Origin of the sequence: Nocardia vinacea (genome assembly GCF_035920345.1) — a bacterium.
Lineage (GTDB): Bacteria > Actinomycetota > Actinomycetes > Mycobacteriales > Mycobacteriaceae > Nocardia > Nocardia vinacea_A.
In genome coordinates, this window is sequence record NZ_CP109149.1 from 8,552,895 (window position 1) to 8,668,237 (window position 115,343).

The following is a 115,343-nucleotide window of genomic DNA, read 5'->3' on the forward strand; positions in this document are numbered from 1 at the left end:
CTCAGGCCGCGGCGGGTGTCGGTGGTGTGATCAAGATGGTCATGGCGATGCGGCACGGAGTGCTGCCGCGGACGCTGCATGTCGATGCGCCCAGTTCCAAGGTTGATTGGTCCGAGGGCCATGTGCGGTTGTTGACCGACTCGGTGACGTGGCCAGCAGTAGCTCGACCGCGTCGTGCGGGTGTGTCGTCGTTCGGTATCAGCGGCACGAATGCGCACATCATTATCGAACAGGCCCCGGCTGTGGAGCCGGAGCCGGTGGTCGCCGTTCCGGCCGGCGGATTGCTGCCGTGGGCGGTCTCTGCACGCAGCGGGCAGGCTCTTGCCGGTCAGGCCGAGCGGCTGGCATCCCATGTCGTTGATCAGGACCTGGATCCGGTGGATGTCGGTTTCTCGTTGGCGTCCACGCGTGCGGTGTTCGATCATCGTGCGGTCGTCTTGGCCGGGGACCGTGATGGGCTGCTGGCGGGTGTGCGGGCGTTGGGGCGCGCCGAATCCCTTCCGGGTGTGGTGTCCGGCCGGGTGGTGGCGGGTTCGACGGGTTTGGTGTTCTCGGGTCAGGGTGCGCAGTGGGCTGGTTTGGCGGCCGAGCTGCGGACTGCGTATCCGGTGTTCGTCGAGCACTTCGATGCGATTGTCGGGCAGCTGGATCCGCTGCTGGGGCAGTCGGTTTCGCTGACCACGGCGCTGGCGGACGATGAGCTGGTCGACCGGACGGTGTTCGCGCAGGCGGGTCTGTTCGCGTTCGAGGTGGCGTTGTTCCGGCTGCTCGAATCGTGGGGAGTCCGGGCCGATGTGGTGGCCGGTCATTCGATCGGTGAGATCGCTGCCGCGCATGTGGCCGGGGTGTTGTCGCTCGAGGATGCGTGTGTGTTGGTGGCTGCGCGTGGTCGTTTGATGCAGGCGTTGCCTTCTGGTGGGGCGATGGTTGCTGTCGGGGCGTCTGAGGCCGACGTGACGCCGCTGCTGGGCGATGTCGATGGGGTGTCGATCGCCGCGATCAATGGTCCGGCGTCGGTGGTGCTGTCCGGCGCTGAGGACGCGGTCCAGGCCGTTGTCGACACCTGCGTGGAACATGGTTGGCGCGCGCATCGATTGCGGGTTTCGCATGCTTTCCATTCGGCCTTGATGGAGCCGATGCTGGCCGAGTTCGCCTCGGTGATCGAGGGTTTGGCATTCTCACTCCCGAGCATCCCGTTGGTGTCGACGGTGACCGGTGCCCGGATCACCGATGAGATGTCGGATCCGGCGTATTGGGTCGGTCAGGTCCGTGACACGGTCCGGTTCGCCGACGCGGTCGTCGCGATGGCAGATCTGGGTGTGTCCCGGTTTGCCGAGGTCGGCCCCGACGCGGTGCTGACCCCGATGATCGCGCAGATCGTCGACTCCGGGCAGTTGCCCGTGACTCCGGCGATCGTGCCCTTGGCGCGTCGGGGTCGGGCCGATGCGCCCATGGTGTTGGGTGGGGTGGCCGCCTTGTTCGTGTCCGGCGCCGACGTGAAATGGTCCGGTCTCCACGCCGGAGGTCAGCGAATCGACCTGCCCACCTATGCCTTCCAGCACGAGCGGTTCTGGCTCGATCCCCGGCAGATGCTGGCGAAGTCGTGGCTGGGAGCCGAACTGGGCGGAGTCGGCTCGGCCGGGCTGGACGCGGTGGAGCATCCGCTGCTGGGTGCGATGGTGTCGCATCCGGAGTCGGGTGAGGTGAGTTTCACCGGCCGGTGGTCGGTGGACTCGATGGAGTGGCTGGCCGACCACAGCGTGCTCGGCACCGTATTGCTGCCGGGCACCGGGTTCGTGGAGCTGGCGAGCTACGTCGGCGGCGTCCTGGACTGCGAGATAGTGGATGAGCTTGTCCTGCATACCCCGTTGACGATGCTTGCCGAAGGCAGCGTCGCGGTACAGGTCGTGGTGGCCGGCGCCGACGAAGCCGGTCGCCGCCGGCTGACTGTGCATTCGCGGCAGACCGCCGAGGGGCCGTGGTTGCTGCACGCCGAAGGCGTGCTCGCACCGGGCGAGACGGCGGCAGATTTCGATCTGGCCGTGTGGCCGCCTGCGGGTGCACAGCCGACTCCCCTCGCGGGCATCTACGACGAGTTGTTCGACCTCGGGTACGGCTACGGCCCGTTCTTCCAGGGTCTGCAGGCGGCGTGGCGGCGTGGTGACGAGTTGTTCGCCGAGGTCGCGCTGCCGGATCCGCAGGACGGCAACGGCTTCGGAGTTCATCCGGCGTTGCTCGACGCAGCGCTGCATGTCGGTATCGTGCACGGTCTTCGGGATGGTGTCGGTGATTTCCCGGCCCTGCCGTTCACCTGGAACCGTGTGGTGTTGCACGCCGCAGGCGCCGCCGCGGTGCGCGTCCGAATCGTGGTCGACGGCACCAGGTTCACCGTGCAGCTGGCCGATGACCAGGGGCACCCGGTGCTGTCGGTCGGTGCGCTGGTGTCCCGACCGGTGTCGGCCGATCGCCTGGGCGCCGACCATGCCGCGCAATCCCTCTTCCGCGTGGAATGGAGCACTGTTGCCCCGCCTGCGACGCCGACGGAGCCCGGCCGGCTGGCTGCGCTCGGCTGGGGCCGAAGTTCCGGTGCGGTACGGGGCTTCGGTGATCTCGCGGAGCTGATCGCCGATCTGGATGCGAACCCGGAGGCGGTCGTTCCCGAGATGGTGCTGCTGGAGAGCCCATTCGATGACGCGGCGCCACCGCAGGCCGCACGCCGGGTGGTGACCCGGCTCTTGGACACGGTCCAGGGCTGGCTGGCTGAAACCCGTTTCGCCGGTTCCCGTTTGGTGGTGTCGACCAGACACGCTGTGGCCGTTGCCGATTCCGATTCGGTGCGGCTGGACCAGGCGCCCGTCTGGGGGCTGGTGCGCGCCGCGCAGGCGGAGCACCCGGGTCGATTCCAGCTCCTGGACCTGGACGGCGACCATGACCCGATCGCGATCGCGACCGCGGCGATGGCTGCGGAACCGGAAGCCGCTCTGCGTGGGCAGGAGGTGCTGGTCCCGCGCTTCGGCCGCCACACACCCGATGTGATCGCTCGGCCGATCGAGCCGGGCACCGTCCTGGTGACCGGTGGCACCGGCGGTCTGGGTGCGGTGATCGCCCGGCATCTGGTGACCGAACACGGTGTGCGCCACCTGCTCCTGACGTCCCGGCGGGGTCTGGGTGCGCCCGGCGCCGCCGAACTGCGCGATGAGCTCGTCGAGCTCGGTGCGCAGGTCGCGGTCGCCGTCTGCGATGTGTCGGATCGGGCCGCGGTAGCCGCACTGCTGGACGGCATCTCGGCCGAGCATCCGCTCGTGGGCGTCGTGCATGCGGCCGGAATCGCGGACAACGGTGTGATCGAGTCGATGACACCGGACCGGCTCGGGAATGTCTTCGGGCCCAAGGCCGATGCCGCGTGGCATCTGCACGAGCTCACCCGCGACGCCGCGCTGTCGCTGTTCGTACTGTTGTCCTCGGCGGGCGGGCTGGTCCTGGCTGCCGGTCAGGCCAACTACGCTGCGGCGAACGTCTTCCTCGACGCCCTCGCGGCGCATCGTCGCGAACTCGGATTGCCTGCTACCGCAATTGATTACGGTCTGTGGGCGCGATCGAGCGGACTCGGCGCCGAGCTGTCCGAGGACGACTTCGATCGGATGCGAAGGCTGGGTTTCCCGCCGTTCACCGAGGCCGAAGGCCTGGCGTCGTTCGATGCGGCCATCGCCACCGAGACGGCCCAGGTAGTGGCGCTGCGGGTCGACGCGGCCGTGCTGCGCACCCGGGGCGAGCAGATCCCCGCCCTGCTGCGGGCGATCGCACCCGCTCCCGTGCGCCGGGCGACTCGGACCGCGGCTGGGCAGGCATTCGCGCAGCGGCTGGCCGGGCTCTCCGACACCGATCGTGCCGCCGCACTGCTCGATCTCGTCCGGGCCACTGCCGCAGACACTCTCGGGCACGCCTCCGGCGCTGCCGTCGAACCCCAGCAGGCTTTCCAGCAGCTCGGGTTCGACTCGTTGAGCGCCATCGAGTTCCGCAACAAGCTCAATACCGCGACCGGTCTGCAACTGCCGGCCACGCTGATCTTCGATTACCCCAACCCACAGCTCGTCGCCGACTTCATCGATTCCCAGTTCACCGGCACGAGCCAGGACATCGAAATCACCACCGGCACAGCCGTCGGCGACGACCGGATCGCCGTGGTGGCGATGGGCTGTCGCTACCCGGGTGGAGTCGCGTCGCCGGAGGATCTGTGGCGGCTGGTTACGTCCGGTGGGGAGACCACCGGAGAGCTGCCGGACGATCGGGGCTGGGATATCGAGGGCATCTACGATCCCGAGCCCGGCAAGGCGGGTAAGACCTACACGCGCCATGGTGGATTCCTGTACTCCGCAGCAGATTTCGACGCGGACTTCTTCGGGATCAGCCCGAACGAGGCGACGGTGATGGATCCGCAGCAGCGGGTGCTGCTGGAGGTTTCCTGGGAGGCGCTGGAACGCGCCGGTGTCGACCCGGCGGTGCTGCGAGGCAGCTCGACCGGCGTGTTCACCGGCGTGATGTACCACGACTACGCACAGGGTGCGGGCACCGGTAACAACGCGGGCGGCAGCCTGGTCTCCGGTCGTATCGCCTACACGCTGGGCTTGGAAGGTCCTGCGGTGTCGGTGGATACGGCGTGCTCGTCGTCGCTGGTCGCCCTGCATCTGGCCGCGCAGTCGCTGCGGTCGGGCGAGTGCGATCTGGCGTTGGCCGGTGGTGTGGCCGTGATGTCGGCACCGGACATGTTCCTCGAATTCAGTCGCCAGCGGGGGTTGTCGCCCGACGGTCGCTGTAAGTCCTTCGCGGACGCGGCCGACGGTGTCGCCTGGTCCGAGGGCGCGGGTGTGCTGGTGCTCGAGCGGTTGTCCGACGCCCGGCGCAACGGTCATCGGGTGCTCGCGGTGATCGCGGGTTCGGCGGTGAATCAGGATGGTGCGTCGAACGGTTTCGCCGCGCCGAACGGCCCGTCGCAGCGGCGGGTGATCCGCCAAGCCCTCGCGAATGCCGGGGTCTCGCCGGTCGACGTCGATGCGGTGGAGGCGCACGGCACCGGTACGACGCTGGGTGACCCGATCGAGGCACAGGCACTGATGGCCACGTACGGCCGAGATCGGGATGTCGCTCGGCCGTTGTGGTTGGGGTCGTTGAAGTCCAACATCGGTCACGCTCAGGCCGCCGCCGGTGTGGGTGGCGTGATCAAGATGGTCATGGCCATGCAGCACGGGCTGCTGCCGCAGACCCTGCACGTGGATCAGCCTTCTACGAAGGTGGATTGGTCCGAGGGGCAGGTCCGGCTGCTGACCGAGCAGGTGTCGTGGCCGGAGGTGGATCGGCCGCGTCGTGCGGCGGTGTCCTCGTTCGGCCTCAGCGGCACCAACGCGCACCTGATCGTCGAACAGGCGCCCGCAGTGGACCCGGCTCCGGAGGTCAAGACCGCTCCGGCCGGCGGAGTGCTGCCCTGGGTGCTCTCCGCCCGCAGTGCAGAGGCGCTCGCCGATCAGGCCGCCCGCCTGGCAGCGCAGGTGAGCGGCCACGCGGACGACCCGATCGATGTCGGCTTCGCACTTGTCGATTCGAGAATGCTGTTCGACCACCGGGCCGTGGTGTTCGCGACCGAACGTGACGCGCTGCGGGCCGGAACACAAGCGCTGAGCCGGGCTGAATCCCTTCCGGGTGTGGTGTCAGGCCGGGTGGTGCCGGGTTCTACGGGTGTGGTGTTCTCGGGTCAGGGTGCGCAGTGGGCCGGTATGGCGGCTGAGTTGCGTGCGGCGTATTCGGTGTTCGGCGAGCATTTCGATGCGATTGTCGCGCAGTTGGATCCGCTGTTGGGGCAGCCGGTTTCGCTGGATGTGGCGCTGTCGGATGAGGATTCGGTCGATCGGACGGTGTTCGCGCAGGCGGGGTTGTTCGCGTTCGAGGTGGCGTTGTTCCGGTTGCTCGAGTCGTGGGGTGTGCGTGCGGATGTGGTGGCTGGTCATTCGATCGGTGAGATCGCCGCGGCGCATGTCGCCGGGGTGATGTCGGTCGAGGATGCGTGTGTGCTGGTGGCCGCGCGTGGCCGGTTGATGCAGGCGTTGCCTGCCGGTGGCGCGATGGTCGCTGTCGGCGCCGCCGAGGCCGACGTGCTGTCGTTGCTGACCGGTGGGGTGTCGGTCGCGGCGGTGAACGGTCCGGCGTCGGTGGTGCTCTCCGGCATCGAAGACGATGTGCTCGCGGTCATTGCGAAGTGCGCCGAGCGTGGTTGGCGCACACACAGATTGCGGGTTTCGCATGCTTTCCATTCGGCTCTTATGGAGCCGATGTTGGCCGAGTTCGCTTCGGTGATCGAGGGTTTGGTGTTCGGTCGTCCCACCGTCCCGTTGGTGTCGACAGTGACGGGTGCCCGGATCACCGATGAGATGACCGATCCGGCGTATTGGGTCGGTCAGGTCCGGGACACCGTCCGTTTCGCGGATGCTATTGCGGCGATGGCAGATCTGGGTGTGTCCCGGTTCGCCGAGATCGGACCGGACGCCGTGCTCTTCCCGATGGTCAACCAGATCGTCGAGGAGCTGACGGTGACCGCGGCCCCGACGGTGGTGGCGCTGGCGCGTCGGGGCCAGGCGGGCGCGTCCGCCGTGGTGGCCGGGACGGCAGGGTTGTTCGTCACCGGCGCTCACGTCGATTGGGCCCGCCTGTACGCCGGTACCGGAGCTCGGCGCATCGACCTGCCCACCTATGCCTTCCAGCGTCAGCGCTATTGGATGGCCGCCGCGTCCGCCGCCGGTGGTGACGCCAGGTCGATGGGTTTCGCGGCCACCGGGCACCCCCTGGTCTCGGCCGTGGTGTCGCAACCGGAGTCCGACGCGATCGCGCTCAGCGGCCGATTGTCGGTGCGGACGCAGCCCTGGCTGGCCGACCATGCGGTCATGGACACCGTGTTGGTCCCCGGCACCGGTCTGGTCGAACTCGCCCTGCACGCCGGAGAACAGCTCGGCTGCACGATGCTGGAGGAGCTGGTACTGCGGGCGCCGCTGGTGCTGTTGGATTCGGCAGGGGTCGCCGTGCGGGTCGTGGTCGATGCCGAGGACGCGGCCGGTCGTCGCGGGGTTCGGATCTTCTCCCGCTCCGACGATGGTGTCGATGCGCCGTGGACGTTGAACGCCGAGGGCGGGCTCGCGCCGGAAGGTGACAGTGCCGCAGTGGATCTGGTGTCCTGGCCGCCCGCGGACGCGGTCGCGGTGGATATCGACGGTGTCTATGACGCCCTCGATGCGCAGGGCTATCACTACGGTCCCGTGTTCCAGGGGCTGCGGGCGGTGTGGCGCGGATCCGACGGGCTCTACGCCGAGGTCGAGTTGCCCGAGGCGGCGCGAGGCGACGCGGAACGGTTCGGCATGCATCCGGCGTTGCTGGATGCGGCTTTGCATGCTTTGCGTTTTGCCGATGATGCCGCGTCGGAGGAAACCGGGCTGGCGTTGCCGTTCGAGTGGTCGGGTGTGACGGTGCATGCGGCGGGGGCCGATGCGTTGCGGGTTCGGCTCACTCGCATCGGTGAACGCGGAGTCGCGCTGGATCTGGCGGATTCGACCGGTGCTGCCGTGGCGACGGTGCGGCACTTGGCGTCCCGGCCGATCGATCCCGCGCAGCTCACCGCGGGCACACCCATTACTCGCACTGCTGTCTTCGATGTCCGCTGGACGCCGATCACGGTGTCCGAGAACGAGGTCGCCGGCGTGGCATGGGCGGATCTCGGTGACGTGAGTGAGCAGGTCCCGCAGGTAGTGGTGCTGGACTGCCCGGCGGGCAATGATCCTGCGTCCGTTCGTGCCGCTACTCATGCTGTGCTGGAGGCACTGCAGTCCTGGATTGCCGAGCCTCGGTTCGGTGAGTCGGTGCTGGTGGTTCGGACCGGTGGCGCGGTATCGGTGGCCGGGGAGGATATTTCGAACTTGGCCGGTGCCGCTGTCGGCGGCCTGGTTCGGGCCGCACAGTCGGAGCATCCTGGCCGGATCGTGCTGATCGATAGCGATTCCGGCATAGACGGTCTGCTGGGCGGGATTCTTGCTGCCGAGGAACCACAGGTGGCCGTCCGCGCCGGGCGGGTACATGTCGCGCGACTCGCCCGGGTCGTCTCCACCGACGCTCCGTCGACCGGTTCCTTCGATCCGGGCGACACCGTTCTGATCACCGGTGCCAGCGGCTTCCTCGGTGGGTTGTTCGCCCGGCATCTGGTGGCCACGCGCGGCGTCCGCCGTCTGTTGTTACTGAGCCGGCGCGGTGAATCCGCCACAGGCGCAACCGAACTGCGGGATCAGCTGCAGCAGCTCGGTGCCGAGGTCGAGTTCGTCGCGTGTGACGTCGCCGATCGTGCCGCGCTGGCGCAGGTGCTGGCCGACGTGCCTGCCGAGCACCCGCTGACCGGCGTGTTCCACCTGGCCGGCATGCTCGATGACGGTGCGATCGCTTCGCTGACTCCGGCCCGCATGGATGCGGTGTTCGGGCCGAAGGTCGATGCCGCCCTGCACCTGCACGAACTGACCGCCGAGCTGCCGCTGCGGGCGTTCGTCGTGTTCAGTTCGGCGGCAGGTGCATTCGGCAACGCCGGCCAGGGCAACTACGCCGCGGCCAACGCCTGCCTGGACGCACTGGCGGCGCACCGCAGGGCATCCGGGCTCCCCGGCACCTCGCTGGCCTGGGGTCTGTGGAGTATGGACGGCGGTATGGCGGCGGAGCTCGGTGACACCGAGCGGCGCCGGATGTCCCGGTCGGGCATGCTGCCGCTGTCGCAGGAGCAGGGCCTGGCGCTGTTCGATACGGCGACCGGGCTGGACACGGCGGCCCCCGTCCTCGCCCGCTTGGATCTCGATGCCATGCGTGGGGCGGGATCCGCAGTGCCCGTACTGCTTTCCGGGCTGGTCCCGCAGCGCCGGAAGGCAGCCTCGGGTGCCTCGGCGGCGCTGCGAGCGCGTTTGGCGAGCACTTCCGACGGTGAACGCCTCGGAGTTCTGGTGGAGATCGTGCGCGGTCAGGTCGCGGCGATTCTGGGTCATCGGAATGCGAATGTGATCGCACCCGACCGGCCTTTCAGTGAGCTGGGCTTCGATTCGATCTCCGCTGTCGAGTTCCGTAATGCTCTCGCGACCACGACAGGTCTGCGGTTGCCGGCGACCGCGGTGTTCGACTATCCGTCACCGCAGGCGCTGGCGGAATATCTGGCCGGCCAGCTCGGCGGCCATGGGGACGCGGAGTCGGCAACGGATCTGTCGGAGAACAGCATTCGCAACGCCCTCCAGACGATCCCGCTCGCCCGCCTACGCAACGCGGGCCTGCTGGAGGCCCTTATGAAGCTCACGAACGGGCAGGACGGCCAGGACGACACCGATCAGACCGTCACGGATGAGTCGATCGACGAGCTCGATATCGACGGCTTGATCGACCTCGCCTACAACAACTCCTCCGAGGACTGAAGGACCGATTGATGACCAAGCCCGATGACAATACTCAGAAGCTGGCTCAGGCCCTCCGTGTCTCGCTGAAGGAGACCGAGCGGTTGCGTGCCCGCAACCGCAAGCTCGAGTCGTCGCTTCGTGAGCCGATTGCGATCGTGGGTATGGCGTGCCGGTATCCGGGTGGGGTGGGTTCGCCGGAGGAGCTGTGGAACCTCGTTTCCGCTGGGACCGACGCGGCGTCGGAGTTCCCGGCGAATCGCGGCTGGGACACCGAACGCTTGTATGACCCGACCGGTGAGACGCCGAACTCCGCGTATACGCGTGAGGGTGGATTCCTCCATGCCGCAGGGGAGTTCGATCCGGCGTTCTTCAATATCAGCCCGAACGAGGCCGCGCTGATGGATCCGCAGCAGTTTCTGCTGCTGGAGACTTCGTGGGAGGCGTTCGAGCGGGCGGGTGTCGATCCGGGTTCGTTGAAGGGCAGCCGGACCGGTGTGTGGGTCGGCATGATGTATCACGACTATCCGGCCAACGCGAATACGGGATCTATTGCCTCGGGGCGGGTTTCGTATGTGTTCGGTTTGGAGGGGCCGTCGGTCACGGTGGATACGGCGTGTTCGTCGTCGCTGGTGGCCATGCATTCGGCCGCGGCCTCGCTGCGGTCGGGTGAGTGTGATCTGGCGTTGGCCGGTGGTGTAGCGGTGATGGCGACTCCGGAGACTCTGGTGGAGTTCAGTCGCCAGCGCGGGTTGTCGCCGGATGGCCGGTGTAAGTCCTTCGCCGATGCGGCCGATGGTGTCGGCTGGTCGGAGGGCGCCGGGATGTTGGTGTTGGAGCGGTTGTCCGACGCCCAGCGCAACGGTCATCAGGTGCTTGCGGTGCTGACCGGTTCGGCGGTGAATCAGGATGGTGCGTCGAATGGTTTGACCGCGCCGAATGGTCCGTCGCAGCGGCGGGTGATTCGCCAGGCGCTGGCGAATGCGGGGGTTTCGCCGGTCGATGTCGATGTGGTCGAGGCGCACGGCACGGGTACGACTCTGGGCGATCCGATCGAAGCCCAGGCGCTGCTGGCCACCTACGGGCAAGAGCGTGATGCGGATCATCCGCTGTGGCTCGGATCGTTGAAGTCCAACATCGGTCACGCTCAGGCGGCGGCGGGTGTGGGCGGTGTGATCAAGATGGTCATGGCGATGCGGCACGGCATGCTGCCCAAGACGCTGCATGTCGATGCGCCCAGTTCCAAGGTGGATTGGTCTGAGGGCCATGTCCGCCTGCTGACCGAGCAGGTGTCGTGGCCGGAGGTGGATCGGCCGCGTCGTGCGGGTGTGTCCTCGTTCGGTATCAGCGGCACGAACGCGCACGTCATCATCGAGCAGGCCCCGGTGTCCGAACCGGCGGTGGACGAAGCTCCGGCGCCCGAGATCGTGCCGGCGGGTGGGTTGCTGCCGTGGGCGGTCTCGGCGCGCAGTGGCGAGGCGTTGGCCGCGCAGGCCGTCCGCTTGGCGTCTCGTGTCGTTGATCAGGACCTGGATCCGGTGGATGTCGGTTTCTCGTTGGCATCCACGCGTGCGGTGTTCGATCATCGTGCGGTCGTCTTGGCCGGGGACCGTGATGGGCTGCTGGCGGGTGTGCGGGCGTTGGGGCGGGCCGAAGTCGCTTCCGGTGTGGTGACCGGCCGGGTGGTGCCGGGGTCGACGGGTGTGGCGTTTTCGGGTCAGGGTGCGCAGTGGGCCGGTATGGCGGCCGAGTTGCGTGCGGCGTATCCGGTGTTCGCCGAGGCTTTCGGCGCGATCGTTGCCGAGCTCGATCCGCTGCTGGAACAGCCTGTTTCGCTGAGTACGGCATTGGTGAACGACGATCTGGTGGACCGGACCGTGTTCGCGCAGGCGGGGTTGTTCGCGTTCGAGGTGGCGTTGTTTCGGCTGCTCGAATCGTGGGGCGTACGCGCGGATGTCGTAGCCGGTCATTCGATCGGTGAGGTCGCTGCCGCGCATGTGGCCGGTGTGTTGTCGCTGACGGATGCGTGTGTGTTGGTGGCTGCGCGTGGTCGCTTGATGCAGGCGTTGCCTTCCGGTGGGGCGATGGTCGCCGTGGGTGCCTCCGAGGCCGATGTGCGGCCGTTGCTGACCGGTGAGGTGTCGATCGCGGCGGTGAACGGTCCGTCGTCGGTGGTGCTCTCCGGTGTCGAGGACGCAGTCGCCGCTCTTGTCGAGGCATGCGCCGAACGTGGTTGGCGCACACACCGACTGCGGGTTTCGCACGCCTTTCATTCGGCCTCGATGGACCCGATGTTGGCCGAGTTCGCCTCGGCGATTGAGGGTTTGGTGTTCGGTCGTCCGAGCATCCCGTTGGTGTCGACGGTGACCGGTGCGCGCGTCACGGATGAGATGACCGTTCCGTCGTATTGGGTCGGTCAGGTCCGTGACACCGTGCGGTTCGCCGACGCGGTCGTCGCGATGGTCGATCTTGGGGTGTCCCGGTTCGCCGAGGTCGGCCCGGACGCGGTCCTGAGCCCGATGGTCGCCCAGACTCTCGACGACGAGGCCGCGGTGGTGGTGGCGTTGGCGCGTCGCGACCGTGCCGACGCGTCCGCCGTGCTGGGTGGGGTGGCCGGGTTGTTCGTGGCCGGCGCCGAGGTGAACTGGGCCGGTCTGCATGCTGGAGGTCAGCGAATCGACTTGCCCACCTATGCCTTCCAGCATCAGCGTTTCTGGCTGGATCCCAAGGAGGCGTTGGCCCTGTCGTGGCTGGGCGCCGAATTGGGCGGGGTCGGCTCGCTCGGGCTGGATGTGGTGGAGCATCCGCTGCTGGGTGCGGTGGTGCCGCATCCGGATTCGGGTGGCGTGAGTTTCACCGGCCGGTGGACCGTGGAGTCGGTCGAGTGGCTGGCCGACCACAGCGTGCTCGGCACCGTATTGCTGCCGGGTACCGGGTTCGTGGAGCTGGCGAGTTACGTCGGTGGTGTGCTCGGTTGTGCCGTGGTGGACGAGCTGGTCCTGCAGGCCCCGTTGACCGTGCCGGCCGAGGGCAGCGTCGCGGTACAGGTCGTGGTGACCGCGGCAGACGAGGCCGGTCGCAGGCGGTTGAGTGTGCATTCGCGGCAGAACGCCGAGGGGCCGTGGTTGCTGCACGCCGAAGGTGTGCTCGTCCCCGATGAGGTGGTTGCCGATTTCGATCTCGCCGCGTGGCCGCCGGCGGATGCCCAGCCCCTGGACATCGACGGCGTCTATGACGAGCTGCTCGATATCGGGTATGGCTACGGCCCGTTCTTCCAGGGTTTGCAGGCGGCGTGGCGGCGTGGTGACGAGTTGTTCGCCGAGGTCGCGCTGCCGGATCCGCAGGACGGCAAGGGATTCGGCATCCATCCGGCGCTGTTCGACGCGGCGCTGCACGCCGGGATCGTGCACGGTCTGCGTGGCGGTGTCGAGGGTTTCCCGGCACTGCCGTTCACCTGGAACCGGGTGGTGTTGCACGCGGCCGGCGCGAGCGCCGTCCGGGTTCGCATCGTGGTCGAGGGCACCCGGTTCGCGCTCCAGCTGGCCGACGAACAGGGCCGGCCGGTGATGTCGGTGGGGGCCTTGGTTTCTCGGCCGGTGTCGGCCGATCGCCTGCAGTCGGATCGGGTGGATGACGCCCTCTTCGGCGTGGAGTGGGTCGCTGCCGCGCCGTCGGCGGAGAGCGTCGAGCCGGGCCGGGTGGCGGTACTGAATGGTGATCTCGCGGCGTTGATCACCGAGTTGGACGCGGCCCAGGATCCGGTTGTTCCGGAGATCGTGTTGTGGGAAATCCCCGTTCACGACGGTGCGCCGCCGGAGGCCGCCCGCCGGATCGCGATCGGTGTGCTCGACACTCTGCGCGGCTGGCTGGCCGAACCGCGTTTCGCCGGTTCACGTTTGGTGGTGCTGACCAGACGTGCGGTGGCCGTTGCCGACTCGGAGCAGGTGGACCTGGGCCAGGCGCCGGTGTGGGGTCTGCTGCGCGCCGCGCAGGCCGAACATCCGGGCCGATTCCAGCTGCTCGACCTGGATCAGGATGAGGATCGTGACGCGCTCGCTATCGCCGCTGCGGCCGCGACCGCTGCGCTGGAACCCGAGGCTGCGCTGCGCGGTGCGACCCTGCTCGTGCCGCGATTGAGTCGTCACGCCCTCGGTTCGATCGTTCGGTTGTCCGAGCCGGGCACCGTGCTGGTGACCGGTGGTACCGGCGGTCTGGGTGGCGTGATAGCCCGGCACCTGGTGGCCGAACACGGTGTGCGCCATCTGCTTTTGACGTCTCGGCGTGGCCCGGATGCTCCGGGTGCTGCGGAACTGTGTGCGGAGCTGACCGAGTTGGGTGCGCAGGTGACCGTTGCCGCGTGTGATGTGTCGGATCGGTCGGCGCTGGCGGTGTTGTTGGATGGTATTTCGGTTGAGCATCCGTTGGTGGGTGTGGTGCACGCGGCCGGAACAGCGGACAACGGTCTGGTGGAGTCGATTACGGCCGAGCGGGTCGATTATGTGTTCGGGCCCAAGGTCGATGCGGCGTGGCATCTGCACGAACTGACTCGTGATGCCTCGTTGTCGTTGTTCGTGCTGTTGTCGTCCGCGGGCGGATTGGTGCTGGCCGCCGGTCAAGCGAACTACGCCGCGGCGAACGTCTTCCTCGATGCCCTTGCCGCGCATCGTCACAGCCTGGGATTGCCGGCAACCGCTATCGACTACGGGTTGTGGGCACGATCGACCGGGCTCGGTGTCGAGCTGTCCGAGGCGGAATTCGATCTGCTGCGCCGGCAGGGATTCCCGCCGATCTCCGAGGCCGAGGGTCTTGCGCTGTTCGATGCGGCGATTGCCACCGATTCGGCCCAGCTGGTCGCGCTGCGGGTCGATCGGGCGGTGCTCCGGACGCGGGGCGAGTTGATCCCGGCCCTGGTCCGTGCGCTCGCACCGATCCCCTTGCGCCGCACCAACCGAAGCGCGGCAGGTCAGGCTTTCGCCCGAAAGCTGGCCGGCTTGTCGGATGTGGATCGTGCGCGTGCTCTGCTCGATCTCGTCCGTTCGGTGGCTGCCGCGACTCTTGGGCATGTGTCGGTGGATGCTGTTGAGCCGCAGCAGGCTTTTCAGCAGCTTGGTTTCGATTCGTTGAGTGCGGTCGAGTTCCGTAACAAGTTGAATGCTGCGACGGGTTTGCAGCTGCCGGCGACGCTGGTTTTCGACTACCCGAATGCGCAGGTTGTCGCCGAGTTCATCGATTCCCAACTCTCCGGCACGAGCCAGGATGTCGCGGTCACTGCCAGTAGGGTGGCCGGCGACGATCCGATTGCGGTGGTGGCGATGAGCTGCCGCTACCCGGGTGGTGTCGCTTCTCCCGAAGACCTGTGGAGTCTGGTTGCCGACGGCATGGACACCACAGGTGATCTGCCGTCGGATCGTGGCTGGGATATCGAGGGCATCTACGATCCGGAACCCGGTAAGGCGGGCAAGACCTACACCCGTCAGGGTGGATTCCTGTACTCCGCAGCCGAATTCGACGCGGATTTCTTCGGGATCAGCCCCAACGAAGCCACGATGATGGATCCGCAGCAGCGGTTGCTGCTGGAGATCTCGTGGGAGGCGTTGGAGCGCGCAGGTGTGGATCCGGCGGTGTTGCGCGGTAGTTCGACCGGTGTCTTCACCGGCGTGATGTACCACGACTACGCGCTGGGCGCCGGTACCGGCAACAGCGTCGCCGGCAGCCTGGTCTCCGGTCGCATCGCCTACACACTGGGCTTGGAAGGTCCTGCGGTGTCGGTGGATACGGCGTGTTCGTCGTCGCTGGTGGCCATGCACTTGGCCGCCCAGTCGCTGCGGTCGGGCGAATGTGATCTGGCGTTGGCCGGTGGTGTGGCGGTGATGTCCACCCCGGAGATGCTCGTCGAGTTCAGTCGGCAGCGCGGGTTGTCGCCGGACGGCCGGTGTAAGTCCTTCGCGGATGCGGCCGATGGGGTGGGCTGGTCCGAGGGCGCCGGAATGTTGGTGTTGGAGCGGTTGTCCGATGCCCGTCGCAATGGTCATGACGTGCTTGCGGTGATTGCTGGTTCGGCGGTGAATCAGGATGGCGCGTCGAATGGTTTCTCCGCGCCGAACGGTCCGTCACAGCGGCGGGTGATCCGGCAGGCATTGGCGAATGCAGGGGTGTCGCCGACCGAGGTGGATGTGGTCGAGGCGCACGGCACGGGTACGACTCTGGGCGATCCGATCGAAGCCCAGGCGCTGCTCGCGACCTATGGCCAAGATCGGAATGCGGATCGTCCGCTGTGGCTCGGATCATTGAAGTCCAACATCGGTCATGCCCAGGCGGCGGCCGGTGTCGGTGGCGTGATCAAGATGATCATGGCGATGCGGCACGGCATGCTGCCCAAGACACTGCATGTCGATGCGCCCAGCACGAAAGTTGATTGGTCCGAAGGCCATATCCGCCTGCTGACCGAACCGGTGACGTGGCCCGACGTGGATCGGCCGCGCCGTGCGGGTGTCTCCTCGTTCGGCCTCAGCGGCACCAATGCTCACCTCATCGTCGAACAGGCGCCCGCGGCGGACCCGGCTCCGGTGGTCAAAACCCTTCCGGCGGGCGGGGTATTGCCGTGGGTGGTCTCGGCGCGGAGCGGCGAGGCATTGGCCGAGCAGGCCCGGCGGCTGGCCTCCTATGTCGGCGACCACGATTCGATCGACATCGGATTCTCGCTCGCCACCTCGCGAGTGTCGTTCGAGCATCGGGCCGTCGCGTTCTCGCCCGAGGACGACGCCCTGCGGGCTGGCATCCAGGCGCTCGGGCGCGGCGAAACGATTCCGGGTGTGGTGTCCGGCCGGGTGGTGCCGGGGTCGACGGGTGTGGTGTTCTCGGGTCAGGGTGCGCAGTGGGCCGGTATGGCGGCTGAGTTGCGTGCGGTGTATTCGGTGTTCGGCGAGCATTTCGATGCGATTGTCGCGCAGTTGGATCCGCTGTTGGGGCAGCCGGTTTCGCTGGATGTGGCGCTGTCGGATGAGGATTCGGTCGATCGGACGGTGTTCGCGCAGGCGGGGTTGTTCGCGTTCGAGGTGGCGTTGTTCCGGTTGCTCGAGTCGTGGGGTGTGCGTGCGGATGTGGTGGCTGGTCATTCGATCGGTGAGGTCGCTGCTGCGCATGTGGCGGGTGTGTTGTCGCTGGCGGATGCGTGTGTGTTGGTGGCTGCGCGTGGTCGTTTGATGCAGGCGTTGCCTTCCGGTGGGGCGATGGTCGCCGTGGGTGCTTCTGAAGTTGATGTGCGGCCGTTGCTGACCGGTGGGGTGTCGATCGCGGCGGTGAACGGTCCGTCGTCGGTGGTGCTGTCCGGTGTCGAGGAGGCGGTCCAGGCCGTTGTCGACACCTGCACCGAACGTGGTTGGCGCACACACCGATTGCGGGTTTCGCACGCTTTCCATTCGACTCTGATGGAGCCGATGCTGGCCGAGTTCGCCTCGGCGATCGCGGGTTTGACCTTCGGCCGACCCACCATCCCGTTGGTGTCGACGGTGACGGGTGCCCAGGTCGTCGACGAGATGGGTGATCCGTCGTATTGGGTCGGTCAGGTCCGGGATACGGTCCGGTTCGCCGATGCCGTTGCCACGATGGCCGGTTCGGGTGTATCCCGGTTTGCCGAGGTCGGCCCCGATGCGGTGCTGACCCCGATGGTCGCGCAGACTCTCGACGACGAGGCCACTGTAGTGGTGGCGTTGGCGCGTCGTGACCGTGCCGATGCGTCCGCGGTGGCGGGTGGGATCGCGGGATTGTTCGTGGCCGGTACCGAGGTGAATTGGGCCGGCTACTACACCGGGACGGGGGCGCGGCGAATCGACTTGCCCACCTATGCTTTCCAGCACCGGCGCTATTGGATACCCGAAGGTTCCGCCGGCAAGGGTGACGCCCGGTCGATGGGGCTCGTCGCGACCAGGCACCCGCTGGTGTCGGCGGTGCTGTCGCAACCGGATTCCGATGTGGTCGCCGTCAGCGGCAGATTGTCGGTGCAGACGCAGCCCTGGCTGGCCGACCACCGGGTCATGGATACCGTGTTGTTCCCCGGCACCGGTCTCGTCGAACTCGCCCTGCACGCCGGTGAGCGGGTGGGCTGTTCGAGCCTGGAGGAGCTGATTCTGCGTGCCCCGCTGGTGTTGCCGGAGTCCGGCGGTGTCGCGGTGCAGGTCGTGATCGGCGGTGCGGACGAGGGGCGTCGTGGGGTGCGGATATTCTCCCGCCCCGACGACGATGCCGATTCGGTGGCATCGTGGACTTTGCATGCCGAAGGCGTCCTCGTGCCGGCAGCCGACGGCGCACCGGCGGACCTGGCGCAGTGGCCGCCCGCCGACGCCACTGCGGTCCCGGTCGAGGACCTCTACGACTCTCTCGATGCGCAGGGCTATCACTACGGTCCGGTCTTCCAGGCATTGCGGGCGGTGTGGCGCGGATCGGAGGGGCTCTACGCCGAGGTCGAGTTGCCCGAGGCGGCGCGAGGCGACGCGGAGCGGTTCGGTGTGCATCCGGCATTGCTGGATGCGGCTTTGCACGCCTTGCGTTTTGCCGATGATGCTGCGGCGGACGGTGCTGGGCTGGCGTTGCCGTTCGAGTGGTCGGGTGTCACTGTGCATGCGGCGGGGGCCGATGCGTTGCGGGTCCGGCTGACCCGTATCGGTGAGCGTGGGGTTGCGCTGGATCTGGCGGATTCGACCGGTGCTGCCGTGGCGACGGTGCGGCACTTGGCGTCCCGGCCGATCGATCCCGCGCAGCTCACCGCAGGCACTCCGATTTCTCGTACCGCTGTGTTCGATGTGAGCTGGGCGCCGATCTCGGTGACCGAGGGCGAGGTCGCCGGCGTGGCATGGGCGGATCTCGGTGACCTGGGTGAGCAGGTCCCGCAGGTGGTGGTGCTGGACTGCCCGGCGGGCAATGATCCCGTCACCGTTCGTGCCGCTACTCATGGTGTGTTGCAGGTGCTGCAGTCCTGGTTCGCCGAGCCTCGGTTCGGTGAGTCGGTGCTGGTGGTTCGGACCGGTGGCGCGGTATCGGTGGCTGGGGAGGACATTTCGAATCTGGCAGGTGCCGCTGTCGGCGGCCTGGTTCGTTCGGCACAGGCCGAGGGCGTCGGCCGGATCGTGTTGGTGGATACCGATTCCGAGCTCGACGGCCTGCTGGGCGGGATTCTGGCGTCAGAGGAACCGCAGGTGGCGGTGCGTGATGGGCAGGTGTACAGAGCGCGACTCGGGCGAGTCGTCTCGACCACCGCTCCGGCGACGGGTTCCTTCGACCCGGACGACACTGTCCTGATCACCGGCGCCAGCGGCTACCTTGGTGCGCTGTTCGCCCGGCACCTGGTGAACGCCCATGGCGTGCGCCGTCTGCTGTTGCTCAGCAGGCGCGGTGAATCCGGTCCCGGCGCAACAGCACTGCGAGAAGAGTTGCAGCAGATCGGTGCCGAGGTCGAGTTCGTCGCATGCGATGTCGCCGACCGCGGCGCGCTGGCCGAGGTGCTGGCCACTGTTCCTGCCGCACAACCGCTTACGGGCGTCTTCCACCTCGCAGGTGTGCTCGATGACGGTGCGATCGCGTCGCTGAGTCCGGAGCGGATGGACGCGGTGCTGGCCCCGAAGGTCGACGCCGCGCTGCATCTGCACGAGCTGACCGCCGACCTGCCTTTGAAGGCGTTCGTGCTGTTCAGCTCGGTCGCCGGTGCGTTCGGTAGCCCCGGCCAGGGCAACTACGCCGCGGCCAACGCCTGCCTGGACGCGCTGGCCGCGCACCGCAGGGCATCCGGGCTGCCCGGTATATCTCTGGCCTGGGGTCTGTGGGGCACGGACGGGGGTATGGCCGCGGAGCTCAGCGACGTCGACCGGCGCCGGATGTCCCGGTCGGGCCTGCTGCCGCTGTCGGCGGACCAGGGTCTGGCCCTGTTCGACGCCGCGACGGGAATGGACACGGCGGCCCTCGTCCTCGCCCGGGTGGATCTGGATGCCATGCGCTCTGCGGGATTCGCCGCGCCCGCATTGTTTTCCGCACTGATCCCGCAGCGCCGCAGAGCGGTCTCCGGTGCGTCCGCGGCGTTGCGTGCTCGGCTGTCGAGCACTCCCGACAGCGAGCGTTTCGACGTGCTGCTGGAGATCGTGCGCGGTCAGATCGCCACCGTCCTCGGCCACGAGAACACGAACGCGGTGGCAGCGGACCGGGCCTTCAACGAGCTGGGCTTCGATTCGATCACCGCTGTCGAATTCCGAAATGCGCTGAAGGCCGCCACCGGTCTCCCGCTGCCCGCGACCTTGGTGTTCGACTACCCAACGCCCCAGGCTTTGGCGCGGTATCTGGCCGACGAGTTCGCCGGGACGAGCCGCGATGTCGAGGTCACCGCTGTCAGGGCTGTCGACGGCGACCCGATCGCCGTGGTCGGCATGGCCTGCCGTTACCCCGGAGGGGTGACGTCCCCGGAAGACCTCTGGGAACTCGTGCGCACCGGCCGGGACGCGGTATCGACGTTCCCGGTCGACCGCGGCTGGGACCTCAACGGCATCTACGATCCGGAACCCGGCCGTGCGGGTAGGTCCTACACCCGAGAGGGTGGATTCCTGCACACGGCTGCCGATTTCGACGCGGACTTCTTCGGGATCAGTCCCAACGAAGCCGTGATGACGGATCCGCAGCAGCGGCAACTGCTGGAAACCACGTGGGAGGCGTTGGAGCGCGCAGGTGTGGATCCGGCGGTGCTGCGCGGTAGTTCGACCGGCGTCTTCACCGGCGTCATGTACCACGACTACGCCCAGGGGACCGGTAACAGCGCGGCCGGCAGCCTGGTGTCCGGTCGCATCGCCTACACCCTTGGGTTGGAGGGCCCGGCCGTGTCGGTGGATACAGCGTGCTCGTCGTCCTTGGTGACAATGCATTTGGCGGCGCAGTCGCTGCGGTCGGGGGAGTGCGATCTGGCCTTGGCCGGTGGCGTGACGGTGATGGCGACTCCGGAGACTCTGGTGGAATTCAGCCGGCAGCGGGGCTTGTCGCCGGATGGCCGGTGTAAGTCCTTCGCCGATGCGGCCGATGGTGTCGGCTGGTCCGAGGGCGCCGGAATGTTGGTGCTGGAGCGGTTGTCCGACGCTCAGCGCAACGGTCATCGGGTGCTTGCGGTGATGACCGGTTCGGCGGTGAATCAGGATGGTGCGTCGAATGGTTTGACCGCGCCGAATGGTCCGTCGCAGCGGCGGGTGATTCGCCAGGCGCTGGCGAATGCGGGGGTTTCGCCGGTCGATGTCGATGTGGTGGAAGCCCACGGCACGGGTACGACTCTGGGCGATCCGATTGAGGCCCAGGCCCTTTTGGCTACCTACGGGCAGGGTCGTGATGCGGATCGTCCGCTGTGGTTGGGGTCGTTGAAGTCGAATATCGGTCATGCTCAGGCCGCTGCTGGTGTCGGTGGTGTGATCAAGATGGTCATGGCGATGCGCCGAGGACTGTTGCCGAAGACGCTGCATGTCGATGCGCCCAGCACGAAAGTTGATTGGTCCGAAGGTCATATCCGTTTGCTGACCGAGGCGGTGGCGTGGCCGGAGGTGGATCGGCCGCGTCGTGCGGGTGTGTCCTCGTTCGGTATCAGCGGCACCAACGCGCACGTCATCATCGAACAGGCCCCGGTGCCGACGGTGGTGCCGGAGCCTGTGGTCAAGTCCGCGCCGGCGGGCGGGTTGCTGCCATGGGTGGTCTCGGCCCGCAGTGCCGATGCTCTCACCGCTCAGGCGGCCCGCCTGGCATCGCATGTGGGCGAACACGATCCGATCGATATCGGCTTCTCGCTGGCATCGACGCGCAGTGTCTTCGAACATCGTGCTGTTGTGTTGGCCGGCGACCGTGCGGGGCTGCTGGCAGGTGTCCGGACCTTGGCGGCCGGTGCGCCGGTACCCGGTGTGGTGACCGGCCGTGTGCTGGCGGGTTCGACGGGTGTGGTGTTCTCGGGTCAGGGTGCCCAGTGGGCCGGCATGGCCGCGGAGCTGTGTGCGGCCTTCCCGGTCTTCGGCAACCACTTCGATGTGATCGTTGCCGAGCTCGATCCGCTGCTGGAACAGCCTGTTTCGCTGAGCACGGCATTGGCGAACGACGATCTGGTCGACCGGACCGTGTTCGCGCAGGCGGGGTTGTTCGCGTTCGAGGTGGCGCTGTTCCGGCTGCTCGAATCGTGGGGCGTACGCGCGGATGTCGTAGCCGGTCACTCGATCGGTGAGGTCGCTGCCGCGCATGCGGCCGGAGTGCTGTCGCTGACGGACGCCTGTGTGTTGGTGGCTGCGCGTGGTCGCTTGATGCAGGCGTTGCCTTCCGGTGGGGCGATGGTCGCCGTGGGTGCCTCCGAGGCCGATGTGCGGCCGTTGCTGACCGGTGAGGTGTCGATCGCGGCGGTGAACGGTCCGTCGTCGGTGGTGCTCTCGGGTGTCGAAGCCGATGTCGTGGCTGTCGTCGAGGCTTGTGCCGAACATGGTTGGCGCACACACCGACTGCGGGTTTCGCACGCTTTCCATTCGGCCTCGATGGACCCGATGTTGGCCGAATTCGCCACGGCGATCGAAGGTTTGACGTTCGGGCGCCCGCGTACCCCGCTGGTGTCGACGGTCACCGGCGCCCGGGTCGCCGACGAGATGTCGGATCCGGCGTACTGGGTCGGTCAGGTCCGGGACACGGTGCGGTTCGCCGATGCCGTCGCGGCAATGGCGGATCTGGGTGTAGCCAGGTTCGCCGAGGTCGGCCCCGACGCGGTGCTGACCCCGATGATCGCCCAAACCCTGGACACCGCAACGACTATCGCGCTGTCCAAACGAAACACAGCGGACTCCGAGACTATGCTGACCGGCCTCGCCCGACTGCACGTATCGGGTGCGACGGTGGATTGGACGACCTACTACACCGGCACCGGCGGCGTGCGGATCGACCTGCCGACCTACGGCTTCCAGCACCGCCGCTTCTGGTCCACCGGCCCGCTGCACACCGGCGAGGCGCACACACTCGGCCTGCGGTCCACCGACCACCCGATGCTGGGTGCCCTGGTGGCACAGCCGGAGAGCGGCGGCGTCCGATTCACCGGCCGCCTGTCCACGAACACCCATCCCTGGCTGGCCGATCACGACGTGCTCGGCACGGTGCTGTTGCCGGGCACCGGATTCGTCGAATTGGCCGCCCACGCCGGCGACCAGGTCGACTGCCCGGAGCTCGCGGAACTCACCCTGCTGGCGCCACTGGTGTTCCAGGGGCAGGGCGGCGTCGACATCCAAGTGATCCTCGGCGACGGCGACGACTCCGGTCGTCGACGGCTCGACATCTACTCCCGGCGGGACGATGACGATCCGTCGGTGCCGTGGACGCACCACGCGCAGGGCACGGTGAGCCCGAGCCGGGAAACCGAAACACCGGACGGCTGGACGGACTTCGTGCAGTGGCCACCGGCCGGTGCCACGGACATCGAGTTGGCCGGCGCCTACGACGTACTCGCCGACCACGGCTACAACTACGGGCCCGCCTTCCGCGGACTGGAAGCCCTGTGGCGACGCGGTGAGGACCTCTTCGCCGAGGTGGCGCTGCCCGAGCCGACCGCTACCCAGGGCTACGGCATGCATCCGGCGTTGCTGGACGCGGCCATGCACGCGCTGTCCTTCGGTCTCCCACAGGGCGTGGACGAGCAGGCCGAGCGGCCGACCCTGGTGCCGTTCGTCTGGTCGTCGGTGCGGGTGCACGCCGCCGGAGCCCGGCGGGTGCGGGTTCGATTGTCCTGGCTGAACCAGGGCGAGCTCGCCCTGGCCATGGCCGATTCCGCTGGGGCGCCACTGTTGTCCGTCGGGTCGCTCGCGCTGCGCCCGATGTCGCTCGAACTGCTCTCGGCCGCAACCCGATCCGCGCCGGACGGGCGGTACGAGCTCAGCTGGCGGCCCGGGCCGGAACTGCGCTCGGCGGGTTCGTGGGCCGAGTGGGGGTCGTCTGCGTCGGCCTCGGTCGTCCTGTTCCGCCCCCCGGTCGACGGCGACGACGGTCCGGTCCGGTTGCGCACCGCGCTGCACCGCACGCTCGGCGTCGTCCAGGAGTTCTTGCGCGAGGATCGCTACGCGGCAAGCACTTTGGTTGTGGTCACAGACGCTGCGGCCGGCCCGGCCACGGCTGCGGTGTGGGGCCTGGTGCGCGCGGCGCAGGCGGAGCATCCCGGGCGGATCGTGCTCGTGGAGGCCGCGGCCGAGACCACCCCGGATCTCCTTGCCGCCGCGGCGATGTCGGGTGAACCGGAACTGGCCGTCCGGGCGGACGGGACATGGGTGCCGCGGCTCGTGCGGGCCGCGCTGCCCGAGTCGGACCCGCGGGCACCTTGGGATCCGGAACGGACGGTACTGATCACCGGTGGCACCGGTGGCATCGGTGGTCACCTCGCCAGGCACCTGGTGAGTGAGCACGGTGTGCGGCACCTGCTGCTGGCCGGCCGCCGCGGACCGGATGCCGCCGCGGATCTCATCGCGGAATTGACCGACCTCGGTGCCCGGGTGCGCGTGGCCGCCTGCGACGTCGCGGACCGAAATGCGTTGCGAGAACTGCTCGCTTCGGTTCCGGCCGAGCATCCGCTGGGTGCGGTCGTGCACGTGGCGGGCGTTGCCAACAACGGGATGGTCGAGACCCTGACGCCGGAGCAGATCGACTACTCCCTCGGCGCCAAGGCCGACGCGGCCTGGTATCTGCACGAGCTCACCCGGGCCGCCGGACTGTCCGCCTTCGTGCTGATCTCCTCGGTGGCGGGGTCCATCCTGCCCGCCGGCCAGGGCGGATACGCGGCGGCCAACGTGTTCCTCGACGCGCTCGCCACCCACCGGCACGCCGAAGGTCTGCCGGCGACCGCGCTCGCCTACGGTCTGTGGGATATCGAAACGGGCCTGTCGCAGTGGCTCAGCGAGGCCGACCGGCAGCGCATGCGCCGCCAGGGTCTGCCGCCACTGGCCGCGGGCAAGGCGCTCGAATTGTTCGATACCGCAGTAGCTTCGGAGTCTCCGGCGAGCATCCTGACCGAAATCGACCTGCCCGCCCTGCGGGCTCGGGACGCGGTGCCCGCACTGCTGCGCGACCTGGCCAAGCGAGCCGGGCGGCGGCAGAGTGCCGGGGCCCCGGACACGGGCGCACTGCGCAGGCAGCTGGCCCAGCTCCCGGAGTCCGAACAGGAAGAGTGGCTCCGTAAGCACATTCTCGAGACCGCGGCCAGGCTACTGGGTCATGAGAGCGTCGATTCTCTCGACCCGGAGCGTGATTTCCTCGAATCGGGATTCGACTCACTGGCAGCCATGGAGCTGCGGACCACGCTCAACGCGTCCACCGGTCTGACGCTGCCGACGGCCGCGATCTTCGACCACAAGACGCCGGCGGCGCTGGCTCGATACCTGCGGACGGAGCTCACCGCGACCGCACAACGCGGTGATGCGCCGGTCGGCGAGGACGACTCGCTGTACGGGATGTTCCGGGGCGCGGTGGAGAGCGGCCGGTTCGTCCAGGCCTTCGATCTGTTGCGGGTGACGGCGGAGCTGCGCGAACAGTTCACCGCCGCACCGGAACCGGGCCGGCTGCCGGTGCCGACGCGACTCGCCGCGGGCCCCGCCCTGCCGCGGATCATCTGCCTCACACCGCCACTGGCGACCGGGGGCGCGCATCAGTACGCCCGGATCGCCTCGCACCTGGGCAGTGCGAGGGACATCGTGGCGGTGTCGCCGATCGGCTGCCGGACGGGCGAACCGTTGCCGGCGACACCGACAGCGGCCTCGGAAGCCTTGGCGCGCAGCGTCCTCGAGGCGGCGCAGGGAGATCCGTTCGTTCTGCTCGGCTACTCCTCGGGCGGCCTGCTTGCCTACCGCGTCACCGAGCACCTGGAAGCGACCGGTGGCCCAGCGCCCGCCGGCGTGGTCATGCTGGACACCTACAAGGTGCACGATGACGGCGATTGGCTACTGCGAGCGATGGCCGAACACATGGTGTCGAACGAAGCCACGTTCGGTCGGTTCGACCGGGATCGGTTGACGGGTATGGGTCGGTACGTGCAGCTGCTACAACAGATGGTGCCCGGCTCCGTCACCACGCCCACGCTGTTCATCCAGTGCGCCGAGAGCTTCCTGGGGGGCTCATCGGATCGCATGGACTGGCAGGCCGAACCGTGGGATTCGATGCACACCGTTGTTTCGGTACCGGCTAACCACTTCTCGATCCTGGAGGACGGTTCAGCGGATGTTGCCGAAGCGATCGTGGGCTGGCTCGAGGGCTAGGAAAAACGACCGGGTGGGCGAGTCGCTCACCCGGTCGTTGCGGCTCTAGCTCGAGAGTGCTCGGGCGCAATGATCGCGAATCAGCTGTCCTATCGGGTGGCGATTCGCATCGATGAAGAAATGACCGCCTGGAAATGATTTCGCGAAGAAGCTTCCAGTGGTATGCGAGCCCCATACCTCGATTTCCGCGAGACTCGCATCGGGGTCACGGTCGCCGGCAATCGCGACGATAGGGCTGCTGACCATCGCGTCCGCACTGCACTCGTAGGTCTCGATGGCTCGATAGTCGTTCCTGACGATCGACAGGATCAGCTCTCGAAATTCGGGATCCTCGAGCAACGCCGCCGGTGTACCGCCGAACCGCAGTAGCTGCTCACCGAGTTCTCGATCGCTCAGCAGGTGCACTCGCAGCTCGGGTTGCGCTGCCGAAGGCGCGCGCCGACCGGAGGCGAACAGGACCCGCGCGCTTGCTCCCGATTCGTGCTCGAGCCGCCGACATGCCTCGAAAGCGACAACAGACCCCATACTGTGTCCGAACAAGGAAAAGTCCTTGGCATCCCCGACTGCCGCTATCAGCTCGGGAAGCAGGCCGTCGACGAGGTCCGGAATATTCCCCACTAGCGGTTCACGTCGTCTGTCTTGTCGCCCCGGATATTGGACAGCAAAAACCTCATACTCCGGCCCGACGCTTTCGGCCAATGGGCCGAAAGATATGGCGGAGCCGCCGGCGTGCGGAAAGCAAATCAGTTTATGAGATCCGGCCGCCGGCGCGGGGGACAGGCGACGTAGCCAGTTATTATCCATGGGTTAGCCGCACCACCGAACTCCAAGGCTTCCATGAGCTTTCGATCGGCTTGCGGGGATCCGGCGGCGGGAAGAGTGTCGTCGGCTTCATGAACCAGGGCAGCCGGTGGAACCGGTGTGCCGCCGAGGCCAGAGGTTCCACCTCGTCGGCCGTCCAGCCGAGGTCGGCGAAGAAGCCCAGCGGGTCGACCGGACCGAACTGCCAGGGGGCATTGGCCAGCAGTTCGGTGGTGGCTTTGCTCATCCGCTTCACAATCGCCCGGTTATTGACATCCAGTGCCCACCAAGCGATTTCAGGACGAGCCAGCGCGGCGGCCAAGCTGATGACATCGTCGTCGGAGAGGTAGTAGATCAGACCCTCGGTGAGCACCAGCGCGCGCTGCGCGCCCGCGAGGGCCTCGTCCAGGAACTGCCCCCGCACCTCGGGATCGGCGAGGTCCACCGCCGTGCGGGTGAGCGCGCAGCGCGGCGACTCACCGTTCAGCAGCTCGTTCTTCTCGGCGACCAACTCGGGGAGATCGGCCTCTATCCAAGGGAATTCGCTGGGCAGATCCAAACGGTACGGACGGGTATCCATACCCGCGGCCATATTGACCACCCGATCGCAGCCATCCGCGATGGTCTTCAGGATCAGGTCGTCGATGAGTTTGGTCCGGGTGACCAGGTTCCAGCCATTGAGCATCAAGCGCGGTGTGTGGGCGGCTATTGCGCGGCCCCGCTCCCCGGCGACTCGGTCGGCGAGGGGATCGTGAAAGAGGGCGTCCGGGCGCGCGGATTCGATGGCGCGGAAGGCGGCCACCCAGCGGGCGGTGTCGGAAACATTGGTAACTAGTTCAGCGGTCTCGGCCACCCGTGCAGTCTTGCACAGCGAACAAAACGATGCTCAGGCGTGGAAGACCGGTACGTATGCGGCGGTCGAGATCCGCGGAAGCGGTGAAGATGGCTGGGGCGGGGCCGGATTACCCAGGCCGGGCTCAGAACCGCTCGAGTTCGTACAGGCGGGTGCCTGCGGAGTCGAAGACGACCGCGTGGTCGGCATCGCTGAATTCGACTTTGTATGTGCTGCGATTGGGGCTTTGGGTGACCACGAGGCAATAGCGCCCGTCAGCGTCCGCCTTTCCCGAGATGACACAGGTCATCGGGCCACCGATATCGAGTGGTTTGCCGAGTCCCGACGACCGTTCGGCGTCCAGTGCCCGGCCGGGCGCTGGTCACGAGGGCTTGGCCAATATCGCCACACTGCATCGTCGAATCGGCTGTCCACGCATGCGCGCGGTCTCAGTGCACGGCGTCCGATGCGAGAGAATCCACGCCGGGCCAATTTGTTTCGGGGTCTGCGGTCAACCGGCACGGGAGTGCGAACACACCTGCTGCGACGGCGATGAGAATGCCGATGGCCCACCACAGGGTTTGCGCAAAGGTACGAGACATGTTGTGCGCGTTGGCTTCTAGCCCTGCCTCGGTCAACGCTCGTTGCAGCGGTTCGGAGAACGGCTGACCGGGTGGCGGCTGGCAGCTGGATGGGATGGCGGTGGGGTCGGTGGCGGCGGAGCGATCGTGTACGCAGGCACGGAACTGAGTGAGTATCTGGTCTTGGGCGGTGGCCGGGATGTTCAGGTCGGTGAGTTGCTGTTGGAGGGTCGGGATGGCTGCTGTGGTGCCGTGGGCGGAGGTGTTGTCGATTTGGGTGAAGAAGAAGACTCCGGCCAGTGCGACACCGAGCGCCATGCCGACCTGTTGGATGGTCGACAACTGTCCGGACGCGGATCCGGCATCGTGGCCGGAAACCCCGGACAGGATCAGGTCGACGGTGGGGGCGACGAAGAGTCCGAACCCGAATCCGCTGATCGCGAGCGGTGCGAACATCTGCGCGGAGGTGATGCCGGGGCCGTAGTGCGCGGCCAGATAGACGTACAGACCGAACCCGGTGGCATTGATCATCGCGCCCGCGAGCAGAACCATCCGCCCATAGCGCGGCACGAACACCTCCACACTGGTACCCGCCCCTGCGGCGGCGGCCACCGCGAACGGCGCTGCGCTCAGCCCGGCCCGCAGCGGCGTCCAGCCGAGTCCCGCTTGCAGATACAGCGTCCAGACCAGGAAGTAGCCGCCGAGAGCGATCCAGAACAACAGCCACACGGCCATACCGGCACTGAATGTGCGCTCCCGGAACAGATTCAGCACCACCAGCGGCGATCCGACGGTCGCGTTCCGGTGCCGCTCGTAGCTGACGAATACGGCAAGGACCAGCGCGGCGGCGGCCATCAGCGCGAAGGTCCAGACCGGCCAGCCGAGGGTGCGTCCCTCGGTCAGCGGGTAGACCAGCAGGAGTACCGCTCCGATCGCGAGCACGGTGCCGATCGGATCCAATCGATCCGCCGTGGCCGAGCGAGACTGCCGCACCAGCACCATCGCCGCGGGAATCGCGAGCAACCCGACGGGCACATTGACTAGGAAGATCGGCCGCCACTCCCAGCCGAAAAGGTTGGCCTGCACCAGGATTCCGCCCAGGATGAATCCGGCCACCGATGCCGAGCCGAGCACACCGCCCCAGATGCCGAGCACCTTCCCGCGCTCGGCGGCGGGGAACGATACCTGCATGATCGCCAAGATCTGCGGGATCATCAGCCCGGCCGTCGCGCCTTGGACTATCCGTGCGGCGATCAGCCACGCCGGGCCCGGGGCGATTCCGCATGCCAGCGATGCGAGGGTGAATAGGGTCAGGCCGACCAGCAGAATGGTTTTGCGGCCGAGCAGGTCGCCGAGTCGGCCGCCGGTGATCAGCATTGCCGCGAATCCGAGCAGATAACCCGACACCACCCACTCCAGATCCGCGTAGGGTGCGTTCAGATCGCTTTGGATCGTCGGCAGCGCCACATTCACGATCGTCACATCGAGTAGGTCCATGAACCCGGCGACCAGCAATACCACCAGTGCGAGCCAGCGCCGCCGATCCGGTGTCGGCTCCAATGTGGGGCGTGGTTCGGATGTCTTGCGCATCAGCTCGTCCTTCTGTCCGAGATGGATCCGCGGGCGTGTCATGTCACCGCGGTTTCGGCCGTCATAGATATGACGGAGCACGACCCGTCGACATGACAGGCGGATCGGACGGAAGGAGACCGCCGATGACCGACGAGACCCAGTGGCTAGCGCAGCGCTTCGAAGACCACCGCGCCCACCTCAGCGCGGTCGCCTACCGCATGCTCGGGTCGGCGAGCGAGGCCGACGACGCCGTCCAACAGGCATGGCTGCGACTCGACCGCGCAGATACCGAAGGCGTGCGCAACCTGCGGAACTGGTTGACCGCGGTCGTCGCCCATATCTGCCTGGATATGTTGCGGGCACGCAAGGCCCGCCGCGAAGACCCGGTCGGCGCGCTACCAACCGAGTTGCCCGCCATCCCCGTGGACAGCGTGGATCCGGAAGAAGAGGCGGTGCTGGCCGACTCGGTCGGGCTCGCGTTACTGGTCGTGCTCGACACCCTTACCCCGGCTGAGCGGCTGACTTTCGTACTGCACGACCTCTTCGATCTGCCATACGCCGAACTCGCGCCCATCCTCGGCCGCACCCCTGCCGCGGCCGCGCAACTTGCCGCCCGCGCCCGCCGTCGCGTCCGCGGCGCACCTGTGGCCGAGACCGACCGCATCGCCGATGAACGTGTGGTGGTCGATGCCTTCCTACAGGCAGCGCGCGGCGGTGACTTCGACGCGCTGATAGCCGTGCTCGACCCGGACGTCGAACTGAATGCCGACGCCGTCGCCGCCCCGAGCGGACACCCGGTCCGCATGAGTGGCGCCCGCCGCGTCGCCTCCAGCGCCCTGATGTTCTCCAGCCAGGCCCCCTATACCCGTCCCGCCCTCATCGATGGCCACATGGGCCTGGTCGTTGCCCCGAGCGGAAACCTGAACCTCCTCCTGGCCTTCACTATCACCGACCAACGGATAGCCGCCATCGATATCATCGCCGACCCGAACCGTATCGCTGACATCTCTCTCGCCGTTCCCGATAAGACGTAAGTCCGCGGCGTCCGGAAAAGCTCGTCGGGATGATGACCTGGCAGCAATTCGATTTCGGCGGTCCGCTCACGACGACGAGGGTGGGCAAGCGACTCATGGGCAGCTACCCGCTTCCATTCGGAGCGGTGGCCCGTCGCGCCGTCGTACGCGTCCGAATCGCTTCGGCGACTTCATCAATCGCGGTGCGGATCATCGCGCCGTATCCGTCATCGCCGAGCGCATCCGCACACAATCGCGCCGCGTCGATCTCGCGCCGTGCCGCATCGAATGAACCGAGCCGCCGGTAATTGTCCGCCAGATTCAAATGCAACGAAGGGTAGAAACCCCGAACGTCCAGATTCGCATCGTGCCGGCGCAACCGCTCATCGGTCAGACTGTCCGCCGCGTCCAGCGCCCGCACATCCCAGCAAAGCGACTGTGCCGCATCGTCATACAGATCAGCGAGATAGTGCGCCAACGTGCACCGATGCAATGGATCACCCTGCGGACCGATCGCCGCCCATATCCCGAGCAGTGCCTCCCGCGCGACCTCCGGCGAGCCTGTTCGCCCGAACTCGACCGCCTCGGTGATAGCGGCCATGGTTTCACCAGCGGCATTCATGCGCCGTACTCCTTCGAATCGGTAATAGCGGTTGGCATAACGAGCGTGGTCAGCTCACCGTCCGTCGCGGAACGAACGACCACCGTAACTTGTCGGTGGGGTCTGGGAGGGTGTTGCCGTGGCCCGGTTGACAACGTTTCGGTACTGCCTCGAACCCACCGTCGAGCAGCAGTCCGCACTCGCACGGCATGCCGGTGCCGCGCGCTTCGCTTTTAATCAGTGCCTGGCCCTGGTGAAAATTGCTCTCACCCACCACCGCACCGATCCCGCGGTAATGGTGCCGTGGAGCAGGTTCAGCCTGATCAACGCCTTCAACCAATGGAAACGCAGCGAAGCCGCGGGCCGGGTGTTCGCCGTCGACGCTACCGGCACCACCACTGTGCACGTGACCGGTCTGGTGTGGCGGCACGAGGTGTCCGCGCAGGTGTTCGAGGAGGCCGCGGTCGACCTGTCCCGCGGTTTGGCTGCGTTCACCGACTCTCGCGCCGGTTCTCGCCGTGGCCGCCGGATAGGGTTCCCCCGCTGGAAAATCAAGACCCGCACCACACCCTCGTTCCGGCTCCGCAACAAGACCAGTCCCGCGGGCAGGGCGGGCATCCGGGTCGGCGACAGCGGAGTCCCGCGGTCGCTCACGCTGCCGGTGCTGGGGGTGATCCAGGTCCGCGAGGACACCCGTCGGCTGCGACGTCTGCTCACTAACGGTCGGGCGAAGATCCTGTCCGCCACCGTCGTATACAAGGCCGGGCGGTGGCTGGTCAGCATCGCCGTGGAGGCCGCCGATCTGCATCCCGCCCAACAGCATCCGGCTCGCCCAGACACCGATATCGGCGGCTGGGTCGGTGCCGACCGTGGGTTGTCGGCGTTCCTGGTGGCCGCCACCGGCGACGGCACCGAAGTCGACCGCGTCACCGACCACCCCAAACCCTTGGCTGCTGCATTGCGGAAGCAGCGGCGGCTGGCGCGGGCGGTGACCCGAAAGGCGAAGGGCTCCAACAATCGCTGGAAGGCCGTGGCCCGGCTCGGTCGCCACCACCGGCATATCCGCAACATCCGTGAGCATTTTCTTCATCAGGTGTCCACCCGGCTGGTCAAGACCCACGACCGGCTCGTGCTGGAGGACCTGAATATCGTCGGCATGCAAGCCAACCGGCATCTCTCGCGGGCGATCTCCGATGCGGGCTGGGGTGAGCTGGCCCGTCAGATCGGCTACAAACAAGCCTGGCGGGGCGGGCAGGTCTATACCGTGGATCGGTGGTTCCCGTCCAGCCGTACCTGTGCACGGTGCAGGACACTGCAGCCAATGCTGCGGCTGGCTGATCGGGTGTTCACCTGCGGGTGTGGGTATACCGCGGATAGGGATCTCAATGCCGCAACCAATCTCGCTGTTCGGGCCGAGGAAGATTATGCCCGTGCCCGGGAGCCCGAAACACGAGCCCCGGTTATCAATGCCTGCTGACGGGAAGGCGCTGGCACACCCTGTTATGGGGTGTGTGGAACCGGCCCGGTCGACGCAGGAACCGACATCCGCTGCGGGGCGGGTCGAGGACGTCCGGGAAGGACGGTGCCCGGGAACTTCCAACGAGTTCCCAGACACGTTGTCAGGCGACTCGAAGGTCAAATGGGCAATCAGGACCGGTGCACCGGCCCGTGCGCCTCGACGCAGTGTGCGTCGTCGGCGGAAACCGTCAGATCCGACGAGTGGTCCACCTGCAAAGTCGTATGTTCCAGCCCGAATTCGTCGTGCAGCACGGTCTCGATCTTCGAACGAATTGCATGGCAGTCGGCAGCGTCGTGGACGAGGATATGCGCCGACAGCGACGGCTGTCCGGAGGTGATCTGCCAGACGTGCAGGTCGTGGACCTCGGTCACCTGCTCGAGCGCGACGATGCGCGCTCCGATGGCGTCGGGATTGAGATGGGCGGGCGCGGCCTCCAGGAAGATCCGCCCGGATTCCCGGACCAGAGACCAGCCCGCCTTGATCATCAACGCCGCGACGACCAGTGCCGCGATCGCATCGGCACGGGCGAATCCGGCCAGCCACACCACCGCGCCCGCGATGGCGGTCCCGATGAAGGCATAGAGGTCGTTGAGGATGTGCTGGAACGCGCCCTCGACATTCAGGCTGGTCCGGTTGGCGCGGCTGATGCTCCACGCGGCGGCGATATTGACCACGATCCCGACCAACGCCGTGATCAACACCAGCGGCCCTTCGACATCCGGTGGATTGATCAGCCGATTGATGCCCTCGTACACGAACCACGCCGCGAGCAGCAGCAAGGTAATCCCATTGGCCTGCGCCGAAAGGATCTCGACCCGCTTGAACCCGTAGGTGTATCGCCCCTGCGCCGGACGTCGAGCCAACCGGATCGCGATCATCGCGAGCACGATCGAGGCGGCATCGGTGAGCATGTGCGCGGCATCGGAGATCAGCGCGAGCGATTGCGCGAGCAGGCCGACGACCACCTCGGCCACCATGAACGCGACGATCAACCCGAGCGCGATCGCCAGCCAGCGCGGATTCGAATCCGCCGATACACCGTGGTCGTGGCTGTGGCCGTGTTTGTCCGAATGGCCGGAGTGTGCGTGGTCATGCGAGTAGTCATGATCCATGTGCTCAGCCTCGCTGACCGCCACTGCCGACCGCTTCGGCGACACGCACTGCTCGCCCATAGTCGTAGGCCCCTTCCAGTTGATATTGCTGCCGTTCGTCAGCGTAGCGGATCTTGCACTCATGCGCATGTATGAATATGGATCAGGCCTGGAAGACGCAGATCAACAGTGGCGAATTCGTGATCATTCGGACCGACCGGCCCGACTACTATGCGGACTGCACCTCTCGGTGATCAACAACGCGGTATCCGGCGGTGCGGACCTGGATGGGTTGGTCCGATGGTGAATGCGGAGAGGATGCGATGGACAGGCCTGCGTGGGCGCCCGAGAGCGTGGATATGCAACAGGCGAGCCCGGCACGGATGTATGACGCCTTGCTGGGCGGCTCGCACAACTTCGAGATCGATCGCAAGGCCGCCGAGGCCGGCAAGCGACTGGTGCCCGACCTGCCCCGCCTGGCGCTGAGCAATCGGGCTTTCCTGCGCCGCGCGGTCCGCTTCCTCGCCGACCAGGGGGTGCGTCAGTTCCTCGATATCGGTTCGGGCATTCCGACCGTGGGCAATGTGCACGAGGTCGCACAGTCGGTTGATCCGGAGATTCGCGTGCTCTACGCCGATATCGATCCGGTCGCGGTCGCCCACGCCCGCGCGATCCTGGTGGACAACGACAAGGCCGCGGCCATCGAAGCGGACCTGCGCAAGCCCGACGAGCTGCTCGCCCGAGTCCGCGGGACCGGCCTCATCGATTTCGCGCAACCGGTCGCGGTGTTGCTGGTGGCGGTGCTGCACCTGCTATCCGACGAGGAGCGGCCGGTCGAGAAGGTTTCCGCCCTGCATGGGGCCGTCCCCGCCGGAAGCTACGTCGCGATCTCGCACCTGACATCGGAGCTGCGCCCCGAGGATGCGGGCAAGCTCGGCCGCAACGCGGCCGATGTGACCCGCGTCGGCATCCACTTCCGCTCGAAGGACGGCATCTCAGCGATGTTCGACCAGTGGGAACTGGTCGAACCCGGCGTCGTCGAGCTACCCGCCTGGCGGCCGGAATCCGAACGCGACCTATACGAGACGCCGGGCCGATCGCTCGGCCTGGCGGGCGTCGGCCGGAAGGTCTGACCGGAGCCGTGGCAGGGGATTCGTGTGGGGATTCGTGAGCTGGCAGTGCGATGGGCGGATGCGCTCGACGGCGCCGTCGCTCCGGCTCTCACTCGAAGTCAAATCGATACTCTGCTAGCGGAACTCGCCGATGTGCTCGTCGCGGTCGTGCGCGGGACCCGAGAGGTCACGGTCGCGCAGGACGCCGCCGCGGTGCTCGTCGCGGCTAATTATCGTGACCAAATTGCCGTCAGTCGTTCAGTTCTGGTTATCTGCCGGGATATCGTGCGTGAAATCTGCCCCACCGGAACCGAATCCGAATACGAGGCGGTTCGCGAGCGTGCGATAGTTGTTGCTGCCGAGTTCGCCGCGGGTTTCACCTCTGCGCTGCGGAACGCGGCATTAGGGGAGCAGGAAACCACACTCGCAGCGGCGTTTTCGGCCGCGCAGGAGGCCGAGGTGCGAAGGCAATTGTCGGAGGCCAGGTTCGAAGCGGTCTTCGCGGGAGCGTCGGTTGGGATCGGGACGGTCGACGTCACCGGTCGGGTACTGGAGGTGAACGCGGCCATGGCCGATATGCTCGGACTACCCGCGGCGATGATGCCCGGTCGGTCGGTCGCCGAATTGCTGGGTCCCGCGAATATCGGTGACGCATATGCCAATTTGGAGCACCTACTCAGCGGTCGGACCGACCGCTTCCGCCTCGAAACAGACCATCTCCGACGTGACGGCACCATCACCAGCATCGACCTGTCCATGTCCGCGGTCCGCGACAGCGGTGGGCGGGTCCGCTTCCTGATCGGCGTCGCCGTCGACGTCACCGAACGCAAACAACTGGCCGACCGGCTGTGGCACGATGCCAACCACGACAGCCTGACCGGTCTACCCAACCGTGTGCTTTTCTTCAATCGACTGGCCAATGCCATTCCGCCAGTTGGTGTTTGCTATCTGGACCTCGACGGGTTCAAGGAAGTGAACGATGTGTGGGGGCATACGGTAGGGGATCGGGTGCTGCGCGACGTTGCTCAGCGCCTTCGTGAATCCGTCGAATCCGTCGGCGGATTGGTCGCGCGGGTCGGCGGCGACGAGTTCATCGTACTCGTCGAGAAATGCACTGGCACAGAGCAATTGGAAACAATTTCCGCGCTCCTGCTCGACGGGCTCGCCACCCCGATACAGGTGGCTGGGCGGCCCGTCGTCGTAGGCGCCAGCATCGGAACGGTTTTCGCCGAAGACCGCCCCAACGACATCGACGAAATGATGCACGCCGTCGACACCGCGATGTACCGCAACAAAGCCACGGGAGGACGCAGGCTCCGGCAATAGCTACCAACGGAAGGTCACGATGTTCGCGATATCCCTCGGTGCCGCCGGTGCCGAGCTGCGTCCACTCGAACCGCGGCATGCCGCGGAGTTCCTGGAACATATGGACCGGGGGCGGGAGTCCATCGGGCAGTACATCAAAGTTGCCGACGCCGTATCGGATCTGGAGTCGAGCCGCGCCTACCTGCGCGAGTACGCGGAGAAGGCGGCGGCCGACACCGGCCGGATCTATGGGATCCGGCTGGTCGGCAAGTTGGTCGGCAGTGTCCTGTTCCGGACGATGGACCTCGCACTCGGCGTCGCCGAGGCGGGCTGCTGGCTGGAGCCCGCGGCCGCGGGCCGTGGCCTGGCGACCCGGGCCGCCCGCGTGATCATCGACTGGTCAATCGAGGAGCGCGGCATCCACCGCGTGGAGTGGCTGGTCGCGTCGCCGAATCACGCCAGCATCGCCGTGGCACGACGGTTGGGAATGACCAAAGACGGTGTGCTGCGGGAGTTTTACCCGCATCGGGGGCAGCGGTTCGACGTGGAGGTCTGGTCAGTGCTGGCCCCGGAGTGGCGGTCGGGCATCGGCTAAGCCCATTGTGCTGGTCCCGGCCAGCGCCACCACCGCCCCGTCCTCGCTGATCAGCCACCGCCCGCAGATGCAGCGCAGGTAGCTGGTGGCGCCGTGTGACGACACGAGGGTAGGCGACGACCAGGAGCAAGACGGGCAGGTAGCGATCATGCGTCCAGCCTGATGTAATGACTTTGTGCATTTCAACCCTTACGGAGGCGCCGCGGCCGAACTCGCCGCCCGCCTGGTGAACGCGGACCCGCGGCAAGACCTGCTGCAACTGCTCGCCGATTCCGGCTACAAGCCACTCGGCACCCTCAACACCCGGCAGACCGCCGAGCTGCGCCGCTGGATCGCGCGTCTCGACGAGGTCTTCACCGAACCGAGCGTCGACTTGCTCAACGCTCTACTGGCCGAGACCACCAGCCAGCCCTACATCTCCACCCACGACGGCCGCGCGCCCCACCTGCACTACGCCCGCGAGGACTCCCCGATCGACGAGCGCGTCAAGGCATACACCGCCGCTGGGCTCGCGGAGCTTTTCTGCGAGGACCCCGGGCGCATCGGTCGCTGCGCTCGCGCGGGCTGCGGTTTGGTCTTCGTCGATACGTCCCGCAATGGTCGACGTCGCTTCTGCTCGACGCGCTGTTCGAATCGAGTTCACGTTGCGGAACATCGGGCGCGAACTGCTTGAAAGTAGTTCTGCTGTAATTCAGGCAGTTAGCCGAACAGGCAACGCAGCCAGCCCATGCGAGCGCCAAGACACACGGTAGGCCAACTCGGACTCCGGAATCGACAGCCGCGCTTGCGGATACCTCTTGAACAACTCCGGTATCACGGCGTCGACGATCATGTCGCTGACCTGCGCACCCAGGCAATAATGCGGTCCACGCCCGAACATCAGGCTCGCCCGCCCGCCGCGTGCCGGATCCGAATCCGCGCCGAATAACGAAAGCAATACGGTGTCGCCCTTGGGAATCGAGCGGTCGTCGATCGTCAGATCCTCGACCGCGAACCGCCGGATCGCGAACGGGACAGGATTGGCGGCCTCCATGGTTTCTGCTCGCCGCGTCGACCAGGTCGTCAAGGGACTATCCGATGCGAGCAGCGCGGCAAATATGTTGCCGCACAAATGAACCGCATTCTCCAGCCCGGCCAGCATCATCAGAAAGGCCAGCGAAACCAACTCATCCTCGGACAACAGGTCCGCTTCAGCACCCGCCCGCACCCATCCACTGATCAGATCATCGCCCGGCTCATCCCGCTTGGTCCGCACCACGCTCGTGAACGTCCTGGCCAGCCACTCGACCGCCTCCGTCAGTCGGACCGCAGACTCCTTCGACGAGGCGTCGAACGTCACCATCGCACCAGCCGCATCGCGCAGTTCGCCATACCGATCAGCGGGCACACCGAGCAACTCACCGATCACGAGCGCGGGCACGGGAACACAGAGCTGCTCCATCAAATCAACTGTGCCACTCGCACTTTCATCCAGGGATCGAAACGCGGCCGCACTGATCCGCTGAACCACCTTCCGAAGCGAATCACCCGACCTCCGCGAAAACGCAGGCGCCGCAAGCCGCCGCAGCCGCCCATGCTCCGCCCCATCCAAATTCAGCAAATTCCGATCCAACGCCGACGGCAACGAAAACCCCGAATACCCACCCCCGGAATACCGCTTATCCACACTCAGCCGCACATCCCCCAACAACCCGGCCACCTCGTCATACCCACTAACCACCCAAACCAGCTGCCCACCAGGCAGTTCCCCCCTCCGAACCGCCCCACGCCACCCACCATGCTCCCGCCACCGAGCTCGACCAGAGGCCCCAACCGGACACCTATCCACCACAACTCCTCACTACCACCCATCCGAGGATATTGCGCAGGGCAAGCCTGCAACGTCGTGGAACCTGCGTGCTGCGGCGAGCGGTCGGCCCACCGCACGGCCGCCGTTCTCGACTACGGTCCGGCCGTGCTATGACCAAGGCCCGGAACGCACCCCGTTTCGCCGGGCAGTTGTCGATGCGGCAGATGCGGTGTTCGCTCGCCACTCTGCTGCACAGTGGGCGGCGTGCTGGGCCGTTCATGGCTGAGTGGTTTGTCGAACCTACAAACAATGTCGCCAACATTATTCGAATCTGTTGTAGCCGAGTGTGTTTCGGTGCCTTGATGGGCAGTGCGTAAGCGATCGTGATGGTCCCGCCCACGCATACCAGCATCACCAGCAAGCCGCCGGGGTACCCGCGCTCACCGGGCACCTCTACACACTCGCCGCGATGCCAGACCGCGAGCGGCTCGAGTGTGATCACGAATGCGACCGCGGAAATGGTGTCTGAACCCCGCGCGTGCGGCGATCTCCTGGTCCGCATTCGGAAGGCGTTGATGCCGTCATAGTTGTCAGGCACCCATAGATGACAGGTGCGCTAGCCTCGATTAGGTCAGCTAGCGAGTTGTGAAGGGAGATCAGTGGTTGCGTGGCGGGAGGCTGCCTCGGATGAGGCGCAGTCCGACCTGGATGGGCTGCTTGACGAGGCGTTGACCTTGGCCGAGCGTGAGCTTTCGCAGCGCGGACAGTTCTTTCCGTTCGGGCTGGTCGTCGACAGTTCGGGTGCGACAAAGCTGATCGCCGCTGACGCTCAGTCTGCCCAGCAGGCGCACGAATCCAACGTCCGGGCGGTCGCTGCGATACGCGGCCAGGTTCGTGCTGCGGCACTGGTTGTCGATGTCCGACTGCCCGAAACCGGTGCCGATGGCATCAAGGTGTTTCTCGAGCATGTTGAAGGAATTGCGTTGAGTGTCTTGGAGCCCTACCAGCTTCAGGGGGAAGTTGTGGTCGGCGGTGCGTTGGAGGCATCCACCGCGCAGCGGCGGATCTGGTAGCCGCTGCTACCCGTGTGGGGTAGTGGCCGGTCAGCCTTGGTCGTAGCGGAGAATTCTGTCGGCTGAGCGGCGATGGTATTTGTTCTTCGAAGTCAGGAAAGGTTCGACGTACTCCCGCACGCCTTGGGCGCGCAGTTTCGCCAGCGCTTCCAGTGCGTGTCCCTGTACGTCGGGGTCGTCGAGTTGGGAGACGGCGACAGCGGCGGCTTGCGGGTGCCGGGATTTGCCGAGCCAGGCCACCACCATTTGGCGATCGCTGCCGAAGGCTCGGTTAGCGGCGATGGCCGAGAGTTGGTCGAAGTAGTCGACGCCCGCCGGGATGTCGTATATCGCGTTGCCAGCCGACCAACGGGCAAATGAGCTCATCTGCTTGGATTCATCGAACTGTGCGATCAAGGCCGCGACCGCGGCGGACTTGCGTGCTTCCTTGCGCCCCAAGGATTGTGCCAGCGTCAAGCGTGCCAGTCCGCGGCCCTCGGTTTCCGGTCCTGGCCATCTGGCTTCCAATCCGACCAACCATCGCGACAGCAGGTCGATTTCCGCTGGCGTGAGGGAAACGGCGTGGGCGATCGCGGGGATCGTCTCCGCGTATCCGCCCACCTTGTGGTAGTCGGCGAGCAGCTGTTCAGCGGAGGCGTCGTCGGTGGGGGTCAACTCTTGAAGTCCATCTTCACGTGTTTGACCTTTCCTTGCTGAATCAATGCTTCGATGTCCGGTGCGAGCTCCGTGTTGTTGTCGGTGACGAGTACGAACTCGTAGCCGTTGGCTTGGGTGAACTGGACGAAGTCTTTGATCTGATCCGTGTACTCCTGGCGCTTAACGTTCTTGACCTCGGTCAACCTCTTGTTGCTGGTGTCGAGGTCATCGGGGATGCGCCGCGTCGCGCCGGTCACCGAAGGTATCGATTGTTTGGGCTTAGTCGGATCAATCCCGGCACGGGCCTCGGCTTTGGCGCCTTCGAGTTTATTGCGACGCCTCTGCTCTGCAGAGGTCGGCTCGGGTGGGCGTTTGAGCTGCAAGTCGAGGACGGGCTTGAACCTCGTGTTCACGGTGTTGACCACCGTCGCCGATACCCCGGTGAAGGTGCCGTTGGTTACGTCGCGGGCGTTCGCCAGCCCATCCAAGATGGCCTGAATGCGGCTCCGGCTGAGCTGTATTTCGAGCTCGGCAGCGATGCGGATCGCTGGTGCGATCGGTTTGCCGATGGTCGCCTCGTTGACGTCGTTGATCGCCTGGGTCACCGTTTGAAGTTGCAGTTCGCGTTCGATCCCCTCCTGCGCCGCGGTGAGAATATCGGCGTATCCGCTTGTGGCGCCGCTCTGTTGCCGCATCGCGTCGGCCAGCAGCTTCACCGCCTCGAGAACGGTTTTGTTGGTTTTGTCGATGTCGGGGATTTCTGGCGAGGTTGATCCGAGCAGGCGCTTCATCTTGACTTTGATCTCACTGTCGAGCGCCTGGTAAGCGCTCGCTGCCGCCAGCCAACTGTCTGCTGCCATCTGCAGTTTTGCGGTGTCACCGTTGACCCACTTGACCGATCCCATGACGTCGCGCCAGCCCATGGGTTCCGGTCTGGATCCGCCCGCAGGGTTCTTCAACGGTCGCGCCGTAGCGGTTTGGCCGCCTGGATCGGCCTCGGGTAGTGCACCGCCGGGAGTGTTGTAGTCGTCGGCGTTTTCGGATTGATCGTGGTTGACCCCGCTCTGCCGAATCAATGCCGCCATCCGAACCAGCACATCGGTGGCGATACCGGCAGTGACCGATGCTTCGATCCCGGAGCGGAAATAGTTTCCGCCCCACTCGGTTCCGCCGGGGTCGCGGCCGCTCATATCGGTGGCCGCGCGTAGCTCCTGATCCATCTTCAGCAGCGCTGCCGACGCGGCGCGGCTTGCCCAGCTATAGGCACCGGCTAGCTCGTAGAATAGCGCCGGGTCGACATCGAGCTGCGTCAACCTGCTTCAGCCCCGCCACATTTCGACGTTCGCCGCGACCGCCGCGCTGTACCGCTGGTGTGCGGCCTCGGCCGCATACCGCATGTCCTCGACACCTTGGCGGATTTCTTCTGCGGCGGCCATGAGCCTGCTATGGGATTCCTGTTGTGCGGCAGCGGCATTGCCCTCCCACACGCCTTGCAACTTGCTGATCGCGCTGTCGAAGGCAGTGATCTGGTCGTTGAAGAAGCCCTCGAAACCCTTCATCCGCGCGATGACCGAGTCCAGTACCTCCAGATCTACGCTATGACGCATCGGGTAGGTCCAGTGAGGAGGCCACCGACTGGATGGCTTCGGTGTTCGCGTGCTCTTGCGCGAGGTAGGCCTCCGCGCTGGTGTTCAACGCAACCGTCGTATCCCCCATGGCGTCCAACAGGTCTGCCAATCCCTGCTTGACCTCGGCGTATCCCTCCGCGAACAGTCCACCCTGGTACCCCTGCCACGTCCGGAGCAGTGATTGTACGTCCGTATCGAGCGACTTGAACCCGGAGGTGAGTCCGTCCAACAGGTATTCGACTGCCTTCGCGGCATCAACCAACTCGGCAGGCACAGCCACCAATGACTGTGCATCTGATGACGGTTCCCCCACGACTTTCTCCAAGCGCCACTTGCTATTACGTCGATCGTATCGGAGGCCACGCCACTGCGTGACGAAGAAGTCGCTACGCCAAAGGAACTCACGACGAGCGTGACATCGTCGCGGTGCGGCGTAGGTTCGTGGTGTGCCGAGTTGAAGGAGTGACGTGACGACCAACGAGCGATCCGGTCCGTTCTGGGACGGGGCTAATGGGAAGGCACCGCTTCCGCCCGCCGCAGCCACCCTCGGTCTGGAGTTCCTCGAAGCCGACCCCGATGCCGGAACCATCGTGCTGGCATTCACTGCGACCGAAGCGTTTACGAACCCCATGGGCAACGTCCTCGGCGCATTTCTCGCCGCGATGCTCTACGACACTGTCGGCCCGGCGCTGCTGGCCACGCTGGAACCCGATCAGTTCCAGTCGACCCTCGACCTCAATGTTGCTTTTCTGCGGCCGGTGCGTCCTGGACGGCTCATCGGGCGCGGGAAGGTCCTCCATCGAGTAGGCGATATCGCACATCTGCAAGCCGACCTTGCCGACGGCGAAGGGGCACTAGTAGCTACCGCGACCGCGACCGCACGGGTCATTCCGTTCGGCGTCAGTGCGCCCTGAACCGCGACGGGCAGCCAATTGTCAGGAGCCGCATGAGCGTCAGGATGTGGTGTCTGCGGCACGCCGAATCAGAGAACGTCACAGCGGGTATCGCCGGAGCCGTACCGTGGTCGCCGTTGACCGAGCGCGGCCGTCGCCAAGCCGCCGAGACCGCCCGCGTCCTGGGCTGCGAGCCGATCACTCGAATCTATTCCAGCACAGCACTTCGCGCCCAGCAGGCGGCTGCGGTCATCGCATCGCGGCAGTGTCTCGACGTCGTTGCGATGGCTGACCTGGTCGAGGTCGGTATCGGCGAGTACGAGGGGACCACTGATCCGGCGGTCCGGAAACAAACCGCTGAAGTCCTGCGAGCCTGGATCATCGAGCACGATCTCGAACAGCGAGTCGCCAACGGCGAGTCCGGACGAGAGGTGTTCGCCCGCATGGCCGCCGCATTCCGACAGATCGCAAGTGCCCACCGAGGCGAGACCGTCGCAGTCGTCGGCCACGTGGCCAGCCTTACCGTCACGGTGGCGAGGCTGTGCGCTCTCGGCTCCCGTGTCTGGGGAACACCGCTGCCGCCCGCCGAGCCGTTTCTCGTGGAATGGGACGGCAGGACCTGGCACTGCCCATCGTGGCCGATGTAGCCGCGCGGTTTGTCACACACACCGAGGACAGTGGCATCGGTAATGCGTTCTGCAACTGCACCTTCCGTGCAGCTCAGCAGCGTCTCCCGGACGGCACGTACCGTTCATCGACTTGGGCGCCGAGAGAACTCGAGGGGATGCGCGATCGGAGCTTGTTGGTGGTTGTTGAGGACGGTGGGCCCTCGCCGTTCGCTGATTACGAATCGCTGCCGAGGCGCGGCTCCCGGTATGCGCTCGGGGTGCCGTCGGGGCCGAATTCCAGGCCGGCGAAGCCGGTGGGGTAGTCATCGGGTTCGTAGAGGAAACGGATCACGGTGCCGTCGGGGTCGCTGATGTCGAGTGCCGCGCCGTACGGACCGCGGTCGTGGATCTCGCTATGCGATGCGCCCAGGCGGTCGGCGCGTTCGATCAGCTTCGTGAAGGAGCCGAGTGAGTCGACTCGGAGGGCGAAGGCGTCGAAGTCGTTCAAGTGGGGGCGGCTGGCGCAGTAGAGGCGTTCGCGTAACGCTATGTGCAGGTCGGCATCTGGCTCGAGGAGGACGACGCCACGCACGGCGCCGTTTTCGAAGAACTCGAAGGCGGGTTTCAGATCCAGGAGTTCCTGGTACCAGGCGACGCTCTTCTCGAGGTCGGTCACGGGCAGCTTCACTTGGCGGATCTTGGTGATTCCGATGGTCATCGGTGGTGTCCTCCGCGTCGGCATCGAATGGAATTACGCTACTCGATTGTCTGCGAATCGGACCTCGTACTCGTCGGCCTTCGGGGGCGGTGCTGCACGATCTGCTCGTTTCGGGCTCACACCGCGCCTTGATCGGATTCGGGGCGCGGCACTGGCCCTCCGTCGTCACCAAGCTTTCGGGTTGCGGCCTCGAGGAGGCTTGGATCCGCATAGATCTCGGCGGTGTGGCGCCATTCGACGAGTAGCTGGGAGACCGGCCGCTACGAACAGGTCTCGCGGCGGGTGAGCGTTCGAGTGACGCGCCCAACCGTCGTCCCGAAACCGGATTGTTATGGCAAACAACAAATATCTTTGCGAAACGGCTGTGCTTCGGCTTGCGATGCAATATGTTGTGCCGAACAACATTCGCTCTTGCTCGACTGCCCGGTCTGATCGGGCGGTGGTTCGACGAAAGGCTCGCCCTCATGCGTAAGGGGATCCTCGGCATTGCGGCCGTATCGGTCGCGCTTCTCACCTCGCTCACTGCCTGCGGGGACGACAACAAGGACTCGGGGGGTGGGGGCGCCAAGATCGGGGTGATCCTGCCGGACAGCAAGACATCCGCGCGGTGGGAGACGGCGGATCGGAAGTATCTGCAGGCGGCGTTCGACGCGGCGGGGATCAAGGCGGATATCCAGAACGCGCAGGGGGATAAGAACGCCTTCCAGACCATCGCGGATCAGATGATCACCAATGGCGCCTCGGTGCTGATGATCACCAACCTCGACAGTGGGACCGGCAAGGCTGTGATCCAGAAGGCGAAGTCGCAGGGTGTGACCGTAATCGATTACGACAGACTGACTCTCGGCGGTGGGGCGCCGTTCTATGTGTCGTTCGACAATGTGAAGGTCGGCAAGTTGATGGGGGACGGTCTGTCCAAGTGCCTCACCGACAAGAAGGCGGTCAATCCGATCGTCGCCTACCTGAACGGCGGACCCACCGACAACAATGCGACGCTGTTCAAGAACGGTTACGACAGTGTGCTGAAGCCGAAGTTCGATTCCGGTGAGTATGCGAAGGGACCGGATCAGGCGGTGCCGGAGTGGGATAACACCAAGGCGGGCACCATCTTCGAGCAGATGCTCACCGGCACGCCGAATCTCGGCGGTGTGGTCGCGGCCAACGACGGGCTCGGCAATGCCGCTATCGCGGTGCTGAAGAAGCAGAAGCTGAACGGCCAGATCCCGGTGACCGGCCAGGATGCCACGGTCCAGGGCCTGCAGAACGTGCTCGCGGGCGATCAGTGCATGACCGTCTACAAGGCCATCAAGCTGGAGGCCGACGCCGGCGCGAAGCTGGCGATCGCGCTCGCGAGGGGTGAGAAGGGCGAGGCGAACAGCACCGTCGACGATCCCGAAGCGAATGCGAAAGTGCCCGCGGTGCTGCTGGAACCGAAGGCGATTTTCAAGGAGAACGTGAACGACGTTGTCGCGGACGGCTATGTCACCAAGGCCGAGCTGTGCACCGGCGAATTCGCGAAGCTCTGCGCGGATAACGGGGTCCGCTGATCGTGTTACACCGCCCCTTCCGCGATTCGATGAGGGGACCGCGGAAGGGGCGCCCAACTTGAGGAGCTGCACCCATGCCGGATAACCCGGTCATCGAATTATGCGGGATAGAAAAGAGTTTCGGTCCCGTCCATGTCTTGCACGAGGTCGCCTTCTCCGCGTACTCGGGTGAGGTGACGGCGCTGGTCGGCGATAACGGCGCGGGCAAGTCCACGCTGGTCAAGTGCATCGGCGGTACTCATCCGATCGATTCGGGTGAATTTTTTTTCGAGGGCAAGCCAGTGCGTGTGCACAGCCCGCGTGACGCCGCCGATCTCGGGATCGAGATCGTGTACCAGGATCTGGCGCTCTGCGACAACCTCGACATCGTGCAGAACATGTTCCTCGGCCGGGAGAAGAAGCACGGCCTGGTCCTCGACGAGTACGGGATGGAGGAGCTGGCCGGAAAGACCTTGGCGGGCTTATCGGTTCGGACGGTGAAGTCGGTGCGACAGCAGGTGGCGAGTCTGTCCGGCGGTCAACGCCAGACGGTGGCGATCGCGAAAGCCGTGCTGTGGAACAGCAAAGTGGTGATCCTGGACGAGCCGACGGCCGCGCTGGGTGTCGCTCAGACCCAGCAGGTGCTCGAGTTGGTTCGTCGACTTGCCGACAAAGGCCTTGCGGTGGTGTTGATTTCGCACAATATGAACGACGTCTTCGCGGTCTCGGATCGGATCGCCGCGCTGTATCTCGGCCGGATGGCGGCCCAGGTGCGCACCGCCGACGTGACGCACGCACAGGTCGTCGAACTGATCACCGCCGGTCGCAGCGGAAGTCTCGGCCTCGGAAATGGAGCAAGCGTATGAGCGCCGTGGTTACGGATAAGTTCGAGGCCACGTCCTCGCCGGTGACCGAGCTGGTCAACTCGTATGTCGGACGGGTGCGCAGCGGGAATATGGGTGCGCTGCCGTCGATTATCGCGCTGGCGGTGCTGTCGGTGGTGTTCTGGATCGCGCGGCCGGTGTTCATGACGCAGGGTAATTTCGCGAATCTCCTGACCCAGGGCGCGGCCATCGCGGTAATCGCCATGGGACTGATCTTCGTTTTGCTGCTCGGTGAGATCGATCTGTCGGCCGGATTCGCCAGCGGTGTGTGTGCGGCGGTGCTCGCGGTATTGCTCACCGATAAGGGATGGCCTTGGTACGCAGCGGTTCTCGTCTCGCTGCTCACCGGCGTCGTGATCGGACTGACCATCGGGACGATCGTGGTGAAGATCGGAATCCCTTCGTTCGTGGTGACATTGGCGGCGTTTCTGGCATTGCAGGGTGTCGCGCTGAAGATCATGGACAATGGGCGCAATATCTCGATCCACGATGAGACGATCGTCGCGATCGCCAATAGGAATGTGCCACCTTGGCTCGGCTGGGTCATGTACGTGGTGCTGCTGGCCGGATTCGCGGTTATCCAATACCGAAAACTGCGGGCGCGCACCAAACTCGGTCTCACCGGTGAAACCGCACCGGTGATCGCGCTGCGGATAGCGGCGGTTGCCGTGGTGGCGGGTGCGGCGGTGCTGATCCTCAATGACGAACGCAGCCGCAACCCGGCGATCAACTCGCTCAAGGGCATGCCGATCGTGGTGCCGTTGATCGTGGCGCTGCTACTGCTTTGGACGTTCGTGCTCAACCGCACCTCGTTCGGCAGACACATCTACGCGGTCGGCGGCAGTACGGAAGCGGCTCGGCGGGCGGGCATTCCGGTCGATCGGATCAAGATCTGTGCCTTCGTGCTGTGTTCGACAATGGCCGCCGTGGGCGGGCTGATCGCGGCATCGCGTGCCAACTCCGTCGATCCGAATACCGGCGGCAGCGATGTGTTGCTGACCGCTGTCGGAGCGGCCGTGATCGGCGGTACGAGTCTGTTCGGCGGGCGCGGTCGGATGCTCGACGCGGTGCTCGGTGCGGCGGTGGTCGCGGTGATCAATAACGGAATGGGCCTGATGGGCTACAGCGCGGGCACCAAATTCGTTGTGACAGGATTCGTGCTGCTGTTGGCAGCGGGAGTGGACGCGCTGTCGCGCAAGCGTGCGTTGCCAGGAAGTTGACCAACTGACCATTTCGAGCGACCTGCAAGCAGTCGCTAGCGACCGGGAGGAGGTTCGCCCGAATGAGAGCTGCACCTTCCCCGGACGAGATCCGGCGGCAGAACCTCGCCGTGCTGCTGCGGCATGTCCACTCCAGCGGACCCATGTCGCGAACGGCGCTCGCCGAGCGGATGGGGCTCAATCGCAGCACCATCCTGGCGCTGACCGCCGACCTCGCCGCGGCCGGTCTGGTCAGCGAGGAGCTGCCGGGGCAGACGGGGAAGGCAGGGCGGCCGTCGCTGGTGGTGCGCCCCGAATCGGAGCGGGTCTACGGGTTGGCACTGGATGTGGGGGCGGATCGGCTCGCGGTGGCTCGGGTCGGCTTGGGTGGGGTGATTCTCGATCGGCGGGAAACGCGCCGTCCCAGTGGCACGTTCGATCCGAATGATGTGATCGGTGCGCTCGTGGACCTCGCGGAGAACATGATTCGCGGGTCCGGGCCCGAGACGGTATGTGTGGGTGTGGGAGTCGCGTTCTGTGGGATGGTGCGCGAAGAGGACGGGGTCGTTCGGTACGGGCCGAATATCGGGTGGGTGGATGTGCCGGTCGGGGCGCGGCTTTCGGAGCGACTCGGGTTACGCGTGGTGGTCGGTAACAACGCCAACCTCGGTGCGCTTGCCGAACGGGAACGTGGTGTCGGTATCGGGGTTGCGGACATGATCTATCTGCACGGTGAGGTCGGTATCGGGGGCGGAATCATCATGGGCGGCAAGCTGCTCGGTGGTGAGGGGGGATATGGCGGCGAGGTCGGGCACATGATCGTGAATCCGGGTGGGCGGGCTTGCACGTGTGGGTCGTATGGCTGTTTGGAGGCCGAGGCGGGCGAGCTCGCGTTGATTGCGGCTGCCGGGCGGGCGGATCTCACCGGGCGTGCGGCGGTAGAGGCGATCGTGGATGCTGCGGCGCGTGGTGATGCCACTGCCCGAGATGCGTTGCACCAGGTCGGGGATTGGCTCGGCTACGGCGTTGCCAACCTGGTCAATATCTTCAATCCGACGATGGTCGTGTTCGGTGGCGTGCTCCGCGAGATCTACCTCGCCTCCGCCGCACAGGTCCGCAGCAGACTCGCGGTGAACGGGCTGCTCGCGGTGCGTGAGCGAGTTCGCTTGCGCACCTCCGCACTTGCCGACGATGCGCCCTTGGTCGGCGCCGCCGAACTAGCCTTCGCCGACGTCCTCACCGACCCGCTACAAACCCTGGCCCGCATCTCCAACTGACTCGCATCAAGATCAGGTGGAATCTGTGCAGGCATCGGCCCGAGAAGCCCCCGCCACCAGTGCCACCTGATCTTATTGTGCTGACGCCAGAGCGGTCGCTTGGGTGGTTTACCTGCGGGGATATTCGTGGAATGCTGTCGCGGTCGGAGCTTGGGGGAGTAGTTCGAACTCATTTGGGGGGCTTTATGGAGAGACATCCGTCGGGGCTTTCGTACGCGCCGAGGACTGAGCCGCCGTTGTTGCCGTACCGTCCGGCCGGGAGCCGCGCGGAATTCGAGGATCCGCCGCGGGCGTCGCCGTGCCGCACGCCGTTATCGCGGAATGATCAGACCGGACGATCCGGCCCGCCGGGTTTGCGGCGGGCGCTCAGTGCGGGGCATGCCGAGTTGCCGCCGGTCGTCGAATTGGATTCGACGGCACAGCAATTCGTCGAGCGTGCGCTGCGGCTGGCGCTCGAGATACTCGACCACCGCCGCCCAGTCGCCCAACTCACCACCATGGCCACGCCCGCCGTGGTCTCTGCGGTGCGAACCATAGTCCGAGCCGACCTCGCACCCGGCCGCACACTCGGCGTAGCCGTGCTCTACCGCGCGGGCCTCATGATGGTCGACGCCTCGACCGCGGAAGTCTTCGCCACCTACGACCGCGGCCGCCAACACTTCGCCATCGCCGCCCGAATCGCCCGCACCCGCTCAACGGACTGGCGGCTCACTGCTTTTCGAGTGCGGTGAATCCGACGCACAGTCGCCACGGTGCGGGCCGCGGCAGCTGGCGTCTTCTGTGTGCGGTGAATCGACGCGTGCCTCGGTGGTCGGCGCGTGCGGACCGTGTCCCACAGCAGACCTTGCGGATATCTGTGCTGTCCGCGCTGTGGTGAGTGCGCGGCGGTCGTACTGGCTCACCGTTTCCGGGGGCGGTGAATCCGACGCACGGTCGTCACGGTACGGGCCGTGGTAGCTGGTGTCTTCTGTGCGGTGAATCCGACGCGCGTCCAGGTGGTCGGCGCGTGCGGACCTTTTCCCACAGCAGACCTTGCTGATGTCTGTGCTGTCCGCGCCGTGGCAAGTTCGCGGCGGTGACACTGGCTCACCGTTTCCGGGGGGCGGTGAATCCGACGCGCGCCTCGGTGGTCGCCCGCACGCGTTCGGTGCTGCGGTGCGAACGTCTGCACGATTCGGCTCCGGCATGTGCCCGGCTGTGCAATCCGCGCCTGCGGCAATGGCGCGGCCTGCGTGCGGTGATGGCGCGGCCGGCGGTGATGGTACTCGGCGGCTGTCGTCGCGGCGTGCCGCCACGACGACAGCCGCTGGCCGCGGCCGGGTAAACATCGTGCGCGGTCGGGTGTGGCGGTCTCCGCCCGTGTGCGTCGCCGCGGGCAGACTGCGGCTGGTCGTCTTCCAGGGCCGGTCAGTCCACGGCAGGCGCGGAGTTCGGGGCGGAACTACGCTGGCCGGATGATCGGCACGCGAGGCAGTTATGACCTGGTGGCCGAGCGTTATGCCGATGAGCTCGGGGATGAGTTGCGGGGTAAGCCGTTGGATCGGGGGATGTTGGGGGTTTTCGCCGAACTCACCGACGGGGGTGTGGTTGCGGATATTGGTTGTGGGCCGGGGCATGTCGCTGCTTATCTTGCGGGGCGGGGGGTGCGGGCTGTTGGGATGGATCTTTCGCCTGCGATGTGTGCGGTGGCGCGGCGGACTAATGCGGTGGCGGCTGGTGCGGCGGATATGACTGCGCTGCCGGTGCGGGCGGAATCGTTGGCGGGGTTGGTTTGTCTGTATGCGGTGATCCATTTGGACGAGCAGCAGCGGGCGGCGGCCTATGCGGAGTTCGCGCGGGTGTTGCGGCCCGGTGGGTACGCGCTCATTGCATTTCACACCAGCGACGCGGACTTTCCGGATGGTGGGGCCAAGACGCTCACCGATTGGTGGGGCCACCAGGTTGACCTCACCTTTCATTACCTGGACCCGGACGCTGAATCCGAAGCCTTGGTGACGGCTGGTCTGGTCCCTGAGGCGCGCTTGGACCGTGAACCGCATCCGGACACCGAACATCCGAGCCGGCGCAGCTATCTGCTGGTCCAGCGCGCATAGGGAAAGGTGCGAATTGTGTTGCGAGCATTACTTTTCGATGTGCAGGGGACGGCGACGGATTTTCATTCGACCGTCTGCGCCGAAGCGCGACGCATCGGTGGTACCCGATATCGCCATATCGATTGGCCCGGTTTCGTAGACCATTGGCGCGCTGAATATTTCGCCGCACTGCGGAAGGCAGAGCCCGACCGAGACAACTGGGTCACCGTGCATTCGGTCTACGCCAACGCACTGGACGGCCTACTGGGTGATTACGGCATCGACCTGTCGCCCGACGAACGCGCCGATCTCACCCTCGCCTGGCAGCGACTCGAACCATGGCCCGATGTAGTCGCCGGATTAAACAGGCTCGCAAGCAAATTCACGATCGCGACCTTGTCGAATGCGGATGTCGCCGCCGTGGTGAATATTTCGAAGCGCGCCGCACTGCCGTGGGATGCGGTATTCACCGCCGAGATGGCGGGTGCGTTCAAACCAGACCCCACGGTGTATCGCATGGCCGCACGGTATCTGGGGCTCGAGCCGTCGGAGATCATGATGGTCGCCAGCCACAAGTACGACATTCAGGCCGCGGGCGCACTGGGCTTCCGGACGGCCTTCGTCGCACGGCCGCTCGAGTTCGGCGCCGGCGGTGATGTGGATGTTTCCTTCGACGACGATTTCGACGTCAACGCCACCGACTTCCTCGATCTCGCAGACCAACTCGGCTGCTGACCTACGCGGTTCGCATGGCACACAGCACATGTGGCGGAACGGTGGACCGCTGTCGCGGGCTGCTACCGAGGTAACCGGCGATGAGGTTCGGTGCGTCGCGATCGTCGACTCGGTCGAATCCAGCCTCCCGCAAGATATTTGCGATGTCATCGGCCGTGAAGAAGCTGAGCCAGGGCTCGCCGATGGACGCCACCAGATCGGCTCGCGCGGTGCGCTGATCCATCTCCTCGGGCGTGGAAGCCGAAGCGGGATAGAGATAGTCGAACACCAACCGCACCGGTGTCGCCTGGCCCGCGACGAACCGTAGGGTGTCCAGGATCGTGTCCTGAGTCAGGTACATGATGACGCCGAGCCAGACGAATACGGCCGGTCGACTCCGATCGAACTCGGCGGCAGCTAATCCTGCTGCGAGCGTTTGGCTTTCGAAGTCGACGGGAGCGAAGGTCAGCGATGCCGGGAGTTCGATGCCCGCCGCATCGAGCCGCTGCCGCTTCCACTCCTGGGTATCGGGATGATCGACCTCGAACACCCGCACATCCGGATGCGGGTTGCGATAGGCGAAGGTGTCCAGTCCGGCACCGAGAATCACCACCTGACGGGTGCCTGCCGCTACCGCGTCGGCAACGGTGTCCTCGGCGAAGCGGGCGCGGGCGGCCAGGAACAGACGGCGTCGGCGGCGCATGTCGGTCTCGTCGTCCTGGAACGTCGCGGTCTCCAGATCGGCCAGTTGGTCGGGCGCGATGCCTGCGATTCGAATGGCCAGCGGATCGGTGAAGATGCGCGGCTCAGTCGCGATCTGGTGGTAAGCGCGAGCGTAGGCGGTGGCGAGGGCGGTGCGACTTGGCTGACCGAGCTGCATACGCCGAACCTACCCGCCACGCCGGCACGGAACTATTCCTCGGTGAGGATCAGCGAGTTGGCGATGGGGGCGAGCACCTCGACCAGTTGCGTGATCGGCGGGCGCGGGTCGGCCAGAATCCATTCGTGCGCGACACCGTTGATCGCGCCGATGAGTGCACTTGCCGCCCAGGTGATTCCGCCAGGGACGCGGATGTCCGGGCCCGCGATCGAGATGAGCAGCGCCTCGATTGCCCCCGCCCACGCGTGGCGGCGCTCACGGCGGTGCTTCTCCATGCGTTCACTGACCCCGACCACCTCGACGAAGGCGACCTTGGCCCGGTACGGATCGGAGCTGATCGAACCGATGAACGCCGTCAGCACCGCGGTGAGCCCGGCCGCGATATCCGTATCCGGCCCCAGTGCCGCGACGGCCTGCCCGACGACTGCGGCGGACTGGTCCTGGATGTAGTCGTAGGACGCGATGAGTACGTCTTCCCTGGTCTGGAACTCCTCGTAGAACTGCCGCTTGGACAGCCCGGCCGCGGTGCACACATCGGCTAGCGAGCAATCCGCATAGCCGCGCTCGGCGAAGGTTCGGATGGCGGCGTCCAGGAACCGCTGCCGTCGCTCAGCCTTCCGCTCGCTCACTGCGCGGCCGCCGTACTGCCTGTCCACGATGGTCACAGCTCCGCCTCGCTAGCGTGCGGCTCCGCTGCGACCAAGGGTGCTGTGTCTTTGGTTCCCTCGCTGTGCTCGGTCACAAGCACCACGGTATCCGAGCAGCCACGCGGACTGCTCGGTGTGCTGTGACGGCCCGGGTCAGTCCAGGATGAAGGACCCGCCCAGCGCATCCTGTGCGCCATAGAAGAGCAAGAAGACGTAGTACAGAACCGTCGAGACCGGTTCATTGGGCACGTGCATGTTTCCTCGGAGCTTCCCCAGCAAGCTGTCCGGCACCAACCGGCCGGTTCGGTGAAAGTTACGTCATCTGCGGCCGCTCGGCACATCGAGTCGGCGAATCGGGTCTATTTCTGCCCATGACTGCGGCCGTTGTTGCGATGCACATCACGTCTGTGCCATAGTCGCCAACATGTGAGACGGAGTGGTCTCACAGTATGCGAAGGGGCTGGAAGTTGATCAATCCGCTGGCGGGTCGCGCCCGGCGAATCATGTTCTCGGCCGGAGTCACGGCCATCGCACTGCTCGCGACGACCGCGGTCACGGTCGCCGAGCCGCCGGAGGAACCGGCAGCGGTGCAACCTGCGGCACCGGTTCCGCTGCCGCCCGAATTGGATCCGGGTTTCTACCATCCGGCCGCAGAACTCGTGGCGAGCAAGGCGCCGGGCGAGCTCATCTCGGCGCGGCAGGTCAATGTCGCCAACTTCGGGTTGATTCCGGTGAATGTCGACGCCTGGCAGGTCTCCTACCGCTCGAATAACAGTCGGGACGAGGCGATTCCAGCGGTCGCGACGGTCGTGAAGCCGCGCGGCTCGGCCCCCGACAAGCTCGTCTCGATGCAGATCGCCGAGGACTTCTTGGCCGGGTACTGTGCGCCTTCCTATGCGCTGCAACAGTTTTCGGTCAGTCCGTTTGTCGGCCAGGTCGTCGCGCCCGCGGAATGGCTGATCGCCCAGGGTGCGGTGCAGCAGGGCTGGGCGGTTGTCATCCCCGATCATCAGGGACCGAACAACGCCTATGCGGCCGGACCGTTGGCCGGGCGGATCACCCTCGACGGCATCCGCGCGGCGCGCAACCTCGAGCCGATGCGGCTCGCGCCCGATGCCCGGATCGGTATGTACGGCTACTCCGGCGGTGCCATCGCAACCGGTCACGCGGCCGAGTTGAAGCAGGCCTACGCGCCGGAACTCAACATTGTCGGCACGGCCGAGGGCGGTGTGCCCGCCGATCTCGGCGTGACGCTGAATGTCGCGAACAACCAGCTCACCTCCGGTCTGGTCCTAGCCGCCGTCAACGGTCTCACCCGCGAGTATCCGGATTTCGCCCGGTTCATCGACGCCAATATCGACCCGCTGGGCCGGACGCTGTCGACCGTCCAGGGTGGGCTGTGCGTGCAGTACCTGACCCCGCTACTGCCATTCCTGAACCTCGAGGGCATGATTCGAGTGCCGGGCGATCCGATCCAGCACCCGGCGGTCGCCGACGTGCTCGACAAGACGCGAATGGGTAAGTCGGTACCCGATATGCCGATGTACATCTGGCAGGGCAACCCGGATGAAATCATCCCGGTGGGCCAGGTCAACACTCTGGTCGATACCTACTGCCAAAGCCCTTCCGCGACTGTGCAATACACCCGAGAGCACTTTGCCGAACACGTGCTCACCGAGATCTCGGGCACCGCGCCCGCCCTGCTGTGGCTGCGTGATCGGCTCAATGGCGTGCCGACCCAACAGGGTTGCGACACAACCGATGTCGGCTGGCTGGCCTTGGACCCGAACGGAATCGAGCTGTTGCAGGCCACCTTCGGCGAGACCTTCGCTTCCTTCTTCGGCAAGCCGATCGGCGTGAAGTGAGTCGACCTCCGGTGCGAACCGGAGGTCAACTCATCGGGTGCCGTCGGCGCTGAACATTTCCTCAGCGCGGCGGGTGTCCATGTACTCGCGCACACGGTGGATCAGGCCGTCGCGCAGTTCGAAGATGAAGCAGTAGTCGTTGTCGTAGTGATTGCCGTTCATCAATGTCGCCCGCATCCGTTCCTCGACAACGACTTTCGTGCCCTCGGCGATGACGGCGGTGAACTCCACGCTTCGGTCGGAAACGAATATGGTCGGAAACTCCCTGGTCAGGAACCGCACAATGCGGTCACGGCCGACCAGGTGATTGGTGCCGTCGATGGCGCGGGCGGTGGCGTTCTGCGGCGGTGCGAGCCATTCGGCGTCCGGGGTGAATACCGCGGCAATGCGGTCGGGATCCTGGGTCGCGAATTCGCGCCAGGCCCGGATGATCACATCTTTGCTCGTCTGTGCGTCCATTCGGCCAATCCTTGGTTGGCCGCGGCCGCCGATCACGCCATATCCGGACAGGTCGTGTCCGGATATGGCTGGTCGGTGCGTGGTCCGGCGCGCAGACTCAGGGGTATGGGATCGTTCCAAGGCGTCATCACGACCGGCATCTATTGCTTGCCGCCGTGCCCTGGACGCCCACGGGTGGAGAACGTTGTCACCTTCATCTCCGCTGCGGGTGCCGAGGCGGCTGGGTTTCGGGCCTGCCACCGTTGCCGTCCCTATCGTGGCGATCGAAAGCCCGCGAGCGCATCCGAATTGGTCTGTCGCGCTGTCGATCTCATTGCCGTGGGTGCACTGGACGAGGGCAATGAGGCGGAACTCGCCGCGCGGCTGGCAGTGTCGGAACGTCACCTGCGGCGAATGTTTCATGAGCAGGTCGGTGCGACGCCGGATCAGTTGGCCCGCTCGCGGCGTGCGCATTTCGCGCGACGGCTACTGGACGATACCGATCTGTCGGTCACCGATATCGCCTTCGCCGCCGGATTCGGGAGCCTGCGTCAGTTCAACCGGGTGATGGTCGCGACATTTCGGGCAACACCCGTCGAGTTGCGCAAACACCGCCGACGTGCGGACCGCTTGGTCGCGGATGGGGGTCTCGCGCTGCGGGTGCCGGTGGCCGAGGGGACGAATATCGCGCGGCGTTTGACGCAGCTCGCGGACACCGCAATCGCTGGTGTCGAGAGTGCCACACTGGCCTGCTACCGGCGGACGATCGTCATGGACAGCGACCCGGGAGTCATCGAAATATACTCGGCCACAACAGATGCCGTGCGACTCGTCGTGCACGTGCCGCATATCGAAGGGCTGATCCACCTCGTGTCCAGGGTGCAGCGGTTGCTCGCGGGTCAGCCGTGGGATCCATTCGAGGACGACATCCGCGGCATAGTGTCGGACAGAGATGTACTCAACAATTTCGTCACCACCTATGGCGCACCGATAGGCGGATTGCGGCAGTTCGGCCTTTCTTACCTCTTCCCGACGGCGACGACGCTCGCCACCGCTGACCTGAACGGTCTCGATACAGTTGGCGCACAAGCGATCCGCGCATGTGTTCGCCCTCGTGAACTAGCCGGTTGAGTCGTCCTGGCACGGAATCGGGCGCACCGCCGAATGATCGAGTCTATTGAGCACGAGTGCGGCAGTGGTTGGTGAAAAAACCGTGCCATTGTGTCCGGCTTTGCTACCGGGACAGACGTTTTGGAGGACGTAGTTGTCGACACCGGGCTCCGCGATCATGGCCTGGTTCTGGCCGAAAGATGAGATCGGGTCGAAACGGCTGCTGATGGTGGTGTAGGCGACGCCGGGAACGGTGATCGGTCCGGAGTTCAACTCCTGTAGGAAGGCCGACCCGGCCAGTAGATCCTTCACCGCGGGCGGTACCGGCAGCTCGTCGCGGAAATTTCCGGCATTGAGAAGAGTCGCGCCGAGATTGCCGAGCGTGCCGTGTGTCGGCGAGGAAATGGTGGTCACCGAATGGACGCCAGTTGCGATTGCCGGATCGGTTTTCACGATGTACTGCGCCATGATGCCGCCCTCGGAATGGCCGATCAGGTCGACCTTCGGTACGCCGAGTCGGGTGGTCAGCGCGGTCAGTTTCTGCTTGATCTCGACCGCCGAATCGGCGAGCGGACCATTGCCACCGCCCTGCATGGCATTGCTGCCGCCATACGAGAAGGAATAGACGCACAGACCGGCATTGGTGAGGGCGGGTCCGAGATAGCCCCACGCTCGATACTCGTCGCCCGCGAAACCATGTAGCAGGACAACGGGAACCGCTCCGGGCACTGTGGGCACGCAGTCGTACCGGTTGACTCCTGGCGGTGTCGGCGCTTCGACCTTGCCTTCCTGCGCCCATCGGGTTTCCTCGTCCTGCACCTGCTCCCAGGTGGCCGTCGGATACGTTTCCGGCTCCGCTGCGGCCAACGGCATCGGTGCGGCGCATAGCGCAAATCCGACGAGGGACAGGGTGATTCGGCGCAATCTCATGCGTGCGGTCCTCGAATGGTAGTAGTCAGGCGGGTATCGGCAACCGATCGACCGGTCAGCAGGTCGTAAGCCGTGGCGGGTAGCCCCCAGGTTTCCGTTGCCTCATCCCAGGATTCGGCGGCTCGGCGGGGGATCGGAATCGCCACCTCGACTGCCTCGCCCGGCTCGGCTTCGACGACCGCGAACGCGGCCAGTCGGCGTTCCGGTCGGGATGAATGAGCGATATACGTCTGGATCGTTTCGCGGCCGGGACGATCGCCGGTATTGCGAACGCGAACGGTCAGCGTGCCGAGAACGCCGATGGCCACCGGATCAGGAGCGAACACGGCGCTTTCGTACTCCCAGGTGGTGTAACCGATTCCGTGTCCGAACCAGTACGCGGGCGCGATCGAAAGTCGTTGCCACGCACGGTATCCGATGTAAACGTCCTCCTCGTAGGCGAGAGCACCGTCGGTGGGCGTGACATTCAGTACCGGCGCATCGTCCTCGTGCGCGGGCCAGGTGGTGGGCAGCCGTCCGCTCGGTTCGGCCCGGCCCATGAGCATATCCGCCAGTGCGGCACCACCTTCCTGCCCAGGAAACCAGGTGAGCAGAATCGCCGCGACATCCTCGGCCCACGGCATCCGCACAGGGGACCCGGTATTCACCACGACCACGGTGCGCGGATTGGCGGCGGCGACCCGCTCGACGAGCTCATCCTGTCGACCGGGCAGCGAAAGCGATGTCCGGTCGAAGCTTTCGCTCTCCACCTCGGGGGTGGTGGCGACGACCACCACGGCCACATCGGCCGAAGCCGCCGCGGCGACCGCTTCTTCGATGAGCGCCTCGGGGTCGATATTCGGTTCCTGATGGCCGAGCGAGAACTTCTCGAAGGCAATGGGCATCTCGGGCAGTGTCGTCACGGTATGCGTAAGACTGATCGAAACCTGCTGTCCCGCAGCGAGTTCGACCTCGAAAAGTGTCTCCGGCGGGTGGAGGAAAGCCGCCAGCGGATCGCCCTCCGGGACGATCGCGTCGTCGAAACAGGTCACATCGCCGACCGTCAGCCGGAACGGCCCGATGCCAGCGATGGCCAAGGTGTGTGTTCCCGTCGCCCGTGGCGTGAAGGTGCCGGTGACAACGACCCGATGCAGTTCCCCGACTCCGATACCGTCCGGGAATTCACCGATCCATTCGATCGTGGCCTCCGGCAGCGGATGCTCGCCGAGCAGGCGGTCACCCGCGCCGCACAGCTGGACCCGCAGATCGAAACCTTCCTTGGCGGCGGGAATCTTGACTCGGGGATCCGCACCGACGGCATAGACCAGTTCGGTATCCGTATCGAGCACGGCTCGCAGACCGTCGAGCGGGGAAACGGTGTGCGGTGGGAACACCTGGGCGCTACCGCCGCCGAGCGCCCTCGGCTGGTCGGCGGTCTGGCCGATCAGCGCAATACGCCGTAACTTGCCGAGTGGCAGCACACTACTCTCGTTGCGCAGCAGCACAATCGAGCGTTGGGCGAGCTCGCGAGCCAGCGCGTCGCCGTTGATCGTTGCGGGCACCGTGGCGACTTCGGGTGGTGCCCCGGCCAACGCGCCGACTCGGGCGGCGAGCCGGAGCACATGCCGTGCCATCTGCTCGACGGTCTCGGCCGGAACCTGGCCTGCGCGAACCGCTTCCGCGAGGGTGTGGCCGAAGACGCTCTGCGGTCCCGGCATTGCGAGATCGAGCCCGCCGACGGCCGCGCCGACAGTATTGCGTGCCGCCGTCCAGTCCGAGACGATAGCGCCGTCGAAACCCCAACGCGCACGCAGTATTTCGTTCTGCAGCGCATTGTGCTCGGTCATCGTTACACCGTTGACGCTGTTGTAGGCCGCCATCAAGGCCCACGGCTCGGCCTGTGCGACCACGGTTTCGAACGGAGCTAGATACAGCTCGTGCAGTGCCCGCTGGGATACCCGCACATCAACGGTGAATCGGTCGGTCTCGGAATCATTGGCCACGAAATGCTTCGGCGTCGCGGCCACACCGCCCTCCTGCACACCGGTCACGTAGGCCGCGCCGATCGCGCCGGTCAGCAGCGGATCCTCCGAATAGCACTCGAAGTGCCTGCCGCCCAATGGGCTTCGATGCAGATTGAGCGTCGGAGCGAGCAGTATGTGCACACCCTTGCGCCGCGCCTCCTGCGCGAGCAGCTGCCCGGCTCGCCGGGCCAGAGTCGGATCCCAGGTGGCGGCCAGCGCCGTCGGGCTCGGCAGGGCGATCGACGGATCCTCCGGACTCCAGTGCACTCCGCGCACACCGATCGGACCGTCGGACATCACCAGGGACGTCAGCCCGATCTCAGGCATAGCGGGCAAGGACCACATGTCCTGTCCGGCGAGCAGGCGGCACCGGGCATCCAGATCCAGTGCGGCCAATGCCTTTTCGACCACTGCCTCACGGTCGGCTCGGTGATTCGCCATGTCGGTCGACTCCCTTGTTCGTATGACGCGCGGGCATCTACCTCGAAGTATGGCCGATTTACCTAGCAGTAGGTAGGTAATGTTATCGATACGTTATAGATTCGGATCGTCATCCGGACGGATCAATTGCAGGAACTCGCGCAACAGCGCGGGCATATCCACGTCATCCGGCGACAGCAACCATTGCTGCTGCAAACCGTCCAGGACCGCGATCAGCAATACGGCGGCATCCCGATGTGAGACGCCCCGCGGCGGATCGCCGCCCAAGGCGCGCTCCAAGAAGGTGGTCAGCATCTCCCGGGCCTGCGCGTACCGATCGACGAAGTAGTCGCGCGCCGGATGATCCTGAGTGACGCTCTCGGCCGCGAGCACCGTGAACGACTGTACGATTCCGGGCCGCTCGGCATTGCGTTCCACCAGGTCGGCGAGGAGTTCCAGGGTTGTCGCACGGCCCTGTGCGGTGGCGAGCAGGACGTCGAGATCGTTCTGATCGCGCAGCTCGAGCACATTCGCCAGCAGCGTCTGCTTATTGGGAAAGTAGTGCAGCACGCCCTGCTGGCTGAGCCCGACCCGCTCCGCGACGATCGCAATGGTCGCGCCCTGGTAGCCGCGTTCCGCGAAAACCTCGAGGGCCGCCTCCAGGATCGCTCGACGACGATCCTCGTGACCGGCCCGGCCCGGGGTCCGTCTCATGCGGTGCACTCTTTTGCTGCGTCCATTGTTCGCAGACTAGCGAATCGCCGTTGGCAGCGGCGGGTTCGGCGCGTCTACTTTCTATCAATGCTAGGTCTAGCGTTGATAGAAATCAGAGCAATGTGATCCCCTGGCTCGACCGTCTGCCGATTCCTGGCACCGTGTCACAGTGACGCTGGGCGCCGTACCGCGCCCAGGCCGCGATCTCACCGCAGTGCGGCGACAACCTGCTGTGCGATGTTCTGCTCACCGAAGGTGTTGGGGTGCAGCGGGACAATGGATGGAGTCGACAGCGAGGGGATGAGACCGTTGATCCACTGCTGGTCGGGCGCGGCGCACATATCGTGTCCGATGCTGGAGGTGGCGGTGTCGACGAAGATCGCGCCGTGTGCGGCCGAGACGTCGCGCAGCAGTGTATTGAGGTTGACCAGCACGTCCTGGAGGTAGTCGGCGTCGCGTGGCCAGGCGGGCTGCTGCGCCGGGCACGCACCCGCGCGTGAGGCGGTCGGATACCCGACGATCACGATCGTGGCTTCGGGTGCGCGCGAGCGGATTTCATCGATCGCGGTGCCGTAGACGGGTGCCAGGGCCTTGGTCCGTTCCGCGAAAGTGTCGACACCGTTCGCCGTAAAGGTGTCCGCGCATGACGTGCCGTGGGGCTCCGGCAGGAGATTTCCGCACAGCAGGGCCTGCTTCGCCAGGCCGATATCGTTGCCGCCCATGGTCATTGTCACCAGGGTGGTGTCCGGTGTCAGCGCATCGAACTGCGGTGCGGCGGTTCCGGAGACGACGCCGCGCTGAGGGCTCGTGAGGTCGTCCAACGTGGCCCCGCCGCAGGTGACGTCCTTGAAGGTCGCGACGCCGAGCTCCTTCGCGACCAGCGACGGGTAGTTGACCGCGGAGCGTGAACACGTGGCGAGCTCGGTTTGTGGAAATACACCCGCGCCCGCGGCGAAGGAATCACCGAGGGCCACATAGTGGGTGCCCGCGGCCGGGTCTGCGCCCGCTTGCCCGGTGATAGCGGCGCTTGCCGCGACTGCCATCGCGGCAGCGGCGACCGCCGGTCTCGCCTTTCCGAATAGGTGGTTCCAGCTGCCGAAAACTTGCATTGTGTCTCCTTGTGAACCCATGACCGGACGAATTCGGGTCTGCATTCCCAGGAGTAACTCGCGCAGGCGGGATCGACCCTGTGCATCCGACCGATATGGGCAGAGTCTAGCCGCGATTCGCCAATCCCGAATAACTTTCTGTTTTCCCGCTGACTTTTTCTGGTCGCTGCGGGCTCGGCTGCACGTCGAGACCCCGGGCGACGTTGGGGGATAGCGTATTTCGCCATACCATCAGCGACCAGGCTTCGTTTCAGATTAATACCTTCAGGTAAGGCACTGTTGCGTTCCTCACTATTTCGCCTCTACCTGCGGAAAGTCAACGATGACGAATCGTCAGGGTTGACACCGCCTGCCCAGGCTGGCTACGGTCGCCATTGTTCGCGCTGAGTCATCGCCCGCCTCGGCATTAATGGCAGCAGGCTGTCCATATGGTCTGGCCGAATGTTTCGACCGCGGGGAGGCTGTCGTTATTCTTCGACTCTGGTCGCATTCACAAAGAAACTCGACGGACCTTTCTTTGTGCTTCGAGACAAGATTCTCGCGCCTTTTTCTCCACCGCCAAGACTCCACCAGTTCCTTCAGACGTTAGGCGCCAGCTTTGTCCGTCTCGATCTCACCCGCCAAGACCGTGGATGATCTCCCGGGGCCGAGCCGGTGGCCGTTGCTGGGGAATCTCCCGCAGATGCGGCCCTCGTTGCTGCACCGTCAGTTCGACGAATGGTGCGATGAGTACGGCCCGCTCTATCAGTTGAAGATGCCGGGGCGGCACATCGTGGTCGTCAGTGATCCCGATCTGAACCGCGAGATCTTCCGTGACCGGCCCGGGGGATTCCGGCGGCAGTCGGCGATCGAATCTGTCATGGACGAGATGGGTTCCAACGGCCTGTTCTCGCTGGAGGGTGAGGCGTGGCGGCTGCGTCGCAAGCTGGCGATGCCCGCCTTCAATGCCTCGCATCTGCGCAGCTTCCATCCCACCCTGGAGACGATCACCGGACGGTTGCAACGGCGCTGGGAACGGCAGTCGCCCAAGGATATTCGCGCCGACCTGACTCGCTACACGGTGGACGTCACCGCCAAGTTGACCTTCGACTACGACATCAACACCATCGAACAGTCCGGCGACATCATCCAGCGGCACCTGGAGCTGATCTTCCCGCTCATCAACCGGCGGATCAACAGCCCGCTTCCGTACTGGCGTTACGTCAAACTTCCGGACGACCGGGCGCTGGAGCGCGCACTGGGCGCACTGCGCACCGATCTCACCGGTGTCATCAGTCGGGCCCGCGCGAATCTGCCTGCGGCGCCGACGAATTTCATCGAGGCCTTCCTATTGGCGCAGGACGGCAGCACCTCCTTCACCGATGACCAACTGTTCGCCGAGGCGCTGACCATCCTGATCGCCGGTCAGGACACCACCAGCAATGCCATGGCCTGGCTGCTCTACCACCTCGCGGGCAATCCGGCTGTGCAGGAACGGATTCGCGATGAGGTCGCTGAGATTCCCTCGGCGCTGGATCGGCAGCCGTATCTGGAAGCGGTTGTTGCCGAATCGATGCGGCTGCGGCCGACGACCCCGATCGTCGGACTCGAGGCAGCCGTCGACACCACGATCGCTGGTGTGCACATCCCGGCCGGCACCTGGGTGATCGTCAATGTGCAGCATGCGAGCCTGCAGGAGAAGAACTTCGAGGACGCGCTGCGCTTCGACCCGGATCGCTGGCTGCGCACCGAGCACGGCACGCATCGGCCCGAGGTCTCCACCCCGTTCGGGGCCGGTCCGCGCTTCTGTCCGGGGCGCGGGTTGGCGATGTTGGAGATCAAGAATGTAGCCGGCATGGTCTGCCGCAACTTCGAGGTGCGTCTGCCCGCGGGTGCGCAGGCCCCGAAGGATCGCTTCCATTTCGCCGTCATCCCCATCGATCTCGATCTCGAACTGGTCCGACGGCCCGCCTAACCCCCGTTTGCCGAGCACACTCTAAGGATGTAGATGTCGTTGCATCGACTGACCGCGACCGACGGTGTCTGGCTGTCGCTCGAATCGCCCGATATGCCAATGCATATCGCCTTCCTACTGGAATTCACCGCACCCGAGGGCGGGGCGGCCCAATTCCTGCGGCAGTGGCGGGCCGGACTGGACGCACCGGCGAGCCTGCCGCAACCCTGGAACTTCCGCCCGCTGAAGTTCCCGCCGCCGGGTGTCACGGCCATGGTGCGTGAGGTCGACGATATCGACCTGAGCGAGCACATCCGGGAGTGGACGCTGCCGGAGCCCGGCAGCCAGGATCAGTTGACCGAGCTCGTGTCGTCGATCCATCAGAAGCAGCTCGATATGAGCCGTCCGCCATGGGAATTGCACGTCATCGAGGGACTGGCCCAGGACCGTTTCGCGCTCCTGCTCAAGGTGCATCACAGCCTTCTCGACGGCGCATCGGCCATGCGGTTGTTCACCGATACGTTCACCGAGGATGCCGACGCCCGCGATGTGCCGGACCTGTTCACCGTGCGTCCGGCCGCCGAATCGGCGGAAGCCGGTACGGCGAATCCGTTCCGTGCCCTGCTCGCCGCATTGACCGGCGTGCTGGCCTTGTTGCGCGGTGTCGGATCCGCCGCTCGCGATGCCTTTCGACGTGCGCGCGGCGATAAGACGATGGCGCAGAAGGCATATCAGCAGCCGGAAACCATTCTCGACGGCACCATCATCGGCGCGCGCGATCTGTCCCGGCGTCGCTACGACCTCGCGCTGTTCAAGCGATTGGCGAAGGCGGGTGACTGCACGATCAACGACATCGTGCTGTACCTCGTCAGCACGGCGCTGCGCAGCTACCTGACCGATCACGCTACGTTGCCCGCAGAGTCGTTGACCGCGGGCGTGCCCACCGATCTGCGCGAGGAGGACGACGCTCGCGCCGGCACCCGCGCGGGCATGATGTTCACCGCACTCGCCACCGATATCGCCGATCCGCGTGACCGGTTGAGCGCGGTCAAGTACTACATCCGCGCCGCGAAACAGCATATGGGTGAGATGGCCCCGAACGAGGTCATCGGCTACGGACTCGCGGTCACCCTGCCGTGGATCCTCGGGCTCAGCTTCGGCTTCACCAACACCGCATCCTCCCACCCCATGGGCATCTCCAATGTGCCGGGACCGCGAAACCCGCTGTACTGGAACGGTGCTCGGCTCGAGACGATCTATCCGATCTCGCTGCTCATGCACGGCAATTCGCTGAACTTCACCTGCATCGGCTATTCCGGTGGGCTGCATTTCGGCGTCCTCGGCGTACAGGACAAACTGCCGCCGATGTCGTACCTCACCGGGGCCATGGATGCCGCGCTCGATGAGCTCACCGAACTGCTCCTGCCGGACCGCACACAGCTAGCCGCTGGATGACGTCCATGTCGAATTACGATGTGGCGATTATCGGCTCGGGCTTCAGCGGGCTCGGCGTCGCGGTGAACCTGCGCCGCCTCGGCAATGACAACTTCGTCATCCTCGAGCGTGCCGATGCCATCGGTGGTACTTGGCGCGATAACGTCTATCCCGGCTGCGCGGTAGACGTTCCATCCGTGCTGTACTCGTATTCCTTTGCGCCGAACGCGGATTGGACCCGCGTGTACGCGACCCAGCCCGAATTGCGTGCCTACACCGAGCAGGTCGTCGACACCTTCGATCTGCGGCGGCATGTGCAGCTGAACAGTGACGTGGCCGAGGCCGATTTCGACGACGAGGCCGAACAGTGGGTGCTGCGGCTGAGCGACGGCAGACTGGTCCGGGCACGCGCCGTCGTCATGGGTTACTTCTCTCTACACGCCGAGGCTATTCCGGATATCCCCGGTCGCGCCGATTTCGCTGGGCCGCAGATGCATTCGAGCAAGTGGGACCCGTCATTCGAACCGGCGGGCAAGCGGGTCGCTGTGGTCGGGGCCGGGGCGAGCGCGGTGCAGATCGTGCCCGCGCTCGCGAAGACGGCGGCGGAACTCGTCTCGTTCCAGCGCACTCCGGCCTGGGTGATTCCGCGCCTGGACCGGCCGATTCCGCCGACGGTGCGCAAGATATTGCGCGCCGTGCCGCCGATTCGGTTGGCGGCGCGCGGATTCGTCTTCCTGTTCCTGGAGGCCATGCACTTCGCCGTATTTCATCCGCGGCTGGTTTCGGTCTACGAGTGGGTCGTCCGCAAAATGCTGGCCGAGCAGGTACCCGATCCCGAGCTGCGGCGCAAACTCACGCCCGACTACGCCTTCGGCTGCAAGCGCCCGATGGTCTCCGACGAGTACTACAGCTCGTTCACCCGCCCGAATGTGCGGTTGAGCACCGAGAAGATCACCGAGATCACCGCAAGCGGCCTCCGCACCGCCGACGGGGAGTTGCACGAGGTCGACGCGATCGTGTGGGCCACCGGATTCCACGTCCAGGATTCCATCGCGCACTTCCCGGAGTTCCGCACCGCGGTGACCTCTACGCGAAAGAAGTTCGAGCGCGATGGTTTTCGCGCCTACCGTGGCGTTGCATTCGCGGGGTTGCCGAATCTGTTCGCGGTCACCGGACCGAATACCGCACTGCCGCACACCTCGCAATTCCTCGCCATCGAACCCACGACGAGGCTGATCGCCAAGACGATCGAGCATATGCGGGCCAAGGGGATTCGCCGCTACAGCCCGTCCGAGCGAGCGGAGCGCGAATGGGTCACGCGCGCAAGGAAACTGCTCGCCACCCGGGTGTGGTCGACCGGCGGATGCACCAGCTACTTCATTGATGAGGACGGCACCAACACCCTGACCTGGCCGGGCGGAACGTTCAGCGTCCGACTCGACCGGCGTCGCATACGTCCGCAGGACTGGGACACCGGACGACAGTGACATGTGCGGCATCAATGGAATAGTCGATTTCGCGGGACCGGTCGATCCGACCCCGATCGCGGCCATGAACGAGATCCAACGCCACCGCGGCCCCGACGGTTTCAGCACCTGGCGCAGCCGCAATGTCGCCTTCGGCTTCCAGCGCCTCGCCATCTCGATGTCGAGCACGGTGCGCAGCCCGCTCGTCAAGGGCATCTTCGCTTCCGGACTGGTCGACGTGACCATGGACCCGCAGGGCCTCAGCGACTGCCTGTTCTACGGCCACACCATCGCACCCCGCACCTTCTGGCAGGGTGTCGACGATCTGCCACCCGCGACCATCGTCACGATCGATCATCGCGGTATCTCCGAACAGCGATACTTCACCCCGTTCCTGCGCCGCGATCCCGATGCATCGCTGCTCACCGGCCGGGCCGCGATCGAGCGGTTCGATGATGCCGTCACCGCCGCGGTGCGCAAACGCCTGCCCGACGAGGTGGCGGCCGGAATCGCGCTGAGCGGCGGCCTCGACAGTTCCGCCATTGCCGCGGTGGCGACCCGACGCTGCGACGCACCGCTCACCACCGCGAGCATCCGACTCACCGGTGAAGCCCTCGACGAGACGCCGATGTCACGGCTGGTCGCACAGTCACTCGGCATAGCCAATGACGAGGTCGAGATGACCGCCGCTCGTGCGTGTGAGCTACTGCCGAAGAGCCTGTGGCACTTCGAATCACCGTTCTGGTACGGGGCGGTGGCGACACCGTTCCTCGATCTGACCGAGTTCGCTCGGAACAAGGGCCTCGAGGTCGCCATGAGCGGCGATGGCTCCGATGAGCTGTTGGCGGGCTACGACTTCCACCGCCTGATGAAGCTGAGCTGTGGAGGTGGCCGCGGTGTTGGAGGCGATGACCGCGCCCGGCCGTCCGTGGACCATCACAAAGCGCCGTTACCGGACCAATGTGTTCGTCCCGCTCTACCAGCGCTTGGATATCGCCCTGACCTGATATGGGTCCGCTTGCCGCAGAGTCGGATCAGGGAGAATGCCTGACAACTTAGCTACGGTCCACAGCCCAAGGTGTGCTGCACAGAGCGTTGTGGTGAGTCACGGTTGCGCACCAACGGTGATGCACGTTACTGTTCCCACTCGTTGATGGGAACGGGGTAGTTCCTCATTGCCGGGAGGGTTTGGCAAGCATGATCCGACGTCGACGTCCGATTAAGGCAGTGGCTGCTGCGATAGCCACCTTCACCGTGTTTGCCGGAGCCGTGGTCGCCGCCGCGCCGACCCAGGCCACGCTCGGCCTCGATGCGCAAATTACCGCGACTCATGCAGGGCCGCAACAGTATCCGAACGTCTACATCGACTGGGACATCCCGATCACCATGAGTGACGGCACGGTGCTGAAGGCGAATGTGTACCACCCGGCCGACGCCTCCGGCCGGCCGATCGTCGAGCCGACGCCGACCATCGTGAACCTCACGCCCTACACCAAGCTGATGGCGAATATCGCCGACTCCGTGCTGGCCATCCCCGGCCTGGCCGAGCCGCTGATGCAGGCGCTGCACGGCTTCGATCTCTCCGCGTACGGCCTGAGCGGGATCAGTGATCTGGCACAGGCATTGGCGGGCGGCGCCGCGCGCACCTTCGCGGTGGATCGCAAACTGGTGCAAAGCGGCTACACCCAGGTGGTCGTCGACGTGCGCGGCACCGGCTTCTCGCAGGGCACCTGGCAGGTGTTCGGCGATCGCGAGCAGCAGGACGGCGTCGAGGTCGTCGACTGGGCGGCTGCGCAGCCGTGGTCCAACGGCAAGATCGGCATGAGCGGCATCTCCTATTCGGCCATCAACCAGTTGCAGACCGCGGAGCGCAGACCCGCAGCGCTGCAGGCGATCTTCCCGATCGTGCCGGGCAGCGATCTGATCCGTGACGTCGCCGCACCCGGCGGCGCACTCGGCATCGGGTTCATCCCGGAATGGCTGCTCGCCGTCGACGGTACGAAGCTGATTCCCGACGTGGTGTCCATGCTGGCGGGCAAGTTCGACTGGACCTGGCTGGCGGATCGCGTCCGTGACCCGTTCACCTTCTTCAACATGATCATCATGGCGCTGGGCACTCAGAGCATGGATCAGATTCCGCCCGAGATGTATTCGGTGCTCGACGATCAAAGTCCGCTGCGCACCGCCTGGATCGGGCATCCCGATCGTATCGATGTGCCGACCTTCGTCTACGGCGGCTGGCAGGACATCTTCGCCTACTCCTCGCCGCGGGTCTACAACGCGATCAACGTGCCCGACAGCCAGAAGAAGCTGGTGATGGATAACAACTATCACATCACCACCGGCTCGGGCATGGGTGACGCCGACGGACCGGCTGCCCTGGATGTATTGCAGCGCGCGTGGTTCGACAAGTGGCTCAAGGGCATCGACAACGGCATCGATGACTACGACCAGGTCACCCTGTGGCAGCAGGGCGGCGGCTGGACCCACACCTCGGCCTTCCCGCGGCCCGATATGGATTACCGACGTATGTATTTGAACGCGGCCGCCTCGGGCACCGCGCCGGGCAGCGCCTACGACGGCAGCCTCACCGGCGTGCCGGGCGGACCCGCACGGGTTTCGATCGCGCCCGGCCTGACCACGCTCTGCTCACGCGACGGTGTGCAGGGGACAGCGGGCATCCTGCCGCTCCCGGACATCTGCACGAAGGATTCGCGGATCGCGGAGACCAATGGACTGACCTTCACCAGTGCGGCGGTCGCTGTGCCGACACAGATCTCCGGCCCGATCGCGATACACCTCGATACCGTCCTGGACGCCACCGACGGCTACTGGACCGTGACCCTGAACGACGTTGCGCCGGACGGACGTTCGACCCAGTGGACGCACGGCCAACGCACCGCATCCCTGCGCGCCGTCGACGAGAGCAAGGCCACCCGCTCGGCCAACGGCGACTACACCGACCCCTACCCATATCTGACCCTGGACACCCGCGAACCGATCGTGCCCGGCCGGCCGACGGTCATCGATATCGGCATGTTCGCCACCGACGGTGTGCTGCAACCGGGCCACCGGCTACGCGTCGACATCTTCGCCGGAAACTTCCCGAGCAGTCTTCCGTTGCGCCCCTTGCTGAATGAGAGCGGGTTGAAGCCGCAGCACATCGAGCTGGACCCGAATCAGCCGAGCTGGGTGAACATTCCGGTCGACGGCGAGCCGGGCTGGTAGCCCCCGTCCGCGCTGCGGTGACGGTGTCGACGGTAGTCGAGTGGTCGCTCACTCGACTGCCGTCGGCGAGGCGGTCGTCGGGCTGGGGCGGGTCAGGCTGGGCCGGAACCGAGTAGGAGTAGGGCGGCGCGGGTGAGAGTGGGGGCCAGCGCCGGTAGGTCGTGCGGGCCGGAATCGATGAGGGTGGCGCGGACGCGATCGTCGATACCGCCGAGCAGGACATCGAGTAGTCCCGGATCGGGTTCGGCCCGAAGTGCGCCTGCGCGCACACCGATTCGGGCGGCCGCGATCATCCGGTAGCCGAACATCCGGTGGGTGCGGGCTCGGCGCGCGATGAGTCCCGGCCCGGCGGCAAGGGTTTCGATGTGCAGCGCCCGTGCGGCGGCGGGCTCGGCCGCCAGGAAGTCCAAATAGGTCTCCAGCGTGGTGCGCACCAACTCGTCGAAGGTGTCGGCGCCGGACTCGGTGACCACCCGGTCGAGCTCACGGGTGATCGTCTCGACCGCGAAATCGAAAGCGGCGGTGAAGCATTCCTCTTTGCTCTCGAACAGCCCATAGAACGTGCGCCGGGCCACCCGGGCCCGACCGACGATGTCGGTGATCGTGGTCGGGCCGTAGCCGAGTTCGGCGACCGCCTCCAAGGCGGCGATATATAGCCGCTCGCGCTGTGACGTCACGACTTCGTCCCGGGTCAAGCGATGCGGCCCTCGGGGCAATCGGTGCGGAGAAGCGCTGGTCAAGACGGTCATAGTGCCGACGATTCTGCCACACCTGGAACTTTCGCCCGGAAATTCTGTCCGGCCCACAAAGACTCAGTGCAGAGCGCTGCCCTGGACCCACTCGTCCCACGGCACGCCCCAGTCGCCGTTCTGCCAGACCTCGAGCGGTGCGCCGCCGGTATTGCGGACCTCGACTACATCGCCCGGAATCGCAAAATTGTAGAACCACTGGGCATTCGCGGCGCTCAGGTTCAGGCAGCCGTGCGAGAGGTTCTGGCTGCCCTGCGCCCAGACCGTGGAATCGAGCTGGTGCAGATAGATGCCGTCGGTGCTGATGCGGGTGGCCCAGCCGATGGCCTCCTTGTAGCCGAGCCGGGAATTGACCGGCAGGCCGTAGGTGGAGGAGTCCATGATCACCGGATTGCCCTTGTCCATCACGGTGTAGATGCCCGGCTGGGTCCAGAAGCTCAGCGTCTTACCCGCGATGACCTCGCTGCCACCTCTACCCATCGAGGTGGGCATGGTGCGAATCAGATTGCCGTTCTCGAAGACCTGCACCTGTTTGGTGTTGTCATCCGCGATGGAGACATGCGATGGGCCGATGGTGAAGGTGGTCTTGGTGTCCTCCTGGCCGTAGAGGCCGCCGCCGAGGTCCGCGCCGTAGATGTTGGCCGCGGCGGTCACCTTGGTGCCCGGTGCGAAGTACTGCTGCGGCCGCCAGTGCGCGTTGCGCTTGTCGAGCCAATACCAGGAACCCTCGACCGGCGGGTTGGTCGTCACCGAGAGCCGTTTCTCCGCGACGGCCTTATCCGGTACGTCCTCATCGAAATGCGCGACCACGACGGTGCCGACACCGAAGGTGCCGCCGTCCGCCAGCGGGGTGCCGCCGGTGGTGGTCATATATACCTTGGTCTGATTGTTCGGCGCCAGCGTGCTGAAGGTCGAGATGGTCGGCCCGACGCGGCCGGTAATGGTGAGGCTTTCGGCGCTGATCGTGTAGGTGTGCCCGTAGCCGAGTGGATCGACGGGCTTCCACGCCGTCTTGTCCGGGGTGTAGATGCCCTCGATCGAACGGCCCGCCTCATTGGTCAGGGTTACCGAGGTGAGCATGCCGTCGTTCGCGGTCACCACGACCGGTGCGAGGGGATCGACATTGTTGCCACCGCCCGGAGTGATGACTATCGGGGGCGGCGGTGGTCCAGCCTGGGTGGTCGGAGCTTCCGACTTCGATGAACATCCGGCGACGAGCAACATCATCACCAATGCAAAACCCGCAGCGGCTCTCCACCGGAAGCGGCGACTCGACATGACTCTCCTGTGTTTCGCCGTGCGTTCCCTGCGGCGCATCTACGACATACTGGCCCGTGCCGTAGTTTACCGGCCATTTCGGGCGTGGTTCACCGCCGCAGGTGTGACCTGCGCGAACATCCGGCCTCAGTTGACGCAGGGCACGCTGCTGCCGATCGTGGTCGCGACCGGCTTGCCCGCATCGGGTGCGGGTGCGGCGGAGCTGGTGGTCGCCGTCGCGCTGGTGGTCGGCACCAGTTCGGTAGGCATGGTGAAATCGGTGCCGACGACCACGGTGATGTGGCCGGGTTCGACATTCGGCGATGTGGTCGCGGTGAGGCCGAGGATGTCGCCCAGTTGCGCGGCGTCGGCATCGGCGCCGGTGCCATAGGTGATGGTGGAGGTTGTGCTGGTGCGGGTGCTGGTGGCCACGGTGCCCGCCGTATAGCCGCGTTTGGTGAGTGCGGTCGACAGCTGAGCGGCCCGACCGGTGTATCCGCTCGCATTGTTGACATCGACGATGCTGGTCGGGGCGCGCACCGAGGTGGTCGGCGTGGTCTCGATGCCGAAGGCGGCGCGCACTTCCTTCTTGATGGCCGCCGGATCGACGATATTGACGTCCTGACCGTCGATATTGTCGTAGCGCAGCACCGGCAGCGTCCGGAATTCGACCGAGATCGAGCCCGCCGAACCGAGGTCGCGGGCGAAGTCGAGCAGATTCCAGCCGTCGGACAGCACGATATCGCGGTGTGCCACATCCATGAGACCGGAGAGCTTGCTGAAGTTGGTCAGCGTGCCGGTGTCCTTCAGCGATTTGGCGACCGAGGTGAGGAAGGCCTGCTGGCGGTGGGTGCGGTCGAGGTCGCCGTTCTCCAATCCGTGGCGTTGGCGCACGAAGGACAGCGCATTGGCGGCATCGAGATGCTGCGGACCGGCCGGGAAGACGGCACCGGAGTAGTAGCTGTCGTCGACCGCGTGGTTGAGGCAGACATCGACGCCACCGAGCTTATCGGCGAGATCGTAGAAGCCGACGAGCGAGATTTCGGCGAAGCGGTCGATGGGGACGCCGACCAGATTGCGCACCGTCTGCACGATCGATGCGCGCCCCGCCTCGCGGCCCGCCCGTTCCAGGGCCACCTTGTCCTTCATGCCCGAGTTTTCCAGCTTGGTCTCGGTGGCCGCCTTCTTCAGCCCGTAAGCTTCCTTGATCTTGGCGTGGTCGTAGCCCGGAATGCCGGAAACCGCGACATAGTCGTCACGCGGAATGGAGAACGCGACGATCTTGTGCATATCCGCAGGAATATGCAGCAGGATCAGCGAATTCGCGTTGTAGCCGCCGTTGTCGCCGTCGCCGGCGTGCAACTGGTCCAGGATCGTCTTCGGCAAGTCGTTGCCGTCGAGGTCCTTGCGGGTATCCAGGCCGATCAGCAGGATATTCAGGTCGCCGCCGAGTGAGCGCGGCGCGTCCTTGCCGATCGCGTCGGTGTGGGTGAAGCCATTATCGAATTCGGTCTTTGCCGACCAGGCGAATCCGGTGCCGGACAGAACGGCCAGAGCGGCGATCGATGTCAGGACGCGCATTGCGATCTTTGCCGCTTTGCGGGCGCGATGAGGTTTCGGATCCGCTCGTCGGTGCGCTGCTCGCCGGTGTCCGGTGGGGTGAGTCTCGGTGATTTTTGGAAGCTCGACGGTGTCGTCATCCATGGCGGCGGCCTAGGTCCCGGGTCATCTCGCCGCCTCAGCTTTCGTCTCGGGTCACGACACAGCGCATGTCCGGGTCATACCCGCTGACGACTAGTTGCACCCGCTAGTGACTGCTTGCAGGTCACTCGAAGGCCTGCTCAACCTTCCCAGTGTTACCGACAGCGCTCGGGGCAGGCAAGAATCGGACATTGTGACCTGCACAGATTGACGATCTAGTCTCGTATACATGGCTGCTCCCGTGTTGCTCGTCCTCGGTGCCGGTCCCGGCGTGGGGCTGTCCGTCGGCCGCCTTTTCGCGCGCGACGGGTATGTAGTGGTGCTGGCCTGTCGGCTCGGCGCGGAGGCCGAGCCGTTGGCGAAGGAATTGCTGGGCGAAGGTTTCGATGCCGAAGGTGTCGGTGTGGATTTGGCCGATCCCGACGATGTCACTCGTATTGTGACCGAGGTGGGCGAGCGGCATGGGCGCATCGACGTGCTGCACTTCAACCCGAGCATCTTCCGGCAGGCTGATCCGCTGCGGTTGACGGTCGCGGAGTTGATCGAGGACTTCACGATCGGCGCCGCGGCGCTGCTGCCCGCGGTACAGGCCGCGCGGCCATTCTTCGCCGCCGGTGCGCGCGTGCTCGTCACGGGGAGTGCGGCGGCGGATAAGCCGTGGCATGAGGCGGCATCGCTCGGTGTGCAGAAGGCGGCGGTGCGCAATCTCGTCACCAGCCTGGACACCACCCTGGCGCCGCAGGGCTTCCGCGCCGTCGCGGTGCAGATCAATGGTGTGCTCGGCGAAGGTGCGTTTACCCGGGAGCGGGTCGCCGCGGCGTTGCATGCCGCCGCCGTCCGCCCCCTCGACGATTGGACACCGCATGTGTCCTATAACGGCTGATCCGACAAGACATTCCGACCAACGACGCGCCAGCGCCGGATTCTCCTTCGACCAGAACGGGACCCGCGCGGGTGTCACCGTCCGCACCGAAGGACCGGCCGAGCGGGTCGCGACGAAGGAGGATGGATGCGGCGGTTCAAGGTAACGACGGCTTTGGTTGCCGCACTGATGATTTCGGTGCTGCCGCATCTCGCGGCGTCCTCGGCGCAACCGGCCACAGTGCACCCCCAGGTGCTGCAAGCCAGGCTGGATGACCTGGTCCGTTCGGCTTTCGTGCCAGGGGGGCAGCTGGTTGTGACCGCCGACGGCGACGCGACTCAGATCAATAGCGGCGTCGGCGATCTCGCGACGGGCGCTCCGTTCCCGGATGACGCACAGGTTCGGATCGCCAGCAATACCAAGACATTCGTGGCGACCGTGGTGCTGCAGTTGGTGGGGGAGGGGCGAGTCGAGCTCGACGCTCCGGTCGAGCGTTATCTGCCCGGTGTGGTGCGCGGCCCCGGCGGCGACGGGAATCTGATCACCGTCCGAAATCTGTTGCAGCACACCAGCGGTATTCCGGACTATCTCCTTCGATTGGACTGGGGGTCCGTCGAGGCATTGCAGCGGTACCAAACCCCGGATCAGCTGATCCGACTCGGTTTGGATATGCCCGCGCTGTTTGCGCCCGGTTCGCGTTTCAGCTACTCCAATACCAATTACCTACTGGCCGGAAAGCTGATCGAGCAGGTCACGGGACGGCCGCTAGGTGTCGAGGTGACCTCCCGGATCCTGGTCCCGCTGGATCTCCAAGACACCTATTGGCCCGCATTCCCGCAGGAGAACGTGATTCGCGGTCCACACCCGCGCGCATATCAGATCTTCAACGGTGCCCAGGTCGACATAACCGATATCGACCCGGGCTGGGGCCTGGCCGATGGCGCGCTCGTCTCCACCGATGCCGACCTGAACCGCTTCTTCACCGCCCTCCTCTCCGGAAAACTGCTGCGCCCAACCGAACTCGCCGAAATGCAGCACACCATCCAGGGCGCCGACCCAGCCCTCCCCGACGATGTCGGCCTCGGCCTGTACCACCGCACCAACGCCTGCGGCATCGATATCTGGAGCCACGGCGGCGCCATGGACGGCTTCTTCGTCTTCGGCGGCTACACCCCCGCCCGCTCGATAACCGTCAGCCTCAACCAAGTCCCGCCCCTGTTCGGCCTCGGCTACAAGGGCGCCATGGACAACCTGGTAGACGCCGCCTTCTGCGGGTGAGGGAGTCAGTTCTGCGGCACGGCTGGTCGAGGTCGACCGAATGGCCGGTGGTGGAACTACTTCGGTGCGGGCGGCGCGGGTTGGGTCGTCGTCTTGTCCGCGAACCGGGTGGTGCCGTCCGGAGCCACCATCGTGTTGGCGTAATCCACCCCGGAGGCGATCAGGACCGGTCCGCCCACGACGATCGTGCCGATGATCCCGCCGAGCGCCGCACCGGTGGTCAAGCCGAGGATGCAACCCGCGGCAATGGTGGCGACACATCCGACGACCGCGCCTATGGCAGTGCCGACAAAGCCGCCGACCGCCGTGGCCAGACCGAACTGGGTGGCGAATTCATTGCGGGCGCGGTTGTTTTCGGTCATCGATGCCACCGGCTTGACGGCCAGTGGCTGCGAGATGTCGAGTCCGGCGGGCTTCTGCGGTGCCAGTTCCAGTACCGTGCCATCCTTTTCGACCACCGGCTTGACCGGTATGTCGGTATCGGCGACCCGGAACCGCAGCGGCAGTGTCAGGACGAGGTGGCCGTCGGTATCGGCCAGATCGACGACATCGACCACATCGGCGATATCGGCGGCCTTGCCGTCCTTATCGACCAACGTGCCGTCCTTGTCGACCAGCCGTCCGTCGCCACCCGCCGCGAGCTCGCTTTCCGCCGCCTTGGAAAGGGTGAAGGTGCCGCCACGCACGCTGGCAACGACCGTTTTGTCGACTAGCTTGACCGAGTAAGTGATGTCCTGCCGCGCGGGTTCGGCGACCGGCTCGGCATGCGAGACTCCGGCGCCCAAGGTCACGGCACCGATGACAAGGATCGCCGCCGCAGTGCTATCGCAAAGCTTCATTCGGGTATTCCGTTCCGTCATCAGAGGTTTGGCTCTCCGCACCGCCCACGCAGGCTCGACTCTCCCGCTCGGGATGTTCCCCCGTTGAAATCTACTCACATGTGCGGCAAGGAGATCGAGGGGAGCCTAGCCGAGCCTGCGGTGCGAAGCGACCTTATTCGGGACGAAAAATCGATGCCAGCTATGACACGGTTACTTCCTCCGGTGTGTCGACCTGCGGCGTGGGCCGTGTCCGCAGCAGTGCCAACCCGAGTAGTGCGGCGGCGATGCTGAAGCCCGCACTGATCCAGGCACCGATCGACATGGCATCGGTGAATGCTTCCTTGGCCGGTTCGACATATCCGAGTTGGAATGCGGCGCCGATGGATTCACGTGCGGCAGCGGGTGCGTCATCGGGCATATGCGACGTGAACACACCGGCCAGTACGCTACCCAAGATCGCGATGCTGATCGCCATGCCGACCTGCTGCAACGTGTCGTTCATGGCCGAGCCGACGCCCGCATGCTGGAGCGGAATGGCGCTCATGATCGCGGCATACGCGGCCGGACCTGCCAGACCGCCGCCGATCCCCATGACCAGCATGCTGCCCAGCACCGCGAAATATCCGGAACCGACGGCCAGGATTGCGAACGCCCCGCCCATGACGAGCAGACCGGCGACGATGAGCGTCTTATTGCTCAACTTCTTGCCCAGCGTCGCGCCGAGACCGTTGCACACCGCGGCGGCCACCGCATACGGCAGCAGGGCCAGACCCGCCTTCATCGGCCCGTAGCCGAGTACGAACTGCAGGTACTGGGTGAGCATCAGCATGATCGCGCCCATACCGAATACCATCAGCAGCAGCGTGCAGCAGGTGCCGGTGAAATCGCGATTGCGGAACACCGCCAGCGGCAGCATCGGATGCGCCGACCGGCTCTCCCAGACCACGAATGCCAGCCCCGTGACGACGGCGAGTCCGATCATCGGGATATTCCACTCGCGCTCGATGATCACGTAGACCGTCGAGGTGAGCGCGACGATGGACAGCAGCACGCCGATCAGATCGACCGGTCGCTGCTCACCGGTGGATTCCGGCATCAGAACCAGGGCGGCGACAATCGCGAGCACCGCGACCGGGATATTGAGCAGGAACACCGAACCCCACCAATAGTGCTGCAGCAGCAGGCCGCCCAGCGTCGGTCCGAGGACGATGCCGACCATCGATACGGTGGACCAGGCCGCCATCGCCTTGCGCCGCTCATCCTCGGCAAAGGTGGTCATCAGAATGGACAGGGTCGACGGCATGAGCAGCGAACCGCCGACGCCCATCAGGGCGCGCGCGCCGACCACCTGCCACGGCTCGGTCGCCAACACTGCCGCGAGCGATGCCGCGCCGAACAGTGCCAGCCCGAGCACCAGCATGCGCCGCCGCCCGAACCGGTCGGACAGGCTGCCCGCGGTGAGCAACAGTCCAGCGAAGACGAGGACGTAGGCGTCGAGGATCCACTGGACGTCCGACGGCGTCGCGTCGAGTTCCCGGATCAAAGACGGAATGGCGATATTGAGCACAGTGCCATCGATCATCAGCACCAGCAGAGACAGACAGAGGACCCCCAGAATCCACCAGCGGCGAGGATCTCGTACAACGTTCGATTCCACTCGAACACCGTACGATAGAATCGCACAATGTGCGAGAGAATTATGCTGGCCCTGTGACAAAGCAGCAGTTCTCCTCGGTGTGGACCCGCGAGCCGCGCCAACCGAAGGCGGCCGGACTGCGCCGCGACCAGATCGTCGCCGCCGCAATCGAGGTATTGGACGCCGACGGGCTCGGCGCGCTGAGCATGCGAAAGCTCGGCGCGAAACTCGATGCGGGCGCGACCAGCCTCTACTGGCATGTCGCGAATAAGGATGAACTGCTCGAACTGGTCCTCGACGAGATCTGGGGGCTGGTGCGAATTCCGGATCCGGACCAGGCCTCGTGGCGTGAGGTCGTCACGACCTACGCCTACAACTTCCGGCTCACCATGCTCGACCACACCTGGGTGACCACCTTGATCGGCTCCCTGCCGAGCGTCGGCCCGAAGGCCTTCGAACTCAGTGATCGACTGCGCCGCAGCTTCATCGGCGCCGGATTCACCGGCATCGATATCTACCTCGCGAGTAGCACCGTGACGAGTTATGTACTCGGGCAGGTCATCCCGGAGATCACTGCGGCGAAGGCATTCGGCGACAAGGGTTTCGACAAGGAGATGGTGCTCGACGTCATGGATGAGCTCGCCTCCGGGTATCCGGAGATGCTCGCCGACTACCGGAACATGCAACCCGCCGATTATCAGACCGCCCGCGCGATGGCCTTCGATTTCGGTCTGCTCTGCGTCATGGACGGTCTGGAATCACGGCTGCGCAAGTGACCCCTCGGGAATAGATGGCGATACCGCCCTGTTGGTTGCCATATCCACCAAATAGGTGTCAGACTTTCCGAGAGGAGGCGTAGTGCAGTTCGGAATCTTCACGGTGGGCGATGTGACGGTCGACCCGACGACGGGTCGGGCCCCGACCGAGCACGAGCGCGTCAAGGCGATGGTCGCGATCGCGCGCAAGGCCGAAGAGGTCGGCCTGGATGTATTCGCCACCGGCGAGCATCACAACCCGCCCTTCGTGCCGTCGTCGCCGACCACGATGCTCGGCTATATCGCGGCGCAGACCGAGCGGCTGCAGCTGTCGACGGCGACCACACTCATCACCACCAATGATCCGGTGAAGATCGCCGAGGACTTCGCCATGCTGCAGCATCTGGCCGACGGTCGCGTCGATCTGATGCTCGGCCGCGGCAATACCGGTCCGGTCTACCCGTGGTTCGGCAAGGATATTCGCGAAGGCATCCCGCTGGCGATCGAGAACTACCATCTGCTGCACCGGCTTTGGCGCGAGGATGTGGTCGACTGGGAAGGCCGATTCCGTACTCCGTTGCAGGCGTTCACCGCAACGCCGCGACCGCTGGACGGCGTACCGCCGTTCGTCTGGCACGGGTCGATCCGCAGTCCGGAAATCGCCGAGCAGGCCGCCTATTACGGCGACGGCTTCTTCGCGAACAATATCTTCTGGCCGAAGGAGCACTTCCAGCGCCTGATCGAGCTGTATCGGCGCCGCTTCGAGCATTACGGCCACGGCTCCGCCGACCAGGCCATTGTCGGCCTCGGCGGACAGGTGTTCATGCGCAAGAACTCTCAGGACGCGGTGCGCGAATTCCGGCCCTACTTCGACAATGCGCCGGTCTACGGCCACGGCCCGTCGCTCGAGGATTTCACCGAGCAGACGCCGCTGACCGTCGGCAGTCCACAGCAGGTCATCGAAAAGACCATGACGTTCCGGGAAAGCTTCGGCGACTACCAGCGACAGCTGTTCCTGATGGATCACGCGGGTCTACCGTTGAAAACGGTGCTGGAGCAACTCGATCTGCTCGGTGCGGAGGTAGTTCCGGTGCTGCGCAAGGAGTTCGACGCACTGCGTCCGGCCCATGTCCCGGATGCGCCGACTCATGCGTCATTGGTCGCGGCTCGTGCCCAGGACAGCGCCGTGGAGGTCCGGTGATCTCGGAATTCGCCGACCCGACCTGATTCCCCGGTGCAACGGCGCACCGATCTTGTAGTGCCAGAACTGAATACTCGTTCGATATACAAGTAATTGAAAAATCAACCATATGAGGAGACCCGCAATGTCGACCACCACCGCCAAGGATCTGACCGCAGGCACCTGGGTCATCGATCCCGCCCACTCCACCCTCGGCTTCACCGTGCGTCACCTGATGGTCAGCAAGGTCCGCGGTCGCTTCGCCGACTTCTCCGGCAAGCTGGTCATCAACGAAGACGGCACTGCCTCGGCCGAGGCCGAGATCCTGGTCGAGTCGGTGACCACCGACAACGAGCAGCGCGACGCGCACCTGCGCACCGCCGACTTCTTCCACGCCGCCGACTTCCCGGTGGCCACCTTCAAGTCGACGGGATTCCGCATCAATGGCGAGGATTTCGTCGTCGACGGTGAGTTCACCATCCGCGGCACCACCCGCCCGGTCACCCTCGATGTCGAATTCCTGGGCGTCAACCCCGGTATGGGCCAGGGCCCGGTCGCCGGTTTCGAGGCCAAGACCGTCATCAACCGTCGCGACTTCGGCATCACCATCGATATGCCGCTGCCCGACGGCGGCGCGGTGATCGGCGACAAGATCACCCTCATCCTGGAGATCGAGCTCGGCCTCCAGGCCTGATCAGGACCGACGTAGTGCTTTCGCCGCCGCCCGGGGTCAGCAACCGGGCGGCGGCGCTTACTCTGAATTCCATGTCCAGATTCGACGCCCTCGCTATCGAGCGGTTGTGCGGGCTGCTGGCGGGGCGGCGGGTTGCGGTGCTGACGGGGGCCGGGGTGTCGACCGACAGTGGGATTCCGGATTATCGAGGGCCGGGGTCGCCGTCGCGGACTCCGATGACGTATCAGCAGTTCGTGGGGGATGCGGCGTTTCGGCAGCGGTATTGGGCGCGCAACCATATCGGGTGGCGGGCCATGGACGGGTCACGGCCGAATGCGGCGCATCGGGCGTTGGCGCGGTTGGAGCGGGCGGGCATTGTGTCCGGGCTGATCACGCAGAATGTCGATCTGCTGCATACGAAAGCGGGTCATCGGCGGGTCATCGATCTGCACGGGACCTATGCGCGGGTGCGGTGCCTCGGCTGCGAGGCGCTGATCTCTCGGATGACTTTGGCCGAGCGGTTGGAGGCGGCGAATCCGGGTTTCGCGGCGTCGGCGACTGCTACCGGGGTGGAGGTGGCTCCCGATGCCGATGCGGTGGTCGCCGATACCGCGAATTTCCGGATGGTGGACTGCGCGCGCTGCGGCGGCATGCTCAAGCCGGACATCGTGTACTTCGGGGAGAACGTCCCCAAGGAGCGCGTCGCCACCGCGTTCGAAATGGTCGAGGCGGCGGACGCGCTGCTGGTGGCGGGATCGTCGTTGACGGTGATGTCCGGGCTGCGGTTCGTGCGATATGCGGCGAAACAGGGCAAGCCGGTCGCCATCGTGAACCGCGGCCGGACCCGAGGTGATGAACTCGCCACGCTCACCGTCGATGCCGGGTGCGCGGATGTGCTGACCGCGCTGGCAGATTCCCTTGGTGCCGAGCGCGTTCCCGTCTGACCAGCTCAGCCGTAGTGGCAGACGTAGTGCAGCGTCGTAAGCACCTCGATCTCGAATGAGCTGTTGCCCGGCACCGAGAACGATTCGCTGTCGCGGTAGGTCACGGCTTCGGTCTCGCCGGCCAGGGTGACCCTGCACTCGCCCTGGATCAGCTCCATGATCTCCGGCTCGACCGTATTGAACGTCAGGGTGGACGGCAGGATGACGCCGACCGACTTCGCGGTGCCATCGGCCAGCTCGATGCTGTGGCTGATGCACTTGCCGTCGAAGTACACATTGGCCTTCTTGGCCACACTGACGTTCTCGAACCGCGTCATGATCTCTTTCCCGAGGTGCCGGAGGTGGAGCCGTCAGCGTACGCGACGTGCGTTAGCGTCCCTGTCATGCGGCTTCACGTGGGATGTGCGATGTGGACGCACGCGGCATGGCAGGAATATCAACCGGTTCCGGCCGAGCGGTTGCGGCATTACGCCTCGTGGTGCACCGCGGTGGAAGGCAATACGACTTTCTACGCGACGCCGACACGCAACACGGTGGAGTCGTGGGCGAAGCAGACCGGTCCCGACTTCCGCTTCGTCGTCAAACTGCCGAAGCCGATCACGCACGAGCGCAGGCTGCACGGTGCGGAGGCCGAATTGCGCGCCTTCCTGGATGCGATGGCGCCGCTCGGCCCGCGCATCCATGCGCTGTGGGTGCAGTTGCCGGGATCGTTCGGTCCGACCGATCTCGGGACGTTGGCCGGATTCCTGCGCGCGCTGCCCGACTCGTACCGGTCCGCCGTCGAGGTCCGGCATCCCGCATTCTTCGAAAATGACAGCGCCGCAAGTCAATTGGAGCAGGTGCTCGCGCGCGTGGGTGCCGAATGGGTGCCCTTCGACACCACTTTGCTTTTCGAAGGACCCGCCGAGAGCGCCGCGGAGGCCGAGGCGCGGGCGAAGAAACCGCGTGTGCCGCGCCGCACGCGAGCGCTCACCGAATTCCCGATCGTCCGCTATCACGGCCGCGATTCCGTTGATCGCACGGTTGCCGGCTGGCAGCCGTGGCTCGACATCGTCATCGCATGGCTGCGCGAGGGCCGCTCGCCAACGGTTTTCATCCACACCCCGGACAACGCCTCCTCCTTGCACCTCGCCCGCCGCTTCCACGACGAGGCCCGCGCCCGCCTGCCCGAACTCGAGCCGCTGCCCGAACCCATTCCGACCGAGCCGATGACTTTGTTCTGAATATCTCGAATAAGTAACGATTCCGAATGTGTGCTCGGATAGACTGGAGGGTGTTGCCGCATTAGTGCCGAGCACGATGGAGGAACCGATGAGCCACGCCACCGCGCAGTCCACATCCTTCACCCTGCGCGGCGCGGTGGGCGCGCTGGCCGCGTGGGAATCCGTGCCGCCGCATGACATCGAGATGCGCGGCACGGTGCTGTTGGTCCCCGGCTTCACGGGCTCCAAAGAGGACTTCGAGGCCATGCTGCCGATTCTGTCGGCAGCCGGATTCCGTTGTGTCGCTTACGATCAGCGCGGGCAGTGGCAGTCCGACGGTCCCGATGAGACATCGGGATACACGATGGCCGATTTCGCCGACGATCTGATCCTCGTCGCCGACCAGATCTCGGACGACACACCGATTCACCTGGTGGGCCACTCATTCGGCGGCTACGTCGCTCGCGCCGCACTTGCCGCCCATCCGGACGGCTTTCGCAGCCTCGCCCTGCTCGCCTCCGGTCCGTCCTCGACCTCCGATATCAACTTCGCGCCACCGCAATTGGTCGCCCAGCTCATCGAAAGCGGTGGCCAGCGGGCACTGTGGGAGCAGATGAGTCAGGCCATGGCGGCCCTGGTTCCACCCGCCGAACTCGAATTCCTGCGCAACCGCATCTTCACGACCAAGAAGGCGAATCTGATCGGCGTCATGCGGGCTATGGAAGGCCCGACCGACTGCACCGCCGCCCTGCGCGCCACCGGCCTCCCGATCCTCATCGCCTACGGCAACTCCGGCGATCTCTGGCCGCCGAGCGTCCACGAACGCTATGCCGAGGAATTGGGCGCCCGTACCGCGGTTTACGACGGCGTCGGCCACCTACCGAACGGGGAGCGTCCGGCCCGCTTGTGCGCCGACCTGATCACCTTTTGGACCGGCATCGATCCGGCCCGGTGAGGCGTAGGCGATACCTGTCTGAGAAGGCGCCTGCTAGCGTGCAGGCATGCACGACAGCGTGACGGTTCGAATGGCAGCACCCGCCGACAAGATCTGGGGCTTGGTCAGCGATATCACGAATACCGGCAAGTTCTCACCGGAGACCTTCGACACCGAATGGCTCGGTGGGGCAACGGCACCCGCCGTCGGCGTCAAATTCCGCGGGCACGTCAACCGCAATGGCTGGGGGCTGAAGTATTGGACGGTCTGCCGGATCGTCGCGTGCGAGCCCGGACGTGAGTTCGCATTCACCGTGCTCGGTCCGGGCGGGATGCCGGTCAACACCTGGCGCTACCGCTTCGATCCCGTCGACGGCGGAACCAACGTAACCGAATCCTTCCAACTGAACGAACAAAACCTCCCCTTGCGCCTCTACTGGCTCCTGGCCGGCCGCGCCCGCGGCAAAACCAACCGCAACGGCATGCGCGAAACCCTCGAACGCATCAAGGCATACGTCGAGCAGTAACCAAGATCAGGTGGAATCCATGGCGGCATTCGTCGAGAAGCCGCCACCACCAGTGCCACCTGATCTTGATCCCGCCGCGCGCTAGGCGGGCCTACCCAGGGGCGGGTCAGTGGCCGCGGGCGATCCAGTTGGCGAGCGCGGGCTTTTCGGCGCCGATGGTGGTGCCTTCGCCGTGGCCGGTGTGGACTGTGGTTTCGTCCGGGAGGGTCAGTAGGCGGTTCCGGATGGAATCGATGATGGTGTCGAAGTCGGAGAACGAGCGGCCGGTGGCGCCGGGGCCGCCGTTGAAAAGGGTGTCGCCAGTGAAAAGGGCGGTTGCCTCGGGTAGGTGCAGGGAGACCGAGCCGGGGGAGTGGCCAGGGGTGTGCAGGACTTCGATATCGGTGCCCGCCACGGTGATTCGCTGAGTATCGGCCAGTGATTCGTAGTCGACGTCGGGGTGGGTCATGCGCCAGAGCGGATCGTCGCCCGGATGCAGCAGGATCGGGGCGTCGAGGCGTTTCGCGAGTTCCGGTGCGACGGTGACGTGGTCGTTGTGACCATGGGTGCAGACGACTGCTCGGACATTGCGGTTGCCGACGGCTTCGATGATCGCGTCCGCATCATGCGCCGCGTCGACGATCACCACCTCGGCATCGTCGCCGATCAACCACACATTGTTGTCGACATCCCAGGTGCCGCCGTCGAGTGAGAAGGTGCCGGAGGTGACGACCCGATCGATGCGCAGGCTCACCAGACCACCACCGAACGCAGCACTTCACCCGCATGCATTGCGGAGAAGGCCTTTTCGACCTGGTCCAGGGCGATGCGCTCGGTAACGAAGCGCTCCAACGGAAGTCGGCCCTGCAGGTACAGATCGACAAGCATCGGGAAATCGCGTTCGGGCAGGCTGTCGCCGTACCAGGAGGATTTCAGTGCGCCGCCGTGGGAGAACAGGTCGATCAGCGGCATATCGATGGTCATATCCGGGGTCGGGACGCCGACCAGCACGACGGTGCCCGCCAGGTCGCGTCCGTAGAAGGCCTGCTTCCAGGTTTCCGGGCGCCCGACCGCGTCGATGACCACATCCGCGCCGAAACCGTCGGTGTATTCCTGGATCTGCTCGACGACATCGGTTTTTGTCGCATCGATCGTGTGGGTTGCACCGAATTCCGTTGCCCAGCTGAGCTTCTGGGGATCGCGGTCGATCGCGATAATGGTCCGCGCGCCGGCCAGTCGCGCACCCGCGATGGCGGCATCGCCGACACCGCCGCAACCGATGACCGCGACCGTATCGCCGCGCGATACATTGCCGGTATTCATCGACGCGCCGATACCCGCCATGACGCCGCAGCCGAGCAGTCCGGCGACGGCCGGGTCGGCATCCGGGGCGACCTTGGTGCACTGACCTTCGTGCACCAGCGTCTTATCCGCGAATGCGCCGATGCCGAGGGCGGGGCTGAGTTCGGTGCCGTCGATGAGGGTCATCTTCTTGCTCGCATTGTGGCTGGCGAAGCAGTACCACGGGCGGCCGCGCTTACATGCGCGACATTCACCGCACACCGCGCGCCAGTTCAGTATCACGAAATCGCCCGCGACAACATGAGTGACCGCATCCCCGACGGCCTCCACGATGCCCGCGGCCTCGTGCCCGAGCAGGAACGGGAATTCGTCGTTGATACCGCCCTCGCGGTAGTGCAGGTCGGTATGGCACACCCCGCAGGACTGGATGCGCACCACCACATCGTGCGGCCCGGGGTCCGGGATCACGATATCGACGAGTTCGACCGGTGCTCCCTTGCTGCGGGCAACCACGCCACGCACGGTTTCGGACACGATTCCTCCTAGATGTCGCCGAGTGCCAATCAAGTATTGCCGTCGTCGATTGCTGAGGTGTCAGAGATCGTCTGGCAGTATGCGAAAAGTCTTGTGCTGAGTTAGCGGCGTCAGAGTTCGGAAGTCTCGCCGGTCGAGTGTTAGGACTGCGTTGGTTTCGTAGTCAGCGGCCAAGGCGACGATGACGGCATCGGCGAGGTCGAGACGCAAGGACGGGTACAGCCTGCGCACAGCGTTCGCCTGGTCGAGTACGTCGGGCGTCACCGTCGCGATCTCGAAGTGTTTGGTGCGTGTTTGCGCGGTGAGGTCCTCGATCATATCGATGGAGACCTGGCGTCCGAGGGCCCGGCGGGCGACCTGGTCGAGTTCAGCGAGCGCAAGGGGCGAGAGCACTACCAAACCCGCCGTTTCGAGCACGTGAAATGCGCCGTCACTGTCTGGGGACGAGGTATCGAACGCAGCGATCAGGCCGGAGGTGTCGGCAACGACAATCCCTGGACCTTCGACACCGAGCGTCATGGATGTTCTGTGTCTCGGCCGAAGTCATCGGCGAGGTAATCGTCGACGCGTTCGGCGAGGGTGGGATCGCCGCTTGCGAATCGTCTCAGCCGCAGCGGCTCCGATCGACGTTGCACGCGGAGGGCAGCCAGATGAATTGCATTGCGGATGATCTCGGCCTCGCTGACGTTGCTCTGTGCCGCGGCCTCCTTGATGGCAGCCAGATCGCTGGCTTCCGCGTAGACCATAGTGCGTTTGAGAGCCATATGAGTATGTTGTCATATATGCCAGCGCGGTGCTGTCGATCGGTGGTCACGCCGAATTCGAGCATGAAGGCTCAGACGTCAGGTGCCCAGTTCGCTGGCGAGAACCGGCCAGGAGTCCTTCAGTGCGCGTTCCCAGTAACCCCAGGAGTGGGTGCCGGCGGGTTCGAGGTCGTAGGTGGCCGGAATGCCGAGCTGATTCAGCCTGCTCCGCAGGTTGCTGGTGCACCAGGCGGTCGACCCTTCGATCGCACCGCCCATCGTCACCTGCAAGGGCAGTCCACCCTCTGCCCAGCTCTGGGTATGCGGATCGGTGGGATTGTCGTACGGCCCGGGTAGTCCACTCCCCGCCGACAAGTACAAATTCAACCCGCGCAAGCCTTCGGCGTTGACATACGGATCATGCGCCGCCCACATCGGATCCTGTGGCAGCCCATACATATTCGCCGGATCGCCGCCACCCTTGCGCACCGACAGCCCGACGAACGCCTGCCCAACCGGATCACTGATCTGCGCGCAACCACTGAATGCGCCGACGGACCGGTACAACCCCGGACTCGAAATCGCCAGCGAAAGCACCGACGTACCGGAGGTGGAGATCCCCGCAATGGCATTGCGCCCATTGGTGCCCAACGCAGCATCGATCAGCGGCGGCAATTCCCGAGTCAAGTACGTCTGCCACTTGTTGACCCCCAACACCGGATCCGGCGCCCGCCAATCGGCGTAATAGCTGTACGCCCCACCGAGTGGCTGCACCACATTGACATTCTTATCCCCGAAAAACCCCATGACATCGGTCTTCGAGCCCCACGTTGCCCCGTCCACTCCACCATCGACCCCCGCCAACAGATACAACGTCGGCCGCGGCACTCCGACATCCGCGGGCCGCTGCACCTCCACCGAAAGCTCCCGCCCCATCGCCCCCGAATACACCGTCAACGTGAGATGCCGATCATCCCGAACCTGAATCCCGGTAATCCTCGATCCATCGGTGCTCACCACCGAGCCAGGATCGTCCGGTGCCCCGTGCGAACGAGGTCCGGCCACAACGGATCCACTTCCGAGCACAATGGCGGCTGCGACAACCGAGGCAAATCGACGACCACCAACACCCATCAGCTACCAACCTCTCGCGGCTCGGCCTCTCCGAAGTCTCACGCCCATCTGCGACAGTAGCCGGGTGGCGGTAGGGCGAGTGACGGCGTCAGCCGGTGAGCTTGCGCTCCGCCGTCCGCAGCACCGTGCGGAAACCGAAGGCGACTGCGGGTGCGAACACCCTGGTCGATGCGCCGCTGCAGACCGGAGTCCGGACCTCGAAGGTCGAGCTCCAGGTGACCTCGGTACCGTCCGCGGTCTCCCGCAACTGCATGCTCCCGCTCTCGTGCCGCAGTGGCGGAATCGAGGACCGGATCAGATAGTCCATCCGGACCGGCCGCTCATATCCGACGATCTCCTCGGTGAGTTTCAATGCGGCCGTTGTGACTTCGCGAATGGTGCCGACGCCGTCGATGCCGGCCCGCGTTACCTCGGCCCGGAGCACGCCCGGCACCTGACGGTAGTTCGCCGCATCGGTGATCCAATCGAAAACCTGCTCGATCGGCGCCGCGATGGTCCGCCGCACGGTCACTGTCCGCATGACCGACTGTAACTACAAACCGGAGAAATCGCGCAGGACAACGTGGTTGCGGTCGGCGCAGCTGCCGAGGGCGTGATCCGGATGCAGGCCGAGGTATTGGCGGCGGGTGCGGGGTGCTCCAACGGCGGGCCGACTCGGTGCGCCAATTGCGGTACCACGATGGTGCCACCGGATCCACGCAGTCGGGTGGTGTCCAGGCCGATCATGCGCAGCTCTCCGACGCGATATTCGACCAGGCGCTGACGGGCGTGAAATACCGTGCCCCAGTGGTCGATTCGGTGCTCGTCGGGCTTGTCGTGGTTACCGCGGCAGACGAAGTAATCGCGGCCGAGCACGCCCCACTCGTCCAGCCGCGCCCGCACACCGAGGCTTTGTTCGAGGGTCACAGCGGCCGCGGCCACATTCGCCAGCCATAGGGTTCGAAGTCGCGGCTCGAGCATGGGAATCTCCGTTCGCCTCCACCTCGAACGGTACGGTTGCGGGTTGAACGCTCGGGTCCCCGCACATGACGTGTCGGCTGTCCGGTGTCGAACATTCGTATCGCCGGGCCTGGGAATTTGACTGCGGCGTGGATGCGGGTCGAGAGTTCGCGAATGGATGGAACGCCCGAGGTGTCCCGCGCGACGTTGCGCAAGGTCACGATTCGACTGGTGCCCTATCTCGGGCTGCTGTATTTCATCAACTACCTGGACCGGGTCAATATCGGATTCGCCGGGCCCAGCGGAATGAAAACGGAGCTGGGGCTGACCGAGACGGCCTTCGGTTTCGCCTCCGGCATCTTCTTCATCGGCTATCTCGTACTCGAGGTGCCGAGCAATCTGGCGCTGCACCGGTTCGGTGCGCGCCGCTGGATAGCCAGAATCATGGTGAGTTGGGGTGTGGTCGCCACCGCCATGGCATTCGTGCCGAACGAAACCTGGCTCTATATCCTGCGATTCACCCTCGGCGTGGTGGAGGCCGGATTCTTTCCCGGCATCCTGCTGTATCTCACCTACTGGTTTCCGCAGAACCAGCGCGCGAAGATCGTCGCACTGTTCATGACGGCGGTGCCGATTTCGACCGCCTTGGGCTCGACGGTGTCGAGTCTGATCATCCAATACGGCGACGATGTCTTCGGCCTCAGCGGTTGGCGATTCATGTTCCTGGTCGAGGGCGTGCCCGCGATCGCCCTCGCGGTGGTCACCTGGTTCTTCCTCACCGACCGGCCGTCCCAGGCGAAGTGGCTGACCGAGACCGAAAGAGATTGGCTCACCTCGGAGCTCGACAAAGAGCAGGCCGCGCGGGTCGAACACTGGACGGTGCGCAAGGCGCTCACCCATCCACGTGTGCTCGGCCTCGCCTTCATCTACGGCGGCATCGTCTACGGCCTGTATGCGCTCGGATTCTTCCTGCCCACGATCATCAACGGCTTCCAGCAGCAGTACGGCACCCATTATTCGGTGGTGCAGCGCGGGCTCATCAATGCGGTGCCGTATGTGATCGGCGCAATCGTGATGGTGCTGTGGAGCAGGCACGGTGACCGAACCGGGGAGCGGACCTGGCATGTGGCGCTGCCCGCGCTGGTCGGTGGACTCGCGATTCCGGTGGCGCTGTACCTGGGCAATCCGTTCGCCGCCATGGTCGCGGTCACCGTCTGCGCCGTCGGAGTACTCGCCGCGCTGCCCACCTTCTGGGCGCTGCCGAGCACCTTCCTCTCCGGCGCGGCCGCGGCGGGCGGCATCGCCCTGATCAACTCCATCGGCAATATCAGCGGATTCGTCGCACCGTATGTCACCGGCGCACTGAAGGACCTCACCGGCACCCAGCGAGCCGGACTGTGGGTCGTCGGCCTGGCGATGATCGGCTCGGCCGCAGGCGTTCTCGCACTGCGATCCCGAATCCGCACCAACTGACGAGTCAGCCTTCGCGCTCGGCCCTGCTCCGCTCGATGCAGAACTCATTGCCCTCGGGGTCCACCAGCGTGACCCAGCCGAGCCCGTCGTCGGTGCGATGGTCCTCGTACACCTTCGCGCCCAGCTCGATGATCCGCCGCACCTCCTCGTCCCGGCTGCGCTCGGTGGGCATCCAGTCGAAGTGGATCCGGTTCTTCATCTGCTTGCCTTCGGGCACCCGGATGAACAGCAATCCGGGCGTTCCGGGCGGCGCCTCGACCAGCGCGTCGTCGGTGCCCGGTCCGTCCGACTCGGCCACCGGCCACCCGGTGACGGCGCTCCAGAACGTCGCCTGCGCATACGGATCGGCGCAATCGACGGTCACATGGCGAAGGATCATCCGACCGAGCGTAGCCGCCGGACCTCGTGCCGGAGGGCTGTGCGGCGGATCACCGGCCCTTCCCTCTGGTCGATGTAGAACGATCCCTCTAATATGAGCCTATGAGCAACCGAGACGTGGTCGAAAAGTTCTATAAAGCAACGCAATCCGGGGACGCCGCCGGCATCCTCGATGCGTTACATCCGCGCTTCCAGGGCTGGGTGGCTCCCGGCATGCCCAGCGTGACCGTCACCCAGGCACACAGTCCGGAAGCGGCGCTCGCGGGCATCTGGCAGCCGGTGTTCCGCGAATACGAGATCGCCCCCTTCGCCGAGGAGTGGTTCGACGCCCATCCGGACACCGTCATCGTGACCGGCCACTACCGCGGCACCGCCCGTGCGACCGGTAAGCCTGTGGCCGCCGAATTCGCCCACATCTGGCATGTCGCCGACGAAAAGCTGTTCGCCCTGCACCAATACACCGACACCTGGCACTGGCACGAGGCGCTGTCGGACGCGGCCTGAACGCACCCGACGGCGGTCGTCCAGGGGGATTATGGCTACATGTCAACGGATCTCGCCGCATTCGTTCGTGGCCTGCCCAAAGCCGAATTGCATCTGCATCTGGAGGGGACGCTGGAGCCGGAGTTGAAGTTCCGGCTGGCGCAACGCAATGGGATCGAACTGCCCGAGCGGACCGTCGAGGAGGTGAAGCAGACCTATAAGTTCCACGATCTGACCTCGTTCCTGCAGGTGTACTACCCGGCCATGCGGGTGCTGCGGCAGTCGCAGGACTTCGAAGATCTGGCCTTCGCCTATCTGACACGCGCGCACGCCGATGGCATCCGACATGTGGAGATGTTCTTCGACCCGCAGGCGCATACCGGGCGCGGTGTCGAGTTCGGCGCCGTGATCAGCGGGTATCGCTCGGCGATCGTGCGGGCCCGCCGGGAGTTCGGCATCTCCGCCGAGTTGATCCTGTGTTTCCTGCGCGACTATTCGGCCGAGTACGCGATGGCGACGCTGCTCGAGGCGCTGCCGTACAAGGATTGGATCATCGGGGTCGGACTGGATTCGGACGAAAGAGGCAATCCGCCAAGTAAATTCGCGGCTGTCTTCGAGCGGGCCCGCCGCGAAGGCTTCCTGCTCACCATGCACTGCGATATCGATCAGGAAGGCTCCGTCGAACACATCAGGCAGGCGCTGGAGGATATCGGCGTCGACCGCATCGACCACGGCACCAATATCGTCGAGGACGAGCGCCTGGTCGAACTCGCCGAAACCAAGGGCATCGGATTCACCTGCTGTCCGGTCTCGAATTCCTTTGTGACCGAACAGATGAAGTCGACCGAGATCCGCACACTGCTCGATCGCGGCCTTGCGGTCACTGTCAACAGTGACGATCCGGCCTACTTCGGCGCCTATGCGGCCGACAACTATCTGGCCCTCGCCGCCAACGCGAACCTCGATCTCGACCGGCTCGTCGAACTCGCCAAGAACTCGTTCCGCGCCTCCTGGCTGACGCCGGGACGTCTGGACGGATTCCTGCGCGAGATCGATGACTACGTCGCAGCGCATCGGCCGAGCGGATCCGAAATCGCCTGACCGATCGACCAGTTGGGGGCGACACGCCCGAATGTGTCGACACCCCTTGAATGAACCGACTGGTTGGCTGTTTGCTCGTGGCGAGCAGTCGCGCAGCAGCGAATCCGAGCCGGTGAACCGTATGTTCATTGCGCGGCGGGTGGGGTTCATGAGTGCTGAATCGTCGTAAAATCGAAACTTCGGATGCGTGTGTCGCGCGCGGCACGCCGCAGGACGACCCACTGGCGGCAAATTGACAGTTTCGCTGGCAACGGTGAATCGACTATGAATGTCTGGTGCCGTTCCCACGCGTGATCACTTGTCTGCCGTCGAATCTCTCCCGCTGGGAGTCGAATTGACCATCGAGCATCATCCCATCGAGGACGAGGTCGGACAGCTCGCGAGAAGGGTCGAGCGGGCCCGGGGCCGACTGGCCTACCAGTTCGACCCCGCGCTGACCGAGGCGCTCTCCGAGGACGAACTGATCGCCGAGCGTGAGCTCGCGGAGAAGATTCGCGGCGAGGATCGCGCACAGCGATGGAAACAGGTCCAGGCCGCGGCCGCCGCGGCCGACCGCGGTAGGCAGACTACGGAAGCGATCGAGAAGGCCGACATCAGAGATCTATTGGTAGCCCGCAAGGCAATTGCGGCGCAGCGGCGGGAGTCCAGCCCGCATGCCAAATTGGCGTCGCTGTACCGGCACCGGGGATGGTCACTGCGCGCGCTGGCGGGCGTGGTGGCGGCGGGCATGCTGTGGTCCGCGGTCAATGTGCAGCACAACATCGCGCCGGGCGGGCCGGGCGATCCGCTGTACTGGTTCAGCTACCTCATCGAGGCGATGATCAGCGTCTGCTTGATCATCATCATGGTCGGCACCAACAAGGTCGCCGAATGGGGCGTGATCGACAACCGCCGACAGGTCGCCGCGGCCGAAATCGCCCTGCTGTCACTGACTGTCACGCTCAACACCTACCCGTACCTGCGCGACGGGGAATGGTACGAGACCGGTGTGCACGCGGTCGCGCCGGTGATGATCGGTGTCGCCCTGCTCATTCACGACGCGGCCAGCGCACGCTACGGTCTGGCCATCTACCGGGCCACCGAGCAGGTCCGCGAGCTGCCCGATCCGGCCGAACAACTCAAGCGGACGATGCCATCGATCGCGTCCTATCGCGCGAACACCCAGGCGGCCCTGGTGGCACAGGGGGCGGAGAGGGAGTCCGCGGAACACGAGGCACTGGCGGCCGCCGAAGGTGCGCAACAGGACGCCGAGCTGGAAGTCGACGAGATCATGGAGGCCGAAGCGGTCGAGGTCGAGGAGTCGCCGGACGGGGAAAGTGCTGCCGCGCAAGAGGGTTCGGAAGCACCCGAGAAGCGTCGGGCGCCGACCAACGGCCAGGCGGACCATGCGGAGCCCCAGGCAGCCGAGCAGCGGCCCGCTCCCGCGAACGCCGAGAACCGCCCAGCGGTCATCAAGGAGCCGACCGCGCCGGTGGTCGCGAAGCCGGTGGTCGCGAAGAACAACCCCTTCGCACCGGCCACACCCGAGCCGGTCGCTACAGCCGAGACCAAGCCCGTCGCGAAGGTCGAGACCCCGCCGCCCCCGGCCAAGGCGCCCGCACGGAAGGCCGCCCCGGTCGGCCAGGAGAAGCCCGCCGCGGAGAACAAGCCGTCGGTCGTGTCTGCGCTGCGCAGGGGCAACGGTTCGGCTGCGGCTACGGCGCGCAAGCCCAGTTCGCTCGAGGGCAGGAAGGACAGCAGGACAACCGAGAACGCGCGCGGCAAGGGCAGCGCACCCGCCGCCGAGCCGGATTCGCACCTGCAGGTGGTTCGCACGCCCGATATCCACGACACCGGGCAGTTCCGCATCGCCGAGATGCTCGAACAAGAACTTGCCGAACTACAGGCGGAGCGCAGGCGGGCCAGGGCCAGCAGGCAACGATGATCCCGCGGCTTGCTTGCCCCGGCACTTCGGGGCATGATGCAGGCGCGGGTCATTAGGTACGTTAAAAACTGGCTATCGCCGTAGTGCAGCAGGTGCGGGACGAAGGGATGGATCGGTCGTCGTGATGAGGTCTTATCACTCAACAGGATCCTGTCCTTCGAATCCTGCGACGGTGTTGCCTCGGTCGTAGCGGATCGGTGCGAGACACCCGGAAGCTGGAGTTTCCGCGTACGGGACCAGCGATATACCTGCTCGCCGGGAGCGCCCTGCTGTCGGTGATCCTGCTCTTCACCACCATCGATCCCTTCCTGGACAAGGGCGGGTTCCTGGTCGGTGGCCTCGACGTGCACATCTATCGGGATGGTGCGTGGCGCATCGTGCACGATCTGCCGCTGTATACCGAGCCGACCATGCGCGGCCTGCTGTACACCTACACGCCGTTCTCCACCATCGCGTTCGTGCCGATCTACATGGTGCCGTGGGGGTACGTGACGAACACCTGGCTGGTGGTCAACCTCTCCGTGCTCATCGCCTGTGTGCTGCTCAGCTGGCGGCTGTTGGGATATCGGATCACGACTCGGCTGGTGGTGGTCAGCGTGCTGATCGCGGCCACCTGCGTATTCATCGAGCCGGTCCGCCAGACGCTCTACTTCGGGCAGATCAACCTGGTGCTGATGCTGCTGGTGCTGTTGGACGCGCTGCGCGGAGATCGAAGCAAACTGCGTGGCCTCGGCGTCGGACTCGCGGCGGGCATCAAACTCACCCCGATCTACTTCGTCGCCTATTTCGTGGCCCTGCGGCACTGGCGTGCGGCGGTTACCGCATTCGTCACCTTCGTCGCCTCGGTCGCCTTCGCCTGGGTCGTCCTGCCCGCCGATTCCCGGCAGTACTGGACCTCGACGTTCTTCCAATCCAACCGGATCGCGCCGGACAACCACCCGTCCAACCAGTCCATCCGCGGTGTCATCGCGCATCTGCTCGGCGGGCCCGCGCCGGTGTGGTTGTGGTTGCTCATCGCAGGCTCGATCACGATCGCCAGCATGATGATCACGACGGCGCTGTATCAGCGAGGTGAGCGGCTGCTGTCGATCACTCTGGCCGGTCTCACCGCCTGCGCGGTGTCGCCGTTCTCCTGGGGACACCACTGGGTGTGGTTCGTGCCGCTGTTCGTCTTCCTCGTGCACAAGGGGCTGGACAACTGGCGCTGGTGGGTGGCGGCGGCGGTGCTGTTCACGGTGACCGCCTCGTGGACCTACCACTGGAGCAAGACCTGGGTGTCGATCGGAGTGTTCCTGCTGCCGCCGTGGTGGCCGATCACCAAGGTCTTGATCAATGGCTACGTCATCGAATTCCTGATCGTTCTGATCGCGGCGTGGATACACCTGCGCAGGGACGGCCGGTCGGCCCTCAGCGAGCGTTCGGCCGAGCGCTCGATCCGATTCCCGCTCCCGCGCCGCCGCGATCCGGAGTCCCCTTCGTGCCCGACCCCTTTCCCCTGACGGTTCTCGGAACCCGTTGGAGCAGGCCAGGTTTGCGCGCAAGGAAATCTGGCGTGCATGGGGAGGGGAGGACCTGTGCGCGTATTGCGTTGGGCGGCCGTCATTCTCGCGGCGTTGTTCTTGTCGGGTGTCGGTATTCCGAGTCACGCGGCGGCGCAGACCTACTACGGCGGATATCGGATCGACTTCCTCGCCGACGGCTACGGCCTCGATCCGGACGCGACCGCGATACTCGACAGCACCGAGGTCTGGACCGTCGGCTATCCCACCTCGGGAACCAGCATGGATCAGGCCTATGGCGCACTGGGTGTGGCGGCGCTGGTGATGGAGATCGGGCCGCGCGATGCGGACTGCGCCGGATTTTTCCCGGAATACTCGTGTGTCGACCGGTTGCTGTGGCCACAGATCAGGCAGGCGTTCAGTGCAGCGGCATGGGCGGCCGCCGCGCCGTATCGGCAATAGCGCCAGACCCTTTGCGATCTCTTTACCTGCGGATTCCCTTCGGTTTCCGCCCGAAAACGATCTCTTGCCGGGCCCGTCAACCGGAGTTACGGTTGCTTCCTGCGTCGCGAAGCAATCGGTCACCGCCAGGTTGCTGGACCTCCCGTGCGATGGGGGGTATTACTTCGATGTCGCACGAATATTTCGCTCGACCGGGCCGGAGGTTTCCCGCAATGACGAAGAAGAAGGCTCAGCCCAACCCGATGTTCGCGGTGACCATGGTCAATGCCATCCATCAGGATGTCGATGGCTACGGAGACAGATGGGTTGCCACCGTCGACCACGGAAACATGCGCGCCGACTGGATCGCCGCAGCCGTCGCCAAGGATGCGCGTACGGTCCGGATCTGGTGCGACGACTGCGGAAACAGCGTCCACCTGTGCCCGGAAATCCGGGACTACCTGCCCGCGGGCATCCGCAAGTCGCTGGCCGACGCCTGGGAGCACTACCACCCGACACACCACGCGTCGTAGGCAACGAGTTCCCGACCGCGCTGTCGGTTGATCACGAGGCGCCCACCGGCACCATGGTCATGAGTGCCCCGACCCTAGTGAAGGGTCGGAGCGCGGTTGTTATCTCAGGACAACTCGGTTGGCACGTAGTGCTCGAGCACCTCGAACCGCTTGGGGTGGTGCACATTTAGTTCGGCGATGTCGACCTGCATCGTGTAAGTGCCAGGGTCCAGGCGCGGGAACGTGGCGAACCAGGTCATCGACGCCAGATCTTCGGCACCGGCGATCATCGGATACGGCAAGGTGACCCCATCACGCGAGAACGTCACCGTCATCGATCGCTGTAATCGGAGAATCACGTCAACCGGCAGCGGAAACGACTTCTCGTCTGGTTCAACCGCTTCGATGATGATCGCGAAATACGTTCGCGAAAGCCCTTGAACGAGTCCGCTATGCCAAATTCGTACATCGCTGTCGACATGGATCACGGCCGGAGCAGCCAGGATGTGGGGCATCATCGAAGGCTGCAGCGCTTCCGGTTCCGGGCCGTCATAGCGCTTCGGTATCGACGACACTGGTCGGCATGATTGTGATTGCGTCAGCTTTGTCGAGGTCGGCGTCGGAGTCGGCATGACGGCATTAGCCATCGCGGCGGGCGGAGGGGGTGACGCGGTAACTGCCGCCGTCCTAGCCGAGAAACTTCCGGACCTGGGCGTGTCGGCGATCATGAGCTATTCGTGGGACAGACTCCTGATCGATCCGGTCCCGGGACCGCGATCACGTGCCGACTTCCACGGGCTGATCGACCACGGAACTGTGGCGGAAGTCCCGCAGACCGCAGGCCTGCGGGTGGGGCAGTCCACGCTTCCGCGCCTGGCACGGCACATCGCGCAGCCGCTACTCCTGATGGATATTCAGGATGGCGTGGTGGGGTTTGCTGCCCAAATCGTCAGTGCTGCGGTCGCCTTCGGTGCGGATGAGGTGGTCGTGATTGATGTCGGGGGCGACATCCTCGCCGAGGGGCATGAGGGCGGGCTCCGCAGCCCACTCGCGGACTCGGTTGCTCTGGCCGCCGCCGTCCGATCGGATCTTCCCGCAACAGTTTTGGTCGCGGGCATCGGCTTGGATGGGGAACTCTCCTGCGCCGACCTGCAATTGAGGCTGGAGATCCTAGGCGCCGAGCAGGAAGCTGTTCTGGAACCCGCAGATGTCGGAGCATTCGAGGGCATCTGGTCTTGGCATCCCTCGGAGGCGAACGGCCTGGTGGCTGCGGCGGCCAATGGGTGGCGTGGCGATGTCGAGACGCAGCGGGGCTCCATCGTCCAACTCGCAGACGCTGCGACATACGTGTACCGGGTGGCGGCGGACGCCGTCGCGAGCGCGTCGTTGGCTGAACTGGTCGCATCGACGACCACGCTTGGCCAGATCGAGGACCTGCTGCGGGAACGCCGTGGCTACAGCGATATCGATGTCGAACGAGACAAGCTGGCGAACCGTTTCGCATCGCACCCACCAATGCCGGATGTGCTGAGTCTCATCGATCGATATGCGGCCGAGGCGGCGGGCCGCGGCATCGACGCGTTGACCATCCGGCGGGTCATCGAACTCGCGGGTGCCACTGACCTGGCAACGACGGCGGCATTGCGGGAATCGCTGGCGCTGCGTCGCCCAGACGAATTCCGACCACCGCTTTATCTGGTTCGTGCTGTCGGCACGGTGGATTACAAACCCACATGATCGACGTGAATCAGCCGTACAGAACCGTCATGGTCTCGATGGATCGACTCCTTCCAGAGGCGAGTGCTCGCGGTCGTTAGCGCCAAGCGGAGTCAACCGGCGAGGCGCCGGGCGGGTCTCGTTACTCGTACCGAATCGGGGGTACGGCCTTAGCGAGTCGTCCGGTTCATGGGCGATTTGTGACATGTCGACGACGAGGAGGGCGAGATGACAACCGCACGAGACATTATGACCGCCGGGGTGACCTGTGTGCGATCCAGTGATTCCGTGGTCGCGGCCGCGCAGCGGATGGCCGAGCTGGATATCGGGGCACTGCCGATATGTGGTGAGGACAACCGGTTGAAGGGGATGCTTACCGATCGTGACATCGTGGTGAAGGTGATTGCCCAACGCAAGGATCCGCTGGGTGTCAAGGCGGGCGAGCTCGGTTCGGGGGTGCCGGTCACCGTCGATGTGACCGATGACGTGCGCAAGGTTATGTCCGTGATGTCGCAGCATCAGGTGCGCCGCGTGCCGGTGCTGGATGGTGATCAGTTGGTCGGCATCATCGCGCAGGCCGATGTGGCGACCGAGCTCGGCAATGCCGAATCGGGCAGCACGATCGAAGCGATATCGACCGAGTACTGATCGTTCTCAGGACACCGGAGCATCCACGGTGTCCGTGGGATAAATCATCCGCTCCGGCGGGTTGCTCGTGCGCCGTGCGAGCGGATAGTAGATGGCCGCTGTGAAGACGATGCCGACGATCCATGAGATATCCGCGCCGCCGAGCACATCGGTGATCGGGCCGGTGTAGAGCTTCTGTGCGAGGAACGGGATTTGGGCGACAATGCCGAGGGTGTAGCAGGTCAGGGCGGCGAGGTTCCAGCGTCCGTAGCGGCCGTTCGGATCGTAGAGCGCCGGGATATCGATGCGCTCGCGCGAGATCAGGTAGTAGTCGATCAGGTTGATCGCACTCCACGGGGTGAACACCATGAGCAGGACGAGCACGAAATTCTTGAAGTTATTGAGGAAGTCGGCGCTGGCCCCGACGGCGATCAGCATCGACACCACAGTGAAGCCGATGATATAGGCCGCCCGCGCGGCCTGGGTGGTGTGCGACCGCCCGTTGAATGCGGTCACCGATGTCAGGATGGACATGAACCCGCCATAGGCGTTGAGACAGTTCACCGTCAGCTTGCCGACCACGATTACCAGGTAGATCAGTAGCGCGATCGCGGACGGGCCGGCGAGGTCGCCGATGAAGCCGACTTGATTGCCCAGGAACGCTTTTCCGGCGACCGCGGCCACCAGCGCGCCGAGCGTCATCGCCCACTGCGAGCCGAGCACGCTGCCCGCGAAGGTGGACCAGAAGGTGATGCGCGCACTGGTCGTGCGGGGCAGATAGCGCGAATAGTCCGCGACGTACGGTCCGAAGGTCAGCTGCCATCCCGCACCGAGGGAGATCGCGAGGACGAAGGTCACGATGTCGAAGGATTTGGTACCGACGTAGGCGCTGACGTCGTATTCGGCGAACAGACGGATCGTCAGGTAGGTGAAGCCGATGATGCCGACCACGGTAGCGATTCGCCCGATCACATGGATCAGTCGATAGCCGGTCACCGCGACCACTGCCGTAAGCGCACCGAAGACGAGTATGCCGACGGTCGAATTGTCCACGTGCAGAATTTTGTTCACGGCCTGACCAGCCAATACCGTACCGGTCGCGGCGAAACCGAGATACATCACGATCACCAGCAACAGTGGCATTACCGCACCGAGGACGCCGAATTGCGCTCTGCTGGAGATCATTTGCGGCAATCCGAGCCGCGGACCCTGCGCCGAATGCAGCGCCATCACAATGCCACCGAGAATATTGCCGAGAAGCAATCCGACGATCGCCCATAGCGCGTCGGCGCCGAATACCACCGCGAGCGCACCGTCGACGATGGCGGTTATCTGCATATTCGCCCCGAACCAGAGGGTGAATTGATTGCGCGGAGTGCCATGGCGTTCGGTATCCGGAATTACTTCGATGGTGCGGCGCTCGATCTGCAGTCCGGCGTCGATTTCGTCGTTGTGCGGCATGGATCCGCCTTCCATCAGGAGAAGGGGAGCAGCTGGGACAGCCTGCCCAGATGCATAGTCCTGTATATACAAGTGGCTGTCAACCGGAACGGCTATGGTTGCGGCCAGGCGACGTGAGAGGTGGTGGCGATGGCCCGCCCGGTGGGCGATGCAGACCTGGCGGTCTTGTTCGCGGCGTCCGGACCCGATGCGGCGCCGGCATATGAGCGGATCAAGACCCTGATCCGCACGCAGATCGGCGCCGGGCGCTGGGTCGCGGGGGATCAGCTGCCCTCGGAGAATCAGCTGGTCGACGCGCTCGGAATCTCCCGCATGACGGTCAACCGGGCGCTGCGTGAGTTGGCCGCGGCCGGGGTGGTCGTGCGGATGATGGGGGTCGGCACCTTCGTCGCACCCGCGAAGGTGGCCTCGCCGCTGTTCGAGGTGCGCAATATCGCCGACGAGATCCAGCAGCGCGGTCACCGGCACCGCACCGAGGTCATCTTCCTGCGCAGCGAACCCCTCGATGCCGACAATCCACTGTTGGACGATTGGCCGAGCGATTCGGTATTCCATTCGCTGCTGGTGCATTTCGACGACGAAGTGCCGATCCAGGTGGAGGACCGCTACGTCAACCCCGCTGCCGCACCCGGCTATCTCGACCAGAATTTCGCCGAGATCACCCCGAACCGGTACCTCAGCGAGGTGGCCCCGCTGGTGCGCGGCGAGCACGTCGTCGAGGCAGTGCAGGGCAGCCAGGAGGACTGCAGGCTACTGCGCATCCGCCGCACCGAACCGTGCCTCCAGATCCGCCGCCGCACCTGGTCCGCCAGCGCTCTGGTGAGTGTGGCGCGCTTGGTCCACCCCGGCTCCCGCAGCCGCCTCGAAGGTGCGTTCGGAGCCTGATCCGCGCGGTCAGGTGCCGAAGTGGAGGGCGTGCGTCACGATCGCATCCAGAGGCGCGTGATGAGCACCCTTCCAATAGGTTCGGCCGCAGTCGGCGCATTGTGCGAACGCGTCGTAGGTGCGTTCGGTCTCGTCCGGGAGTTGTCCGCGCAGGGTCTGCTTATCGGTTACGCGCAGCGGGCCGTTGCAGGCCGTGCAGCGGGTCCATGGTGCGAGGGGCGGTGCGAAACGCGATAGCACGTCGTCGAGTTGTTCGACGGGACGGTGACTGTAAATGTATGCGCCAGCGAAGATTTCGCGTCGACGCAACAGTCCGCGATCGCGGGAGAGCAGGATGCGATGTTCGGTTGCCGAGCGCGTGGCGAGTGCGGCGTCGCCGATATCCGGATTCTCGTAGGCGGTGTCGATGCCGAGCAGCCGCAGCCGCCGCGCCAGGGTGCCGAGGTGGATATCCAGCAGGAAACGCAGCGGTTCGTCGAATCGCTGCGGGCGCATCACAGCGCGCACCGACACCGACTCGCCGTCGGTGGGCAGATACGACGGGTCCATGGACCGACCATCGACCAGGAGCTCGCCCACCTCGGTGAGCGGCACGCCGAGCGATTCCACGATGTGTCCGAGCGTCGACACAGTGTCGATCCGCACGGACGAGCGACCGTCCCGCTGTGCGGCCGCGACGAACAGCCGCAATTCGGGCGCGAAATCAATCGTGATCTGCGCGGTGCTCACGCGGCCAGCATGCCAGGGCATGCGGTCCGGCGACCACCCGGTTTTACAAAGCCCAGGGCTCGGCGCGGCGTCGAACCGGTGGCTCCGCGTTGGCCATGGACTCGAGGTCCTCGAGGAATTTGTCGATACTGTCGGCTGCCACGTGCGTGGAGCCGATCTCGAAGCGGACCTTTTCCTCGGTGCTGTCCATGACCGTGGTGATGAGCTCGTCCTTCAGATCGCGGATGAGCTGGGTGCGCATCTGGGCGATCTGGTCGCGGCCCTGGCTGCGGACCCGGGCGACCTCGGCATCGGCGAATTCGCGCATCTTGGCGATGATGCGTTCGGCGTCGGCGCGCGCGTCCTCGCGGATGTGCTCGAGTTCGGCCTGGGCGTCGGTGACCGCGTTGTCGTAGGCGCGTTTGGCCTCGACGAGGCGGTCGGCCGCCTGCTGGTTCTCCTCGAGTTGTTTCTGAATATTGTTCTGCGCCTTCGCCATCAGTCGTCCGACCGGCGGTGCCACATATTTGACGATGATGAAGATGATGACGGCGAAACCGAAGAGCTGGCTGAAGAAGATCGGCCAGTCGAAGGTGATGTGGAAGATGCCCGAGTCCTCGGACTCGGCTGCGTGGATGGCCCCTTCGGCAAGGATGCCGCTGTTGAGGTTCATTGGCTACGCTCGTCCTGACTGATGGCCGGCGCTGGAGCCGGCGTGCCGATCCTTGATGCCGAGCACTCGATCGGCCAATGTCTCGGCGAGCGGTTCGACAGCGTCACGCAATTCCGCGGCCACCTGGTCCGCCTGGGCCCGCAGTTCCGTCGCGGATTCCGCGACGATCCTGTCGGCCTCGCCCTGCGCCTCACTTCGCAACTGCTCGAGGATAACTCGGCCCTCGTGCCTTGCCTGGTTCCTGATCTCGACCGCTTCACTGCGCGCCTGCGCGACGGCCGCCTGATATTTCTCTTCGGCGTCGGCGAACAAGGCTTTGGCTTCCTTGTTGTCGACCGCGGTTTCGGCGACTCTCGCCTCGCGTTCCGCCAACACCTTGCGTATCGGCGGAACGACGAACAGCCACATGACCCCGAGCACGATCAGGAAGATCAACAGCTCGGCGAAGAATGTGCCGTTGGGGATCAGGAAGTTCCCCTCGGCAACAACATCCGTTCGCGGAGTCATACTGAATTACTTACCTGGAGTAGCGAATACGAAAAGCGCCATAAACGCTAGATTGATGAAGTACGCCGCCTCGACCAGACCGACGGTCAGGAAGAAGTTACCGCGGAGGCGACCCTCGGCTTCCGGCTGACGGGCCACGCCGTTGATCAACGCGGCGCCGGCGAGTCCGTCACCGATACCCGCGCCGATGGCGCCACCGCCCATAATGATGCCGCCGCCGATGAGCGCGCCCTGGACGATGGCTGCCGTGGTTGCGTCTGCCATTTTTCACTTCCTGTTCTTTACTGAGCTCGATCGGCGGCGCCGATCTGGAGTTGTTTCGAGCGATCTGAAAGCGGTCGCCGGGGCTAGTGCTCGTGCTCCAGCGACATCGACTGGCTGAAGTAGAGGACGGTCAACAGCGAGAAGATGAATGCCTGGATGGCTCCGACGAAGAGATCGAAGAGTTTCCAGATGGCATTCGGTCCCCAGCTGATCCAGAACGGGAACAGTGCGATCACCGAGACCATCACGCCGCCCGCGAACATGTTGCCGAACAATCGCAGCGACAGCGAGAGCGGTTTGGCGACTTCCTCGATGACATTGATGAAAACCATTGGGCCCCATCCGGTGTGGCCCTTCAGCAACTGCTTGGCATGCCCACCGGGGCCGCGCCGATATATACCCGCACCCTGGTACATGACGAAGACGAACAGGGCCAGCGCGTAGACGAAATTGACATCCGACGCGGGCGGCGCGATCAATTCGCCGTGTCCGTATTGCACCGGCAGCACCGACAGCCAGTTCGACAACAGGATGTAGATGAACAGCGTGACGGCCAATGGCAGCGCGAACGGCGCGACCTTCATGCCGATGGCGGTTTCCACCTGGTTGCGCATCTGGACCGTGACGGTCTCGAAGAACAACTGCACGCCGTTGGGTACGCCCGAAGTCAGCTTCGCCCGCAGGTAGAACGCCAAACCGAGCACGATCGCCGCCGCGAGGGCGGTCGAGATGATCGTGTCGACATTGAAGTCCATACCCCACAGATGCGCGACCGCGTGTTCGCCGACCTTGATTTTCGGCTCTTCGGCGGGCGCTTCCTCGGCGAGGACCGGGAGCGCCGACTGGGCGAGGGAGGCGAGTTGATTCGTCATGATTGCTGGCGAAGCTCCTTCACTTCAGGCAAGACGGTGACCAACACCAGAATCACTTGAAAGGCGGCCAGGCCGAAGAAGATTCCGATGCCGTGCGGCCTTGCCAGGAAACCCACTGCGAGCGAACCACCGGTTATCGCGATCAGTCGAGTCGCCGAGGAGAGGTACAACCCCTGCTTCCGCGGTTTCTCGGCGTCGGCGACTCGGTTGACCGTCAATCGGGTGAGTTGTGCATTCACCCAACCGAGTCCGAGTCCGATGCAGATGAACAGTCCGAGCAACAGTCGATCGAGCGGCCCGGTCGCTGCCAGGGTCAGCACGCCGATGCCGATTGCGAAGACAGTTGCACGGCGCATTCGGAGTGCATTGACATCCATTGCGACACCGCCTTCGCCGGTCATCCCACCTCGTAGTGGGGTCTTAATTGATCGATAGCATACACATTAACAACCCTTTTGGAAGGCAACGTTTTTGATCTTTCTCCGGCGAAATTTCGGACGATGTCCGTTGGGCGACAGTGTCACACGGGGGACGACAAGATCAACCAGCGATCTTGGTCCGTGTCGGGGAAATCGGACAAAACGGTCAGGGTACTGCTTTCTGCTAATCCTTGGCTTATTCAATCATCGTGCCTAATTTCGGTCATGTTTTTGTAAAGAGATTCCAAAGCGGCGGCCGATACGCTGAGTTGGAGTCGGCTCGTGGCAGCGGATCGTGCGATCGCCGCGATATCCCGATACCGCATCCGGGCGGCAGCTGTTGATAGCTGGCGCGCTGCCGCTCGGGCTGCAATTTACGGGCGCCGGGCCGGTCGCCGGGGGCGGACACGCCGGGCGGTTGGCTCGGTGCCTTCGGGCAGTGGCTGGCGTGACATCGTGGTGGATCGAGTTGGCAAGCAGGGGCGGGTGATCATCGAACAGTTGGCCCACCTGTGGATTCGGGGTCTCCGACCCAGGTGGTGAGTGCTTCGGTCAAGCCGGCGGCGGAGGGTTCGCCAGTAGCCCATGCGACATAGCCGTCGGGGCGCAGCAGGACAGCGGCGGGAGCTTGGATCGCACCGAAACCGGGGATGGTCCAATGCTCGGCGCGGCCGACCGCGCTGATGATCTCGACGCGGTCCTGCCATTCCGGGACGGCCGGAACTTCGCTTCCATTGAGCACCAGCAGGACTGGGCGACTCGTGCGCAGCAGCTCGTGGACCCGAGTATCGCCGTCCGCAGTGCCGAGGTCGGCATCCGGGACGCGACGGCCGATGAGCGGGTGCTCACCCTTGATGTCGTAGCGGATATCGAGTGCGGTGATCATCAGGCCGAGGCGGTGGCGCACCTGGTCCATATCGATCAGATCGCTCATGATGTCGCGCAGTGCGTCGGTGTGTGGGCCGGGGCGTCCGAGCGCGGTCTGGGCGCGGGTGTTGTGCAGGACGCGGGCAGCGATGGGGTGGCGTTCGGACTCATAGGTGTCGAGGAGTTCGTCGGATGCGTTGCCGCGCAAGGTGGCGGCGAGCTTCCAGCCGAGATTCACCGCATCCTGCAGCCCCAGGTTCTGGCCCTGACCGCCCGCCGGGTAGTGGATGTGCGCGGCATCCCCGGCCAGGAAGACGCGGCCCACGCGGTAGCGGTCGGCCTGTCGGGCGGCATCGCTGTAGTGCGAGATCCAGCGCGGGCTGTGCATGCCGAAGTCGGTGCCGGCGAGTTCGGTGAAGTTGGCGCGGAAATCCTCGAAGCTCAGTTCGGCGCCGCGCTCCAGGACGAGGTCGTGGCGCTGCACAAGCAGTCGGTACCAGCCGGGCTCGAATTGGACCGCGGAGAAGTCGCCCGCACCGGCGCGGTGCGCGAAGACGGTCTGTGCGGGTGGATCGGCCAGTTCGACATCGGCGAGCATGCCTGTCACGGTCGCGTCGGTGCCGACATAGTCGATGCCCGCCAGTTTGCGCACCGCACTACGGCCGCCATCGCAGCCGACCAGGTATGCAGCGCGAATCCGGCGTGGATTCGGGCCGCCGATTTCCACCTCGACACCCGCCGCGTCCTGCCGGAAGCCGACAACCGGCGAACCCCACTGCGCGACCGTGCCGAGTTCGGTTGCGTGCCGGTCGAGTTCGCGTTCGATCACCGACTGCAGGACGGCGAGGGTGAAAGGGTAGCGGGTATTGAAGTCGCTGAAGTCCAGGGGCAGGCCGCCGAAATGCCCGGCTTGCATGACACGGCCGAGCGGGAGCAGGTCGTCGAGCAGGCCGCGCTGATCGAGGATTTCCATGGTGCGGGCGTGGATCCCACCCGCCCGCGATTCGCCGGTGCGCGCCGGAAGTCCATCGACGAGCGCGACATCCACGCCTGCCAGACGCAGTTCGTAGGCCAGCATCAGCCCGGTCGGTCCAGCGCCGGCGATCACCACATCGGTCGTTTCCATGTCGGTCTCCTTAACGTTGTTAAGTGATTTAACGTTGTTAAGGAGACCAGAACATTGTTAAGGTGTCAAGGGGTCGGACAGTAGGAGGTGACAGTGAAGATCGATGCGAAGGTGATCGCCGAGGCAGCGTTGGGCTTGCTCGACGAGGTCGGTCTCGACGGACTGACCATGCGGAAGGTGGCCGGGGCCCTGGACGTGCAGGCACCCGCCCTTTATTGGCATGTCAAGAACAAGCGCGAACTACTCGACGCGATGGCACGGCGGGTATTCGTCTCCGCTGTCGACGGGATCGAGGCGCCGCGGCAGGGGGAGGACTGGCAGGACTGGGTGGTGGCGGTCGCCGGGCGGTTGCGCCGGTCGATGCTGCGCTATCGGGATGGGGCGAAGGTGCTGGCCGGAACCTATGTCAGCGATGAAGCCATGTGGCGCACCACGGAACTGACCCTGCGCACGCTCGAGGACGCGGGTTTCTCGGTGGACCATGCCGAGCGGGTGTTTCCGATCCTGCTGCACTACACGATCGGGTTCGTTATAGAGGAACAGGCACAATCCGGCGCGGAGTACGCCGACGGCAATCCCTACGATCCCGCGCGGATGGCGCAGACGGTCGATGCCGAGCGTTATCCGCGGACCGCCCGGATGGTGGCCGAGCTGTTCGACGCCGATACCGACGTGGAATTCGAACGCGGTCTGCGGGTCATCCTGGCTGGAATCCTCGCCACGCGATCCGCGTAAGCACTCAGTGGCCGAAGCCCGCCAGACCGTCGGCGAGAGTGCTGATATCCAGTGCGTCGAGCACCTGTTGCCGGACGTCCGGACACTGGGTGGTGGTGATGCGATCGACGATGGCGCGGTCGGTCAGGACGGTGTCGTTGAGGCCGCCGTTGCGGGCCGCCCAATCGTGCACCGTGCCGTTGAAGCCGAGCTTGCCGAGCTGGGCACCCTCGGTGCGCCACCGGTCGACCTCTGGTTCGAGCATGTCGCACAGCTGTTTTGCCGCGGTCGGGGTGATCTCGTCCGGATTGGGCACCAGTGCGGAGCTGCCGGGAGAGGAGAAGGTAATGGTGATATTGGGGTGGGAGGTCGGAGTGGCGGGCACCGCCGGGTCGAGGGGGCCGTTGCCGCCGCAGCCGGCGAGCAGGGCCGCCGCCACGGTCGCCGCGGCCAGCGTGGCGATGGATCCGATCGAGGGCATCGGTACTCCTTATTATTCTTTTGTTTCCGGTGTCAGCTCGTAAACGACGTAAGCGGTGCGCACCACCGGTTGAGCCACATTGCGTACCCGGATGCCGCCCGGGGTGGTGCCGCGTTCGGTGCCCGCGTGCGCGTGCCCGTGGATCGCGAGGTCGGCGCGCTGGTCATCGATGGTTTCACCGAGTAGATAGGAACCGAGGAACGGGTAGATCTCGCGTGGCTCGCCGTGCAGGGTGTCGCTGATCGGGGAGTAGTGGGTCAGCGCGATCGTGATATCGGTGTGCAGGCCCGCCAGCGCGTCGCGCAGCATCTCCGCGAGGTCGACGGTGTGCGAGGCGAATTCGCGCATCACGCGTTCGCCGAAGACGCTCGCGCACTTACCCGCGAAACCGCCGCCGAAGCCCTTCGTCCCCGCGATGCCGAGAGTATGTCCGTCGACCGCGAATTCCGTTGCGGTGCCCTCCAACACGGTGATGCCGTGATCGGTGAGCTCGGCCGTGATCTCGTGCTGCGCGTCGCTGTGGTGGTCGTGATTGCCGAGCACCGCGACGACCGGAACGCCGAGATCGGCGAATTCCGCGGCGACGACGCGGCCTTCCTCGACCGTGCCGTGCCGGGTGAGATCACCGGCCAGCAGCAGCACATCGGCGCGGTCGTGCAGTTCCGTGAGTGCCGGGCGGAGTTCGCCGCCCGACTCGGCGCCGAGATGGATGTCACCGATTGCCGCGATCCGCATGCCACACTCCTTCCGGTCTCAGTCCGCCAGCGCCTCGGCGGGTCCCGGTGCGCAGGGCGGCGTGACGTGCACGTCGTTGTGGATGTGGGCGCGCGGAAGCTGTTCGCGCACTACCTTTTCCATCTGCAGCTTGCGTTCGACACTGCTCACCTCGCCGCCGAGGACGACGACATCGCCGCGGATCGTCACCTGCACCCCGAGTTCGGCGGTGCGCGGATCCTCGGCCAGCGCCCGGCGCAGATGCGCGACCAGGTATTGCGGTCGATCCATTCACACCACCCGCTTCGGCTCGATTACTCCGAGATCGTCCAGCAGTCCGAGGAAGGCTCGGGCATATGGCGAAATGTCGGTTTCCTTGCGCACCCGCTCCCAATCCACTTGTTCGCGCAGATCGCGTGCGATCGTCAGCAGTGGGCTCAGGTCCAGTCGGTGCGCGTCGAAGACCAGTAATTTGTCGATCATCAGGTCGCTCGCGCTGATCACCGGCGCCATCGTCGGGCCGACACGCATCATGTCGGCGCGGTCGAGCAATTCGTCGTTGACGGCACGGTTGTTCGGCCGGTAGATCAGGTCGATGAGGACGCCGCCGTCATAGACCTTGGTCAGCCAGTCCTCGGGCGGATCGGCGACCCGCAATCCGCCGCGGGCCAGCGCACTGCGGGCCTGCGACAGGTCGGCGGGTTTGATGAAGATGTCGACGTCGTGCTCCGAGGCCGGCCCGCCGCGCGCGTACACCGCGCAACCACCCGCGACCGCGAAGCGGATACCGGCATCCGCCAGCGTATTCACCGCCCGGGTGAGCGCGTGGAGTAGTTGGTCGATCGTCGGGACCATATGTGCGCCATACCCGCGGTTCGGTCGACTAATCGCCGCAGCAGCGTCCAGGTTTGCGGGCGATACCGCCGACCATGGCGTTCAGAAACCTGTCCGCCACGCCTCCTCGTCGTGCAGGTAGTGCCGCATGCCGACGAGCAGGATGCGACTGGCTGGTCGAAATCGATCGATCGCGGCACATGCGGAGCGCCTAGTGCCTACGCAACCCGCTGGCCAATGTCTCGAGCCCACGGCTCAACCACGCCTGTGTACTGCGCCGATGCGCACGATCATCGAACTCGCCGTGCGCGCCGAAGTCGTATCCACCGGCCCGATCGACCGGCTCCCAGAGATTGTCGGCCCGCGCGTCGGCGTCGGTATCGGTCTGCTGCGAGTCGTAACCGGTTCGGGCGAGATATCGGTCGAGCAGGCTGGGCGCGAGCCGTTGTGCGAGCAGCGTCCCCGTAGTGCTCGCGCCGACCCAATATTCTTTGCGCTCAGGATGTTTCGCGGCGAAGGCGATCGAGCGCGCGATGATCTCGGGTTGGTAGATCGGCGGCACCGGCTGTGGCCGCTTCGGCAATCGTGACAGCACCCAGGAGAATTGGGGCGTATTGACCGCCGGTGCCTGCACCAGCGTGATGTGCACATTGCTGCCTTCGTGCATCAGTTCGACCCGCACCGACTCGGTGAATCCGTTGATCGCGTGCTTGGCGGCGCAATACGCCGACTGCAGCGGAATCGAGCGGGCGCCGAGCGCCGAGCCGACTTGTACGACAGCGCCGCGGTCACGTGCCCGCATCCGGGACAGCGCGGCCATGGTGCCGTGCACGGTGCCGAGATAGGTGACTTCCGTGACCCGCCGGAACTCTGCGGCGGCAATCTGCTCGAACGGCGCGAATACCGAGGTGAAGGCCGAGTTCACCCAGACATCGATGGGTCCGAGCACCTCCTCGGCCCGTGTCGCCGCCGCCTCGACCGCCGCGTAATCCGCGACATCGACCGGAATCGTCAGCGGTTCACCACCCGCCGCGCGCACATCGTCGGCCGCGGCCGCGAGTCCGGCATCGCCGCGGGCGAGCAGCGCGACTTTGCAGCCGCTCGAAGCGAATTCGCGTGCGGCCGCGCGACCGATGCCCGCACTCGCCCCGGTGATCACCACTACTCGGGGTTCGTAACTCATCACAACTCCTTACTCATCGCCGAATCGGGTGAGCTGGACCGAGGATTCGAACAGCATCGCGTGCACAAAGGCCTGCGGCATATTGCCGCGCAGCTGACGCTGCCGGACATCGAATTCCTCGGCGAACAATCCGGGCGTACCGCATGCCGCGCGATTGCGCTCGAAATAGCGTGCCGCCGAAACCTGTTGTCCGAGTTGGGCGGCCGCGATCGCCATGACAAATCCGCAGAACAGGAATGCGCCCTCGTTCGTCTCCAGCGGCTGCTCGTCGTGGCGGTAGCGATAAACGTAGTAATCCGTGCACAATTCGCGCTGGACCGCCCGAAAGGTGGCGAGGCTGCGCGGATCGTCGGCGGGTACACCGCCACGGATGGCTGGCAGCAGCAGGGCCGCGTCGACACCCGCAGCATCCGGCGCCTGCTGCCACGCGCCGCTGGGATGCACACTGGTGCGGGCGGTTTCGGCCATGATGGTGTCGGCCAGCGCCGTACAGAACACCGGGTCGGCCCCGGTCTCGGCAACGGCGGCAACCGCGCGCAGACCACTGACGCAGGCCAGCCGGGAATGTGTCCAGTATCGGTCCTCGATCTCCCAGATGCCCGCATCCGGTCGGCGCCAGCGTTCGGCGATCGCGCCGACCGTCACCGAAACCGCCTTGCGGCTGTCCTCGGTGAGCCGCTCGTGCCGCGCGCCCGCCGCGAACAACAGCAATGCCTCGCCGAATACGTCGAGCTGGGACTGGTCGCGCACCCGGTTGCCGACCACGGTGCGACCGCCCGGATAGCCGGGTAGGTCCAGATTGCTGGGCTCCGGGATGGGTTGGCCGGTGATCGTATACGCGGGCAATACGTCGGGCCCTTCGGCGAGCAGCCGCTCGCCCACGAAACGTAACGCATTGTCCAGCAACGGGTGTGGACCGTCTGCTGCCACGGCTTGACCGGCGAAGCATTGGTCGCGCAGCCATACGTAGCGGTAATCGTAGTTCTCGCCGCGGTCCGCGCGTTCGGGCAGACCCGTGGTGGCCGCGGCGACCATACCGTTGGTGGAACTGGTCATACCGCGCATGACCGCGTAGGCCTGAGCGGTATCGCGGGATGCGGCGCACGGGCCCAGCTCCGGAACCCCACGCTGCCAAGCAGATTCGGTCTGCGCCCATGCCGTATGCGGATCGGGTGGTTCGTCGGGCAGTGCGATATCGGAAAATTCGAGGACGAGATCGTGAGTCTCGCCTTGTCGCAGCGTTATCCGATCGGTCCAGCCGCGACCATCGCGGACCGACGCGGATGCGCCGCCCGTCCAACGCAGTGCGAGGTCCCCGACTCGCGCGAGCCATAACCCGTCATCGGTGCGGTGCAGGTCGCGTGTCTTCGCATTGCCGAACTGCCCGGCGGGGCGCAGCACCACATCGACCTCGGCATCACCGTGCACCGCGACGATCCGCCGCAGCACCACAACCCGATGCGGATCACCGGGAAAGGCCAGCGCCTCCCGGCATTCGACCACCGACGAGCCGACCAGCCAGTGCGAATTCCAGATCAACGTGCCCGTCTGGTAGAAACCGCCCCACACGTAGCGCCCGGACGGCGTCACCGAATACGCGCCGTCCCCGCCGACCAGTCCGGCGAAAACCGCGTCGCTGTGCCAGCGTGGTGCGCACATCCAGGCAAAGTCACCGTGTGGACCGACCAGCACACCGCGCTCGCCGTCCGCGAGGAATGCGTATTCGCGCAGTACATGCGGCCGGGTGATGTTTTCGGCCGTCACGTCGGTCGTATACCACCGCACACCGTTCGCAACCTTTTCAAGTCTGCGACGAATCCGGCGTAAGCCTCGTCGCGATCGGGCGCGCGCAGCACCGACGACGGGTGCACGGTCGCGATCACCGCGTAATCCGGCATCGTCACGAGCTCGCCGCGCCGCTCGGAGACCTTGAACGAGGGACCGAGCACGGCCTTCGCCGCGATCGCGCCGAGACAGACCACCAGTTGTGGCTCGATGACCCGCAACTCGGCGTCGAGCCAGGCCGAACAGGCGACGATTTCGGTGCGTCCGGGTTGTTTGTGGATGCGCCGCTTACCGCGCTCCTCGAATTTGAAGTGCTTCACCGCGTTGGTCACATAGATCCGGTCGCGGTCGATCCCGACCTCGGCGATGGCACGGTCGAGCAGCCGCCCGGCGGGGCCGACGAACGGGTGTCCCCGCACGTCCTCCTGGTCGCCGGGCTGCTCACCGATCATCACGACGTCGGCGTTTTCCGGGCCCTCGCCGAAAACCGTTTGGGTGGCGTGCTGGTAGAGATCGCATCCGTGACAGCCGCACGAGGCCCGCCGCAACTCGGCGAGGCTCGCGTGCGGCGGCACGAACTCCGCGGCGCCCGGCACGGCCATATCCGCCTCAGTCCTTGCCCAAGGCCCGCGCGAGCTGCCGCTTGTTCATCTTCGAGCGGCCCTTGATATTGCGGTTTTTGGCCTCGTTGTACAGCTGGTCGCGGGTCGGGCCTTTCGGGCCACTGCGGCCCGAGCGCTGCCCACCGCGCTGCTGTGGCGACTTGTCCTTTATCGAGGAGCGGCTTGCGGTCTTCGACTGCCCGGATTGGGCGCGATTCTTATTGACCGTCCGCGCGGCGATTTCCTTCGCCCGCTTCTGGCTCTCGCCCCGGTCCTCTGCCGAGTCCTTGATGTGCTCGTATTGCCGTTCCTGCTTATTGCTCCATTCCTTTGGCATGTCACACCTCCTGCCTGGCGAGTACCCCGGCTCGCTGCGCGAAACCAGGGCCGAAGCGTGGCTTCGGTCGGAGGAAAGATCAGCGTCGATATGCTGGCCGGATGAAGGTGGTTCCTGGCACGTTGGTGACCGTCGCCGATGATCTGGACGCGGTGACGACGGTCGGGCACGAGGACGATCCGGCCGCTGCCGGGTTGACGAATGCGGACGTAGCGGCGCTGTGGGCGTCGGTGCAGGCGTGGTACCGGATGGGGACGACGCCCGCGATTCAGACCTGTCTGCGGCGCAACGGGAAGATCGTGCTGAACCGGGCGATCGGGCACGGCTGGGGGAATGGGCCGAAAGACGGTCCGGATGCGGAGAAGGTGCTCGCGACGCCGGAGACGCTGTTCTGCGGGTTCTCCACGGCCAAGGGCGTGTCCGCGACGCTGATGTTCATGCTGATCGAACAGGGTGCGTTCGCGCTGAATGATCCAGTGTGCAAGTACATCCCGGAGTTTTCGGCGCACGGCAAGGATGCGATCACCATCGGCGATGTGCTGTCGCATTCGGCGGGCGTGCCGTTCATTACGCCGCCGTACAAGGGCGTCGAGCTGGTGCTCGACGAGGAGTTGGCCGTACAGGGGTTGGCCGATCTGGTGCCGAGTTGGCGGCCGGGTCGGTTCCGGGTCTATCACGCATTGACCAGCGGTTTGATTCAACGGCTGCTGGTGCAGCGGGCCACCGGGAAGCGAATGCGCGAACATCTCGCCGAACAGGTGCTCGAACCATTGGGCTTCCGCTGGAACAACTTCGGGGTCCGGGCCGAGGATGTCGACAAGGTCGTGCCCAGCGTGAAGACCGGCCCGCCACCGTCGCGTGTGTCGATACTTTTGGCGCGCAAGGCCCTCGGCGGCCGGATGGACGGTGCGACCGCCAGATCCGCGAATCGGGATTTCCTGACCGCCGAATTGCCGTCGGGCAATATCGTCACGACGGCCTACGAGCTGTCCCGTTTCTACGAAATCCTCACTCGCGGTGGCGAACTCGATGGTGTCCGGATCATCGAGCCCGGCACGCTCCGCGAAGCGATCCGCCCGGCGCGCCGCATACCCGGCCTGGCCGGACGAGTCAGCAGCGCGGGCTTCGAACTCGGCGCTCGTCGTTCGAAGTTCGGGCGGAACACCCAGTCGCACTTCGGCCGCAGCGGCCTGACAACCCAATACGGCTGGGCCGATCCGAGCCGCGGGCTCTCCGGCGCGATCCTCACCAGCGGCAAGGCCACCACCGATTCCCAACGCCCATGGGCTCTGGTCGCCCAGATCTCGAACACCATCAGCCAACTCGCGCCCGCGGATCGGCTGTTCGACACCGACTGATTCAGTTGCCGCGGATCGCCTCGGCGAGGATTTGTGCCGCGTGCCGAGGTCGGGCTTGCGGATTCAGGTGTTCGATTTGGGTTCGGCAGCTGAAACCGTCTGCCAGGATCAGGGTTTCGGGCTCGCGGTTGCGGATGGTCGGCATGAGTTTGTCTTCGGCGCATGCCACCGAGACGTCGTAGTGGCCGCGTTCGAAGCCGAAGTTGCCTGCCAAGCCGCAGCATCCGGTATCCAGTACTTCGACGTCGAGTCCGGTTGCGGTCAAGAGTCTTTGGTCGGCTTCGTAGTGCAGGATCGCGTGCTGGTGGCAGTGCGGT

General features: G+C 65.4%; 97 protein-coding genes and 1 pseudogene (2 of these 98 cut by a window edge). 47 read left to right on the top strand and 51 right to left on the bottom strand.

The annotated features are described in order from the left end of the window. On the top strand, nt 1-9,470 hold the final stretch of the coding sequence (locus OIE68_RS47260) for an SDR family NAD(P)-dependent oxidoreductase (RefSeq protein ID WP_419150624.1). 16,558 nt of this gene lie to the left of the window's left edge; the window shows 9,470 of its 26,028 coding nt (coding positions 16,559-26,028); its start codon lies beyond the left edge, outside the window; its stop codon occupies nt 9,468-9,470. Between the two features lie 38 nt (nt 9,471-9,508). Further along, nucleotides 9,509-25,687 (top strand): annotated as a pseudogene (locus OIE68_RS38700) (type I polyketide synthase); the annotation flags it as partial. Nucleotides 25,688-25,762: 75 nt separating this feature from the next. On the opposite strand, the gene OIE68_RS38705 reads toward OIE68_RS38700, so the two are convergent. From OIE68_RS38705 to OIE68_RS38720, 4 genes are all read right to left on the bottom strand, one after another. Then, a complete protein-coding gene (locus tag OIE68_RS38705; RefSeq protein WP_327095844.1) occupies nt 25,763-26,521 on the bottom strand; it encodes a thioesterase II family protein in 759 nt (252 codons plus the stop codon). After that, on the bottom strand, nt 26,514-27,371 hold the full coding sequence (locus tag OIE68_RS38710; RefSeq protein ID WP_327095845.1) for an SAM-dependent methyltransferase: 858 nt from the start codon (nt 27,369-27,371) through the stop codon (nt 26,514-26,516). Before OIE68_RS38710 ends, OIE68_RS38705 begins: the two co-directional genes overlap by 8 nt. Before the next feature lie 124 nt (nt 27,372-27,495). Continuing rightward, nucleotides 27,496-27,660 carry a hypothetical protein gene (locus OIE68_RS38715; RefSeq protein WP_327095846.1) on the bottom strand — a complete coding sequence of 55 codons (165 nt, stop codon included), beginning with the start codon at nt 27,658-27,660 and terminating at the stop codon, nt 27,496-27,498. Nucleotides 27,661-27,799: 139 nt separating this feature from the next. Then, nucleotides 27,800-29,521 (bottom strand): MFS transporter, encoded by a 1,722-nt coding sequence (locus tag OIE68_RS38720; RefSeq protein ID WP_327095847.1) that lies wholly within the window; start codon nt 29,519-29,521, stop codon nt 27,800-27,802. Nucleotides 29,522-29,646: 125 nt separating this feature from the next. On the opposite strand from OIE68_RS38720, the gene OIE68_RS38725 reads away from it, so the two are divergent. Continuing rightward, complete coding sequence (locus OIE68_RS38725; RefSeq protein ID WP_327095848.1) at nt 29,647-30,537, top strand: sigma-70 family RNA polymerase sigma factor; 891 nt, start codon at nt 29,647-29,649, stop codon at nt 30,535-30,537. A gap of 103 nt (nt 30,538-30,640) precedes the next feature. On the opposite strand, the gene OIE68_RS38730 is transcribed toward OIE68_RS38725, so the two are convergent. Next, entirely contained in the window at nt 30,641-31,138 is a 498-nt protein-coding gene (locus OIE68_RS38730) for a hypothetical protein (RefSeq protein ID WP_327095849.1), read from the bottom strand. 118 nt (nt 31,139-31,256) lie between these two features. On the opposite strand from OIE68_RS38730, the gene OIE68_RS38735 reads away from it, so the two are divergent. Further along, complete coding sequence (locus OIE68_RS38735) at nt 31,257-32,594, top strand: RNA-guided endonuclease TnpB family protein (RefSeq protein ID WP_327095850.1); 1,338 nt, start codon at nt 31,257-31,259, stop codon at nt 32,592-32,594. A gap of 170 nt (nt 32,595-32,764) precedes the next feature. On the opposite strand, the gene OIE68_RS38740 is transcribed toward OIE68_RS38735, so the two are convergent. Then, nucleotides 32,765-33,748 carry a cation diffusion facilitator family transporter gene (locus tag OIE68_RS38740; RefSeq protein ID WP_327095851.1) on the bottom strand — a complete coding sequence of 328 codons (984 nt, stop codon included), beginning with the start codon at nt 33,746-33,748 and terminating at the stop codon, nt 32,765-32,767. A 302-nt stretch (nt 33,749-34,050) separates the two neighbouring features. On the opposite strand from OIE68_RS38740, the gene OIE68_RS38745 reads away from it, so the two are divergent. The 4 genes from OIE68_RS38745 (at nt 34,051) to OIE68_RS38760 (ending at nt 37,412) form a co-directional block, all read left to right on the top strand. Further along, nucleotides 34,051-34,860 (top strand): SAM-dependent methyltransferase, encoded by an 810-nt coding sequence (locus OIE68_RS38745; protein ID WP_327095852.1) that lies wholly within the window; start codon nt 34,051-34,053, stop codon nt 34,858-34,860. A 24-nt stretch (nt 34,861-34,884) separates the two neighbouring features. Then, on the top strand, nt 34,885-36,165 hold the full coding sequence (locus OIE68_RS38750; protein ID WP_327095853.1) for a sensor domain-containing diguanylate cyclase: 1,281 nt from the start codon (nt 34,885-34,887) through the stop codon (nt 36,163-36,165). Between the two features lie 19 nt (nt 36,166-36,184). Next, a complete protein-coding gene (locus tag OIE68_RS38755; protein WP_327095854.1) occupies nt 36,185-36,739 on the top strand; it encodes a GNAT family protein in 555 nt (184 codons plus the stop codon). A 175-nt stretch (nt 36,740-36,914) separates the two neighbouring features. Continuing rightward, the gene (locus tag OIE68_RS38760; protein WP_327095855.1) at nt 36,915-37,412 is read left to right on the top strand and encodes a CGNR zinc finger domain-containing protein; all 498 of its coding nucleotides are present in this window, start codon (nt 36,915-36,917) and stop codon (nt 37,410-37,412) included. A gap of 18 nt (nt 37,413-37,430) precedes the next feature. On the opposite strand, the gene OIE68_RS38765 is transcribed toward OIE68_RS38760, so the two are convergent. After that, nucleotides 37,431-38,180, bottom strand: a complete 750-nt coding sequence (locus OIE68_RS38765) for a hypothetical protein (RefSeq protein WP_327095856.1) — start codon at nt 38,178-38,180, stop codon at nt 37,431-37,433. A 1,007-nt stretch (nt 38,181-39,187) separates the two neighbouring features. On the opposite strand from OIE68_RS38765, the gene OIE68_RS38770 reads away from it, so the two are divergent. Continuing rightward, nucleotides 39,188-39,601, top strand: a complete 414-nt coding sequence (locus OIE68_RS38770) for a hypothetical protein (protein ID WP_327095857.1) — start codon at nt 39,188-39,190, stop codon at nt 39,599-39,601. Nucleotides 39,602-39,631: 30 nt separating this feature from the next. Here OIE68_RS38770 and OIE68_RS38775 read toward each other — a convergent pair whose 3' ends face one another. From OIE68_RS38775 to OIE68_RS38790, 4 genes are read right to left on the bottom strand one after another with little or no spacing between them, the layout of a single operon-like run. Then, a complete protein-coding gene (locus OIE68_RS38775) occupies nt 39,632-40,255 on the bottom strand; it encodes a HEAT repeat domain-containing protein (RefSeq protein ID WP_327095858.1) in 624 nt (207 codons plus the stop codon). After that, nucleotides 40,252-41,550, bottom strand: a complete 1,299-nt coding sequence (locus OIE68_RS38780; protein ID WP_327095859.1) for a putative toxin — start codon at nt 41,548-41,550, stop codon at nt 40,252-40,254. Before OIE68_RS38780 ends, OIE68_RS38775 begins: the two co-directional genes overlap by 4 nt. Nucleotides 41,551-41,556: 6 nt before the next feature. Further along, nucleotides 41,557-41,844 carry a WXG100 family type VII secretion target gene (locus OIE68_RS38785; RefSeq protein ID WP_327095860.1) on the bottom strand — a complete coding sequence of 96 codons (288 nt, stop codon included), beginning with the start codon at nt 41,842-41,844 and terminating at the stop codon, nt 41,557-41,559. After that, the gene (locus tag OIE68_RS38790) at nt 41,834-42,145 is read right to left on the bottom strand and encodes a WXG100 family type VII secretion target (protein WP_327095861.1); all 312 of its coding nucleotides are present in this window, start codon (nt 42,143-42,145) and stop codon (nt 41,834-41,836) included. Before OIE68_RS38790 ends, OIE68_RS38785 begins: the two co-directional genes overlap by 11 nt. Before the next feature lie 187 nt (nt 42,146-42,332). On the opposite strand from OIE68_RS38790, the gene OIE68_RS38795 reads away from it, so the two are divergent. Together OIE68_RS38795 and OIE68_RS38800 are read left to right on the top strand one after the other, a co-directional pair. Beyond that, nucleotides 42,333-42,779: a PaaI family thioesterase gene (locus tag OIE68_RS38795; RefSeq protein ID WP_327095862.1), complete on the top strand. Its 447-nt coding sequence runs from the start codon at nt 42,333-42,335 to the stop codon at nt 42,777-42,779. 32 nt (nt 42,780-42,811) lie between these two features. Then, complete coding sequence (locus tag OIE68_RS38800; RefSeq protein ID WP_327095863.1) at nt 42,812-43,405, top strand: histidine phosphatase family protein; 594 nt, start codon at nt 42,812-42,814, stop codon at nt 43,403-43,405. Between the two features lie 196 nt (nt 43,406-43,601). On the opposite strand, the gene OIE68_RS38805 is transcribed toward OIE68_RS38800, so the two are convergent. Further along, nucleotides 43,602-44,084, bottom strand: a complete 483-nt coding sequence (locus OIE68_RS38805) for a VOC family protein (RefSeq protein WP_327095864.1) — start codon at nt 44,082-44,084, stop codon at nt 43,602-43,604. 464 nt (nt 44,085-44,548) lie between these two features. On the opposite strand from OIE68_RS38805, the gene OIE68_RS38810 reads away from it, so the two are divergent. The 8 genes from OIE68_RS38810 to OIE68_RS38845 all read left to right on the top strand — a co-directional run bounded on the left by OIE68_RS38810 (nt 44,549) and on the right by OIE68_RS38845 (nt 51,777). Further along, nucleotides 44,549-45,631, top strand: a complete 1,083-nt coding sequence (locus OIE68_RS38810; RefSeq protein ID WP_327095865.1) for a sugar ABC transporter substrate-binding protein — start codon at nt 44,549-44,551, stop codon at nt 45,629-45,631. Nucleotides 45,632-45,705: 74 nt separating this feature from the next. Then, nucleotides 45,706-46,476, top strand: a complete 771-nt coding sequence (locus OIE68_RS38815) for an ATP-binding cassette domain-containing protein (protein ID WP_327095866.1) — start codon at nt 45,706-45,708, stop codon at nt 46,474-46,476. After that, complete coding sequence (locus tag OIE68_RS38820) at nt 46,473-47,714, top strand: sugar ABC transporter permease (RefSeq protein WP_327095867.1); 1,242 nt, start codon at nt 46,473-46,475, stop codon at nt 47,712-47,714. Before OIE68_RS38815 ends, OIE68_RS38820 begins: the two co-directional genes overlap by 4 nt. Before the next feature lie 62 nt (nt 47,715-47,776). After that, the gene (locus OIE68_RS38825; RefSeq protein WP_327095868.1) at nt 47,777-48,970 is read left to right on the top strand and encodes an ROK family protein; all 1,194 of its coding nucleotides are present in this window, start codon (nt 47,777-47,779) and stop codon (nt 48,968-48,970) included. A gap of 185 nt (nt 48,971-49,155) precedes the next feature. Then, nucleotides 49,156-49,701, top strand: coding sequence for an Rv3235 family protein (locus tag OIE68_RS38830; RefSeq protein ID WP_327095869.1), 546 nt, complete (start codon nt 49,156-49,158; stop codon nt 49,699-49,701). Nucleotides 49,702-50,045: 344 nt separating this feature from the next. Further along, nucleotides 50,046-50,294, top strand: a complete 249-nt coding sequence (locus OIE68_RS38835; protein ID WP_327095870.1) for a hypothetical protein — start codon at nt 50,046-50,048, stop codon at nt 50,292-50,294. 130 nt (nt 50,295-50,424) lie between these two features. Then, nucleotides 50,425-51,063 (top strand): class I SAM-dependent methyltransferase, encoded by a 639-nt coding sequence (locus tag OIE68_RS38840; protein ID WP_327095871.1) that lies wholly within the window; start codon nt 50,425-50,427, stop codon nt 51,061-51,063. 6 nt (nt 51,064-51,069) lie between these two features. Further along, a complete protein-coding gene (locus OIE68_RS38845) occupies nt 51,070-51,777 on the top strand; it encodes a haloacid dehalogenase type II (protein ID WP_327095872.1) in 708 nt (235 codons plus the stop codon). Nucleotide 51,778: 1 nt separating this feature from the next. On the opposite strand, the gene OIE68_RS38850 is transcribed toward OIE68_RS38845, so the two are convergent. Further along, on the bottom strand, nt 51,779-52,636 hold the full coding sequence (locus OIE68_RS38850; protein WP_327095873.1) for an SAM-dependent methyltransferase: 858 nt from the start codon (nt 52,634-52,636) through the stop codon (nt 51,779-51,781). Between the two features lie 32 nt (nt 52,637-52,668). Further along, nucleotides 52,669-53,301, bottom strand: a complete 633-nt coding sequence (locus OIE68_RS38855; protein ID WP_327095874.1) for a TetR/AcrR family transcriptional regulator — start codon at nt 53,299-53,301, stop codon at nt 52,669-52,671. Nucleotides 53,302-53,732: 431 nt separating this feature from the next. Here OIE68_RS38855 and OIE68_RS38860 point away from each other — a divergent pair, with 431 nt between their 5' ends. Continuing rightward, the gene (locus OIE68_RS38860) at nt 53,733-55,148 is read left to right on the top strand and encodes a lipase family protein (protein ID WP_327095875.1); all 1,416 of its coding nucleotides are present in this window, start codon (nt 53,733-53,735) and stop codon (nt 55,146-55,148) included. A 30-nt stretch (nt 55,149-55,178) separates the two neighbouring features. Here the strand turns inward: OIE68_RS38860 and OIE68_RS38865 are convergent, their stop codons facing one another. Continuing rightward, on the bottom strand, nt 55,179-55,607 hold the full coding sequence (locus OIE68_RS38865; RefSeq protein WP_327095876.1) for a nuclear transport factor 2 family protein: 429 nt from the start codon (nt 55,605-55,607) through the stop codon (nt 55,179-55,181). A 105-nt stretch (nt 55,608-55,712) separates the two neighbouring features. On the opposite strand from OIE68_RS38865, the gene OIE68_RS38870 reads away from it, so the two are divergent. Beyond that, nucleotides 55,713-56,717, top strand: coding sequence for a helix-turn-helix domain-containing protein (locus tag OIE68_RS38870; RefSeq protein WP_327095877.1), 1,005 nt, complete (start codon nt 55,713-55,715; stop codon nt 56,715-56,717). Here OIE68_RS38870 and OIE68_RS38875 read toward each other — a convergent pair. The 4 genes from OIE68_RS38875 to OIE68_RS38890 all read right to left on the bottom strand — a co-directional run bounded on the left by OIE68_RS38875 (nt 56,706) and on the right by OIE68_RS38890 (nt 61,872). Next, nucleotides 56,706-57,626 carry an esterase/lipase family protein gene (locus tag OIE68_RS38875; RefSeq protein WP_327095878.1) on the bottom strand — a complete coding sequence of 307 codons (921 nt, stop codon included), beginning with the start codon at nt 57,624-57,626 and terminating at the stop codon, nt 56,706-56,708. The genes OIE68_RS38870 and OIE68_RS38875 overlap by 12 nt on opposite strands. Beyond that, the gene (locus tag OIE68_RS38880) at nt 57,623-60,070 is read right to left on the bottom strand and encodes a beta-glucosidase family protein (protein ID WP_327095879.1); all 2,448 of its coding nucleotides are present in this window, start codon (nt 60,068-60,070) and stop codon (nt 57,623-57,625) included. Before OIE68_RS38880 ends, OIE68_RS38875 begins: the two co-directional genes overlap by 4 nt. A 93-nt stretch (nt 60,071-60,163) precedes the next feature. Continuing rightward, entirely contained in the window at nt 60,164-60,763 is a 600-nt protein-coding gene (locus OIE68_RS38885; RefSeq protein ID WP_327095880.1) for a TetR/AcrR family transcriptional regulator, read from the bottom strand. 206 nt (nt 60,764-60,969) lie between these two features. Continuing rightward, nucleotides 60,970-61,872, bottom strand: coding sequence for an SGNH/GDSL hydrolase family protein (locus OIE68_RS38890; protein ID WP_327095881.1), 903 nt, complete (start codon nt 61,870-61,872; stop codon nt 60,970-60,972). A gap of 598 nt (nt 61,873-62,470) precedes the next feature. Between OIE68_RS38890 and OIE68_RS38895 the strand changes: the two genes are divergently transcribed. From OIE68_RS38895 to OIE68_RS38915, 5 genes are all read left to right on the top strand, one after another. Further along, complete coding sequence (locus OIE68_RS38895) at nt 62,471-63,826, top strand: cytochrome P450 (RefSeq protein WP_327095882.1); 1,356 nt, start codon at nt 62,471-62,473, stop codon at nt 63,824-63,826. A gap of 33 nt (nt 63,827-63,859) precedes the next feature. Beyond that, nucleotides 63,860-65,260: a wax ester/triacylglycerol synthase family O-acyltransferase gene (locus tag OIE68_RS38900; RefSeq protein WP_327095883.1), complete on the top strand. Its 1,401-nt coding sequence runs from the start codon at nt 63,860-63,862 to the stop codon at nt 65,258-65,260. A 5-nt stretch (nt 65,261-65,265) separates the two neighbouring features. After that, nucleotides 65,266-66,726: an NAD(P)/FAD-dependent oxidoreductase gene (locus OIE68_RS38905; RefSeq protein WP_327095884.1), complete on the top strand. Its 1,461-nt coding sequence runs from the start codon at nt 65,266-65,268 to the stop codon at nt 66,724-66,726. Nucleotide 66,727: 1 nt separating this feature from the next. Beyond that, a complete protein-coding gene (locus OIE68_RS38910) occupies nt 66,728-67,756 on the top strand; it encodes an asparagine synthetase B family protein (protein ID WP_327095885.1) in 1,029 nt (342 codons plus the stop codon). A 146-nt stretch (nt 67,757-67,902) separates the two neighbouring features. Continuing rightward, nucleotides 67,903-69,933 carry a CocE/NonD family hydrolase gene (locus OIE68_RS38915; protein WP_419150625.1) on the top strand — a complete coding sequence of 677 codons (2,031 nt, stop codon included), beginning with the start codon at nt 67,903-67,905 and terminating at the stop codon, nt 69,931-69,933. 92 nt (nt 69,934-70,025) lie between these two features. Here the strand turns inward: OIE68_RS38915 and OIE68_RS38920 are convergent, their stop codons facing one another. The 3 genes from OIE68_RS38920 to OIE68_RS38930 all read right to left on the bottom strand — a co-directional run bounded on the left by OIE68_RS38920 (nt 70,026) and on the right by OIE68_RS38930 (nt 73,520). Continuing rightward, nucleotides 70,026-70,610 carry a TetR/AcrR family transcriptional regulator gene (locus tag OIE68_RS38920; protein WP_327095887.1) on the bottom strand — a complete coding sequence of 195 codons (585 nt, stop codon included), beginning with the start codon at nt 70,608-70,610 and terminating at the stop codon, nt 70,026-70,028. Nucleotides 70,611-70,745: 135 nt separating this feature from the next. Further along, nucleotides 70,746-71,960 carry a L,D-transpeptidase gene (locus OIE68_RS38925; RefSeq protein WP_327095888.1) on the bottom strand — a complete coding sequence of 405 codons (1,215 nt, stop codon included), beginning with the start codon at nt 71,958-71,960 and terminating at the stop codon, nt 70,746-70,748. 126 nt (nt 71,961-72,086) lie between these two features. Then, nucleotides 72,087-73,520 (bottom strand): LCP family protein, encoded by a 1,434-nt coding sequence (locus OIE68_RS38930; protein ID WP_419150626.1) that lies wholly within the window; start codon nt 73,518-73,520, stop codon nt 72,087-72,089. A 349-nt stretch (nt 73,521-73,869) separates the two neighbouring features. Here OIE68_RS38930 and OIE68_RS38935 point away from each other — a divergent pair, with 349 nt between their 5' ends. Together OIE68_RS38935 and OIE68_RS38940 are read left to right on the top strand one after the other, a co-directional pair. Further along, nucleotides 73,870-74,523, top strand: a complete 654-nt coding sequence (locus OIE68_RS38935) for an SDR family oxidoreductase (RefSeq protein WP_327095890.1) — start codon at nt 73,870-73,872, stop codon at nt 74,521-74,523. Nucleotides 74,524-74,649: 126 nt separating this feature from the next. Next, nucleotides 74,650-75,780 (top strand): serine hydrolase domain-containing protein, encoded by a 1,131-nt coding sequence (locus tag OIE68_RS38940; protein ID WP_327095891.1) that lies wholly within the window; start codon nt 74,650-74,652, stop codon nt 75,778-75,780. 56 nt (nt 75,781-75,836) lie between these two features. Here the strand turns inward: OIE68_RS38940 and OIE68_RS38945 are convergent, their stop codons facing one another. Together OIE68_RS38945 and OIE68_RS38950 are read right to left on the bottom strand one after the other, a co-directional pair. Further along, entirely contained in the window at nt 75,837-76,619 is a 783-nt protein-coding gene (locus OIE68_RS38945; RefSeq protein WP_327095892.1) for a hypothetical protein, read from the bottom strand. A gap of 181 nt (nt 76,620-76,800) precedes the next feature. After that, nucleotides 76,801-78,258, bottom strand: coding sequence for an MFS transporter (locus tag OIE68_RS38950; protein ID WP_327095893.1), 1,458 nt, complete (start codon nt 78,256-78,258; stop codon nt 76,801-76,803). Nucleotides 78,259-78,311: 53 nt separating this feature from the next. On the opposite strand from OIE68_RS38950, the gene OIE68_RS38955 reads away from it, so the two are divergent. The 4 genes from OIE68_RS38955 (at nt 78,312) to OIE68_RS38970 (ending at nt 81,789) form a co-directional block, all read left to right on the top strand. Continuing rightward, nucleotides 78,312-79,013: a TetR/AcrR family transcriptional regulator C-terminal domain-containing protein gene (locus tag OIE68_RS38955; RefSeq protein ID WP_327095894.1), complete on the top strand. Its 702-nt coding sequence runs from the start codon at nt 78,312-78,314 to the stop codon at nt 79,011-79,013. 82 nt (nt 79,014-79,095) lie between these two features. Further along, nucleotides 79,096-80,193 carry an LLM class flavin-dependent oxidoreductase gene (locus OIE68_RS38960; protein WP_327095895.1) on the top strand — a complete coding sequence of 366 codons (1,098 nt, stop codon included), beginning with the start codon at nt 79,096-79,098 and terminating at the stop codon, nt 80,191-80,193. Between the two features lie 124 nt (nt 80,194-80,317). After that, nucleotides 80,318-80,866 (top strand): YceI family protein, encoded by a 549-nt coding sequence (locus tag OIE68_RS38965; RefSeq protein WP_327095896.1) that lies wholly within the window; start codon nt 80,318-80,320, stop codon nt 80,864-80,866. Between the two features lie 71 nt (nt 80,867-80,937). After that, nucleotides 80,938-81,789, top strand: coding sequence for an NAD-dependent protein deacetylase (locus tag OIE68_RS38970; protein ID WP_327095897.1), 852 nt, complete (start codon nt 80,938-80,940; stop codon nt 81,787-81,789). Nucleotides 81,790-81,794: 5 nt separating this feature from the next. Here the strand turns inward: OIE68_RS38970 and OIE68_RS38975 are convergent, their stop codons facing one another. Next, nucleotides 81,795-82,106, bottom strand: coding sequence for a pyrimidine/purine nucleoside phosphorylase (locus OIE68_RS38975; RefSeq protein WP_327095898.1), 312 nt, complete (start codon nt 82,104-82,106; stop codon nt 81,795-81,797). Between the two features lie 66 nt (nt 82,107-82,172). On the opposite strand from OIE68_RS38975, the gene OIE68_RS38980 reads away from it, so the two are divergent. From OIE68_RS38980 to OIE68_RS38990, 3 genes are all read left to right on the top strand, one after another. Beyond that, nucleotides 82,173-83,012, top strand: a complete 840-nt coding sequence (locus OIE68_RS38980; RefSeq protein ID WP_327095900.1) for a DUF72 domain-containing protein — start codon at nt 82,173-82,175, stop codon at nt 83,010-83,012. A gap of 88 nt (nt 83,013-83,100) precedes the next feature. Further along, nucleotides 83,101-83,946 carry an alpha/beta hydrolase gene (locus tag OIE68_RS38985; RefSeq protein WP_327095901.1) on the top strand — a complete coding sequence of 282 codons (846 nt, stop codon included), beginning with the start codon at nt 83,101-83,103 and terminating at the stop codon, nt 83,944-83,946. 46 nt (nt 83,947-83,992) lie between these two features. Continuing rightward, the gene (locus tag OIE68_RS38990; protein WP_327095902.1) at nt 83,993-84,451 is read left to right on the top strand and encodes an SRPBCC family protein; all 459 of its coding nucleotides are present in this window, start codon (nt 83,993-83,995) and stop codon (nt 84,449-84,451) included. A gap of 106 nt (nt 84,452-84,557) precedes the next feature. Here OIE68_RS38990 and OIE68_RS38995 read toward each other — a convergent pair whose 3' ends face one another. The 7 genes from OIE68_RS38995 to OIE68_RS39025 form a co-directional block, all read right to left on the bottom strand. Beyond that, nucleotides 84,558-85,184 carry an MBL fold metallo-hydrolase gene (locus OIE68_RS38995; RefSeq protein ID WP_327095903.1) on the bottom strand — a complete coding sequence of 209 codons (627 nt, stop codon included), beginning with the start codon at nt 85,182-85,184 and terminating at the stop codon, nt 84,558-84,560. Next, the gene (locus OIE68_RS39000; protein ID WP_327095904.1) at nt 85,181-86,266 is read right to left on the bottom strand and encodes an S-(hydroxymethyl)mycothiol dehydrogenase; all 1,086 of its coding nucleotides are present in this window, start codon (nt 86,264-86,266) and stop codon (nt 85,181-85,183) included. The genes OIE68_RS38995 and OIE68_RS39000 overlap by 4 nt, the downstream gene beginning before the upstream one ends. Nucleotides 86,267-86,326: 60 nt before the next feature. Further along, nucleotides 86,327-86,785 (bottom strand): PIN domain-containing protein, encoded by a 459-nt coding sequence (locus tag OIE68_RS39005; RefSeq protein ID WP_327095905.1) that lies wholly within the window; start codon nt 86,783-86,785, stop codon nt 86,327-86,329. After that, complete coding sequence (locus OIE68_RS39010; protein ID WP_327095906.1) at nt 86,782-87,030, bottom strand: CopG family transcriptional regulator; 249 nt, start codon at nt 87,028-87,030, stop codon at nt 86,782-86,784. The genes OIE68_RS39005 and OIE68_RS39010 overlap by 4 nt, the downstream gene beginning before the upstream one ends. A gap of 78 nt (nt 87,031-87,108) precedes the next feature. Continuing rightward, nucleotides 87,109-88,029, bottom strand: a complete 921-nt coding sequence (locus OIE68_RS39015; protein ID WP_327095907.1) for an alpha/beta hydrolase family protein — start codon at nt 88,027-88,029, stop codon at nt 87,109-87,111. 202 nt (nt 88,030-88,231) lie between these two features. Next, the gene (locus OIE68_RS39020; RefSeq protein ID WP_327095908.1) at nt 88,232-88,663 is read right to left on the bottom strand and encodes an SRPBCC family protein; all 432 of its coding nucleotides are present in this window, start codon (nt 88,661-88,663) and stop codon (nt 88,232-88,234) included. After that, on the bottom strand, nt 88,651-89,103 hold the full coding sequence (locus OIE68_RS39025) for a hypothetical protein (RefSeq protein WP_327095909.1): 453 nt from the start codon (nt 89,101-89,103) through the stop codon (nt 88,651-88,653). Before OIE68_RS39025 ends, OIE68_RS39020 begins: the two co-directional genes overlap by 13 nt. Before the next feature lie 153 nt (nt 89,104-89,256). Here OIE68_RS39025 and OIE68_RS39030 point away from each other — a divergent pair, with 153 nt between their 5' ends. Next, entirely contained in the window at nt 89,257-90,555 is a 1,299-nt protein-coding gene (locus OIE68_RS39030; RefSeq protein ID WP_327095910.1) for an MFS transporter, read from the top strand. 4 nt (nt 90,556-90,559) lie between these two features. Here OIE68_RS39030 and OIE68_RS39035 read toward each other — a convergent pair whose 3' ends face one another. Beyond that, a complete protein-coding gene (locus OIE68_RS39035) occupies nt 90,560-90,934 on the bottom strand; it encodes a VOC family protein (RefSeq protein WP_327095911.1) in 375 nt (124 codons plus the stop codon). Nucleotides 90,935-91,035: 101 nt separating this feature from the next. Between OIE68_RS39035 and OIE68_RS39040 the strand changes: the two genes are divergently transcribed. The 6 genes from OIE68_RS39040 to OIE68_RS39065 all read left to right on the top strand — a co-directional run bounded on the left by OIE68_RS39040 (nt 91,036) and on the right by OIE68_RS39065 (nt 96,914). Next, nucleotides 91,036-91,437 carry a nuclear transport factor 2 family protein gene (locus OIE68_RS39040; RefSeq protein ID WP_327095912.1) on the top strand — a complete coding sequence of 134 codons (402 nt, stop codon included), beginning with the start codon at nt 91,036-91,038 and terminating at the stop codon, nt 91,435-91,437. Nucleotides 91,438-91,476: 39 nt separating this feature from the next. Beyond that, nucleotides 91,477-92,517: an adenosine deaminase gene (gene add, locus OIE68_RS39045; RefSeq protein WP_327095913.1), complete on the top strand. Its 1,041-nt coding sequence runs from the start codon at nt 91,477-91,479 to the stop codon at nt 92,515-92,517. Nucleotides 92,518-92,851: 334 nt separating this feature from the next. After that, nucleotides 92,852-94,441 carry a hypothetical protein gene (locus OIE68_RS39050; protein WP_327095914.1) on the top strand — a complete coding sequence of 530 codons (1,590 nt, stop codon included), beginning with the start codon at nt 92,852-92,854 and terminating at the stop codon, nt 94,439-94,441. Between the two features lie 197 nt (nt 94,442-94,638). Next, entirely contained in the window at nt 94,639-95,940 is a 1,302-nt protein-coding gene (locus tag OIE68_RS39055) for a glycosyltransferase 87 family protein (protein WP_327095915.1), read from the top strand. Between the two features lie 75 nt (nt 95,941-96,015). Beyond that, the gene (locus tag OIE68_RS39060; protein WP_327095916.1) at nt 96,016-96,402 is read left to right on the top strand and encodes a hypothetical protein; all 387 of its coding nucleotides are present in this window, start codon (nt 96,016-96,018) and stop codon (nt 96,400-96,402) included. A 212-nt stretch (nt 96,403-96,614) separates the two neighbouring features. After that, complete coding sequence (locus OIE68_RS39065; protein ID WP_327095917.1) at nt 96,615-96,914, top strand: hypothetical protein; 300 nt, start codon at nt 96,615-96,617, stop codon at nt 96,912-96,914. 104 nt (nt 96,915-97,018) lie between these two features. On the opposite strand, the gene OIE68_RS39070 is transcribed toward OIE68_RS39065, so the two are convergent. Continuing rightward, a complete protein-coding gene (locus tag OIE68_RS39070) occupies nt 97,019-97,621 on the bottom strand; it encodes a hypothetical protein (protein ID WP_327102054.1) in 603 nt (200 codons plus the stop codon). On the opposite strand from OIE68_RS39070, the gene OIE68_RS39075 reads away from it, so the two are divergent. Both OIE68_RS39075 and OIE68_RS39080 read left to right on the top strand, forming a co-directional pair. After that, nucleotides 97,524-98,630, top strand: coding sequence for a DUF1152 domain-containing protein (locus OIE68_RS39075; RefSeq protein WP_327095918.1), 1,107 nt, complete (start codon nt 97,524-97,526; stop codon nt 98,628-98,630). The two genes, OIE68_RS39070 and OIE68_RS39075, sit on opposite strands and share 98 nt — an antisense overlap. Before the next feature lie 207 nt (nt 98,631-98,837). Next, nucleotides 98,838-99,257 carry a CBS domain-containing protein gene (locus OIE68_RS39080; RefSeq protein ID WP_327095919.1) on the top strand — a complete coding sequence of 140 codons (420 nt, stop codon included), beginning with the start codon at nt 98,838-98,840 and terminating at the stop codon, nt 99,255-99,257. Nucleotides 99,258-99,263: 6 nt separating this feature from the next. Here the strand turns inward: OIE68_RS39080 and OIE68_RS39085 are convergent, their stop codons facing one another. Then, on the bottom strand, nt 99,264-100,697 hold the full coding sequence (locus tag OIE68_RS39085; protein ID WP_327095920.1) for a cytosine permease: 1,434 nt from the start codon (nt 100,695-100,697) through the stop codon (nt 99,264-99,266). A 129-nt stretch (nt 100,698-100,826) separates the two neighbouring features. On the opposite strand from OIE68_RS39085, the gene hutC reads away from it, so the two are divergent. Beyond that, on the top strand, nt 100,827-101,582 hold the full coding sequence (hutC, locus tag OIE68_RS39090) for a histidine utilization repressor (protein WP_327095921.1): 756 nt from the start codon (nt 100,827-100,829) through the stop codon (nt 101,580-101,582). A 9-nt stretch (nt 101,583-101,591) separates the two neighbouring features. Here hutC and OIE68_RS39095 read toward each other — a convergent pair whose 3' ends face one another. The 7 genes from OIE68_RS39095 to OIE68_RS39125 form a co-directional block, all read right to left on the bottom strand. Further along, complete coding sequence (locus tag OIE68_RS39095; protein ID WP_327095922.1) at nt 101,592-102,311, bottom strand: Mut7-C RNAse domain-containing protein; 720 nt, start codon at nt 102,309-102,311, stop codon at nt 101,592-101,594. Nucleotides 102,312-102,354: 43 nt separating this feature from the next. Then, on the bottom strand, nt 102,355-102,963 hold the full coding sequence (locus tag OIE68_RS39100) for a hypothetical protein (protein WP_327095923.1): 609 nt from the start codon (nt 102,961-102,963) through the stop codon (nt 102,355-102,357). 3 nt (nt 102,964-102,966) lie between these two features. After that, complete coding sequence (locus OIE68_RS39105; protein ID WP_327095924.1) at nt 102,967-103,470, bottom strand: F0F1 ATP synthase subunit B; 504 nt, start codon at nt 103,468-103,470, stop codon at nt 102,967-102,969. A 6-nt stretch (nt 103,471-103,476) separates the two neighbouring features. Beyond that, complete coding sequence (locus OIE68_RS39110; protein WP_040687366.1) at nt 103,477-103,734, bottom strand: F0F1 ATP synthase subunit C; 258 nt, start codon at nt 103,732-103,734, stop codon at nt 103,477-103,479. 83 nt (nt 103,735-103,817) lie between these two features. After that, a complete protein-coding gene (atpB, locus tag OIE68_RS39115) occupies nt 103,818-104,489 on the bottom strand; it encodes a F0F1 ATP synthase subunit A (protein WP_327101978.1) in 672 nt (223 codons plus the stop codon). A 113-nt stretch (nt 104,490-104,602) separates the two neighbouring features. Beyond that, nucleotides 104,603-105,007: a hypothetical protein gene (locus OIE68_RS39120; protein ID WP_245567038.1), complete on the bottom strand. Its 405-nt coding sequence runs from the start codon at nt 105,005-105,007 to the stop codon at nt 104,603-104,605. Nucleotides 105,008-105,515: 508 nt separating this feature from the next. Beyond that, nucleotides 105,516-107,018 carry an FAD-dependent monooxygenase gene (locus tag OIE68_RS39125; protein WP_327095925.1) on the bottom strand — a complete coding sequence of 501 codons (1,503 nt, stop codon included), beginning with the start codon at nt 107,016-107,018 and terminating at the stop codon, nt 105,516-105,518. A 93-nt stretch (nt 107,019-107,111) separates the two neighbouring features. On the opposite strand from OIE68_RS39125, the gene OIE68_RS39130 reads away from it, so the two are divergent. Continuing rightward, nucleotides 107,112-107,753 (top strand): TetR/AcrR family transcriptional regulator C-terminal domain-containing protein, encoded by a 642-nt coding sequence (locus tag OIE68_RS39130; protein WP_327095926.1) that lies wholly within the window; start codon nt 107,112-107,114, stop codon nt 107,751-107,753. 4 nt (nt 107,754-107,757) lie between these two features. On the opposite strand, the gene OIE68_RS39135 is transcribed toward OIE68_RS39130, so the two are convergent. From OIE68_RS39135 to OIE68_RS39170, 8 genes are all read right to left on the bottom strand, one after another. Then, complete coding sequence (locus OIE68_RS39135; RefSeq protein WP_327095927.1) at nt 107,758-108,213, bottom strand: hypothetical protein; 456 nt, start codon at nt 108,211-108,213, stop codon at nt 107,758-107,760. A gap of 12 nt (nt 108,214-108,225) precedes the next feature. Next, entirely contained in the window at nt 108,226-108,948 is a 723-nt protein-coding gene (locus OIE68_RS39140; protein ID WP_327095928.1) for a metallophosphoesterase family protein, read from the bottom strand. A gap of 18 nt (nt 108,949-108,966) precedes the next feature. Further along, on the bottom strand, nt 108,967-109,218 hold the full coding sequence (locus OIE68_RS39145; protein ID WP_327095929.1) for a BON domain-containing protein: 252 nt from the start codon (nt 109,216-109,218) through the stop codon (nt 108,967-108,969). Then, entirely contained in the window at nt 109,219-109,782 is a 564-nt protein-coding gene (locus OIE68_RS39150) for a nucleotidyltransferase family protein (RefSeq protein WP_327095930.1), read from the bottom strand. A 190-nt stretch (nt 109,783-109,972) separates the two neighbouring features. Then, on the bottom strand, nt 109,973-110,944 hold the full coding sequence (locus OIE68_RS39155) for an SDR family oxidoreductase (RefSeq protein WP_327095931.1): 972 nt from the start codon (nt 110,942-110,944) through the stop codon (nt 109,973-109,975). Nucleotides 110,945-110,953: 9 nt separating this feature from the next. Then, the gene (locus tag OIE68_RS39160) at nt 110,954-112,729 is read right to left on the bottom strand and encodes a glycoside hydrolase family 15 protein (protein ID WP_327095932.1); all 1,776 of its coding nucleotides are present in this window, start codon (nt 112,727-112,729) and stop codon (nt 110,954-110,956) included. Further along, nucleotides 112,705-113,331, bottom strand: coding sequence for a UdgX family uracil-DNA binding protein (locus OIE68_RS39165; protein ID WP_327095933.1), 627 nt, complete (start codon nt 113,329-113,331; stop codon nt 112,705-112,707). Before OIE68_RS39165 ends, OIE68_RS39160 begins: the two co-directional genes overlap by 25 nt. Nucleotides 113,332-113,338: 7 nt before the next feature. Beyond that, nucleotides 113,339-113,668 (bottom strand): plasmid stabilization protein, encoded by a 330-nt coding sequence (locus tag OIE68_RS39170; RefSeq protein WP_327095934.1) that lies wholly within the window; start codon nt 113,666-113,668, stop codon nt 113,339-113,341. Nucleotides 113,669-113,769: 101 nt separating this feature from the next. Between OIE68_RS39170 and OIE68_RS39175 the strand changes: the two genes are divergently transcribed. After that, a complete protein-coding gene (locus OIE68_RS39175) occupies nt 113,770-115,026 on the top strand; it encodes a serine hydrolase domain-containing protein (RefSeq protein WP_327095935.1) in 1,257 nt (418 codons plus the stop codon). Nucleotide 115,027: 1 nt separating this feature from the next. On the opposite strand, the gene OIE68_RS39180 is transcribed toward OIE68_RS39175, so the two are convergent. Then, on the bottom strand, nt 115,028-115,343 hold the 3' portion of the coding sequence (locus OIE68_RS39180; RefSeq protein ID WP_327095937.1) for an FAD-binding and (Fe-S)-binding domain-containing protein. The gene runs 2,534 nt beyond the window's last position; 316 of the gene's 2,850 nt are visible here — the last part of the coding sequence; its start codon lies off the right edge, out of view; its stop codon occupies nt 115,028-115,030.

What these genes read in the sequence shown, in the direction of transcription:
- OIE68_RS38705 (WP_327095844.1), bottom strand. Translation starts at nt 26,521, where the DNA reads ATGGATAATAACTGGCTACGTCGCCTGTCCCCCGCGCCGGCGGCCGGA.
- OIE68_RS38715 (WP_327095846.1), bottom strand. Translation starts at nt 27,660, where the DNA reads ATGACCTGTGTCATCTCGGGAAAGGCGGACGCTGACGGGCGCTATTGC.
- OIE68_RS38720 (WP_327095847.1), bottom strand. Translation starts at nt 29,521, where the DNA reads ATGCGCAAGACATCCGAACCACGCCCCACATTGGAGCCGACACCGGAT.
- OIE68_RS38725 (WP_327095848.1), top strand. Translation starts at nt 29,647, where the DNA reads ATGACCGACGAGACCCAGTGGCTAGCGCAGCGCTTCGAAGACCACCGC.
- OIE68_RS38730 (WP_327095849.1), bottom strand. Translation starts at nt 31,138, where the DNA reads ATGAATGCCGCTGGTGAAACCATGGCCGCTATCACCGAGGCGGTCGAG.
- OIE68_RS38740 (WP_327095851.1), bottom strand. Translation starts at nt 33,748, where the DNA reads ATGGATCATGACTACTCGCATGACCACGCACACTCCGGCCATTCGGAC.
- OIE68_RS38745 (WP_327095852.1), top strand. Translation starts at nt 34,051, where the DNA reads ATGGACAGGCCTGCGTGGGCGCCCGAGAGCGTGGATATGCAACAGGCG.
- OIE68_RS38755 (WP_327095854.1), top strand. Translation starts at nt 36,185, where the DNA reads ATGTTCGCGATATCCCTCGGTGCCGCCGGTGCCGAGCTGCGTCCACTC.
- OIE68_RS38765 (WP_327095856.1), bottom strand. Translation starts at nt 38,180, where the DNA reads ATGGAGCAGCTCTGTGTTCCCGTGCCCGCGCTCGTGATCGGTGAGTTG.
- OIE68_RS38785 (WP_327095860.1), bottom strand. Translation starts at nt 41,844, where the DNA reads ATGCGTCATAGCGTAGATCTGGAGGTACTGGACTCGGTCATCGCGCGG.
- OIE68_RS38800 (WP_327095863.1), top strand. Translation starts at nt 42,812, where the DNA reads ATGAGCGTCAGGATGTGGTGTCTGCGGCACGCCGAATCAGAGAACGTC.
- OIE68_RS38805 (WP_327095864.1), bottom strand. Translation starts at nt 44,084, where the DNA reads ATGACCATCGGAATCACCAAGATCCGCCAAGTGAAGCTGCCCGTGACC.
- OIE68_RS38810 (WP_327095865.1), top strand. Translation starts at nt 44,549, where the DNA reads ATGCGTAAGGGGATCCTCGGCATTGCGGCCGTATCGGTCGCGCTTCTC.
- OIE68_RS38815 (WP_327095866.1), top strand. Translation starts at nt 45,706, where the DNA reads ATGCCGGATAACCCGGTCATCGAATTATGCGGGATAGAAAAGAGTTTC.
- OIE68_RS38820 (WP_327095867.1), top strand. Translation starts at nt 46,473, where the DNA reads ATGAGCGCCGTGGTTACGGATAAGTTCGAGGCCACGTCCTCGCCGGTG.
- OIE68_RS38825 (WP_327095868.1), top strand. Translation starts at nt 47,777, where the DNA reads ATGAGAGCTGCACCTTCCCCGGACGAGATCCGGCGGCAGAACCTCGCC.
- OIE68_RS38830 (WP_327095869.1), top strand. Translation starts at nt 49,156, where the DNA reads ATGGAGAGACATCCGTCGGGGCTTTCGTACGCGCCGAGGACTGAGCCG.
- OIE68_RS38840 (WP_327095871.1), top strand. Translation starts at nt 50,425, where the DNA reads ATGATCGGCACGCGAGGCAGTTATGACCTGGTGGCCGAGCGTTATGCC.
- OIE68_RS38850 (WP_327095873.1), bottom strand. Translation starts at nt 52,636, where the DNA reads ATGCAGCTCGGTCAGCCAAGTCGCACCGCCCTCGCCACCGCCTACGCT.
- OIE68_RS38860 (WP_327095875.1), top strand. Translation starts at nt 53,733, where the DNA reads ATGCGAAGGGGCTGGAAGTTGATCAATCCGCTGGCGGGTCGCGCCCGG.
- OIE68_RS38865 (WP_327095876.1), bottom strand. Translation starts at nt 55,607, where the DNA reads ATGGACGCACAGACGAGCAAAGATGTGATCATCCGGGCCTGGCGCGAA.
- OIE68_RS38870 (WP_327095877.1), top strand. Translation starts at nt 55,713, where the DNA reads ATGGGATCGTTCCAAGGCGTCATCACGACCGGCATCTATTGCTTGCCG.
- OIE68_RS38875 (WP_327095878.1), bottom strand. Translation starts at nt 57,626, where the DNA reads ATGAGATTGCGCCGAATCACCCTGTCCCTCGTCGGATTTGCGCTATGC.
- OIE68_RS38880 (WP_327095879.1), bottom strand. Translation starts at nt 60,070, where the DNA reads ATGGCGAATCACCGAGCCGACCGTGAGGCAGTGGTCGAAAAGGCATTG.
- OIE68_RS38885 (WP_327095880.1), bottom strand. Translation starts at nt 60,763, where the DNA reads ATGAGACGGACCCCGGGCCGGGCCGGTCACGAGGATCGTCGTCGAGCG.
- OIE68_RS38890 (WP_327095881.1), bottom strand. Translation starts at nt 61,872, where the DNA reads ATGCAAGTTTTCGGCAGCTGGAACCACCTATTCGGAAAGGCGAGACCG.
- OIE68_RS38900 (WP_327095883.1), top strand. Translation starts at nt 63,860, where the DNA reads ATGTCGTTGCATCGACTGACCGCGACCGACGGTGTCTGGCTGTCGCTC.
- OIE68_RS38905 (WP_327095884.1), top strand. Translation starts at nt 65,266, where the DNA reads ATGTCGAATTACGATGTGGCGATTATCGGCTCGGGCTTCAGCGGGCTC.
- OIE68_RS38910 (WP_327095885.1), top strand. Translation starts at nt 66,728, where the DNA reads ATGTGCGGCATCAATGGAATAGTCGATTTCGCGGGACCGGTCGATCCG.
- OIE68_RS38915 (WP_419150625.1), top strand. Translation starts at nt 67,903, where the DNA reads ATGATCCGACGTCGACGTCCGATTAAGGCAGTGGCTGCTGCGATAGCC.
- OIE68_RS38925 (WP_327095888.1), bottom strand. Translation starts at nt 71,960, where the DNA reads ATGTCGAGTCGCCGCTTCCGGTGGAGAGCCGCTGCGGGTTTTGCATTG.
- OIE68_RS38930 (WP_419150626.1), bottom strand. Translation starts at nt 73,520, where the DNA reads ATGCGCGTCCTGACATCGATCGCCGCTCTGGCCGTTCTGTCCGGCACC.
- OIE68_RS38935 (WP_327095890.1), top strand. Translation starts at nt 73,870, where the DNA reads ATGGCTGCTCCCGTGTTGCTCGTCCTCGGTGCCGGTCCCGGCGTGGGG.
- OIE68_RS38940 (WP_327095891.1), top strand. Translation starts at nt 74,650, where the DNA reads ATGCGGCGGTTCAAGGTAACGACGGCTTTGGTTGCCGCACTGATGATT.
- OIE68_RS38945 (WP_327095892.1), bottom strand. Translation starts at nt 76,619, where the DNA reads ATGAAGCTTTGCGATAGCACTGCGGCGGCGATCCTTGTCATCGGTGCC.
- OIE68_RS38965 (WP_327095896.1), top strand. Translation starts at nt 80,318, where the DNA reads ATGTCGACCACCACCGCCAAGGATCTGACCGCAGGCACCTGGGTCATC.
- OIE68_RS38970 (WP_327095897.1), top strand. Translation starts at nt 80,938, where the DNA reads ATGTCCAGATTCGACGCCCTCGCTATCGAGCGGTTGTGCGGGCTGCTG.
- OIE68_RS38975 (WP_327095898.1), bottom strand. Translation starts at nt 82,106, where the DNA reads ATGACGCGGTTCGAGAACGTCAGTGTGGCCAAGAAGGCCAATGTGTAC.
- OIE68_RS38980 (WP_327095900.1), top strand. Translation starts at nt 82,173, where the DNA reads ATGCGGCTTCACGTGGGATGTGCGATGTGGACGCACGCGGCATGGCAG.
- OIE68_RS38985 (WP_327095901.1), top strand. Translation starts at nt 83,101, where the DNA reads ATGAGCCACGCCACCGCGCAGTCCACATCCTTCACCCTGCGCGGCGCG.
- OIE68_RS38990 (WP_327095902.1), top strand. Translation starts at nt 83,993, where the DNA reads ATGCACGACAGCGTGACGGTTCGAATGGCAGCACCCGCCGACAAGATC.
- OIE68_RS39005 (WP_327095905.1), bottom strand. Translation starts at nt 86,785, where the DNA reads ATGACGCTCGGTGTCGAAGGTCCAGGGATTGTCGTTGCCGACACCTCC.
- OIE68_RS39010 (WP_327095906.1), bottom strand. Translation starts at nt 87,030, where the DNA reads ATGGCTCTCAAACGCACTATGGTCTACGCGGAAGCCAGCGATCTGGCT.
- OIE68_RS39020 (WP_327095908.1), bottom strand. Translation starts at nt 88,663, where the DNA reads ATGCGGACAGTGACCGTGCGGCGGACCATCGCGGCGCCGATCGAGCAG.
- OIE68_RS39025 (WP_327095909.1), bottom strand. Translation starts at nt 89,103, where the DNA reads ATGCTCGAGCCGCGACTTCGAACCCTATGGCTGGCGAATGTGGCCGCG.
- OIE68_RS39030 (WP_327095910.1), top strand. Translation starts at nt 89,257, where the DNA reads ATGGATGGAACGCCCGAGGTGTCCCGCGCGACGTTGCGCAAGGTCACG.
- OIE68_RS39035 (WP_327095911.1), bottom strand. Translation starts at nt 90,934, where the DNA reads ATGATCCTTCGCCATGTGACCGTCGATTGCGCCGATCCGTATGCGCAG.
- OIE68_RS39040 (WP_327095912.1), top strand. Translation starts at nt 91,036, where the DNA reads ATGAGCAACCGAGACGTGGTCGAAAAGTTCTATAAAGCAACGCAATCC.
- add (WP_327095913.1), top strand. Translation starts at nt 91,477, where the DNA reads ATGTCAACGGATCTCGCCGCATTCGTTCGTGGCCTGCCCAAAGCCGAA.
- OIE68_RS39065 (WP_327095917.1), top strand. Translation starts at nt 96,615, where the DNA reads ATGACGAAGAAGAAGGCTCAGCCCAACCCGATGTTCGCGGTGACCATG.
- OIE68_RS39075 (WP_327095918.1), top strand. Translation starts at nt 97,524, where the DNA reads ATGACGGCATTAGCCATCGCGGCGGGCGGAGGGGGTGACGCGGTAACT.
- OIE68_RS39070 (WP_327102054.1), bottom strand. Translation starts at nt 97,621, where the DNA reads ATGATCGCCGACACGCCCAGGTCCGGAAGTTTCTCGGCTAGGACGGCG.
- OIE68_RS39080 (WP_327095919.1), top strand. Translation starts at nt 98,838, where the DNA reads ATGACAACCGCACGAGACATTATGACCGCCGGGGTGACCTGTGTGCGA.
- OIE68_RS39085 (WP_327095920.1), bottom strand. Translation starts at nt 100,697, where the DNA reads ATGCCGCACAACGACGAAATCGACGCCGGACTGCAGATCGAGCGCCGC.
- hutC (WP_327095921.1), top strand. Translation starts at nt 100,827, where the DNA reads ATGGCCCGCCCGGTGGGCGATGCAGACCTGGCGGTCTTGTTCGCGGCG.
- OIE68_RS39100 (WP_327095923.1), bottom strand. Translation starts at nt 102,963, where the DNA reads ATGAACCTCAACAGCGGCATCCTTGCCGAAGGGGCCATCCACGCAGCC.
- OIE68_RS39105 (WP_327095924.1), bottom strand. Translation starts at nt 103,470, where the DNA reads ATGACTCCGCGAACGGATGTTGTTGCCGAGGGGAACTTCCTGATCCCC.
- OIE68_RS39110 (WP_040687366.1), bottom strand. Translation starts at nt 103,734, where the DNA reads ATGGCAGACGCAACCACGGCAGCCATCGTCCAGGGCGCGCTCATCGGC.
- atpB (WP_327101978.1), bottom strand. Translation starts at nt 104,489, where the DNA reads ATGGACTTCAATGTCGACACGATCATCTCGACCGCCCTCGCGGCGGCG.
- OIE68_RS39120 (WP_245567038.1), bottom strand. Translation starts at nt 105,007, where the DNA reads ATGACCGGCGAAGGCGGTGTCGCAATGGATGTCAATGCACTCCGAATG.
- OIE68_RS39125 (WP_327095925.1), bottom strand. Translation starts at nt 107,018, where the DNA reads ATGGAAACGACCGATGTGGTGATCGCCGGCGCTGGACCGACCGGGCTG.
- OIE68_RS39135 (WP_327095927.1), bottom strand. Translation starts at nt 108,213, where the DNA reads ATGCCCTCGATCGGATCCATCGCCACGCTGGCCGCGGCGACCGTGGCG.
- OIE68_RS39140 (WP_327095928.1), bottom strand. Translation starts at nt 108,948, where the DNA reads ATGCGGATCGCGGCAATCGGTGACATCCATCTCGGCGCCGAGTCGGGC.
- OIE68_RS39145 (WP_327095929.1), bottom strand. Translation starts at nt 109,218, where the DNA reads ATGGATCGACCGCAATACCTGGTCGCGCATCTGCGCCGGGCGCTGGCC.
- OIE68_RS39150 (WP_327095930.1), bottom strand. Translation starts at nt 109,782, where the DNA reads ATGGTCCCGACGATCGACCAACTACTCCACGCGCTCACCCGGGCGGTG.
- OIE68_RS39155 (WP_327095931.1), bottom strand. Translation starts at nt 110,944, where the DNA reads ATGAGTTACGAACCCCGAGTAGTGGTGATCACCGGGGCGAGTGCGGGC.
- OIE68_RS39165 (WP_327095933.1), bottom strand. Translation starts at nt 113,331, where the DNA reads ATGGCCGTGCCGGGCGCCGCGGAGTTCGTGCCGCCGCACGCGAGCCTC.
- OIE68_RS39170 (WP_327095934.1), bottom strand. Translation starts at nt 113,668, where the DNA reads ATGCCAAAGGAATGGAGCAATAAGCAGGAACGGCAATACGAGCACATC.
- OIE68_RS39175 (WP_327095935.1), top strand. Translation starts at nt 113,770, where the DNA reads ATGAAGGTGGTTCCTGGCACGTTGGTGACCGTCGCCGATGATCTGGAC.